The organism is Curtobacterium phyllosphaerae, assembly GCF_049341865.1.
Taxonomy (GTDB): Bacteria; Actinomycetota; Actinomycetes; order Actinomycetales; family Microbacteriaceae; genus Curtobacterium; species Curtobacterium phyllosphaerae.
In genome coordinates, this window is sequence record NZ_JBMPIU010000001.1 from 568,517 (window position 1) to 682,845 (window position 114,329).

Genomic DNA, 114,329 nt, shown 5'->3' on the forward strand with positions numbered 1-114,329 from the left:
CCTTCCGGACGCTCTCGTCGGCGGCGATCGGGACGCCGAGGCCTGCCGTCCGGGCGCGCACCTCGGCGAGTTCGGGGACGGTGCGGCACGGCTGCTCGGCGTACTGCAGTCCGTACGGGGCGAGCGCGATCAGCGCTTCCTCGGCCTCGTCGACGGACCAGAGCATGTTCGCGTCGATCCGGACCAGAGCGTCGTCGCCCATCGTGCGGCGGACCATCGCGACGCGTGCGACGTCGTCCGCGAGCGTCGTCCCGGGTTCGGCGACCTTGACCTTCGCCGTCGTGCACCCGGGGTAGCGCGCGAGCACGGACGGGACCTCGTCGGCGTGGACGGCCGGGACCGTCGCGTTCACCGGGACCGAGTCCGCGGCGGCCGGGTGGTCGACCCACCCGAAGTCGACAGCGGCACGGAGCCATGCGGACGACTCGGTGTCGTCGTACTCGACGAACGGGGAGAACTCGGTCCAGCCGGCGGGGCCGCGGAACACGAGGGCCTCGCGGACGGTGATGCCGCGGAACCGAACGCGCATGGGGAGGGCGACGACGTGGGCGTCGGTCAGGATGTCGTCGAGAGCGGGAAGCGGGGGTCGGGCGGGGAGTGCGGGGCGTGCGGGGACGTCGGGGACCGCGGGCGGGTTCATCACGGTCCGATCCTGCCAGGGGTACCGCCTGGTTCCCTGCCGTCGGGGTCGCGGCGGTCCGGTGGGCTCCGGATCGGCGGTTCGGGCCTCCCAGGGGCAGCGCAGGTCGGTGCTGTGTGCCGTCCAGGTTGCACTGCGCTCGCTCGGAGTTGAGCCCCAGTTCCGAGCGCTAGGGTCCATCGGGTCGGTCCGGTTCGGGCCGGGCGGCGGTCCCTCGCAGGGCCGTCCAAGACCAGTCGGGAAAGGCCGAACGGCATGCGGGAAGGCTCGGTGCGACCAGGCTCGGGACGCCCTGCCGCTGCGCCGTCCCGCCCGAAGTCGACCGCCGCGTCTCCCGTCCGACCCGCCACCGTCACGTCGGCACGCGCCGGTCAGGACGACTTCGCCACGCTGCTCCGAGCCAACACGGTCGACGTCGCCGCACGCGGAGCATCTCGGGCACGTCGGCGGCGGCGCAGTCCGCTCGTCGGCAAGATCTCGTTCGGCCTCGCCGTGGTCTGCATCGCCGTCGACGCCAGTGCGTTCGCCGTGTTCATGGGCGGGGAGATGAACTTCGCCACGGGGATGTGCTTCGTCGTGGTGTTCCTGACGCTCGTCGCCGCGGTGCTCGGCTTCGTCGCGGCCGTCGGCGGGCTCGGGCGCTGGTACGGCGTCCTCGCGGTGCTGCTCGCGTTCATCGGGAACCCGGTGATCCTCGTCATCGTGCTCGCGGTGGTGGCTCCGGAGGCCACGGCCCAGTACGGGTCGGGGTCCTGAGCCGGCCGCGCGGCTAGGCTCTCGGACATGGCAACGCCCGTCTCCGACCTCTTCGACGCGGACGTCTGGACGGTCGCCCCGGCCGCCGCGGCGTTCACGGACATCACGTACCACAAGCACGTCTCCGGCGGCATCGTGCGCATCGCGTTCGACCGGCCGGAGGTCCGCAACGCGTTCCGACCCCGGACCGTCGACGAGCTGTACCGCGCCCTCGACGACGCCCGACAGGACCCTCGTGTCGGGTGCGTGCTCCTCACCGGCAACGGCCCGAGTCCGAAGGACGGCGGCTGGGCGTTCTGCTCCGGCGGTGACCAGCGCATCCGCGGGCGGAGCGGCTACGAGTACGTCGGCGACGAGGGTGCTCCGCCCGACGGCGTCGACCCGGCCGCAGCGCAGGCCTCGATGGGGCGCCTGCACATCCTCGAGGTGCAGCGACTCATCCGGATGATGCCCAAGGTCGTCATCGCCGTCGTCCCGGGGTGGGCGGCCGGCGGCGGGCACTCCCTCCACGCCGTGTGCGACCTCACCATCGCGAGTGCCGAGCACGGCCGGTTCAAGCAGACCGATGCCGACGTCGGCTCGTTCGACGGTGGGTACGGCAGTGCCTACTACGCCCGGCAGATCGGCCAGAAGGTCGCCCGGGAGGTCTTCTTCCTCGCGCAGGAGTACTCCGCCCAGCGTGCGTACGAGATGGGGGCGGTGAACCTCGTCGTCCCGCACGAGGACCTCGAACGAACGGCCGTGGAGTGGGGGCGCATCATCCTCGGCAAGTCGCCGACGGCCATCCGGATGCTGAAGTACGCGTTCAACGCGGTGGACGACGGTCTCGTCGGCCAGCAGGTGTTCGCGGGTGAGGCGACCCGCCTCGCCTACGCGTCCGACGAAGCAGTGGAGGGGCGGGACGCGTTCCTCGAGAAGCGCGCTCCGTCGTGGGGCGACTACCCGTGGCACTTCTGACGAGCGTCGCTGTCGCCGGCTCGTGCGTCGGGGTCGCGGCTGTTGACTCGTGGGTCGCGGTCGCCGGCTCGTGCGTCGGGGTCGAGGCCGCCGGGCCGGCCGTCGTCCGGTGAGCAGGCGGCTCCGGCCTGTCGGTGCGGCCGACCCGACGGCGGTGCTCCGCGGACTGGAGGCTGCACTCACTGGCGGTGACGCCCTCCTGCCCGTCGCCGCGGAGGGTCCCGCCCTGCCTGAACGGGCTCCGACCGACGTCGAGCGTCGGGTCGCGTTGGTCGTCGAGACGAGCGGATCGACCGGGGTGGGCAAGCGTGTCGCGCTCTCGTCCGAGGCCCTGCTCGCCGGCGCAGCGGCAGCGGACGCGGCGCTCGGCGGACCCGGTGGATGGGTCCTCGCGCTGCCGACGCACTACATCGCCGGCCTCAACGTGCTGACCCGGTCGATCGCTGCCGGGACCGTCCCGGTGATGCTCCCGGTGGGGCACTTCGACGCGTCGGAGTTCGCGGCGGCGGCGGAGTCGCTCCGCGCCGACCGCCGGTACACCTCGCTCGTACCGGTGCAGCTCGCCCGCGTCCTCGACGATGCGCGTGCCACCGCCGCGCTGACGTCGTTCGACGCGGTGCTCGTCGGCGGTCAGGCGACCCCGAACGCACTCCGCACCCGCGCCGAGGACGCGGGGATCCGCGTCGTGACGACCTACGGCGCGAGTGAGACCAGCGGCGGGTGCGTGTACGACGGGGTGCCGTTCGGGACGGTGCACATGCGGGTCGTCGAGTCGGCGATCGGCGGCGACGAGCTGCAGCTGTCCGGACCGATGCTCGCCGAAGGGTACCTCGGGGATCCGGACCGGACGGCGGCGGCGTTCGTCGAGGACGCGGGTCGGCGCTGGTACCGCACGGACGACACCGCATCGATCGGAGCCGACGGACGCGTGCGGGTGCTCGGCCGGCTCGACGACGTCATCGTGTCCGGCGGGGAGAAGGTCCCGCTCGGGGCAGTGGAGCGCGTCGTCCGAGAGCTCCCCGGGCAGCAGGCGGCGGTCGTCACCCGGCGGAGCTCGCGGGAGTGGGGTGAGGTCCCCATCGTGGTGACGTCCGTCCCGGTGCCGCTCGACGTCGTCCGGGATGCGGTCGGTGCGGCGCTCGGGAGGGCCGCACGACCAGCCGACATCGTGGTCGTGCCCGATGTCCCGATGCTGCCGTCCGGGAAGCCCGACCGCCGCGCCGTCCGCCACCTCGCGGGGTAGCCCGGTGCCCGCCCGCCCCGCTGCCTCCGCCGCTGCCTCCACCGCTGCCTCCACCCGCGTCGGCAACTCAGGAAGCGGGCATGGTTTGCACCGCGGGACGGCTCCCCGCGGAGCATGTGGCCTGAGTTCTCGGCAAGTGGGGGAGCTGTGCCCGTGGAGTCGTCCCGCGGTCGGCGTCGGCAACGCAGGATGCGGGGTTGGTTTGCGTTGTGGGGCGGCTCTCCGCGCTGCCTGTGTCCTGAGTTCCCGGCAAGCGGGGGAGCTGTGTCCGCGGAGTCGTCCCCCGGCGGCGTGGGCAACTCAGGATGCGGACGTGGTTTGCGTTACGGGGCGGCTCTCCTCGGCGCAGGTGTCCTGAGTTCCCCGCGGGGAGGGGTGTCCAGTCCGCCAGCCCCTCCCCACCCCTGCGTCGGCAAAGCAGGACACGGGGGTGGGAGCGGCGCGTTGACCCCTCTCCGCGTGCAGCGTCCCTGCGGTACCGACGGCGAGACGCCCACCCCCGCGCCCACGCCCGACGCCCACGCCCACGCCGAGGCCCGGGCACCACGCCGCTCGCGCTCCGGGCGTGACGCCGCGCAGCCGTGCGAGGCCTCCGGACCGATACGATTCCTTCTCGTGGCGAACGGTGGCAAGAAGACCAAGAAGCGCTCGGGGCGGCCCGGAGGACGACCGCAGGGGAGACCCCGTCGGGCGACAGCCCGCGACTGGATCGGCGGAGCACGACTCCGCACACTGACCCTCGGCGTCGTCCCGGTGCTCCTCGGGTCCGCCGTGGCGTACGTCGACGGCGGGTGGGACCTCGGGATCGCGGTGCTCGCCCTCGCGGTCGCGGTGTTCCTGCAGGTCGGCGTGAACTTCAGCAACGACTACTCCGACGGCGTCCGGGGGACCGACAGGTACCGGGTCGGACCGGCTCGCGTCACCGGTGCGGGGATCGCGAAGCCGCGGACGGTCCTCACGGTCGCGCTGACGTTCTTCGGCCTCGCGGCGGTCGCCGGCATCGTCATCGTCGTGCTCACCGGGTACTGGTGGCTGCTCGCCGTCGGCGCCGCGGCGATCGTGGCCGCGTGGTTCTACACCGGGGGCAAGCGTCCGTACGGCTACAACGCCCTCGGCGAGGTCTTCGTGTTCGTGTTCTTCGGGCTCGTCGCCGTGCTCGGCACCGAGTTCGTGCAGATCGGCAAGATCACCGTGAACGGCTGGGTCGCCGCCGTGATGGCCGGGTTCTTCTCGTGTGCGGTGCTCATGGTGAACAACATCCGCGACATCGGCGAGGATCGGCTCGCCGGCAAGAAGACCCTGGCCGTCGTGCTCGGACGCGCCGGCGCGAGGACCCTGTACGTGGCGTTCCTGCTGCTCCCGTACGTCGCGCTCGTGTGGTTCGTGGTGTTCTACTTCCGGACCGGGTACACCTACTTCACCCTGCTGCTCGCCGGACCGGCGGCGATCATCGGGGCGACGTCGCAGAAGCCGCGGGAGCTCATCACTGCGCTGCAGCTGTCCTCGTTCTCCGCCCTGGTGTTCGGGATCGTGCTCACCGTCACGCTGGCACTGCAGCCCTGACGCTCGCGGCGGTCCTGAAGCAGCACGCCGCGCGTAAGGGCACGCCGCCAGCAGCACGGCGCGCGCAGGGGCCTGGCGCGGCGGTCAGGCTCGATCGGTGGGCGACGCGGGTTTCGTCGGCTCGACACCGGGCACGGTGTCCGCGGCGTCGACGAAGTCGTCCTCGTAGTCGGAGTCCTCGTCGTGGTCCGGCCCGGCGTTCCCACGCTCGGCGAGACTCGTCGCCACGCGCCAACGGAGCTTCGGCAGCGCGATGTACGAGATGAGCAGCGACAGCAGCGCGGCTCCGATGGTGGCGACCGGCCAGGGCAGCGCGATGACCAGGAGGATCGTCAGCACCACGGCGAAGATCCCGAGACGCGCCAGGGTGTAGGTCAACCACGCTTTCACCCGACAAGTGTACGTACGCCGCGGGTGGGGATCGGCCGGACGTCCGCAGTGCCCAGCCGCCGCCCCGAGTGTGCACAGGTCCGCGACCTACACTCGCCGCATGGTCAGGTTGCTCGTCGTCGGTGTCGTCGCCGCGATCGCGTTCACGGTGTACGCCGTGATCGACTGCGCCACCATGCCGCGTCCCCGTGTCCGGGCGCTCAACAAGCTCGTCTGGGTCGTCGTCATCGTCGTCCTGCCCGTCCTCGGCGGGATCCTGTGGTTCCTGCTCGGACGCGCTCCGGCGAACCGCGTCCGCACGGGCGGCCCCCTCGGACCCGACGACGACCCGGACTTCCTCGGTGCGACCCGCACGGGGATGACACCCAGCGAGAAGGAACAGAGCGACGCAACCCTCCGCAACCTCGAACAGCAGCTCGCCGACCCCGACGAGGACTCCGGAGCCGCCGGCAGGCACGGGCGGGACCGTCCTGCACACTGACCGCACCGGCCGTGGCGCGAGCGGCTCCCCGGCCTCCGACTTCGCACTCGCGCTGCTCGAGGAACTCGTCCGCTCGGGGGTGACCGACGTCGTCGTGAGCCCCGGGTCGCGGTCGCAGGCACTGGCCCTCGCTGCGGCGGCGCTCGACCGTGCCGGTTCGCTCACCGTCCACGTCCGACTCGACGAGCGGACGGCGGCGTTCTTCGCGCTCGGCCTCGCGCTCGAGTCCGGACGGCCGGCGGCCGTCGTCACGACGTCGGGGACCGCGGTCGCGAACCTCCATCCGGCGATCCTCGAGGCGCACCACTCCGGAGTGCCGATGGTCGTCCTGAGCGCCGACCGCCCGGCGGAGCTACGGGGGATCGGGAGCAACCAGACCACGGACCAGGCGGCGCTGTTCGGCCCGGCGTTGCGGATGCTCCGGGACGTCGAAGCGCCGAGCGCCCACGGTGTCGACGACGACGGCCGCACCGTCGTCCGCGCCCTGGCACGCCAGGCGGTCGCGGCGGCGGCCGGGCACGAGGGCGCTCCGGGGCCGGTGCAGCTCAACATCGGGTTCCGCGAACCGCTGTCGGCCGGGGTCGGCGCGGTCGGAGCAGTCCCGGACGACGAGATCGACATCGCGTTCGCCCGCCGCCGTGCGAGCGCCGCCGGAGCCGCGATCGAGCTCGCCGTCGACGACACCCCCGGCACGGTCGTCATCGCCGGCCACGACGCCACCGACGAGGCCGAGCGGCTCGCCTGGGAACTCGGCGCCCCGCTCGTCGCCGAGGTCTCGAGCGGTGCCCACTTCGGCCGCAACCTCGTCGTCGCGTACCGGGACCTCCTCGCCGACCCGGAGCTCGCTGCGGGGATCCGCCGGGTGGTCGTCCTCGGTCACCCGACCCTGAGCCGCGAGGTCCCCGCGCTCCTCGGACGCGACGACGTCGAGGTGATCGTCGTCCGCGGCCGCACCGCAGAGGCCTACGACCCCGGACGCGCCATCGGCCCGGACCGAGCGGCACGCGTCGTGCAGCGCATCGCGGTGACCGGCCGGACGACACCGGAGCACCGCGCCTGGGTCGGCCGGTGGGTGGTCGGCAGCCGGGCGCTCCTCGGCGACGGTGACGCCGCACCGGACCTCGACGCCAAGCGATCGTCCGACCGCTCCGAGCGCGCCCAGTTCCTCCGCGACGAGCTCGCGATCCGGCGCCGCCCGGTGGACCGTGCCCTGCTCGTCGACGCCGTGTGGGGCGCCACCTGGCCGCACGACCGTCTGGTGTTCGGGGCGTCGACGCTCATCCGGGTCGCGGACGGCCGTGTCCCCGGCAAGAAGGTCACCGCGTTCGCGAACCGGGGTCTCGCGGGCATCGACGGCACGATCTCGACGGCACTCGGCATCGCCGCGGCACACCAGGCACCGCGCGCGGACGGCGATGCGACCGGCGGCACCACCCGGGTGCTCGTCGGCGACCTGACGTTCCTGCACGACGTCGGCGGGTTGGTCACGGGCGAGCTCGAGACCCCGTACCGGCTGCAGGTCATCGTCGGGAACGACGCCGGGGGCGCGATCTTCGACGGCCTCGAGGTCGCGGCCTCCACGGCACCCGACGACATGCGCCGCCTGATGAGCACGCCGCAGGTGGTGGACGTGGAGCGGGTCGTCACGGGCCTCGGATGGGCCTACCGCCGTGCCGCGACGTGGGGGGACCTGGAGCAGGTCCTGACGGACCCCGCCGAGCGTGTGGTCATCGAGGTCCCGCTGGCCGTCCGACCGCCGACAGTCTGACCGCTGGCCGTCTGACCGCCGGCCTGTCGCGCAACGGCCTGGAGGCACGACCGACCTCCGCCCCGCGGCACCCGCCCGGCGCGGCACCCGTCCGGTGCGGCGCGCACCCGCTCGGCGCGGCACGTGCTCGTGACACGTCGTCGGCGCACTGCCCAGCCGCCGAGCAGCGACGTCGTCGGCACGGAGCGTCGTCAGGCCAGGGCGTCCCGGATCGGGCGGAACTTGAGCGACGTCTCGGCGACCTCGCGCGCCGGGTCGGACGCCGCGACGATGCCGGCACCCGCCCAGGCCCGGATGGCCCCGTCCGCCGCGATCTCGGCACTCCGGAGCGCGAGCATCCACTCGCCGTCGCCGGACGCGCCCATCCACCCGACCGGGCCGGCGTACCGGCCCCGGTCCACCGCCTCCAGTCCGGCGATCAACCGGACCGCAGCGTCCGTCGGCGTCCCGGCGACGGCAGCCGTCGGGTGCAGTGCGTCCGCGACGTCGAGCGACGTGGTCCCGGCGGGCAGGGTCGCCGACACGTCGCTCGCGAGGTGCCAGAGGTTCGGGAGCTGCAGTCGGAACGGCACCGGGTCCGCGCGGATGTCGGTCGCGATCGGGCGGAGTGCGTCGACGAGGCTGGCGAGCGCGTACTCGTGCTCGCCGACGTCCTTCGGGCTCGACGCGAGCTCGTCGGCCGCCAGCCGGTCCGAGGCGTGGTCGGTGCCCCGGGCCGCACTCCCGGCGAGGACCCGCGCGCCGAGCGTCGTGCCGTCCGTCCGGGCGAGCGTCTCGGGTGTGGCGCCCACGAGCCCGTCGACGGCGAACGTGACGCAGTCCGGGTAGGTCTCGGCGAGGTCGAGGAGGATCGCGCGCCGGTCCGCATGCGCCGGCAACGACGCGACGAGGTCCCGGGCGAGGACGATCTTCCGGGCGTCGCCGGCGTGGATCAGCGCGACGGCACGGGCGACGGACGCGGCGTACGCGTCTTCGTCGATGCGGCCGGGTCGGAACACCGCCGACACGTGCGCCGCGACGGCGGGCGTCGGATCGGACAGCGTCGACGGCCCGAGCATCGCCGGGTCCGCCGTGGTGTCCACCGCGGTCAGCCAGGCGCGTCCGTGCCGACGGCCGATGACGATCCGCGGCACGATGAGCACGCTCTCCGTCGGAGATTCGTCGGCGAACGTGAACGCCCCGAACGCGACGAGTCCGGTCCCGCGGAGCTGCACGGCGTCGTCCACCGCGGCGCGACCGACGAGCTGCCGCCACGCCCGGGCGGCGTCGCGCATCCGATCCGGACCGCGGAACACGTACCGGACCGCCTCGCCGACGCCGACGATGCCGTCGCCGCGTCGGACGAACGCGAGGGGGCGGTCGGCGAGGGTGTGTCGGATGACGTCGCCGGGGTCGTCGAGCATCCGGGTGGACACGGTGAGGCGAGGGGTCTCGACGGCGGTCAGCGGCACGCTCCGATCGTACGCGCGCCCAGCGGACGCACCGGCAACGGTCGGTGTGGACCAAGTAGGATCGACCATCGTGAGCAGAGCGGACATGTCCAAGCAGCCGGACGAGGTGGCGGCCATGTTCGACGACGTCGCGGCGAAGTACGACCTCACCAACGACATCCTCTCCGCCGGCAACGCCCCGCTCTGGCGCGTGGCCACCGTGAAGGCCGTCGACCCGCAGCCGGGCGAGCGGATCCTCGACCTCGCCGCCGGCACCGGCACCAGCTCCGCGGCCTTCGCCAGGAAGGGCGCCGAGGTCACTGCGCTCGACCTCTCCACCGGCATGATCGAGGTCGGCCGCGAACGCCACCCGGAGATCACCTTCGTGCACGGCGACGCCGAGCACCTGCCGTTCGACGACGAGACGTTCGACGCCGTGACGATCTCGTTCGGACTCCGCAACGTCAACGACCCGATGGCGGCCCTCGCCGAGATGATCCGGGTGCTGAAGCCCGGTGGTCGTGTCGTCATCTGCGAGTTCTCGACGCCGCCGATGGCCCTGCTCCGGGCCGGGTACCTCACGTACCTCAAGCGCGTCCTGCCCGGCATCGCGAAGCTCTCGAGCAGCAACCCCGCCGCGTACCGCTACCTGTCGGAGTCGATCGCGGCGTGGCCCGAGCAGCAGGTGCTCAGCCAGTGGCTCCGCGGCGTCGGGTTCACCGTGGTCGCGTACCGCAACCTCACGGCGGGTATCGTGGCACTCCACCGCGGCCGGAAGCCGGTCGGCGGTGACGTCCGAGCCTCCGTCGCTCGTCGCGCGAAGGCGCGCCGCGAGCACCAGACGACGGGGGAGCAGCCCAGCGTCGGCACGGACTCCGCACCCGGGACCGCCGGAACGGGGGCCGGTCCGGCATCCAGTTCGGAGCAGCCGTGAACCCGAGTGCCCCGGTGGTGCGCCGCGCCCCGAGCCTCCGAGCGTCACTCGGGGTCGGCGAGCGCATGTTCGCCACGCCGACCGAACGCCGGTTCGTTGCGCGGATCGACGACGGACTGGAACTCGTCGAGGCGTCGCTCGACGAGTCGATGCACTCCGCCGACGCGCTCGCGGACACGACGAGCCGGTACCTGCTCGCCGCCGGCGGCAAGCGGATCCGACCGACGCTGACACTCCTCATCGCGCAGCTCGGCGACGGCGTGACCCCCGCGGTCGTCCGCGCCGCCGTCAGCATCGAGATGACCCACCTGGCGTCGCTGTACCACGACGACGTGATGGACGAGGCCCCGGTCCGGCGGGGGGTGCCGAGCGCACACGTGACCTACGGCAACAACGTCGCGATCCTCACCGGCGACCTCTTGTTCGCCCGGGCGAGCCTCATCACGAGCGAGCTCGGCCCGGAGGGCATCCGCATGCAGGCGGAGACCTTCGAGCGCCTGTGCCTCGGACAGCTCCACGAGACCATCGGCCCCGGACCGGGCGACGACGTCGTGGAGCACTACCTCCGGGTGCTCGCCGACAAGACCGGTTCGCTGATCGCGACGGCGGCCAGGGCCGGCGTGATGTTCTCCGGCGCGGACCGCGCGTACCTGCCGGCGGTCGCCGAGTTCGGCGAGAAGGTCGGGGTCGCGTTCCAGCTCGTCGACGACGTCATCGACCTCGCCGCGGCGGGGGACCGCACCGGCAAGATCGCCGGGAACGACCTCCGGGCCGGTGTGGTGACGCTCCCGCTGCTGCACCTCCGCCGTGCCGCAGCCGAGGACCCCGGTGCCGCAGCGCTCCTGTCCCGGATCGAGCGTGACGTCGCCGGAGCGCCGGACGACGCCGTCGACGGGACCCCGTACCAGTCGGCCGTCGCGGACCTGCACGACCACGCGGCGACGACGACGACCCGGGCGCTCGCGGCCCAGTGGGCCGACGAGGCCGTCGCGGCGCTCGCGCCGCTGCCGTCCGGACCGGTGCGACGGGCACTGACCCGCTTCGCCGAGTCGGTCGTCGACCGGACCCGCTGACCCACGGCGGCCGGACCCGTCCGACGGCCGCCGAGGCCGGCGTCGAGCACGTCCGACGCAGCCCACCGCGGACACCGCGCCGCATCCCCATCCGAACCCCCGCGCACCGCCGCCGAACCGAACTGGAGCCACCAGGTGACCACCCTCCGACTCGCCATCGTCGGCGCCGGCCCCGCGGGGATCTACGCCGCGGACATCCTCCTCAAGGAGGCGCGCGGATTCGACATCTCGATCGACCTGTTCGAGCAGCTGCCCGCGCCGTACGGCCTCGTCCGCTACGGTGTCGCGCCGGACCACCCTCGCATCAAGGGCATCGTGAACGCGCTGCGGGACGTCCTCGACCGGGGCGACATCCGCGTCTTCGGCAACGTGGAGTTCGGGACGGACATCACCCTCGACGACCTGCAGCAGCACTACAACGCCGTCATCTTCTCGACGGGGGCGGTCAAGGACGCCGACCTCGACGTCCCCGGGATCGAGCTCGACGGCTCGTACGGTGCCGCGGAGTTCGTCAGCTGGTTCGACGGCCACCCGGACGTCCCCCGCACCTGGCCCCTCGACGCGGCGAGCGTCGCGGTGATCGGCAACGGCAACGTCGCGCTCGACGTCTCGCGCATCCTCGCGAAGCACGCCGACGACCTGCTGCCGACCGAGATCCCGGCGAACGTGTACGACGGGCTCAAGTCCTCACCCGTCACCGACGTCCACGTGTTCGGCCGCCGCGGTCCCGCCCAGGTCAAGTTCACGCCGCTCGAGCTCCGTGAGCTCGGCGAGGTCCCGGACGTCGACATGGTCGTGTACGACGAGGACTTCGACCACGACGAGGCCTCGAAGACCGCGATCGCCACCAACAAGCAGGTGATGGTCATCGACCGCGTCCTGCAGCAGTGGCGGACGCGGGAGACCGGGACCGCCTCGCGTCGTCTGCACCTGCACTTCCACGCCAAGCCACTCGAGATCGTCGGGGACGCCGGGCGCGTGGCGGCGATCCGGTACGAGCGCACCCGGCCGAACGCCCAGGGCGGCATCGACGGCACGGGCGAGGTCCGGGAGATCCCGATCCAGGCGGTTTACCGCGCCGTCGGCTACTTCGGGTCCGCGCTGCCCGGCGTGCCCTTCGACGCGGCCCACGGAGTCATCCCGAACCACGAGGGCCAGGTGCTCGACGAGGACAACCGGCAGATCCCGGGCATGTACGCCACCGGGTGGATCAAGCGCGGCCCGGTCGGTCTGATCGGACACACCAAGTCGGACGCGATGGAGACGGTGCAGCACGTGCTCACCGACCAGGCGAGCTGGTGGACACCGGCGGACCCGAGCCCGGCGGCGATCCCGGCGCTCCTCGCCGCGCGGGGCGTGGCGTACACCGACCTCGACGGTTGGCACGCCCTGGATGCGCACGAGATCCGCCTCGGGGAGCCGGAGGGACGTGCTCGGGTCAAGGTCGTCCCGCGGGACGAGATGGTGCGGGTGTCGCGCGGGGAGTCGGTCGAGCAGGGCTGACGCCGCCCCGCGTTCCCCGTAGTCTGTCGCCATGGACACCAGGCGGCAGCCCGAGCCGCACCGTGCCAGCCGTCTCGTCGGCATCGACGTCGCACGGTCCCTGGCGCTCTTCGGCATGATCGCAGCACACATCGGCAACATCCCCGAGGTCATCGACTGGGGGCAACCCGGCACGTGGCTCGGCGTCGTGGACGGTCGCTCCGCGACGCTCTTCGCGGTGCTCGCCGGCGTGTCCGTGGCGCTCGTGACCGGGCGGCAGCACCCCGTGTCGGGGACGGCGTTGGCGCATGCCCGTGTCCGGCTGTCCATCCGTGCGGTCACGCTCGTGGCGATCGGACTGCTGCTGATGGCCTTGAACGCGCCCGTCGCGGTGATCCTCCCGACGTACGGGCTCCTGTTCCTGCTGTCGCTGCCGCTCCTCCGGGTGCGACGTCGGTGGTTGCTCGTCGGTGTCGGCGTCACCGTGCTCGCGTCCATCCCGGTCGCGGCGATCGTGTCCCCGCTGTTCGACCACGCGTCGTCCTACACCGCGCAACTCGGTCTCATCTACCCGCCGGTGACGTTCCTCGGGTTCCTCCTCGTCGGCTTGGCGGTCGGACGCAGCGACCTGACGAGCAGGGTCGTGCAGCGGACGCTGCTGTGGCTCGGCACCCTGCTCGCCGTGGTGGCCTACACGGCGGGCGAGGTCATCGCTCCGATCGACCCGAAGGCCGCCGCCTACCCGGGCGTCCCGTCCACCGAGGGCGCCACCACCACCGGACAGGCGATCGTCTCGGCCTTCCTCACCCCTCGGGACCACTCGGCGTCGATCGTCGACATGGTCGGCAGCATCGGTGTCGCGATCGCCGTGATCGGCCTGGCATCGCTGCTGTTCACCGACCGGACCAGTCCGGTCGCGCGGCTCGTCGGACGGCCGTTCGCGGCGGTGGGCAGCATGCCGCTGTCGATCTACGCGCTCCACATCGTCGTCATCGCGATCCTCGTCGACACGACACCGCCGTGGTTCGACTACGGGGCGCCGATCGTCTGGGACTTCATCGTCGGAGCGGTCGTGTTCGCGCTCCTGTGGACACAGTTCATCGGTCGCGGTCCGTTCGAGACGCTCCTCGCGTGGCTCACCCGCGGCGTCGGACGTCGGCCCGGTGGCGGGCTCCCGGCCGCGCCGCCTGCGTCCGCCCCCGCGGAGCCGGTGGAGCCCGCCGGCCCGTAGCCGGGCCTCCCGTCCGAGCGGAGGCGCCGGGCGCCTACTGCAACGCCGCGGTCAGCCTGGCCACGTTGTCGAGCACCTGCGACCGTGTCGGCCGCTGCAGCCATTCGTCGAGCGTGATCTCGAAGCTGTCGTCGCGGTACGCCTGCTGCACCTTGGCGAGCTGTTCGACGAACTTGTGCCCGCGGATCATCACCGAGATCTCCAGGTTCAGGCTGAAGGACCGCATGTCCATGTTGCTCGACCCGATCACCGAGACGCTGTCGTCGATCGTGAAGAACTTGGAGTGCAGGATCGTCGGTTGGTTGTAGAGGTAGATACGGACGCCGGCGCGGAGCAGGCCCTCGTAGTAGGAGCGCTGAGCGTGCCAGGTCATCGTGTGGTCGCCGATCTCGCCGACGAACAGCTCGACGTCCACGCCCCGCTGTGCACAGGTGGTCACCGCGTAGAGCATGGACTCGTCCGGGACGAAGTACGGGCTGACGATCGACACCCGGTCCTGCGCCGCGTAGAGCAGGGCGTTGAACAGACGCAGGTTGTTCTCGCCGTCGAACCCGGGTCCGGACGGCACGACCTGTGCGTCGAGCATGTCGGGCTGCTGCTCGGCCCGCTGCACGGGTTCGCGTTCCCGGAGCAGCTCGTCGGTCTCGCTGTACCAGTCGGTGATGAAGAGGGCGTTGATGCCGGCGACGATCGGCCCCTCGAACCGCGCCATGAGGTCCTTGTAGCGGAGCCCCCGGGTGATGTGCGACTTGACGTCGTAGGTGTCGTCGATGAGGTTCTGTGACCCGGTGAAGGCAACCCGGCCGTCGATGACGAGGATCTTGCGGTGGTTCCGGAGGTCGGGGCGTTGGAACTTGCCCTCGAGCGGGAGGATCGGGAGCATCAGGTGCCACTCGGCGCCCATCGCGGTCAGGCGCGACCGGGTCTCGCGGTAGCCCGGGTAGCCGCGGCTCGCGATGTGGTCCATCAGGAACTTGACCTTGACCCCGCGCTGGATCGCCTGCTCGAGCGCGTCGAAGAACGGCTCAGTCGTCTCGTCGATCGTCGCGATGTAGAACTCGACGTGCACGAACCGCTCGGCCTCGTGCACCGCCGCGGTCATCGCCCGGACGGACCCGTGCGAGTCCGGGAACAACTCGGCGGTGTTGCCGCCGACGAGCGGCATCGCCCCGAGCGTCCGGTTCAGTTCGACGACACCGTTCAGCCACTTCGGCCAGGTGTCGCCCTGGGTGACGCGGTCGATGCCCTCGGTCTGCTCGAGGATGTAGTCGTTGATCTCGGACTGCTTCTCGCGGCGGGCCTTCGGGAGCTTCGTCGACCCGATGATGAGGAAGATGATGAACCCGAGGTACGGGATGAGGAAGATGGCGAGCAGCCACCCGGTCGCGGTCTGCGGCTTCCGGTTGATCGGGACGTAGATGATCGAGAACGCACGGATCGCCAGGTCCAGCAGGACGAGGAGGACGATCAGCGCGATGCCGAGCCAGTGTTCCATCGGGTGCTAGCGGAAGTTCACGAACTGCAACGGGACGTCGAAGTCGCCGCCCTTGAGCAGCGCCATGGTGGCCTGGAGGTCGTCGCGGCTCTTCGACGAGACGCGGAGCTCATCGCCCTGGATCTGGCTCTTGACGCTCTTCGGGGCGTCGCTCCGGACCAGGGCGTTGATCTTCTTGGCGACGTCCTGGTCGATGCCGTTCTTGAGCTTGGCCTCGATCCGGAACTCCTTGCCGGAGGCGTACGGGTCGCCGGCATCGAGGCTCTTCAAGCTGATGCCGCGTTTGATGAGCTTCGACTCGAAGACGTCGAGGACGGCCTTGGCGCGCTCCTCGGAGTTCGCCTTGATGAGGACGTCGTCACCGCTCCAGGCCACCGACGCGCCGACGCCCTTGAAGTCGTAGCGCTGCTCGATCTCCTTGGCCGCCTGGTTGAGGGCGTTCTCGGCTTCCATCTTGTCCACTTTGCTGACCACGTCGAAGGAGCTGTCTGCCATCGGGCCAGCGTATCGGAGACCGACGGACCCGTCCGCGGCCTGTGGAGAGCACCGCGGTTACGCTCGGACCATGCCTCCGGAGCGCGTCGTCCTCGCACCCTTCACCGACGCGCACGTGCACCTCGGGCTCGTCCCCCTCGCGGAACTCCGCGCCGGCGGCATCGCCCGGGTCGTCGACCTCGGCTGGTCGCCCACCGCGGCGGCCGGGTGGGCGGGCCTGACCGGCGTCGCGGTCGCGGGCGGACTCCTCGGCCCGCCCGGCGGCTACCCGTCCCGGGCGGGCTGGGCCCCCGCCGACGCGGCGGTGCCGGTCGCCGACGCGGACTCCGGCCGGGAGGCGGTGGTCGCGACGGCAGCGCTCGGAGCGCGGGTCGTCAAGGTCACCCTGAACGCCGACGCCGGACCCGTCTGGGGCGACGACGTGCTCCGGGCGGTCGTCGACCACGCCCACGCCGAGGGGCTGCCGGTCGCCGCGCACGTGCAGGGCGTGGGACAGGCCGAGCGGGCCGCGGACGCCGGGGTCGACGTGTTCGCGCACACCCCGTGGAGCGAGCGGCTGGACGACGGGCTCGTCGCACGGCTCGCCGGGACGACGACCTGGATCAGCACGCTCGACATCCACGGCCACGGCCGGCGGACACCGGCGTTCCGGACCGCGCAGGACAACCTCGCACGCTTCGCCGCGGCGGGCGGGGACGTCCGGTACGGCACCGACCTCGGCAACGGACCGCTGCCGCGCGGACTGAACGCGCGGGAGCTCCGGGCACTCGCCGACGCCGGGCTGCGGGGCGAGACCCTCGTCGCCGCGCTGACGACCGGGACGCAGAGCCGGTGGAACCCGTTCGCGGGCATGCCGGACGGGCTGGTGTCCGTGGTCGCGGGACCGATGCCGACCTCGTCCCGGGCCGCGGACACCGTGCGCTGGCTCGGCACCGCGCGCACCGAGACCGCCGCGCGCACCGAGACCGACGCGCGCACCGAGACCGCCACTCGCACCGAGACCGCTGCCCGCACCGAACACACCGACACCCCGGCCGACAGGAGTCCCCGATGAGCACCGTGCCCGACCACCTGACGCCGGCCGAGCTCGACGCCGCCGAGCTCGACGCCGCCGACCCGCTCGCGAGCTGGCCCGGCCGGTTCGTCCACCACGACGACGTCGTCGCGTACCTGGACGGCAACTCCCTCGGCAGGCCCCTCCGTGCCACCGGGGACCGGTTCGCCCGGTTCCTGGACGACGACTGGGGCGGTCGGCTCATCCGGTCGTGGGACGAGCGCTGGATGGCGCTGCCGACCCGCATCGGAGACCGGATCGGTGCGCTCCTCGGTGCCGCACCCGGGCAGACGGTCGTCGCGGACTCCACCACCGTGCTCCTCTACAAGACGATCCGCGCGGCCCTCGACCTCGCACGTGGTCCGGCCGGGGCGGACCGGGACGAGATCGTCATCGACGACGACCAGTTCCCGACCGACCGGTTCGTGGTCGAGGGGATCGCCCGCGAGCACGACGCGACGGTGCGCTGGATGCACGTCGACCCGGCGCGCGGTGTCACGGCGGCCGACCTGCGGGACGTCGTCGGACCGCGCACGGCCGTCGTCCTGCTCAACCACGTGTCGTACCGGTCGGCGTTCATCGCGGACATGTCCGGCCTGACGGCGATCGCCCACGACGCAGGTGCCCTCGTCGTCTGGGACCTCTGCCACTCGGTCGGCGTCGTCCCGACGGAGCTCGATGCCTGGCAGGTCGACCTCGCGGTCGGCTGCACCTACAAGTTCCTGAACGGCGGGCCGGGTGCGCCGGCGTTCCTGTACTGCCGGCAGCCGCTCCAGGCCCGCGCCGTGCCGCCGATCCAGGGGTGGATGGGCGCCGCGGACGTCTTCGCGATGGGACCGTCCTACGACCCGGCACCCGGCATCGGCCGGTTCGTGAGCGGGACGCCGCCGATCACCGGGATGCTCGCGATGCAGGACATGCTCGACGCACTCGAGACGGTCGGCATCGACGCCGTCCGTGCGAAGTCCGTCGCCCTGACGGAGTACGCGATCCGGCTCGCGGACGAGGTCCTCGGGCCGTTCGGGGTCGAGGTCGTGAGCCCGAGGGACGCCGCCGTGCGGGGGAGCCACGTCATGCTCCGGCACCCGGACTTCCGCGAGGTCGTCGCCCGGCTCTGGGAGCGCGGCGTCGTGCCGGACTTCCGGAACCCCGACGGGTTGCGCGTCGGCCTGTCGCCGCTCAGCACCACCTTCGCAGAGGTCGCCGCCGGTCTCGGCGCGATCCGCGACGCGCTCGCCGCGGTCCCGGCGCGATGACGCCGGACGGGAGGCGCGGGACGGGCCCGCACCGCACCTCCCGTCCGTCACAGGTCCCCACCCGTGGTCCGGAGCGCGCGCACGATCCGGTATGCTTTCTCCGCGCCTTCGGTCGGTGACCACACGGGTCGGGTGCGCACCTGGCAAGTTACCCAAGCGGCCAAAGGGATCTGACTGTAAATCAGCCGGCGTAGCCTTCGGGGGTTCGAATCCCTCACTTGCCACACCAGAGAGCCCGTCCGACAGGACGGGCTCTTCGTCTTCCACGATCGGATCATCCATGTCCCACGACGTCACCGCACTCGCCGACCTCGCCGAGACGATCGCGCTCGAGGCCGCCGAACTCGCCGCCCGTCGGCGCCGCGAGGGCGTTCGGGTCGCCGACCGGAAGTCGAGCATCGTCGACGTCGTCACCGCCGCGGACCAGGAGGTCGAGGCGCTCGTCCGGGCCCGGATCGCGCACCACCGGCCGGACGACGGGTTCCTCGGCGAGGAGTCCGGAGCGGAGCGCGGGACGTCCGGGCTGACCTGGGTCGTCGACCCCATCGACGGAACCGTCAACTACCTGTACGGCAACCCGATGTACGGCATCAGCATCGCCGTCGTCGCGGGGGAGCCGGACCCGGCGTCGTGGACACCGGTCGCCGGCGTCGTCGTCGCCCCGTCGATGGGTGACGTCTTCCGCGCCGAGCACGGCCGCGGTGCGACCCGCAACGGTATTCCGCTGCGGGTCGGGGGTCCCGCGTCCCTGGCCGAGTCGCTCGTCGCCACCGGGTTCGCCTACACGGCCGAGCGGCGCGTCGCGCAGGTCGAGGTGCTCGGCGGGCTCATCGCGGACGTCCGTGACATCCGTCGGATGGGTGCGGCGTCACTCGACCTGTGCGCGGTCGCGAGCGGTGTCGTCGACGCCTACTACGAGCGCGGCATCAACCCCTGGGACATGGCCGCCGGTGCGATGGTCGCCGCCGAGGCGGGTGCCGTTGTCACCTCGTGGGAGTCCGGCGACGCGCGGGTCCACGTCGTCGCCGCACCCACGATCGCGGCGGAGTTCACCGCGCGGATCCGATCCCTCGACGCCGGACGCTGACCGGTCCGGCGGCGGACGCTGACCGATCCGGCGCCCTCCACAGCGGCAGGACACCCGGACTGGGGCGACGCGCGCGGGGGTCGACGACTGGCGGGCGACCGGTTGGCCTGTTACCGTTCTCAGGTCCGTTACCAGCTCGTTACCCGCCGAGCACCCCCACTCCGATGAGGATCCTGCCGCCATCGCCATGCCATTCGACGTCACCGACAGCCCTGCAGCTCCGCATCCCGTGCTCGCGGACCCGGCGTCCTCGGCCCCGGGAACCGCACACGGGACCGTCGGGTTCGCCGATGCCGCGCCCATGACCCGGCGGGAGCGGATCGCTGCCGAGCGGCTCGCCGCCGGGCTCGCGCCGCGCCCGGACCGTGCAGTGCAGCCCGCCGTGGTGGCCGGTGTCCCGGTGTCGCCGGACGTCGTCGTGCCCGCAGCGGCGCGTCCGGTGTTCGCGGATGCCGCGCCGGTGTCGCCGGACGTCGTGGCGATCCTCCCGGTCGCTGCGCCGGAGTCGGCGGCTGCGCCGGAGTCGGTCGCTCCGCCGGGATCCCCTGCTGCGCCGGAGTCGGTCGCTGCGCCGGAATCCCCTGCTACGCCGGAGTCGGTCGCTGCGCCGGCCGTCGATCGTCGCGCTGCCGGCACCGCGGTCCGCCGCGCGACCGTCGCGCCCTCGCCGTCGGCGTCTGCGCGCCGCGGATCGGCGTCGCGCCGCGGAGCCGCCTTCCGCCGGACCGCATCGGGCGTCACCGGCGCCGTCGTCCTGGCCGTCGTGGCCGGGATGGTCGTCGGTACCTCGGTCCCGGCCCAGGCGTTCTACACGCCGACGCAGATCCAGGGCCTGCGCGACGTCTCCTCGGCGAAGGCGCAGTCGCTCGAGGTCGGCGCGGGTGGCGTCACCAGCGCCACCGACGCGGGACGCGACACCTACTCCGTGACCGAGGCCGCAGCGAAGCCGCAGAACACCGCGAACACGTTCACGAACAACCCGGACGGCACCATTCAGTGGCCGTTCCCCACCGGCGTCCCGATCTCCAGCGGCTTCGGTGCCCGGAACGTCGAGGGCTGCTCGTTCTGCTCCACCTTCCACCAGGGCGTCGACTTCGCGCCCGGCGCCGGCACACCGATCCACTCCGTCGCGGCGGGTGTCGTCACCAAGGTCAAGGCCGACGACGGCGGCTACGGCAACGACGTCTGGGTCGAGCACGACGTCGACGGCAAGCAGTTCGTCAGCGTCTACGGCCACATGAAGGACAACTCGTTCACGGTCGTCGAGGGTCAGGAGATCGCCGTCGGCGCCGAGCTCGGCGAGGTCGGCAGCACCGGCAACTCGACCGGGCCGCACCTGCACCTCGAGATCCACGTGAACGGCGTTCCCGTGGACCCGATCGCCTGGCTCACCGCGAACGCGAACTAGCCCCCGGACCGGGGGTGCGCGCCGCGCCCGGGAGTCATGGTGAGTTCATGACCACCCCCGTGGCTCTGCTATCCTCGTACGGTGCCGATCGCGGTGCTGCTCCGGCAGACCGCGTCGATCACGCCCCGATAGCTCAGTGGTAGAGCACTTCCATGGTAAGGAAGGGGTCGTCAGTTCAATCCTGACTCGGGGCTCCGACACGCAGCAGTACTGCTCCCGGAGCGGCACCGGTGCCGTGTCCGCGGCGGGGTAGCTCAGTTGGTTAGAGCACACGGCTCATAATCGTGGTGTCGCGGGTTCAAGTCCCGCCCTCGCTACTCGCAAGACCCTCGGATGGCGGTCGTCGAGATGGTGACCGATGGGGTCTCGGCTCATCGGATCGCGTCCGACATGCCGCCATTGCCCGGGTCGCCGGGCGACTTCCTGCGATCGATCCGGCCATCGCCAGCGGGTGTCGCCAGCGGGTGTCGTCCCGGCAGACCTCAGGCGACGATCTGGACGATCGTCCCGAGCGGCAGCGCGTCGACGGCGTCCACGGCGGTGCCGTCCAGCCGGACGCACCCGTGTGAGATCGCTCCCCGGGCGACGGACTGGTAGTGCACGCCGATGAGTCCGCCGTCCTGGCCGCCGTACGGTTCGTCCGCAGCGGCCGAGTGCAGCGTCGTCAGCTGGATGGGATGCGTCGTCTGCTGTTGCGCCGGGTCGAGGTACCGGGCCTGGATGTACCCGATGACGCCCGTGGGGGTCGGGGTACCTGTGGCGCCGACGCCTGCCGGGAACTCCTCGACGGTCGTGCCGTCGGCGTGCACGATCGACAGGGTCTGCTTGGCGGCCGAGATGACGACGTGGTCCTCGAGTGAGGTCTTCTTCCGGAGCAGGTCCCGCCGGACCCAGGCGGCGCTCTGCGCTGCGGCCCCGCCCTTCGTCACGGATGGCAGTGCCTGGCGGGCCGGGGTCATGATGAGCGCCCAGGCGCCGGAGACCTTGACGGGGACGACGACCGTCGGTGTGCCGAGGAAGTTGTCGGCCGAGAGTCGGGCGACCGGCGTGGACCGGTCGTCACCGTACAGCGGGGCGTCCCTGCGGATCGTGTACGCCTCGTCGGCCGTCTTCGGGATGGTCGCCTGGTAGTAGGGCACGAGGCCACCGATCACGGCGTCGTACTGCGCCTCGGGCAGCGCGGCGACGGTGGCCCGGTTCGGCGCCGTGTACGCGTCCGCGGTGGCCGAGGCGCTCGGTCCGGAGGTCGGGGCGGTGCCGTCCGGACCGTGCTGCGCCGTGCACGCGGTGAGCCCGAACCCCAGCGCGAGGAGCATCGCGGTCACGAGCGCGGTGAGTCGATGTGGTCGTTGCGTGGTCATGAGACCGGCCTCCCTGGGGCAGCGGAACGGGGGCGCGACCTGTCGGCCGCGCCCCCGTCGATGGTGCTGTGTCCGGTGATCAGCCGGCGACGACCGGGAGCGTGCCGACGGGCGCGATCGGGCGCGGCGCGGTGCCACCCGGCGTGGTGCCGGTCACGACTGCCGGGAGCGTGATCGTGAAGTCGATCGCGTCCACGACGTCGAGGGTCGTCGGGTCGACCTCGCCGACCGTCAGGTCCTGCTGCAGCGCGGCCGAGTCGGAGAACGTGCCCGTGGTGGTCCACGTGCCGTCCGCCTCGACGAGCGTCGCCGGAGCGACGGGCTCGCCGTCGGCGTTCACCACGGCGATCGCGTCGCCCGGGGTGCCCTTGCCCGAGTAGGTCACGGTGCGCGACGGGACGGTCGAGCCGTCGGTCGGCGTGACCAGCGTCAGTGCGGAGGTCGGCGCCGTGTCGGCCGCAGGCAGGTTGATCGTGATCGTCGTGTCGCCGGCACCGCTGCCGCCGCGCACGTCGGTCACGCGAACCGCCTGCTGCTGCGCAGCGTCGGCCGGGAAGGTGACGCTCAGCGACCAGGTCTGGTCGGCGCCGACGCGTGCGGTGTTGCCGAAGCCGCCGAGACGGTTGCCGTCCGTGTCGAGGAGGTTGATCTGGTCACCCTCCTGGCCGGTGCCGGTGAAGGTGACGGTGCGCGAGCCGACGGTGTCGCCGTTCTTCGGGCTGGTGACCGAGAACTCCGCCTGGGTGGCCTCGGCAGCGGCGGTGAAGCTCGCCTGGTCCTGGACCTGGAAGCCGTTGTTCTCCTCGAGGACGCTGTAGGTCTTCGTGTCGGTGCCGGCGCTCGCCGGGATCTCGTAGGTGAACGTCCAGTTGCCGTCGGCCGGGATCGTGGTGCGGGCGATCGGCGCCGACTGCGGGTCGATCTGCACCGTGTTGCCCGGGGTGCCCGTGCCGGACACCGTGAGGGTGCGGCCGGACACGGTGTGGCTCGTGATCGCGAAGGTCGGAGCGGGCTGCTCGGCGGCGGCGGTGACCGTGGTCGAGCCGTCCTGGTTGAGGCCGTTGAGCTGCTCGATCGTGTAAGTGTTCGAGTTGTAGTCGGTCCCGGGGATCGTGTAGGTGATCGTCCAGGAGCCGTCGGGGCTGATCTCGTGGCGGGTGTTCCGGAAGTCCTCGTCGAGCTGGATGTTCTCGCCGGGGGTTCCTTGGCCGGTGATGGTGAGCACGCGGCCGGAGACCGACTGGCTCGTGACCTTGAGGTCTGCGGGGTCTGCGTTGGCCGGGACGGCGCTGAAGGCGATCCCGCCGACGACGATCGCGGCGCAGGCAGGCAGAGCCAGCGCCTTCTTGAACCAGATGGACTTGTTCATTCTCTGACTGCTCTCTCCGTGCGACATCGCGCGGGGACGGACCGGTACTCGCCCTGAGTGCCGGGAATGTGACGCGCAGCGCGCGGACACGGGGTTCGGATCGGGAAATTCCGAGACATCGTCGGGAACGATGCCGCTGCAGCCTACAACATTCTCAGGTGTGCGGACGGGTCGATCTCGGCCCGCGCGGTCGCGCTGTCCGATGCGCGCCATGTCGGGTGTGCTCTCGATGCACGGTCCGGTCAGGGAACCCCCCAGGATCGCTGCTCGTCCGGACCGCCATGACGACAGCGGGTCCGAGCGACCGCTCCGCCCGGTCGAGGACCGTTGCCGGCGGGCGGCGAAGTCCTGACGGGTGCGGAAGACACCCCAGCCGCTGACGGGACTCCCGTCGCCCATGGACCGGTGCTGCTCCGTCCGGGCGCGGGTGGATCGGTCACTCGTCCATGGCCTCGATCGTGCGCAGGAGCATGGCGTGGTGAGCGGGGTCGGCGTCGCGGCCATCGACGACGATGGCGTCCTCGTCGACGGGCGGTTCGAAGGTCGCGGCCTGTTCGTCGAGCACGTCGTCGGTGACGTCGGACCGACTGGGCCCGCTCCGGTTGGCCCGCACGCGTTCGCGCTGGAGGGTCGTGTCGATCCGTACCCACACGAGTGCGAAGGACGCACCCGCCGCCGCCGCCGTGGAACGCCACTGGTCCCGGATGAACCGCGGCGACCCCGTGTCGTCCACCACGACGTCGTCGCCGCGCTCGAGGAGGAGACGGACGCGTTCGTGTGCGAGGCGGTTCGTCTCGGCCCACTCCTCGACCGGGATGCCCTGACCGCCGTCGAGACCACGCTCCTCGTTGATGCAGTCGAGGCTCGTGAGGTGCGCCGGCAGGTCCGATGCGAGCGCGCCGGCGACCGTGCTCTTGCCCGTGAAGGACAGTCCGCACATGAGCACCAGCACCATGGACGGATCGTACGCGACCGGCTCAGTCGACCGCCGACGCCTCGTACCCGATCAGCCACGTCACCCCGAACCGGTCACGGACCTGACCGTCGGTGTCGCCCCACGGTCGGACCTCCAGGGGATCGATGACGGTCCCACCTTCGGCGAGCGCGTCGAACCAGGCTCGGAGGGTGGGAGGTCCGGCCACGCCGAGCAGCGACATGAGCAGCCCGGTCGCGGTGAAGGGCTCGTCGTCCTCGCCCGCGTCGGCCGCGAACACCGGTACGGGTCCGGTGAGCATCCCGTGCGCGACGGCGTCGACGGGCCCGTCGGTCCGTCCGAGGTCGGCGTACGAGTGCGTGGTGACCACGCCGCCGAACGTGGCACGGTACTGCTCCAGCGCGGCCGCCGCGGTCCCGGGGAACAGGAAGTAGGGGGAGAGGCTCATGGCGCGAACCTAGACCGCGAACCGGAACCCGGACCGCTGACCGCGGACGGCGGACCGCGGGAGACCGAACGGTAGACTCCGCTCATGTCCACGACGAAGTCGACGAACCCCATCACGCTCGCGCCGGACACCCTGGCGGAGATCGCGGGGCGCGGCATCCCGGTCCCGGGCTACGACCGCTCCGGGATCACCACCGGCATCGTGCACTTCGGCGTCGGCGGGTTCCACCGGGCACACCAGGCGATGGTCCTCGACCGACTGCTCGGCGAGGGCAAGGCCCGCGACTTCGGCATCTGCGGTGTCGGGGTCCTCGAACAGGACCGTCGGATGGCCACGACGATGGCCGAGCAGGGCGGGCTGTACACGCTCGTGCTGAAGCACCCGGACGGCACCCGCGAGGCACGGGTGATCGGCAGCATCGTGGAGTATCTGCTCGCCGTCGACGACCCGGAGGCCGTCATCGAGAAGATGGCGGCGGACACCACGCGCATCGTCAGCCTGACGATCACCGAGGGTGGCTACAACTTCGACCACGTCACGGGCGCGTTCCAGCTCGACACCCCCGCGGTCGCCGCGGACCTGTCGGGCGAGCATCTCCCGCACACGGTGTTCGGGCTCGTCGTCGAGGCGCTCCGACGACGGCGGGACCGGGGCACCGCACCGTTCACCGTGATGTCGTGCGACAACATCCAGGGCAACGGGCACGTCGCCCACGACATGTTCACCGCCTACGCCCGGGCACTCGACCCGGGGCTCGGCGACTGGATCGACGAGCACGTGCACTTCCCGAACTCGATGGTCGACCGGATCACCCCGGTGACGACCGATGAGGACCGCGCGATGGTCCGCGACCTCGGGATCGAGGACGCATGGCCGGTCGTCGCGGAGCCGTTCTTCCAGTGGGTGCTCGAGGACGACTTCCCGCTCGGCCGACCGCCGTACGAGGACGCCGAGGTCCAGGTCGTCGACGACGTCGAACCGTACGAGCTGATGAAGCTGCGGCTGCTCAACGCCTCGCACCAGGGCCTGTGCTACTTCGGGTACCTCGCCGGGTACCGGTACGCCCACGAGGCGACGGCCGACCCGGCGATCGCGTCGTTCCTGCTGCGCTACATGGACGACGAGGCCACCCCGACCCTCCAGCCGGTCCCGGGGATCGACCTCGACGACTACAAGCACACGCTCATCGAGCGGTTCCGCAACCCGGCGGTGCGGGACACGCTGGCGCGGCTCTGCGCGGAGTCGAGCGACCGCATCCCGAAGTGGCTGCTGCCGGTCGTCCGGGCGCAGCTCGCCTCGGGTGGCCCGATCGAACGGAGTGCCGCGATCGTCGCGTCCTGGGCGCGGTACGACGAGGCGGTCGACGAGCAGGGCGCGCCGATCGAGATCGTCGACCGGCTCGCAGACGAACTCGTGCCGATCGCCCGGTCGCAGCGCGAGCACCGCACCGCGTTCATCGACAACCGGACGGTGTTCGGGGACCTCGCCGAGGACGAGCGGTTCGTCGCGGCGTACCTCGATGCCCTCGACGGGCTCATCGCGGACGGCGCGCAGGCGACGGTGCAGCGGTTCGCATGACCGCGTAGCACTGCGCAACGGGATTCGGAGGGCGGGAATACCCGGTGGCACCATGTGGTTGCCCGGACGGCCCCACGGCACCACCTGGGGCGAGCGCCAGACCGGAGGAACCCCACCATGCACCGCCTGAGAACAGCATCCGTCGTCGCGGCATCCGCGGCCGCCCTGGCCCTGGCCCTGTCCGGCTGCAGCGGCGGATCGGGCTCGAACGGCAGCGGAGGCGCCACCGGGAAGGGTGGCACGCTGAACATCCTGACGACCGCGTCCCCGGTGCACCTCGACCCGGCGACGAGCCAGAACCTGTCGACGACGACGCTCGGGCTCATCGTCCGGCGGCTCACCACGTGGCAGATCGAGCCGGGCAAGGCCGCGAAGGTCGTCCCGGACCTCGCCACGAACACCGGCACGCCGAGCGACGGCGGGAAGACCTGGACGTACGAGCTGAAGAAGGGCGTCGAGTTCCAGGACGGCAGCGCCATCACGACCCAGGACATCAAGTACGGCATCGAGCGCTCGTTCGCGTCGACGCTGACGGGTGGCCTCAGCTACCACAAGTCGCTCCTCGTCGGCGGGGACGCGTACCGGGGTCCGTTCGACGGCGGGTCGCTCGACAGCATCGCGACCCCGGACGACCGCACCATCGTCTTCCACCTGAACGCGGCGTACGGCGACTGGCCGTGGATCGCATCCATGCCGGCGTTCGCCCCGGTGCCCGAGGGCAAGGGTGACCCGAACACCTACGACAAGGACCCGGTGTCGTCCGGCCCCTACCAGGTGCAGTCGAACCAGCAGGGCTCCGAGCTGACCCTGGTCCGGAACAAGTACTGGAGCGCGAAGACCGACTCGGTCCGGACCGCGGGCCCGGCGAAGATCGTCTTCAAGGAGGGCCAGGACCAGTCCACCGCGACGCAGACCCTCATCGCCGACTCCGGGGACGCCAAGGACTCGTTCTCCGCGACGTACCTCGGCGCCGCGGAGCTCAACCAGGTCCGGCAGAACCCGTCGGCCGCGGACCGCGTCGCGACGAGCAAGGCCGGCCCGCTCACCTACCTCGCGATGAACACCCAGAAGGGCGCGCTCGCCGACCTCAAGGTGCGCCAGGCGATCGAGTACGCCACGGACAAGCGGGCGTTCCGCATCGCCTCGGGTGGTGCGCAGGCCGGCACGTACGCCTCGACGCTCATCACGCCGGGCATCGCGGGCCGCAAGGACTACGACCTGTACGAGGCGCCAGCATCAGGGAACGTGGCGAAGGCCGAGTCGCTCCTCAAGTCGGCCGGGCACGCGAGCGACCTCGACCTGACGCTCCTCACGCAGAACGACCCGTCGTTCCTCGCCCAGGCGCAGGCGCTCCAGCAGGGCCTCAAGCGCGCCGGCATCACGGTGACGCTGAAGCCCGAGGACGCCGACTCGTTCTACACGGACGCCACGAACGACGATTCGTACGACCTCGTGCTGTACAGCTGGCAGCCCGACTTCCCGAGCGCGAACGCCAACATCCAGCCGCTCTTTGCCTCGTCCCAGATCGGCAGCGGCGGCAACAACGTGTCGCACTACGCGAACCCCGACGTCGACGCGCTCATCGCGACGGCAACGGCGACCGTCGACACGGCCGATGCGCAGGCCATCTGGGCCCAGGTGGACCGGAAGATCATGCAGGACGCGCCAGTCGTCCCCCTGACGTACGCGAAGCAGTCGTTCCTGCACGGCTCGAACGTCCGCGACTTCCAGATCGCGGACTTCCCGGCGTACCCGAACTACCTCAAGGTCACCCTGAGCAAGTGAGCCCGACGCAGCAGCACGACCGACCCGTCCTCGCCGTCCGGGATCTCCGGGTCACGTTCGCCGGTGGCCGTCCGGTCGTCGACGGCATCGGGTTCGAGCTCCGCCGCGGCCGGGTCCTCGCGCTCGTCGGCGAGTCCGGTTCCGGCAAGTCGGTGTCCGCGATGAGCGTCCTCGGGCTGCTCCCGCCGTCCGCCACGGTGTCCGGGAGCATCCGGTTCGCCCCGGACGAGGACGGGGCTGCCGTGGAGCTGGTCGGTGCGGACCACGCGACGCTCCGCCGGGTCCGGGGCGCCGGCATCGGGACGGTGTTCCAGGAGCCGATGGGCTCGTTCGACCCGGTGCTGAGCATCGGTTCGCAGATCGCCGAGGCCGTCCGCGCGCACCATGCCCGCATCGATCGCTCGGACGTCGTGGCCCGCGTCCGCGGACTGCTCCGGGCAGCAGGCATCGCCGACCCGGACCGCGTCCGTCGCGCGTTCCCGCACGAGCTGTCCGGCGGTCAGCTGCAGCGCGCGATGATCGCGATGGCGCTCGCCGGCGACCCGGTCGCGCTCATCGCGGACGAGCCGACCACGGCGCTCGACGTCACGGTGCAGGCCGGCATCCTCGACCTGCTCCGCACGCTCTGCCACGAGCGCGGCCTCGCCGTCCTCCTCATCACCCACGACATGGGCGTCGTCGCCGACGTCGCGGACGACGTCCTCGTGATGCGCCGCGGCGCGGCCGTCGAGGCGCGCCGCGCCGTCGACCTGTTCGCGACGCCGCAGGCGTCGTACACCCGTGAGCTCCTGGCGGCGGTCCCGGACCTCGACGACCCGTACCGGGCCTCCCGTCCGGCCGCTCGACCGTCCGACGGTCTGGAGGCCCGCCCCACGTCCGCCTCCGACGCTGGAGCCCCGCAGGTGGTCGCGCGCCTGCGGGACGTCGCGATCTCGTACACCGGACGGCGGGGCACGCCGGCGGTGTCCGGGATCGACCTCGAGATCGAAGCCGGCGAGGTCCTCGGGCTCGTGGGGGAGTCGGGTTCCGGCAAGTCGACGATCGGACGGGCGCTCGCCGGACTCGTCCCCGTCGTCGGAGGGACCGTCGAGGTGTCCGGCACCGACCTCCGTCGGGCGAGTCGTCGGCGACTCCGCGCGGTCCGGAGCGGGATCGGGTACGTGTTCCAGGACCCGGCGTCCTCGCTCAACCCACGGTCGAGCGTCGGCGCGGCGATCGCCGAGCCGCTCGCGCTGCACACGGAGGACACCGAGGCGGAGCGACGCGCACGGGTCGTCGAGATGCTCGAGGCCGTCCGGCTCGACGCGTCGTACGCCGACCGGTTCCCGCACGAGCTCTCCGGCGGACAGCGGCAGCGGGTCGCGGTCGCCCGCGCACTCGTGCTCCGGCCGGCGCTCCTGATCGCCGACGAGCCGACGAGCGCCCTCGACGTCACCGTCCAGCAGACCGTGCTCGAGCTCCTCGCGTCGCTCCGGGAGCGGTTCGGGTTCGCGTGTCTGCTCGTCAGCCATGACCTCGCCGTCGTCCGGCAGCTCGCCGACCGGGTCGTGGTGCTGCGGCAGGGGCGGATCGTCGAGCAGGGTCCGGCGGCGACCGTGCTGCGGGATCCCGCCGACCCGTACACGCGGATGCTGCTCGCCGCGGCGCCGGTCGCCGATCCGGCGCGCCAGGCCGTCCGACGGGCCGCGTGGCGGGAACTCACCGGGGTGGTCGCATGACCGCGGACGTCGTCGAGCTCCCGGTCGTGGCCACCGCTCGGGTCACCGGCTTCCGCGCCGTCGTCCGGAGGGTCCGCGGGGACCGCTGGGCCGTCGCGAGCGCGATCGCGATCCTGGTGTTCGCCGTGGTCGCGGTCGGCGCGCCGCTGCTCACGCTCGTGACCGGACAGGATCCGTACCGCTACCACCTCGGGGCGTTGAACGGGTTCGGCGCGCCGAGGGGCGGTGGCGGCGGCATCAGCCCGACGCACTGGTTCGGGGTCGAGCCGCTCACCGGGCGCGACCTGTTCGCGATCGTGACGTACGGTGCGCGGACGTCGCTCGGCATCGGGATCGCCGCGACCGTGATGTCCATGACCATCGGCGTGCTCGTCGGTGTGACGACCGGGTTCTTCGGCGGGTGGTACGACCGCGTCATGAGCCGGGTCGTCGACGTGATGTTCGGGTTCCCCTCCCTCGTGTTCATGATCGCGCTCACGGCGGTCGTCTCCGGGGGCTTCCCGAGGCCGCTGCTCGTCGTGCTCGTCATCGGGTTCTTCGGGTGGCCCTCGATCGCCCGGGTCGTCCGGGGACAGACGCTGTCGCTCCGGGAGCGCACCTTCGTCGTCGCGTCGCGGGCCATGGGTGCCGGTCCGTGGCACGTCATCGTGCGGCAGCTGCTGCCGAACCTCGCCGCGACCATCAGTGTCTACGCGACGATCTCGATCCCGTCGATGATCGGCGCCGAGGCGGCGCTGTCGTTCCTGAGCGTCGGGGTGACGCCGCCGACGCCGTCATGGGGTCGCACCATCGGCGACGCCGTCGGCTGGGTCCAGACCGACCCCATGTACCTCGTGTTCCCGGGAGTCGCGTTGTTCGTCATCACCCTCGCGTTCAACCTGCTCGGCGACGCGCTCCGCGACGCCCTCGACCCGCGGGGCGTCCGGTGAGCACGCTCCGGTTCGTCGTCCTCCGGCTGCTCGGCGCCGTCGTGGTGCTGTTCGTCGTCGCGGCCGTCACGTACGCGCTGTTCACCCTGCTGCCGACGGACGCCGCCCGTTCGATCTGCGACAAGCCGTGCACACCGGCGCGCCTCCAGCAGGTGCAGGCCTTCATCGGCACGGACCTGCCGTGGTGGCAGCAGTTCGCCGGGTACCTCGGCGGGATCGTCGCCGGGCGGTCCTTCGGATCGGGGTCGACCGCGATCCAGTGCGCCGCGCCGTGCTTCGGCTACTCGTTCCAGCTGCACGAGAGCGTCACGACGCTGATCCTCTCGCGACTCCCCGTCACGGCGTCCATCGCGGTCGGTGCGGCAGTGCTCTGGCTCGTCACCGGGGTCGCCGGCGGCGCCGCCTCGGCACTGCGCCGCGGGTCCCTGCTCGACCGGAGCGTCATGACGATCGCGGTCGCCGGGGTGTCGGCGCCGGCGTACCTGGTGGGGTTGCTCGCGATCCTGCTGTTCGGGTTCGTCCTCCGGGTCCTCCCGACGGGCGGGTACGTCGCGTTCGCCGACGACCCCGTGCAGTGGTTCCTCCACCTGGTGCTCCCGTGGTGCGTGCTCGCGTTCCTGAGCGCCGCGATCTACGCGAGGCTCACCCGCGGGGAGATGCTCGAGGTGATGGGCCAGGACCACATCCGCACCGCCAGGGCGAAGGGACTCACCGAGTCCCGTGTCGTCGTGCGCCACGGGCTCCGGAACGCGCTGCTCCCCGTCGTGACCCTGTTCGGGCTCGACCTCGGGACGCTCCTCGGCGGGACCGTGATCACCGAGAAGGTCTTCTCGATGCAGGGGATCGGCGCGCTGCTCATCGACGCCGTGCATTCGCTCGACCTGCAGGTGGTGGTCGGGTTCACGCTCTTCTCCGCGTTCCTCATCGTCGCCGCGAACCTGCTCGTCGACCTGTTCTACGGGGTCATCGACCCACGGGTGCGCGTCCGCACGTGAGCGCCAGCGGTCGAGGTCCCCGCACTCGGTAGACTTCCCGACGTGTCAGTGAACCCCGAGCTCGTCGGCAGGACGTTCCCGCCGGCCGCCCCCTACCTCGTCGGTCGTGAGAAGGTCCGCGAGTTCGCGCGTGCCGTCTTCGCGACCAACCCCGTCCACCTCGACCCCGACGCCGCTCGCGCCGCGGGGCACGCCGACGTCGTCGCCCCGTCGACCTTCGCCGTCGTGGTGCAGGAGGCAACGCTCGCCCAGCTGCTCGCGGCACCCGACGCCGGCATCGACTTCGCCCGCGTCGTGCATGGCGAGCAGCGGTTCCGCTACGACCGGCCGATCGTCGCCGGCGACGAGCTCACCGCGACCCTGACCGTCACCGGGGTGAAGACCCTCGGCGGCAACGCGATGGTCACCGCCGAGTCCGAGGTCGTCGACGCCACCGGGGCGCACGTCGTCACCGCGGTGTCCACCCTCGTCGTCCGCGCCGACGAGGACGGGGACGCGGCATGAGCCCCGAATCCGCCGCCGCGGTGGACGCCGCCGCCGTCGGGGACGCCGCCGCGGGGGACGCCGCCGCCGTCGGGGACGTGATCGCCGAGCTGGAGGTCCACCTGACCCGCGACGCCCTCGTGCGCTACGCCGGTGCCTCCGGCGACTTCAACCCGATCCACTACCGCGACGACGTCGCGGCAGCCGTCGGGCTCCCCGGGGTCCTCGCCCACGGCATGCTCACGATGGGCCTCGCCGTCCAGCCGGTCGCCGACTGGCTCGGTGACCGCGGGTTCGTGTCCGAGTACGGCGTCCGGTTCACCCGTCCGGTGGTCGTCGACCCGAGCGAGGGCGCGACCGTGTCCGTCGTCGCCAAGGTCGGCACCCTGGCCGCGGACGGCACCCCCGAGCGCATCGACCTCACGGTGAAGGCCGCCGACCAGACGGTGCTCGGCAAGGCCCAGGCAACGGTCCGGTTCCGCACCGCGTGAGCGACACCGCGGTCCCCACCTTCGCAGACCTGACGACCTTCCGTGTCGGCGGTGCGGCCTCCCGTGTCCTCACGCCGTGCACGACGGACGACCTCGTCGGCGTGATGGAGGACGTCTGGGCCGACGGCGGTGACTGGGTCGTCGTCGGTGGCGGCAGCAACCTCCTCGTCGCGGACGCCGGCTTCGACGGGACGGCGGTCCTCGTGCGCACGCGGGGCGTCCAGGTGGTCGCGGAGGCCCCGGACGAGGTCCGCGTGCGCGTCGCCGCCGGCGAACCCTGGGACGCGCTGGTCGCCACCACCGTCACGAACGGCTGGACCGGACTGGAGGCGCTGGCCGGCATCCCGGGCAGCACCGGTGCCAGCCCGGTCCAGAACATCGGTGCCTACGGGGCGGAGGTCGCAGACGTCCTGACCGCGGTCGAGTTCCTCGACGCGGAGAGCGGGGTTCGTGCGTGGCTCCCCGCGGCCGAGCTCGAGCTCGGGTACCGCACGAGCACGCTCAAGCACGGTCGGCGCGGAGTGGTCCTCACGGTCGAGTTCGCACTCGGGCGCACGACGAGGGGTGTCGGTGTGCCGGTCCGGTACGGGCAGCTCGCGTCGTCGCTCGGGGTCGAGCTCGGCGCACTGGTGCCCCCGGCGGACGTCCGACGGGCCGTCCTCACGCTCCGGGCGGCAAAGGGCATGGTCCTCGACCCCGCGGACGCCGACACCCGGAGCGCCGGGTCGTTCTTCACGAACCCGATCGTCAGCCGGGAGTTCGCGGCGACGTTGCCGGTCGATGCGCCGCAGTGGCCGGTCGCGCCCGAAGAGGTGTCCGAGGCGCTGTCCGGGGCGCTGCCCGAGGCCGTGCCCGTCGCAGTCCCGCTCGGTGAGGAACCAGCCAGGCCGCCTGGCTCACCCGTCCGGGACGACCGCGTCAAGCTCAGTGCGGCCTGGCTCATCGAGCACGCCGGTGTCCACCGGGGGTACGCGATCGTCGGCTCGCACGCGGCGATCTCGTCGAAGCACACGCTCGCCCTGACGAACCGCGGGGGAGCGACGGCCACGGAGATCGCCGAGCTGGCGCGCTACGTCCAGGCGATGGTGCTGAGTCGGTTCGGCGTCAGCCTGGTGCCCGAGCCGGTGGTGGTCGGCGACCTGCTCGCCTGAGCTGACGCGTCCCGCCGGTCGGTGCGTGCGGGCGGTGTGGGTGGACGGTTCCGCGGAGCATGTGTTCGCATCGGGCGACATCCTCGTGCGAATGCGACGTCGTCATTACCGCGGAATGTCGTTTCATGCACACGTATTCGGCGCGGCCTCGGGTCGGACGGTTCCGCGCATCATGTGTTCGCATCGGGCGACATCCTCGTGCGAATGCGACGTCGTGATTGCCGGGAGATGTCGCTCCATGCACACGAATTCGGCGCGGCCTCGGTGTGGACGGGTCCGGTGTCGGCGGTATGGGCGGTGTGAGTGTGCATGCCGCCGCGGAGCATGTGTTCGCATCGGGCGACATCCTCGTGCGAATGCGACGTCGTGATTGCCGGGGAATGCCGCTTCCTGCACACGTATTCGGCGCGGCCACGGTGTGGACGGTTCCGGTGTCGGCGGTCGCGGCGGTGTCGGCGGTGTGGGTGTGCATGCCGCCGCGGAGCATGTGTTCGTATCGGGCGACATCCTTGTGCAAATGCGACGTCGTGATTGCCGGGGGATGTCGCATCATGCGCGAGCAGCAAGTGCGGCCTCGGTGTGAACGCGGCCGCGGAACATGCGTTCGCATGGGGCGACATTGTCGGTGAAATGCGACGTCGTGATTGCCGGGGAATGTCGCTTCATGCATGTGCACGCGCCCGCGCAGCATGCATTCGCATCGGGCGACATCTTCGCCGGGATGCGACGTCGTCATCGCCGCGGAATGTCGCTCCATGCGTGCACACCGAGCGCGGTCCCCGCGACATCGCACCCCGCGACATCGCACCCGGCGAGGACGGCCTCCGCGTCGAGCGCGCGGGACTAGCCGAACAGTCGCTGCAGGCGGGCGACGCCCTCGCGGATGTCGTCGTCCCCGAGGGCGTACGAGAACCGCAGGTACCCACTCGGACCGAACGCCTCGCCCGGCACCGCTGCGACCTCGGCCTCCTCCAGGATCAGGTCCGCGAGCTCGAGCGACGTGTCGACCCGCCGCCCGTGCCAGGTGCGCCCGAGGAGCGCGGTGACATCCGGGTAGACGTAGAACGCACCCTCGGGCGTCGGCGTGACGAACCCGGGGATCGCGTTCAGCCCGTCCACGATCAGCTTCCGGCGGCGGTCGAACGCCTCCCGCATCGCGAGCACGGGCTCCTGCGGCCCGGTGAGTGCGGCGATCGCGGCCTGCTGCGACACGTTCGAGACGTTCGACGACAGGTGCGACTGCAGGTTGCTCGCGGCGGCCACGGCGTCCGCTGGCCCGATGAACCACCCGACGCGCCACCCGGTCATCGCGTAGGTCTTCGCGACCCCGTTCACGAGGATCGTCGTGTCGGCGAGTGCGGGCACCGCCGCGAGGATGCCCGTGGCGACGACGCCGTCGTACACGAGGTCCTGGTAGATCTCGTCGCTGATCACCCAGATGCCGTGCTCCAGCGCCCACTCGCCGATCACCCGGATCTGTTCGGCGGAGTACACCGCCCCGGTCGGGTTCGACGGCGAGCAGAACAGCAGCGCCTTCGTGCGCGGGGTGCGGGCGGCCTCGAGCTGCTCGACCGTCACGAGGTAGCCCTGGTCGCTCCCGGCGAAGACCTCGACCGGGGAACCGCCCGCGAGCCGGATGGCCTCCGGGTAGGTGGTCCAGTACGGCGCGGGGAGGAGCACCTCGTCGCCCTCGTCGACGATCGTGGCGAACGCTTCGTAGACCGCCTGCTTGCCCCCGTTCGTGACGATGACCTGGGACGCGTCGACGGTGGCGCCGCTGACCCTGGCGGTCTTGTCGGCGATCGCGGCGCGCAGCTCGGGGAGGCCCGATGCCGGCGTGTAGTGGTGGTTCTTCGGGTCGCGCGCCGCGGCGACGGCGGCCTCGACGACGTGGTCCGGGGTGGCGAAGTCGGGCTCGCCGGCGGCGAACGACACGATCGGCCGGCCGTCGGCCCGGAGCGCCTTGGCCTTCGCGTCCACCTTGAGCGTGGCGGACTCCGCGATGGCGGCGATGCGGCGGGCGATACGGGGTGCGGGGGCTTCGGTGCTCACGTCCGCCAGCCTAGCGGGGCGGTTCCGCACACGGCAGGGCGTCGCGCGTGGGTCGCGCACCGGGTGGGAGCCGCACGCAGACGGGTGCGCGCACCCGCGCGCGGAAGGGCGCGCCGCACCGGTCGGGAGGCGCGGTTCGGCTGGACCGGACGGCTGGCGGCCCGTCAAGTGGACACCATCGCGCGCCCTCCCGTACACTGATCGGCGGTGGTCGAAGTCCGCCATGGAGTCGCGCGCCTGTTCGCCGTGTGATTGCCCCCAGGTGTTCCGGTCCTCGGATCGGAACTGGAACGGGCACCCGGTAGGGTTGCTCATTCCGACGTGGGACGGACTTCCCATCCGGAGGGTGTCCAGCAGGACCCCCTCGAAGGGCGGTGGCTCAATTGGTAGAGCAGCGGTCTCCAAAACCGCAGGTTGCAGGTTCGAGTCCTGTCCGCCCTGCAGCTCGGCCCGCACGATCCCGTGCGGGCCGGACCGCAGGTTGCCGGTGCACTGCATCGGGAGCACGCCGAAAGGGTTGAAGTGGCGAGACGAGACGTGGAGACGACGGCGGACGACGTCGTCGCCAAGGCGAAGCAGGACCGCGAGAAGCGCCGTGGTCCGTTCGCAGCCATCGCTCTGTTCATCCGCCAGGTCATCGGTGAGATCCGGAAGGTCGTCACCCCGACCCGCAAGGAACTCTTCAGCTACACCGGTGTCGTCCTCGTCTTCGTCCTCGTGATGATGCTGCTCGTGTCGGTCCTGGACTTCGTGTTCGGGCTCGGCGTCGGCTACGTCTTCGGCAACGGCCCGACGTCCTGACCCTGATCCGCCACACCGAACGGAAGTAACCGACAAGTGTCTGACAACTCTCGCGACGACATCGACCTCGCGACCGCCGCCGAGCAGTCCTCGGAGGTCGAGGAGAACCAGGAAGGCGACGTCGAGACCGGCGAGGAGCGATCCGCCGAGTCCGCCGAGGAGCGCGCGATGGGCATCGAGGACGAGAACGACCCGTCCCTCGGGATCGACGACTCGCTCGACGAGACCCTCACCGCGCTGCAGGAGTCCGCAGACCCCGAGGCCGACGCGGTCGTCGACGACGCACTCGAGATCGACACCGCCGACGAAGCCGAAGCCGCCGTCGAGGCCGTCGAGGACGAAGAAGAGTCCGAGCTCGAGGCCGAGTCCGACGACGCAGCCCGCATGAACGAGGACCTCGCCGCAGAGGAGTCCGCTGACGCGCTCGGCGCATCCGCCGAGCTGTCCTCCGCCGAGGTGCTCGACGACGACGGCGACGCGATCGACGAGCCCGACGCCGTCGGAGCGGTCCAGACCGACGACGGCGCCGTCGCCTACGACGCCGTCGGCGAGCCGGTCGACGACACCCCCGCCGGGGCGATCGCCGCCGAGGACGAGACGGTCCTCGCCGACGACCAGGTCGTCGTCGAGACGGTCGAGGGCGCCGACGACACCGAGGCCGACCCGTACGCGGCGTTCAAGGCCGAGCTCCGCATGAAGCCGGGCAAGTGGTACGTCATCCACTCCTACGCGGGCTTCGAACGCCGCGTGAAGTCCAACATCGAGAACCGCATGGTGTCGATGACCATGGAGGACTTCATCTACCAGGTCGAGGTCCCGATGGAGGACGTCGTCGAGATCAAGAACGGCCAGCGCAAGCTCGTGACGCGTGTCCGGATCCCGGGCTACGTGCTCGTCCGCATGGACCTCGACGAGGACAGCTGGTCCGTCGTCCGGCACACCCCGGGCGTCACCGGCTTCGTCGGCAACGCGCACAACCCGACGCCGCTGCGCTTCGACGAGGCGTTCGGCATGCTCAAGTCCCTCGTCCAGGTCGCCGAGCCGGCACCGGTCAAGGGCGAGGCGAAGGGCGGCGCGACCGCGCAGCGCTCCACGCCGGCCGAGGTCGACTTCGAGATCGGCGAGACGATCACCATCAAGGAAGGCTCGTTCGCGGGTCTCCCGGGGTCCATCTCGGAGATCAAGCCGGAGAGCGGCAAGCTCACGGTCCTCGTCTCGCTGTTCGAGCGCGAGACGCCGGTCGAGCTGAGCTTCGACCAGGTCACCAAGCTGTAGTAGGCTAGCCAGGTTTGCGTCCATCGCCTCGAGTGATGGATGCGCCCACCGCGGTCCGGTCCTCCGGGCAGGCGGGAGAGTGCACGGAGCCCCGTGCGTTCGTCATCGAAAGAAGGAAGAGTCATGGCAGCGAAGAAGAAGGTCACGGGTCTGATCAAGCTGCAGATCCAGGCCGGCGCCGCGAACCCCGCCCCCCCGATCGGCCCCGCGCTCGGTCAGAAGGGCGTGAACATCATGGAGTTCTGCAAGGCGTACAACGCGGCGACCGAGTCGCAGCGCGGCAACGTCATCCCGGTGGAGATCACCGTCTACGAGGACCGTTCGTTCACGTTCATCCTGAAGACGCCGCCGGCGGCACAGCTCATCAAGAAGGCAGCGGGGGTCCAGAAGGGCTCCGGGACGCCGCACACGGTGAAGGTCGCGAAGATCACGATGGACCAGGTCCGCGAGATCGCCGAGACCAAGCAGGCCGACCTCAACGCCAACGACATCGACGCCGCGGCGAAGATCATCGCCGGGACTGCCCGCTCCATGGGCATCACCGTCGAGGCCTAGGCCCCGTACCCCTTCCATTTCTGTGTGGGAGAGCCTCGCCGGCTCGCCAACCACATTCTCGTTGAGGAGACACCATGGCGAAGAAGTCCAAGGCCTACCAGGCCGCGGCCGCGAAGATCGCGGCCGACACGTACTACACCCCGACCGAGGCCGTGAACCTCGCTCGTGAGACCGGCTCGGCCAAGTTCGACTCCACGATCGAGGTCGCACTGAAGCTCGGCGTCGACCCGCGCAAGGCGGACCAGATGGTCCGCGGCACGGTCATCCTGCCCCACGGGACGGGCAAGACCGCCCGTGTCATCGTGTTCGCGACGGGCCCGGCCGCCGAGGCCGCGATCGCCGCCGGCGCCGACGAGGTCGGTGGCGACGAGCTCATCGAGAAGGTGGCCGCGGGCTACACCTCGTTCGACTCCGCCGTCTCGACCCCGGAACTTATGGGCAAGGTCGGCCGTCTCGGCAAGGTCCTCGGCCCGCGTGGTCTCATGCCGAACCCCAAGACCGGCACCGTGACCCCGAACGTCGGCCAGGCCGTGAACGACATCAAGGGCGGCAAGATCGAGTTCCGGGTCGACAAGCACTCGAACGTGCACTTCGTCGTCGGCAAGGCCTCGTTCACCGAGGAGCAGCTCGACGAGAACATCGCGGCGGCACTCGACGAGATCGTCCGCCTGAAGCCGAGCGCCTCGAAGGGTCGCTACGTCATGAAGGGCGCCGTCTCGACGACCTTCGGCCCGGGCATCCCGCTCGACGTCAACGCCATCGGCTAGTCGACCGCACAGCATGAACGGCCCGTCCCACTCCGGTGGGGCGGGCCGTTCCGCGTCCGGGCCGCGCCGCGTCCGGGTCGCACACCGCCCGGTTGGCGGCCGATATCGTTGGCCCGTGCGAACACTCGTGAACGTCCTCCGCCTCGCCATGGCCATCGCGATCATGGTCGCGATCGCCGCGCAGCTCCGTTCGGTGCTCACGGCGGGCACGTTCGTCGTGTGGAACTTCTTCGGGTACTTCACGATCCAGTCGAACATCATCGCGTTCGTCGCCCTGCTCGTCGCGGTCGTCGTCGGCATCCGACGACGGCGACGGTCCGGGACCGACTGGACCGTCCAGCTCCGCGCTGCCGCGACGGTCTACATGGGCGTGACGGGGCTCGTGTACAACACCCTGCTCGTCGGCGGGTCCACGGACATCGCCTTCGACCTGCAGTGGTCGAACGACGTCCTGCACAAGATCGGTCCGGTCTACATGATCGTCGACTGGCTGCTGTTCTCGGACCGGGGCCGCCTGGCGATGTCGCGCATCTGGGTGTTCCTGGTCTACCCGGTCGTGTGGACGGTCGTCGTCCTCGTCCGCGGGGCGACCGACGGCTGGGTGCCGTACCCGTTCCTCTCCCCGTCCCAGGGGTACGGGGTCGTCGCGCTCTACTGCATCGGGATCGCGGCGTTCTTCGCCCTGCTGAGCGTCGTCGTGATCTGGATCAGTCGGCTCCGGCTCATCCGGGTCTAGCCGCTGGGCGCTGCCGCGAGGCGCTGCCGCGAAGAGCTGCAGCTCCGGGGCGCTGTCGAGGGGACCGCCGGGGGCGCTACCGGGAGTCGGTGCGGAACCCGCGGAGCCGGTCGAGCACCATGTCGGCGAGCACGATGAGCCCACGGATCTGGGCGTCGTCCCGCTCGATCCAGCGGCACTCCGGCTCGTCGGCCACCGGGACAAAACCGTCGTGCCGCTCCCACACGAACAGGGTCCGCTCGGCGCCGAGGACGTACTGCTGCCACCACATCTGCCGCAGGTAGTGCCGTGGGACCTGGCGCCACGTCGACCCGGTCGTCTTGATCTCGGCGAGCACCAGGCGTCCAGCTGCGTCGTGGCCGACCCCGTCCGGCGTCGCGAGGTGCGCACGGTTCGTGGACGCGTGGAACAGTGCGTCGGAGGGTTCGATGCCGTGCGTCGCGGCAACCCAGGCGGCGATCACCGGCTCGCGGTCCCTGCCGTGCTCGGTGTACACGTTCCCGGTGAACCGCGATCCGTAGCGCTTCTCGGCGACGACGGACTCGACCGCTCGCAGGGAGGCGAGCCTCGCGACGTCGGTGGCGGTGATCCCCATCGCGCGGGCACGCAGCCAGGCGACGCGGTCCTCGCTCCGGGCGAGGATGCGCGCGGTGTGCGCGCGCAGCGCGACGAACGCGTCGGCGCCGGCCCGGCGCGCACCAGCGTGACCGCCATCGGTCTGGAGGGCCGTGGCGGTGCCGCCCCGTGCCTCCCGTCCGGTGGTCGCCGGTCGGTGTCCGGAGCCGTCGTCGTCCCACCCGGGGGAGTCGTCTCCCCAGAGCGAGAGGGTCGGCTGGACGATGGTCACCGGACGATTCTCCCCCAGTCGGACGACATCAGGAGACGACGAGCCGACGATCCTCGGACTCCGCGACCATCCCGTCGATCCCGGCGGGGGAGAGTGCGTAGTCGATGGCCAGGACGGAGGCCCCGTGCAGTGCGGCGGCGGACCCGGCGCGGGACTGCGCGATGACGAGGTGCTCGGTCGCGAGGGGCATCGACCGCGAGTACACGACCTCGCGGACCCCGGCCAGGAGGTGCTCGCCGACCTGCGCCATCGAGCCGCCGAGGGCGATCACCGCCGGGTTGACGAGCGAGATGCAGGTCGCGAGGACCTCGCCGATGTCGCGGCCCGCCTGGCGGACGGCGCCGATCGCGTCGATGTCGGAGCGCGCGACGAGGTCGAGGATGTCCTCGCTCGTGTGGACGTCGTGGCCCCGGGCGCGGAGGGACCGGGCGATCGCCGGACCGGAGGCGACGGCCTCGAGGCACCCGGTGTTCCCGCAGTGGCAGGGAACGTCCCCGGCACGGGACACCCGCACGTGGCCGATGTCGCCCGCCGTGCCCTGTGCTCCGCGCTGGAGTCGGCCCTCGGAGACGATCCCGGACCCGATCCCGGTCGCGACCTTGACGAAGAGCAGGTGGTCGACGTGCTGCCAGGCGTGCTCCCGCTCACCGAGCGCCGCGATGTTGACGTCGTTGTCGACGAGGACGTGGGCGTCGATGTGCTGCCGGATCCAGCCGGGGACGTCGAAGCCGTCCCAGCCGCGCATGATCGGCGGGTTCGCGGGCCGTCCGGTGGAGAACTCGACGGGCCCGGGGAGGCCGATGCCGATCGCGACGACGTCCTCGCGCTCGCGACCGATGTCGTCGAGCAGGTCGTCGACGCGCGCGACGAGCCACTCGAGGATCGGCACCGGGCCCGACGCGATCTCGATCTTCGCCTCCGCGGTCGCGAGCCGGGTCCCGGTGAGGTCCGTGATGGCCACACGACCGTGCGACGCGCCGATGTCGGCGGCGACCACGATCCTGGCCGTCGGGCGGAGGGCGACCTGCGCCGGCGGGCGTCCGCCTGTGGACGCGGCGGTCTCGACGGGACCGACGAGTCCGAGTTCGAGGAGCGCATCGAGGCGCACGGTGACGGTGGAGCGGGAGAGGCCCGTCGTCGTCGCGAGTTCGGCACGCGTCCGTGGGATGCCGTCTCGGAGGATCTGGAAGAGCTCGCTCGCCCCGACCGTGGGCGGCGCTGCCGCACGAGTCAAGTCGACCATGCTCGGAGTGAACCACACATCCGTCACTCGAAGCAACGAAGTCCGTCGAAAGGTCTCGATCTTCTGCTTGACGATCGGCAGAAGTGGTCATAGTGTGACCATCGGCCGACGGTGGTCGCCCCGTTCGGGGGGCCGCCGGAACCGGCTGCACGTCCCACTCGATGAGGAGAACCGTGGTATCACCACTCTCGGTCCAGCTGTACACCGTCCGCGACGCCATCGCGACCGACCTGCCCGGGACGCTCCAGCGTCTGGCCGACATCGGCTTCATGCAGGTCGAGCTCTTCGGGTACACCGACCGGGCCGACGACTACGTCACCGCGCTGCAGGACGCCGGACTCATCGCGCCGAGCGCCCACGCACGGCTGCTCGGCGAGGACGTCGAGTCGATCTTCGCCGCGTCGACGAAGCTCGGCGTCGACACGGTGATCGACCCGCACATCGACGAGGCGCGGTGGACCACCCGCGACGACGTCGAGGCGATCGCACACGAACTGAGCCGGGTCGCCGAGCGCGCCGCGGACCACGGTCTCGCGGTGGGCTACCACAACCACGCCTTCGAGCTCTCGAACCGCATCGACGGCGTCCCGGCCCTCCAGGTCTTCGCCGACGCGCTCCACGACGACGTCGTGCTCGAGCTCGACACCTACTGGTCCGAGGTCGGGGGCGTCCCCGCCGCGCCGTTCCTCGAGGTCCTCGGAGACCGCGTCCAGTTCCTGCACGTCAAGGACGGACCGAAGACGATGGACGACACCGAGCAGACCGCTGTCGGTGCCGGCTCGATGCCCATCGCGGCGATCCTCGCGGCGGCGCCGAACGCCCTCCGCGTCGTCGAGCTCGACGACCACGACGGCGACGTGTTCCAGGCCGTGGCCGACTCCTACGCCTTCCTGAACACGGTGCACGCATGACCGGCACCGGTCCCGTCGGCGTCGGCCTCATCGGCGCAGGCGTCATCTCCGACCAGTACCTGTCGAACCTGACGGTGTTCCCGGACCTTCGCGTCCTGTTCATCGCGGACATCGACGAGCCCCGGGCGGCCGCCCAGGCCGAGAAGTGGGGCGTCCCGGGTTCCGGCTCGGTCGCCGACCTGCTCGCCTCCGACGACGTCGAGATCGTGATCAACCTGACGATCCCCGCCGCGCACGTCCCGGTCGCGCTCGACGCGGTCCGGGCCGGCAAGCACGTCTGGGGCGAGAAGCCCTACGCACTCGACCGGGCTTCCGGGCAGGAGCTCCTCGCCGCCGCGCACGACGCCGGTGTGCGCGTCTGCGTCGCCCCCGACACGTTCCTCGGCGCGGGACTCCAGACCGCGTTCCGCACGATCCGGGACGGCGCCATCGGCACCCCGTTGAACGCGCTCGCGATGCTGCAGAGCCCCGGTCCCGAGTCGTGGCACCCGAGCCCGGAGTTCCTGTTCGCGGTCGGCGGCGGCCCGCTGTTCGACATCGGCCCGTACTACCTGACGACCCTCGTCCAGACGTTCGGCGCCGTGTCCCGCGTCAGCGCGACCGCGTCGAAGGCCCACGCCGTGCGGACGATCGGCTCCGGTCCGAAGGCCGGGACCGAGTTCCCGGTCGAGGTCCCGACGCACTACTCGGCACTCATCGAGTTCGAGGACGGCGGCAGCGCCCAGACCGTGTTCTCGTTCGAGTCGCAGCTCCCGCGTGCCGGCTTCGTCGAGATCGCCGGGGAGACGGGCACGCTCGTGCTCCCCGACCCGAACAACTTCGACGGTGCGAGCACCCTGTACTCGGCGACCACGCCCGACGGCGAGTCCGTCGACGCGGTCGGATCGACGTACACTCGCGGCACCGGCGTCGTCGAACTCGCCCGTGCCATCCGCGCGGACGTCCCCGAGCGCGTGCCCGGCGAACTCGCCTTCCACGTGCTCGACGTCATGGTCTCGATCACCGAGGCCGCCGAACGTGGCGAGGCGGTGCCTGTCCAGAGCACCGTCGCGCCCTCCCCGACCCTCCCCGAGGGATGGGACCCCGCGGAGTCGACGCTCTAGCGCCGACACCGCAGCTCCACTCACACAGCAGCACCACCTTCCCCCTCTCAACGACGAGAAAGTAGAACGTCTCATGCGCACCAAGTTCCGCGCTCTGGCCGTCGTGGCCACGGCGGCCCTCGCGGTCACCGGCCTCGCGGCCTGCTCCTCGGGATCGTCGGGCTCGTCCGGCGACACGAAGTCCCTCACCTACTGGGCCAGCAACCAGGGGACCAGCCTCCAGAACGACAAGGAGGTGCTGACCCCGGTCCTCGAGAAGTTCACGAAGCAGACCGGGATCAAGGTCAACCTGCAGGTCATCGGTTGGAACGACCTCCAGACCAAGATCCAGACCGCGGTCACCTCGGGTCAGGGTCCGGACGTCGTCAACATCGGCAACACCTGGGCGACCTCGCTCCAGGCGACCGGCGCCTTCCAGGAGTTCGGTTCCTCGCAGATGAAGGCGATCGGCGGCGCCGACAAGTTCGGCAAGGTCGCGCTCTCCACCGGTGGCGCCCCCGGCAAGACCGTCACGAGCGTCCCGCTCTACGGCCTGGCCTACGGCCTGTACTACAACAAGGCGATGTTCTCCGACGCCGGCCTCACCCCGCCGACGACCTGGGAGCAGCTGACCAGCGACGCCGAGAAGCTCACCACGGGCGGCAAGTACGGCTTCACCATCGCCGGCGGTTCCTACACCGAGAACGCGCACTTCGCGTTCATCAACTCGGCGCAGAACGGCGGCGAGTGGTTCAGCAAGAGCGGCAAGCCGACCTTCACCTCGGACGCGAACGTCGAGGGCGTCAAGCGCTACCTCGACCTCATGCAGACCGACAAGGTCGTCAACCCGTCGAACGCCCAGTACGACAACGGCACGCAGGCGGTCTCGGACTTCGCGAACAAGAAGGCCGCGATGATGCTGACGCAGAACAACGCGAACGCGACCATCACCTCGAACGGCATGTCGACCGACGACTTCGGCGTGGTCCCCTTCCCGGCTCCGCAGGGCGGCAAGGACATCGCGAGCTTCCCGGCCGGCATCAACCTCTCGATCTTCAAGAACACGAAGAACGAGGACGGTGCGCTCAAGTTCGTCAAGTACATGACGAGCGCGAGCACGCAGGCGACGCTCGACAAGCCGTACTCCGCACTGCCGGTGCTCGCCTCGGCTGCTGACTCGGTCACCGACGCGCAGACCAAGACGTTCCTCGACATCTACAACAACAAGGCGAAGCCGCTCCCGCTGGTGCCCGCCGAGGACCAGTTCGAGTCGACGGTCGGCAAGGCGATGAACGACATGTTCGCCAAGATCGCGACCGGTGGCACGGTGTCCGACAGCGACATCAAGGCCGCGCTGCAGACCGCCCAGGACCAGGTGTCCCAGGCGAACGGCTGATCCAGTCCCACCACCGGAGGCCCGGGGCGTCCACGCGACGCCCCGGGCCTCCACCCCCTCGATCCCGAACTCCCTCAGCCGAAAGGCCCTGCCCATGTCCACGACGGTCCTGCCTGAATCCGAGGCGACAGACCTGCTGCACACGAAGGCTCCGACGCCGTCGCATCCTGTGCCCCGGGGGAAGCGTCACGTCCAGTGGCTGCCGTACGCGCTCGTCGGCCCCGCGATCCTCTTCGAGCTGCTGATCCACATCGTGCCGATGCTCACCGGCATCTGGATCTCGTTCATCCAGCTCACCAAGTACTTCATCGCGAACTGGGGCGCGGCGCCGTTCGCGGGCCTCCGCAACTACTCGGTGGCGGTCGACTTCAACCAGGCGATCGGCAAGGGCCTGCTCAACTCGTTCCTCATCACCTGCGCCTTCACGGTCGTCGTCGTCGCTCTCTCCTGGGGCTTCGGGATGATGGCCGCGGTCGCACTGCAGAAGCCGTTCAAGGGCCGTGGGTTGTTCCGCACGCTGTTCCTCGTGCCCTACGCGCTGCCGATGTACGCCGGTGTGATCACGTGGAAGTTCATGTTCCAGCGCGACTCCGGCGCGATCAACCACATCCTCGTGGACCAGCTCCACCTCGCGAGTGGCGCCGGACCGTTCTGGCTCATCGGCAACAACGCCTTCGTGGCCGTCGTCATCGTGGCGATCTGGAAGACCTGGCCCTTCGCCTTCCTCATGCTCATGGCGGGGCTCCAGTCGGTGCCGGCCGACGTGTACGAGGCCGCATCGGTGGACGGTGCCAAGCCGTTCCGCCAGTGGCGCTCGATCACGCTGCCGATGGTGCGTCCGGTCAACGTGACGCTCGTGCTCGTGATGTTCCTCTGGACCTTCAACGACTTCAACACCCCCTACGTGCTGTTCGGCTCGACCGCACAGCCCCCGGCGGCCGACCTGCTCAGCTTCCACATCTACAACGCGTCGTTCATCACCTGGAACTTCGGGTCCGGTGCGGCGATGAGCGTCCTGCTCCTCCTCTTCCTGCTCGTCGTCACCGGCATCTACCTCGCCGTGACCAACCGGAGGTCCGTCCGTGCGTGAAACAGTCGGTGCCAAGTCCTTCAAGATCATCGTGCTGGTGCTCCTGACCGCGTTCACGGTCGTGCCGCTCTACGTGATGGTCACCACGGCGATCAAGCCGCTCGGCGACGTCCAGAACGACTTCACCTGGATCCCCACCCACATCACCTTCCAGCCGTTCATCGACATGTGGTCGACGGTGCCGCTCGGGCAGTACTTCATCAACTCGCTCGTGGTCTGCACGGTCGCGACGGTGTTCTCGCTCATCATCGCCACGTTCGCCGCCTACGCCGTGTCGCGGTGGAACTTCAAGGGCAAGAGCGCGTTCACGACCGCGGTCCTCTCGACGCAGATGTTCCCGGGCGTGCTGTTCCTGCTCCCGCTGTTCCTCATCTTCACGAACCTCGGGAACGCGTTCGGCATCCAGCTCGTCGGCAGTTGGCTCGGCCTGATCATCACCTACCTGACGTTCACGCTGCCGTTCTCGATCTGGATGCTCGCGGGCTACTTCGAGACCATCCCGCGGGAGCTCGACGAAGCCGCGATGGTCGACGGCTCCGGCCCGATGGGCGCCCTGTTCCGGATCATCCTGCCGTCGGCCCGTCCGGGTCTCGTGGCGGTCGGCATCTACTCGTTCATGACCGCCTGGGGCGAGGTCCTGTTCGCGTCGGTCATGACGAACGGCAACGGGCAGACGCTCGCCGTCGGTCTGCAGCAGTACTCCACGCAGACGAACGTGTACTGGAACCAGATCATGGCGGCGTCCCTCGTCGTGTCGATCCCGGTCGTGATCGCGTTCCTCATCGTGCAGCGGCAGTTCGTCGCGGGCCTCACGGCGGGTGCCGTCAAGTAGGTCCGGTCGGCTGCCGGACGGGAGGCGCGGTGCGGGTCGGACCCGCACCGCGCCTCCTCCGTCGTGAGCGCCCGGCGGATGCCCCGGACCGCACCACCGATGGTGCACCGCATCACGGATGGTGCACCGCACCACAGCCCACCGCCGGTGTGGTGCGCCGCCAGCCCTGCGATGCACGAGGATGAGCACATGACGGACCAGCGCGGCAGACAGCTCCGCCCCGGCCAGACGAGCCGGGTGCACGTGTACGACCTCGAGGCACGGGCGTCCCGGGTCGTGTTCGAGAGCGCGTCCGTCCTCGTCGAGGCGCCGAACGTCCTCCCCGACGGGCGACTCGTCCTCAACGGGAACGGCGACCTCTTCCTGCTGGCGGTCCCCGACGCCGGGACGGTGTGCTCGGAGGCCGACCTCGTGCCGGTGCCCCTCGACGGTGTCCCGGAGATCAACAACGACCACGTGCTCGACCCGGCGGGTGACACCGTCGTGGTGTCGGCACGGGACGGCGACCTGTACCGCGTCGCGATGCCCGGCGGGACCGACACCACGCCGGCCGTCCGGGTGACCGACGCCGCCGCTGCCCCGGTCGCGCGCAAGTACTACCTCCACGGGATCGCCCCGGACTCGTCGTCGTTGGCCGCGATCGTCGGGGAGCGCTCCGAGGAGGGCGTCTGGACGACGGACGTCGCGCTCGTCGATCCCGGGTCGGGCGAGCCGACGTTCCTGACGCGCGACGAACACGCGGACGACGGGTGCGCGTTCAGCCCCGACGGTGCCGTGCTGCTGTTCAACTCGGAACGGTTCACCCCGGGGACCGCGCAGCTCGTGGCGCTCCGGCTGGACCTGCCCGACGAGCCGGTGCGGTTGACGATCGACGACCGGGTCAACTGGTTCCCGCACCTCGCGCCGGACGGGTCGTCGCTGCTGTACCTGTCGTACGCACCCGGCGAGCAGGGACACCCGGCCGACCGTCCGGTGGAGCTCCGGCTGCTCCCGGGTGCCCTCGCCCGCGGCGCCCGCATGATGCCGGTCCCGGAGACGCTCGTGACCATCGCGGTCGGTGGCCAGGGGACGGTCAACGTGCCGCCGTGGAGTCCTGACTCGCGGTGGTTCGCCTACTGCGACTACCCACTGGGGTAGCCAGCTCGCGCATCCGGCCTTGCTCGATGTACAGCCGGCGTTCGGCGCGCCCCGCGACCCAGGAGTCGTGCGTGACGATGACCACCGTCAGGCCGCGTTCCCGCCACTGCCGCTCGATGATCGTCATGATCTCATCGCGGGTCGTCTCGTCGAGCGCCCCGGTCGGCTCGTCGGCGAGGAGGACGCTCGGGTTGCCGACGAGCGCCCGTGCGATCGCGACGCGCTGCTGCTGCCCGCCGGAGAGCTCGGCGGGCAGGTGGTCGAGGCGTTCGCCGAGGCCGATCTCACGGAGCGCGGCGACCGACCGATCCCGGATCTCCCGCCGCGCCCGGTTCGCGAGCGACCCCGCGAACGCCGTCTCGACGTTCTCCAGCGCGGTGAGCGTCGGGATGAGGTTGAAGCTCTGGAACACGAACCCGATCTCGGTCGCCCGGATGTCGGTGAGCGCGCGGTCGCCGAGGGTCGAGACGTCGTGGTCCGCGAGGACGACCGAACCCGAGGTCGGCCGGTCGAGTGCGCCGAGCATCTGCAGCAGGGTCGACTTCCCGCCACCGGTCGGCCCCTGGACGGCGACGAACTGCCCCGTCGGGATCACCAGGTCGATGTCGTCGAGGGCGGTGACCCGGGTGCGCTTCTGGGAGTAGGTTTTCGTGACGCCCGACAGTCGGTACATCGCGGTGTCCGTCGCACCCGGGGTGGGTGTCGCGGGAACGGTGTCGATCGTGCTCATGGCTGCTCCGGTCGTGGTCGTGGTCGTGGTCGTGGTCGTGGTCGGTGTCATGGTCGTGTCGGTCGTGTCGGTCGTGCCGGGGTCGGCGGGGCCGGTCGTCGTGCCGGGGGAGCCCGGGGCGCGCATCACGCCACGCTCCGGAGCGCCGCTGCCGGACGGAGTCGCGACGCTCGCCAACCGCCGAACGCACCGGCCAGGAGACCGCCGAGGAGGGCGAGCCCGATCGCGGCGAGGATGATCTCGACCGTCACGGGCGCGTGCAGGACGACGTCCGTGGTCGCGGCCATCGCGCGACCGGCCCCGAAGCCGCCGGCGGGCATGCCCGCACCGCTGCCCGTCCCGCTCCCCGCCGCCGCGGTCGCAGCGGCACCCGGCGCCCGGCCGGCCCCGCCGCCGTTCGTGGTCGATGCGCTCGCTGAGATGGTCGGGGCGATCACGTTGATGACGAGGATGCCGATGAGGCCCGCGGCCGCCCCGACGATGCCGCCGATGACGCCCTGGACGAGCGACTCCCCGGCGACCTGTCGGGTGATCCGGCCGTTGGACCAGCCGATGGCCTTGAGCGTCCCGAACTCGCGGGTGCGGCGGGAGACCCCGGAGATGGTGAACAGGATCGCGATGAGGAACGCAGCCGCGAGCACGAGGATCGACAGCCACGTGCCGAGGTTCGACACGAGCGAGGACGCCGTCGACAGGGACCCGGAGACGCTCGAGGCGAGGTCGGCCTCGGTGGACACGGTCGCTCCGGACAGCTTCTTCGTCAGCGCGGTCTTGATCGTGTCGACGTCGGACGAGGAACTCGCCGAGACGGAGATGGAGGTCACCTTGCCGGTCTCCCCGGAGAGCGTCTGGGCGGTGTCGAGGGGGATGTAGGAGTTCGACGCGGTGGTGGAGTCGGACGAGGTCGATGCGACGATGCCGATCACCGTGAAGTCCTTCCCGCCGATCGAGATGGTGTCGCCGACGGTCTTCGACTCGGTCTTGGCGTAGGACTTGTCGAGCACGACGACGTCCTTGCCGGCGTCCGAGGCCCGGAAGGACCGGCCCTTCGTGAGCTCGGCGCTCGTCAGCGGGCCGACGGCGTCGCCGGTGACCGGGATGCCGGTGACCGGGATGCCGGTGACCGAGAACTCGTCGACGCTGAAGTCCCCGCCGCCGAAGCCGCCACCCGGTCCCTGCTGCGTGCCGCTCGAGCTGCCGGACCCGGAGCTGCCGGACCCGGAGCTGCCGGACCCGGAGCTGCCGGAGCTGCTGGTGCCGGTGCCGCTCGAGCCCTGCTGGACCGTTCCGGAGAACGTGCTGTTCGACAGGGTGAGCACCCCGGTCGCCGCGGACACGCCCGAGGTCGCGCGGACCGTCGCGACTGCGGACGACGACAGCGTGGACGCGCCCCGGGCGACGGCGAGCCGGGACTGCGACAGGGTCGTCGAGCCAGAGCCAGAGCCAGAGCCGTCGGCGCCACCGCCGAAGTCGAAACGCGGCGCGCCCCCGCTCGTCGGCGACGCGGTCTTCGTCACGGTGATGTCCGTGCCGACGCCGTAGACGGACTGCAGCACGCTCGTCTGCGCGGCCTTCACCCCGCCGGAGATCGACGACACGATGACGACGAGCGCGATGGCGAGCCCCATGCCGACGGCGATGATGACGGACTGCTTCTTCCGGTTCGTGAGCTCGCGCCTGAGGTAGGTCAGGAACATGGTTCTCCTCGTGCTGGGTCGGCACGGTGCACCGACGCGCTGACTGCACGACGGGGCCGACGAGGAGACGCTACGAACGCTCGTTGTGGCGGGTGTTGCCGCGGGCTATGAGGCCTCTATGGCTGCGTCGCCGTACACGGCCCGCAGGTGCTCGGCGTACCCGCCGGGGGTCCGACCCGCGAACCGGCCCGAGGTGACCACGGGGAACTCCTCGGTCGCCTCGACCCGGAACCCGGCCGCGCGGGCGGCCGCCACGAGGCGGACGTCCTCGTGTTCGGCGATCGGCTCGAACCCGCCGAGGCGTTCGTGGACGTCCGCCCGGATCCCGAGGTTCGCACCGTGCACGTGCCCGAGCGTCGCGCCGGGCGGGTGGGTCAGCAGCCAGCGTGCGAGCACCTCGGGCGCCAGGTCCTCCGGGTCGGGCACGACCGCGCCGACGAGGACCGCCGCGTCCCGCTCGAGTGCGTCGAGCTGCTGGAGCAGCCACCGCGGGTCGACACGCGAGTCCGCGTCCGTGTTCGCGATCCACCGGTTCCGGACGGGAGGCCCGGCCACGTCGAGCGCCGCCCGCACGCCGAGCAGGCGGGCCGGTCCGACGGCGCCGAGCCGCGCCTCCAGGACGGTCAGTGCCGGGTCGCGCGCCGCTGCCGCGGCGGCGAGGGCACCGGTCCGGTCTGCGCAGTCGTCGAGCACGAGCGTGACGCCGACGGCGACGTCCGGTCGGCGGTCCCGGAGGTGCGCGACGGCCACCCCGAGGGCGACCAGGCATGCCGAGACGTGGTCCTCCTCGTCGCGGGCCGGGACGACGACGTCGATCCGGGCGGACGCACGACGGGTCACCGGACGAGACCGGTCTCGCGGGCGACGGACTCCGCGGCCCGGCCGGGGAACACCTCGAGCACGAAGTCGTCCTCGAGGTGCAGCACGACCGGCGGCCGGGGCCATCGCGAGCGGAGTCGCTCGTGGACCGCGTCACCGCTCGACACGGCCTCGGTGTCGGGGTGTCGCCAGTGGCACGCGAGCAGCACGCCGTCGTCGTCGAGGCTCTGCGCGATGCGGTCGATGGTGCCGTCGAGGTCCGCGGACGACAGGTAGTACCCGATCTCGGACAGGACCACGAGGTCGAACGACCCGTCCGGCCACTCGTCCGGCACCGTCATCCTGACGAACCGACCGTCGGGGGCGTTCCGTCGCGCGGCCTCGAGCGGCGCCTCGGTGATGTCGATCCCGAGCGTCCGGTCGGCACGCTCCGTGATCGCCCGGGTGAGGACGCCCGTGGCACAGCCGATCTCGAGTGCGGACCGGAACCGGGCGCGGGGGAGGGCGGCGACGGTGAGTGCGCGTTTCCGCTGCTCGTACCAGCTCCCCTCGAAGTCCCACCCGCCGGGCTTCCGCGCGTAGTGCGCGTCGAAGGAGGCCTGCGAGCGGGACGGCCCGGTGCTGGCCGGCTCGGTGCTGGCCGGCTCGGTGCTGGGCGGTTCCGGCGCCTGGGACGGCTCGAAGAACAGCTCGCGGGTGCGTTCCGCGTGCGCCCGGTGTCCGTCGTCGACGACCGCCTCGTCGCCCGGTGCGTCGGACAGCGGTTCGGTCTGCGACACGTAGGCGCGGATCGCGGCCGACTTGCGCTCGCGGATCCCGGGCGGCACGGCGACCGAGCGGACGTGGTCCCACGGCGCGGTCGTCGTCGCCGGGTCGTCCCAGTGCCACATCCAGATCGGGTACTCCACGAGCGTGGTCGCCGCCGAGCGGGCCGCGACCGACTCCGCGACCTCCCCGGCGATCCGGTGGTCGCGGTGACCGTCCCCACGCCAGGGCGCGACGAGGAGGGTCGGCGACGCGGTCTCGCTCAGCAGTTCGGTCAGCGACGCTGCCAGGTCCTCGGCGTGCTCCCGGAGCCCGCCGTCCGGGAGGTCGAGCCACACCATCGTGATGCCGGGGTGCAGAGCGTGCAGGGCCGCGACGACCTCGGTCTCCCGGATCGCCGCGAGCCGGTCGGGCGACGTCGTCGGCGAGTCGGGATGAGAGCGCTCGCCGCGGGTCGCGAGGAGCACGACGACCGGGGTCCCGGCGTCGGCGGCGAGTGCGATGAGGCCGCCCGCACCGAGCGTCTCGTCGTCCGGGTGCGGCGCGAGCACGACGACGCTCCCGAACGCCGCCGGGTCGAGCGCGGTGGCGTGCACCCCGTCGAGGAACGGGGTCCAGCTCGCGGCCGGGGTCCCGGGTTCGCGGTGGTCGAAGCTCACCACGCGACACCGCCGCGCTCGAGGACGATCCGGCCGATGCGTGCGACGTCGCGGTCGCCGTGGTCCTGCAGCAGGTAGAGCTCGAGGTCGGCGACCCGGGCGGCGACGTCCGGGTCGGCGGTCAGGGGAGCGGGGCCGATCGTGGCGGTCACCCGCGCTCGGATGCGCGCGGCTGCGGCGCGCACCCGGGATCGGACCGTCTGCGCGACGAGTGGCCAGTCCGGGCGGGGAGCATCGCCCGGCCCGGGGTCCGCGTCGCCCAGCCCCGGGTCTGCATCGATGCGGGCCGCGGCGCCGGCGAGCGCGTCCTCGGCGTCCTCGAGGTCGAGCACGGTCGCGCCGAGGGCGAGCCGGACGAGGTCGGAGTCCGATCGTGCCGCGGCGAACGTGCGGAGGGTCCGTGCGAGCCCGACCGCGCCGCCGAACCAGCACGCGGCGACCCCGATCCCGCCCCACGCGAAGCCCGGTCGTGTCAGGTACCACCCCGGGTCCCCGACGGGGGTGGCCGGGACGGCGTCGAAGTCCACCGGCCCGCTCGGCACCCCCGGCATCCCGCGGGCCACCCACCGGTCGTCGTGGGTCGTGACGCCCGGGTGCCGGAGATCGACGGCGAACAGACCTCGGCCATCGCCGACCGTCGCCGTCACGAGCGCATGCGACAGCGACGACGCCAGTGAACACCACGGTTTCGTGCCGGACAGCACCGGTCCTCCCTCGTGCTCCTGGACGGTCAGCGCGAGCCCCGGCGCCTCGGCCGCGAACACGCCCCAGGCGCTCCCCGCGGGGGCAGCGACCCCCGCCGCGTCGAGGATCGACAGCGCGTCGAGGTGCGGTTCGACCGTCCGGGCGAGCGCGACGTCCGCCGCGCCGATCGCGGCGAGGGTGACGAAGAAGGCCCCGGCGGTGCCCGCCGCCAGCGGCGCGGTGCGTCCGGCGACCGTCGTCGCGAACGCGAGCCGGTCCGCGTGTGCCGGCCCGACCCTCCCGGCTGCGTCCTCGAGCCCTGCGGTGTCCGCCGACCGGGCGGACGACGGCCACGCCGGTGAGGTCATCATGCGCTCAACCTACGGACGGCGTCATGTGGACGGTCCAGGGTGTCCGCCGACCGCTGCGTCGGATTCCACAGGGAGCACCACGGTTCGTCTCAGACGGCTCATAGGAACTCCTCGATACTCGAAGACGTGACCATCTCCCAGCCCTCTGCCGCACCCCGTCTCACCCGTGCCGACGGGACGCCGTTGCGCATCCTCGTCGTCGACGACGAGGCGAGCCTCACCGACCTGCTGTCCATGGCCCTCCGCTACGAGGGCTGGGACGTCCGGAGCGCCAACGGCGGACAGGACGCCCTCGCGAAGGCGCGCGAGTTCAAGCCCGACGCCATGGTGCTCGACGTGATGATGCCCGACCTCGACGGCCTCCAGGTGCTCAGCCGCCTCCGGCAGAACAACGACGACACCCCGGTGCTGTTCCTCACCGCGAAGGACAGCGTCGAGGACCGCGTCACCGGCCTCACCGCGGGTGGCGACGACTACGTCACGAAGCCGTTCTCGCTCGAGGAGGTCGTGGCGCGGCTCCGCGGACTCATCCGGCGTTCGCAGATCTCGGTCGCCGAGTCCGGCGACTCCCGGATCACCGTCGGGGACCTCGTGCTCGACGAGGAGTCCTACGAGGTGCACCGGGCCGGACGTCCGATCGAGCTCACCGCGACGGAGTTCGAGCTCCTCCGGTTCCTGATGCGCAACCCGCGTCGCGTCCTCTCGAAGGCGCAGATCCTCGACCGGGTGTGGAGCTACGACTTCGGCGGCAAGTCGAGCGTCGTCGAGATCTACATCTCGTACCTGCGGAAGAAGATCGACGCCGGCGAGACCCCGATGATCCACACCGTGCGCGGTGTCGGGTACGTCATCAAGCCGACCTCCTGACCGCGGATCAGCGCGCCATGACCCTCCGCCGCCGACTCGTCCTGAGCATCGTCGCGCTCGTCGTCGCCGTCAGCGCCGTGATCGGCGCGGGCAGCGTCATCGCGCTCGCGACCATCCAGACGAACACCATCGACCGGCAGATCGAGAACGCGACCACACGTGCGAAGGTGTTCCTCGACCACGACGGCGGCGGGTACGGCCAACCGGGCGACGACTTCTCGCGACTCCCCGGGCAGGGCGCCGGGACGCTGACGGCGCTGTTCGTGAACGGCAACGGCCTCGTCAGCAACGTCCTGCAGAACGACGGCTCGATCCTCCGGCTGACGAACGCGCAGGCGCAGAAGCTCGGGCAGGCGACCGTCGGGACCGGCGCGCAGACGTTGCACCTCGGCGGCGACGCCGGCGACTACCGCGTCGCGGCCGTGTCCACCTCGAACGGCGTGCTCGTGATCGGACTCCCGATGGCGTCCGTCTACGCGAGCGTGTGGAAGCTCGTCTGGGTCGTCGTGGTCGTGATGGCCGCGGCGCTCGTCGCCGCATCGGCGTTCGCGGCGTTCACCGTCCGGCGGTCCCTCCGTCCGCTCGAGCGCGTCGCCGAGACCGCCACGACGGTCGCCCGGATGCCGCTCGAGCGCGGCGACGCCCTGGCGGACGTCCGCGTGCCCGCCACCGACACGGACCCGCGTACCGAGGTCGGACGCGTCGGCGCGGCGTTCAACCGGATGCTCGGCCACATCGGGGAGGCGATGCACGCGCGTGCCCAGAGCGAGGAGAAGGTCCGTCAGTTCGTCGCCGACGCCTCGCACGAACTGCGGACGCCGCTCGCGTCGATCCGCGGGTACGCCGAGCTCACCCGCCGGATGAACGTCGACCTGCCCGACGACGTCGTGTACGCGATGAGCCGGGTCGAGGCGGAGAGCGTCCGGATGACCGGGATGGTCGAGGACCTGCTGCTCCTCGCCCGGCTCGACGAGGGCCGGGAGATCCAGTTCGACGACGTCGACCTGACGGGGCTCGTGCTCGACGCGGTGAACGACGCGCACGCCGCGAGCCCCGCGCACCCGATCGAGGTCGACGTCCCGGACGAACCGGTGGTGGTCCAGGGCGACGCTGCCCGACTCCACCAGGTCATCGTGAACCTCGTCACGAACGCGCGCACGCACACCCCGGACGGCACACGCATCCGGGTCGGCATCGGATCCGCGGCGGACGGCGGCGGTGTCGACCTGGTCGTCGCGGACACCGGGCAGGGGATCCCGCCGGAGTTCCTGCCGAAGCTCTTCGAACGGTTCGCCCGTGGGGACAGTTCCCGGTCACGGACGGCGGGGTCGACGGGGCTCGGACTCGCCATCGTCGAGGCGGTCGTGCTGGCGCACGGCGGGTCGGTGAGCGTCGCGAGCGAGCCGGGGAGCACGGTGTTCACCGTGCACCTGCCGACGTCCGTCCCGGAGGAGGAGCCCGTCCAGGTCCCGGTGCGGGTTCCGCTGGACGGTCCGGAACCGGCCGGCCTGGAGGCTCGGGGCGGCGACCCGCAGGTCGACGTGCGTTCCTGAGACGGACGTGCCCCGCGCCTCCAGGCCGGATGCTCGGGTTTGCCGGACCGCTGGTGCGGCTGCTATGGTTCTCGGAGCCAAAGACCGCCGGTTGACTGCGCGCGTGCGTGCAGTCCGAAGGTCCTCACTCGTGGGGCAACCAGCGCAGGTGTTCAGAACGTTCCCGACCGTCATGGTCGTGGGTCAGCTCCGAGCCTCTGCGCCGGAGCTTTTTCCATGTGTGGGGACCGGGGGCACCCGGCACACGACCCACAAGGAGAACCATGGCGAACAAGGAAGCTGCGGTCGCCGAGCTGTCGGAGAACTTCCGCAACTCGAACGCCGTCCTGCTCACCGAGTACCGCGGTCTCACGGTGGCTCAGCTCAAGCAGCTGCGCACAGACATCCGTGAGCACGCCACGTACGCCGTGGTGAAGAACACGCTGACCAAGATCGCTGCCAACGAGGCAGGCATCTCGTCGTTCGACGACGAGCTCGCCGGCCCGTCCGCGATCGCCTTCGTGCACGGAGACACCGTCGCCGTCGCGAAGTCGCTGCGTGCATTCGCCAAGGCGAACCCTCAGCTCGTGGTGAAGGGCGGCTACTTCGACGGCAACCCGCTCACCGCGACCGAGGTGGACAAGCTCGCCGACCTCGAGTCGCGGGAGGTGCTGCTCGGCAAGCTGGCCGGCGCCTTCAAGGCCTCGCTGTTCGGCGCCGCGTACCTGTTCAACGCACCTCTCTCGCAGGCCGTCCGCACCGTGGACGCCCTCCGCGAGAAGCAGTCCTCCGCAGCCTGAACCGGCCCGCGGTACCAACCCCAACACTCAGCAACAAGGAGAACATCATGGCAAAGCTGTCGCAGGACGAGCTCATCGACGCGTTCAAGGAGCTCACGCTCATCGAGCTCTCGGACTTCGTGAAGAAGTTCGAGGAGGTCTTCGAGGTCACCGCTGCCGCCCCCGTCGCCGTCGCCGGTGCCGCTGGCCCCGCCGCCCCCGCCGAGGAGGCCGAGGAGCAGACCGAGTTCGACGTCGTGCTCGAGTCCGCCGGTGACAAGAAGATCCAGGTCATCAAGGAGGTGCGTGGTCTCACCTCGCTCGGCCTCGGCGAGGCCAAGGCACTCGTGGACGGCGCCCCGGCGAACGTTCTCGAGGGCGTCAACAAGGAGACCGCTGACAAGGCCGCCGACGCGCTCAAGGGCGCCGGTGCCACCGTCACCGTCAAGTAGGCAGTCCGCTGCTGGCCGGAGGCCGTCGTCCCTGTGGGGGCGGCGGCCTTCGTCGTGCGCGGGGTGGGGGCGTGCGTGGTGCGGGGGCGGCGGGGGTGCGGTGCGGTTGCGGGTGTGGTGCGGGTGCGGGGGCGGGTGCGCTTCATGATCACGCATCGGGCGACATTCCACGCGCTTCGCGACGACGCTTTCCGGGAAGAATGTCGCACCATGCTCCCGCATCATCTGCGTGCGCATCGGGCGACATCTCTCCCGCTTCGCGACGACGCTTTCTGGGAGGGATGTCGCACCATGCTCCCGCAACATCTGTGTGCGCATCGGGCGACATCTCTCGCGCTTTGCGACGACGTTTTCCGGGAGGAATGTCGCACCATGCTCCCGCATCATCTGCGTGCGCATCGGGCGACAGGTGCGGACGGGTAGGGCTCGGGAGCGGGGGCGGGTGCGGGTGCGGTGGGGGTGCGGGGGCGCTTCATGATCACGCATCGGGCGACATTCCCCGCGCTTCGCGACGACGCTTTCCGGGCGGGATGTCGCACCATGCTCCCGCATCATCTGCGCGCGCACGGGGTTGACGTTCCCAGGCGGAAGGGTCGCGTTCGACGCGCCGAGAGCGGCTCGATGACGCTGCATGAAGCGACCCCGGAGTCCCGGATCCCTGCACAGCTCGCCGCGGGGGTGCGGCTCTCCACCGATCGTGATCGAGGGTGCGTCCGCTCGCGCTCCGATCGAGACCATGGAGCATGATCACCGACGACAAGCACATCCAGCTCCTCCGGACGAGCTCCTCGACCCGCAGTACTGCCCGGCGCCTCCAACGTCTGGCGCGGACCGGGGCCCTGACCCGCATCCGACCCGGCGTGTTCGCGGCGCCCGACCGGCTCGTGGACCTCGACGCCGTGGAGTGGCACGTGCTCCGGCTCCGGGCCGTACTCCCCAGACTGCCGCCCGGCGCGATGCCCTCGCACCTGACCGCGGCTGCGCTGTACGGCTGGCCGCACATCGGGTCATGGCCTGAGCGGGTCCACGTGACCGACCAGACGGCTCTGACCGACCGCCAGCGGGACGGACTGACCGTCCATCGCGCGCTGGACGGAGCCATCGGGCAGGTCACCCATGTCTTCGACGGCCTGTCCGTGCTGCCCATGGCGGCGACGGCGGTCGAGCTCGCGCGGGCCCTGCCGATGCCGGAGAGTCTCGTGATCCTGGACCATCTGCTGCGGACCGGCTCGGTGACCCGCGATGCCGTCGAGCATCGGGTGGAGCGGACGCGCGAGAAGGGGCGGGGAGCCGTCGCGCGGGTCGTCGGGCTCGCGAGCGGGCGACGCGAGTCGGTGGGCGAGTCGTACTGCGCGGCGCGGATGGTCGAGATCGGAGCGCCGTCGTTCGAGGAGCAGCATGAGTTCCGTCACGCGGACGGCACCATGGACCGGGTCGACTTCTGGCTGCCGGACCTCGGGATCGTGGTCGAGTTCGACGGGCGGCAGAAGTACGAGGACCCCACGATGCGCGGTGGCCGGGACGCTCCAGACGTCCTCTGGGACGAGAAGCGCCGCGAGGACCGGATCCGCCGCCGCCCGGAGGTCCACACGTTCATCCGGGTGCGGTGGTGGCACCTGGTCGATCCGGATCGCCTGCGCGCGCTGTTCCGTGAGCACGGTGTGCGGCTCGCCGTGCGTCCGGCAGGTCTAGCCTGACGAGGTGAGCAGGATGGACGCGGTCGCGAGTGGCGGCGGGATGCGCGGCGGAGGCGGCGGAGGCGGAGGCCGTGGTGGCCGGATCTCGAGTGCGGACACCGACGCGCAGCGGGCTGCGAACGCCGCGGCCCCGAAGATCCCGCACCTGCTGCAGCGCATCGCCGGCCTGTTCTCCCCGCACCGCAACGCGATCATCGGCACGATGGTGCTCGTCCTCGTCGGGGCGGCGATCAGCGTGGTCCCGCCGCTGTTGACACAGAAGGCATTCGACCTCGGGTTGTTCCCGAATTCCGGACACCCCGACCTGCCGGTGCTGTTCGTGCTCGTCGGGAGCATGGTCGCACTGTGGATCGCGTCGGCCGGCGTCGGTGTCTGGCAGACCTACCTCACCGCCACGGTCGGCAACAAGGTCATGGGCGCGATGCGGATGCGGTTGTTCGGGCACCTCCAGCGAATGGAGCTCGCGTTCTTCACCAGGACGAAGACGGGCGTGATCCAGTCGCGGCTGCAGAACGACGTCGGCGGCGTCGCGAGCGTCCTCAACAACACGATCTCGTCCGTGCTCGGCAACACCGTGACGGTCATCGCCGCGGTCGTGGCGATGCTCCTCCTCAGCTGGCAGATGACGATCGTCGCGGTGGTGCTGCTGCCGCTCCTCGTCATCGCGCAACGCCGGGTCGGCCGGGTCCGGGCCAAGATCGCCGGGCAGACCCAGGAGTCGCTCTCCGACATGACGGCGATCACCCAGGAGACCCTGAGCGTGTCCGGCATCCTGCTCGCGAAGAGCTTCAACCAGCAGCGCGCGGAGGTCGAGCGCTACGGCCGGGAGAACCGGAACCAGATCGGCCTGCAGGTCCGGCAGCAGATGTCCGGGCAGTGGTTCTTCGCGATCGTGCAGATCTTCCTGTCCATCATCCCGGCGATCATCTACCTCGTCGCGGCGTCCCTCATCAACGGCGGCGTCGACATCACCGCGGGCACGATCGTCGCGTTCACGACGGTCCAGTCGCGGCTGCTGTTCCCGACGGTCGGCCTGCTCCGCGTCGTGCTCGACCTCCAGACGTCCGGCGCGCTCTTCGCCCGCATCTTCGAGTACCTCGACCTCGATCCGGCGATCAAGGACTCCCCGGACGCGAAGCCGGTCGACGAGCGCCGCGTCGGACAGGTCTCCTTCGACGACGTCACGTTCGTGTACCCCGACGGCGAGCCGGACAAGCCGACGCTCCGCGGGATGTCGTTCGAGCTCGCCCCCGGTCAGTTCGGGGCGTTCGTCGGTCCCTCCGGCGCCGGCAAGACCACGGTGTCGTACCTCGTCCCACGGATGTACGAGGCGACGAGCGGCGCGGTCCGCTTCGCCGGTGCGGACGTCCGCGACCTCGAGCAGGAGGACCTCGTCCGGCACATCGGCATCGTGAGCCAGGAGACCTACCTGTTCCACGCGACGATCGGCGAGAACCTCCGGTACGCCAAGCCCGACGCGACCGACGCCGAACTCGAGGCCGCCGCCCGCGGGGCCAACATCCACGACACGATCGCCTCGTTCCCGGAGGGCTACGACACGGTCGTGGGGGAGCGCGGGTACCGACTGTCCGGGGGCGAGAAACAACGGATCGCGATCGCCCGGGTGCTGCTCAAGGACCCACCGGTGCTCATCCTCGACGAGGCCACGAGCGCGCTCGACTCGATCTCGGAGCGCGTCGTGCAGGACGCCCTCGACGCAGCGTCGCGCGGACGGACGACGATCTCGATCGCGCACCGGTTGTCGACCGTGCGCGACGCCGACCTCATCTTCGTCGTCGACCACGGACGGATCGCCGAGCGGGGCTCGCACGACGAGCTCCTGGCCCTCGACGGGGTCTACGCCGCGCTCCACCGGCAGCAGAACCAGCCGGCCGCGGGCGCTCACGCCGGAACAGCCTGACCGGCGGACCACCGGACGGGAGGCGCGGTGCGGGCCCGCCCCGCGCCTCCCGTCCGGTGCCGCGTCGGTCGTGCCACGTAGACTCGGGGATCGTGCGCTACGCGAACTCCGTCATCGACCTGGTCGGCAACACCCCGCTCGTCCGGCTCAACAACGTCACCGCGGGGATCGAGGCCACCGTCCTCGTCAAGGTCGAGTACCTGAACCCCGGTGGCTCCTCGAAGGACCGCATCGCCACCCGGATCATCGACGACGCCGAAGCCAAGGGCCAGCTCGGCCCGGGCGGGACGATCGTCGAGCCGACCAGCGGGAACACCGGCGTCGGCCTCGCGCTCGTCGCCCAGCAGCGCGGCTACCGGTGCGTGTTCGTCCTGCCCGACAAGGTCGGCGAGGACAAGCGGAACGTGCTGACCGCGTACGGCGCCGAGATCGTCGTCACCCCGACGGCGGTCCCGCCGGAACACCCGGAGTCGTACTACTCGGTGTCCGACCGACTCGTCACCGAGATCCCGGGCGCGTTCAAGCCGAACCAGTACGAGAACCCGAACGGCCCCCGCAGCCACTACGAGACCACCGGGCCGGAGATCTGGCGCGACACCGACGGCGGGCTCACCTCGTTCGTCGCGGGCGTCGGGACCGGCGGCACGATCTCCGGTGTCGGCAGGTTCCTGAAGGAGGCCTCCGCGGGCGCCGTCCGGATCGTCGGGGCCGACCCGGAGGGCAGCGTCTACTCCGGCGGCAGCGGACGTCCGTACCTCATCGAGGGCGTCGGCGAGGACTTCTGGCCCGGCGCCTACGACGGCAGCGTCGTCGACGAGATCATCGCCGTGACCGATGCCGAGGCCTTCGCGATGACCCGGCGTCTCGCGCGGGAGGAGGGCCTCCTGGTCGGCGGCTCGAGCGGCATGGCGGTCGTCGCGGCACTCGAGCACGCGAAGCAGCTCGGCCCGGACGACACCGTCGTGGTGCTCCTGCCGGACGGTGGTCGCGGCTACCTCGGCAAGATCTTCAACGAACGGTGGATGCGCTCCTACGGGTTCCTCGAGAACGACGACGAGGCCGTCCGCACCGTCGGGTCGCTCATCGCCGGCAAGGACGGCACCCTCCCGGACCTCGTCCACGCGCACCCCTCGGACACCGTCCGCGACGTCATCGAGATCATGAAGACGTACGGCGTCTCGCAGATGCCGGTGCTCTCCGCCGAGCCGCCGGTCGTGATCGGCGAGGTCGTCGGCGCGATCGAGGAGAAGGAACTGCTCGAGGCGGTCTTCACCGGCGCGGCGAAGATGACCGACTCGCTCGCACCGTTCGTCGGCGATCCGCTGCCCCTCGTCGGGACGGGCGAGTCCGTCGGCGCTGCGCGTCGCGCGCTCGAGACCGCGAACGCGTTGCTCGTCGTGGAGGACGGCAAGCCCGTCACCGTCGTCGCGCGGCACGACCTGCTCGCCTCCCTGTCCGAGTAGCAGCCCTGTCGGACGAGCCGCGCCCGTCGGAACGGTCCGGCCGGACCAGTACCCACCCACCACCAGGAGACACCCCATGGCCGAGTTCCCCACCCGCGCGATCCACTCCGGGCAGGAGCCCGACGCCACGACCGGCGCCGTCGTCGGCCCGGTCTACCTGACCTCCACGTACCTCCAGGACGGCATCGGCGGGCTGCGGAACGGGTACGAGTACTCCCGCTCCGGGAACCCCACCCGTGACTCCCTCCAGGAGCTCCTCGCCGACCTCGACGGTGGCCGTGCCGCGTTCTCGTTCGCGTCCGGACTCGCCGCCGAGGACGTCCTCCTCCGCTCGTACCTCGCCCCGGGCGCCGCGATCGTGATGGGGAACGACGTCTACGGCGGGACGTACCGCCTCGCGAGCAAGGTGCACGTCCCGTGGGGTGTCCGCCTCAGCACGGTGGAGATGAGCGACCTCGACGCGGTACGGGCAGCACTCGCGGCCGCGTCGACCGCCCCCGGGACGACCGCCGCCGGCAAGACCGTGCTCTGGATAGAGACCCCGACGAACCCGCTCATGAAGATCGTCGACATCGCCGCGCTCGCCGAGATCGGCCACGCCGCCGGTGCCCTCGTCGTCGTGGACAACACCTTCGCGTCCCCGTACCTCCAGCAGCCGCTGTCGCTCGGCGCCGACGTCGTGGTGTACTCCACCACCAAGTACCTCGGTGGCCACTCCGACGTCGTCGGCGGTGCGCTCGTGGTGCAGGACGAGCAGGTCGCGGCGGACGTCGCGTTCCTGCAGAACGCCGCGGGCGCGATCTCCGGCCCGCTCGACGCGTGGTTGACCGTCCGCGGCATCAAGACGCTCGCCGTCCGGATGGACCGGCACTCCGCGAACGCGCAGACCGTCGCCGAGGCGCTCGTCGGGCACCCGGCGATCGAACGCGTCTGGTACCCGGGACTCGCCGACCACCCGGGGCACGACGTCGCCGCACGCCAGATGCGGTCCTTCGGCGGCATGCTGTCCGTCCAGCTCGCCGGCGGCCCGGACGCCGCGGTCCGGTTCGCCGAGTCGACCGAGGTCTTCGCGCTCGCGGAGTCGCTCGGCGGCGTCGAGTCGCTCATCGGGTACCCGACCGCGATGACCCACGCGTCGGTCCGGGGGACCGAGCTGGCCGTGCCCGAGGACCTCGTGCGGCTGTCGGTCGGCATCGAGGACGCGACCGACCTGGTGGCCGACGTGCTGCAGGCGCTCGACCGCGCCGGGCAGTGACGGGCGGCGCCGCGACGACCTCGGACGACCGGGCACGACGCGGCGTCCTCGGTCCGGGGTTCCTGCTCCCGACGATCGGCATGGTGCTGATCGTCGCGGTCGCCGCGTTCCAGAACCTCGCGATGGCGTCGATCATGCCGGAGATCAGCCGCGACCTCGACGGCGAGACGCTGTACTCCCTCGCGTTCGCGGCACCGCTCGCCGCCGGGGTGCCGGGCATGGTCCTCGCCGGGAACTGGGCCGACCGCGCCGGCGCGCGCGTGGTGACCTGGGCGTCCGCGACCTGCTTCGCGCTCGGCACCGTCGTCGTCGCCGTGTCCGGGTCGATGCCGATGTTCCTGGCCGGCCGACTCGTCGAGGGCTTCGGCGCGGGTGCCGTCACCGTCGTCCTGTACGTCATCGTGTCCCGGATCTACCCCGAGCACCTGCACGGGTCGATCTTCGCCGGGTTCGCCGCCGCGTGGGTGGTCCCGGGACTCGTCGGGCCCGCGATCGCCGGGATCGTCACCGACACGTGGAGCTGGCACTGGGTGTTCGTCGGCGCGTTCGTCATCGCGATCGGGTCGTTCCTCGTGCTGGTGCCGTCGCTCTCGCGGCTGGCTGCGCCCGCCGTCGGGGTCCGGCCGGCATGGGACCGCGGCCGCATCGCGTGGTCGGCGCTCGCCGCGGTCGCCGTCCTGGTGCTGAACGTCGCGCCGGACCTGCCCGTCGTGGCCGGCGTCGGCCTGCTCGTCGTCGGACTCGTCGCCGCGGGGGTCGCGCTCCGCCCCCTGATGCCGCGGGGGACGTTCCGGGCTGCCCCTGGCCTCCCGGCCGTCATCGTGATCCGTGCCGTCTCGGGCGCGGCGTTCCTCGGCAGCGAGGTGTACCTGCCCTACCTCCTGCAGGAGCACCACGGCTTCAGCCCGTCGTTCGCCGGGGTGACGCTGACGATCGCGGCACTGTCGTGGGCGTTCGCGAGCTGGGTGCACGGACGGCTCCCCGAGCGCCTGCTGACGGCGCGGCGGACGTTCCTGACCGGGTTCGCGCTCGTCGTCGTCGGGTTGCTCTCGGCACTGCTGGTGGCGTCGACGGGGGTGTCGCCGGTGGTGATGATCGTCGGGTGGTTCATCGCCGGCGGCGGCATGGGGATCGTGTACCCGAGGACCTCGATGCTGACGCTCCGTCTCAGCGACGACGCGGACCACGGCTTCGCGAGTTCGGCCCTCACCATCGCGGACTCGACCGGGACCGTCATCGGCCTCGCGATCACCGGGATCGTGTTCGCGGCGTTCGGCGGGCGGGACGCGACGGTGTCGTTCGCCGTGGTGTTCGCCGCGATGACGGTCGTCGCCGTCGGGGGCCTCGTCCTCGTCCGTCGGCTCGGCCCGGTCCCGGCACCGCGCAGCTGAACGAGCGCGGCGGGCGCGGCGGGCGGTGAGCGGCGGGAGCGCGAGCGGTCCGCGGCGACCGTGTACCGTGACAGGTCGACCATCCGGGAGGGACTCGTGCTCCGCAACCGTCTGGCCACCGCGACGGTGGCAGCCGTCCTCGGCGCCGCGGTGCTCGGCGTCACGGGCTGCGCCGGCGGCACGACCTCGCCCGCGCCGAGCCCGGTCCGGAGCACGGACCTGACGAGTGCGGACGGCGGGTTCGACGAGCACGCGGTCGTCGGGGTGGTGCTGGCGCCGCTCGACGCGGCCGGCAGCGGAGCCACGAAGACCGGCACGCCGATCGCCCCCGGCCACGTCGAGACGCCGGCGGAGCCGCTCGACGTCCGGTTCGACGCCGCGATCGCGGACGCCGGGTACGTGCCCGAGGTCCGGGTCGCGGACGCGGCCGACCCGGTGTCGAGTCAGCAGCGCGCGATCGACGAGGTCGTGCAGGCCGGCGCCAAGGTCGTCCTCGTGCAGGCGGTCGACCGCACGCGTCTCGGCGACCAGGTCCGGTCCGCCCACGACGCCGGTGCGCTCGTCGTCGCCATCGGGCCGCGGATCCCGGGGTCCAGGGCCAGTGGCACGGGGTCCGACTACCGGATCGCGAGCGCTGCCGACGCGGTCCTCGTGGCCCGGGCCGTGGCCGTGGTCGACGACCTGCAGCGCGGGAAGCGACCTCCCGCCGCGTGACACGGCCGCGCCGGTTGACGGCGAACTCCCGGCGAGGCGGCATCCGGGAGGGACGTCAGCGCCGGAACGACGGCGATCGCAGCATGAGTGGAAGCACAGCCCACCACCCCCGAACGGGGGACGGCGCACGTGGGGTGTTTCGCTGACTGTCCCGGGCATGCACGCGCTCATTACTGTCGCCTCACCATCTCCATGGAACACCCTGAGTGAGGACTCCCGTGAAACCACGACCCCGAACGTTCCTGCTCCACCGACGAGCCACCGTCGCCACGATCGCCGCAGTCGCCTGCGTGGTCGGGACGAGCTTCCTCGCGGCCGGTCCCGCGACCGCCGCGACCTCGGACCTGGCCGGACGTGCCGCGCTCCCCGGATCGGTGCCCGCCTGGGCCACCGCTGCGAACGACACCGGCACGGCCGCCGCCGACACCGACGTCGAGGGCGAGGTCTACCTGCCGCTCCGCGACCAGGCCGGTGCCACCGCCCTCGCGACCGCGGTCTCGACGCCCGGCTCCCCGCAGTACCGCAAGCCCCTCAGCCCGTCGGCGTGGATCGCGAAGTACGCCCCGACCAAGGCGGACGCGGACCAGGTCACCGGCTACCTGCGCGCTCAGGGCCTGACGATCACCGGCGTCCCCGCCAGCCACGAGTTCGTCGTGTTCCGCGGACCGGCCTCGGTCGTCGGCGGCGTGCTCGGCGCCCCGCTGCACGCGTACCGCCACGACGGCCGCACCCTCGTCGCCCCCGCCGCCACACCGTCCCTGCCGACCGCCATCGCCGCGAAGGTGGCGGGCGTGAGCGTCGACCAGAGCCGGCTGCAGACGCGTCCGGACCTCGTCGCGCAGGGACAGACCCCGACCGTCCAGACGCCGTCGCACCCGCTCCAGAAGTCGACCGCGGCGCCGTCGGCGAAGGTGAACGCGGTCTGCTCGCACTACACCGGCGAGCGCTCCGCGACCGTTCCCCAGGCGTACGGCACGACGACCGTCGGCACGTTCAACTGCGGGTACATCCCGTCGCAGCTCCGGTCGGCGTACGGCGTCGACACCCTCGCCGCGAAGGGCGTGCAGGGGCAGGGGCAGACCGTCGCGATCATCGACGCGTACGCCTCGCCGACGATCATCCACGACACCGACACGTACTCGGCGAGCCACGGCGAACCGCAGCTGACGAGTGCGACCTTCTCGCAGAAGATCCCGTCGCCGTCGCAGTTCACCGACGAGACGCTCTGCCAGGGTCCGAGCGGATGGCAGGGTGAGGAGACCCTCGACGTGCAGTCCGTGCACGCGGTCGCCCCGGCGGCGTCGATCCTCTACGTCGGCGGCACCAACTGCGGTGGCGGACTCGACATCGCGATGTCCCGGGTGCTCGACGGCGGTCTCGCGACCATCGTCAGCAACAGCTACGGCAACGTCGGCGAGGACGTGCCGCTCGCCACGATCCAGGGTGAGCAGAACCTGCACATCCAGGCCGCGGGCACCGGCATCGGCCTGTACTTCTCGAGCGGCGACTCCGGCGACGAGTCGGTCAACCTCGGCAGCGCGCAGCCGGACTTCCCGGCCTCGTCGCCGTGGGTGACCGCGGTCGGCGGCACGAGCGTCGGCATCGGCAAGGACGGCAAGAAGGCGTTCGAGACCGGCTGGGGCGACACCCTCGACCAGATCGTCACCTCCTCGACGGGCCGCAACGTCTACGTCGCACCGCTCCCCGGCAACACGTACGGCGGCGGCGCGGGCGGCGGCGTGAGCACGTACTTCTCGATGCCCGCGTACCAGAAGGGCGTCGTCCCGGCGAACCTCGCGGCGGCCGGCAAGCGCGTCTCGCCCGACCTCGGGGCCCTCGCGGACCCGTACACCGGGTTCTCGATCGGCATCCGCCCGATCAAGGACGACTCGACGCTCGCGGCCGGTGCCTACCAGACGGAGACGTACGGCGGCACCTCGCTCGCGTCGCCGATCACGGCGGCCCTGATGGCGATCGTCCAGCAGTCCACCGGCGTCCGACTCGGGTTCGCGAACCCGACGCTCTACGCCGCGGACAAGGCCGCGCCGTCGGTGTTCAGCGACGTCGTCCCGCCGGTCTCGCCGATCGCCCTCGCCTACACCGGTGCGGTGTCGGGGAACTCGTACCTCGTCACGTTGAACACCGACACGTCGCTCTCGACGGCGGTCGGGTACGACGACGTGACCGGGCTCGGGTCGGTCAGCTTCAGCGGCCTCGCGGCGGCGACGCAGCGGTGACCGACTGACCGACTGACCGACTGGAGGCCCGTGGCGATCCCGCCACGGGCCTCCAGTGCGTCCCGTGGCCCGCCAGTGCGTCCCGTAGCCCGCCAGTGCGTCCCGTGGCCCGCCAGCCGGCGGCCCCGTCCCGCACCCCGCCAGGACGTCCCGTACCATGGACACGACCACCCGAATCGATTCGACCTCCGCATGGAAGGCCTCACCGCGTGTCCGCCCCCACGACCGGCTCCTTGACGGTCATCGTCCACCCGGGCGACTCGTTGTCCCGCGCGCAGCGCCTCGTCTACGTGCTCGTGCTCGGAGCGCTGACCGCGCTCGGTCCGTTCACGATCGACCTCTACCTCCCCGCGTTCCCGTCCCTCGAACGTGATCTCGGCGCACAGGCCAGCACCGTCCAGCTGACCCTCACCGCGACGACGATCGGGTTCGCCCTCGGGCAGTTGATCGTCGGTCCGTGGAGTGACAAGGTCGGGCGACGGCTCCCGCTCATCCTCGCGACGTCGCTCCACATCGCGGCGTCGGTGGCCGCGGCCGCCGCGCCGGACATCGAGTTGCTCGGGCTCTTCCGGCTGCTGCAGGGGATGGGCGCGGCGGCCGGTGTGGTGGTCGCCATGGCCATGGTCCGGGACCTGTTCGGCGGCATCCCGCTCGTCAAGATGCTCTCGCGGCTCGCGATGGTGAACGGACTCGCGCCGATCCTCGCGCCCCTGATCGGCTCGCAGATGCTGCAGTTCGTGAGCTGGCGCGGGATCTTCGTGTTCCTCGCGTGCTACGGCGCCGCGGTGATCGCCGCGACGAGCACGCTCATCGTGGAGACCCTGCCGCCGTCCCGTCGACACGAAGCGGGTCACTCGACGATGCGCGCACGGTACCGCGCGCTGTTCTCGGACCGGGTGTTCGTCGGTGTCGCGCTGATCGGGGCGATGGTCTTCAGCGGGCTGTTCTCGTACCTGGCGTCGTCGCCGTTCCTGTTCCAGCAGGTGTACGGCCTGTCGACGCAGGCGTACGGGGTGCTCTTCGCCGTCAACTCGATCGGCGTGGTCGTCGGCGTGCAGATCTCCTCCCGGCTCGCCCGACGCGGCATCGGACCGCAGTGGATCCTCGCGGTGGCGACCGCGACCCTCCTCCTGGCGGCCCTGACGATCGTCGTCCTCGACACGCTCCGGATCGGCGGTCTCGTGGGGGTCCTCGTCCCGCTCTGGTTCTTCATCGCGGCGTGCGGGTTCTGCTTCCCGCAGGTGCAGGTCCTCGGGCTCGCCGCACACGGGAAGGAGGCCGGGACGGCGGCGTCGCTGCTCGGCGCGCTCAACTTCGGCGTCGCGGGCGTCATCTCGCCGGTCGTCGGCATCATCGGCGTCTCGACGGCGGCCCCGATGGCAGCGGTGATGGCGTGCACGTCGGTCGTCGCGATCCTGCTGCTCTGGCTGGTGGTCCGGCCGCGGTCGGTGCCCGCGCTCACGCACTGAGGCGGGCGCCGCTGGCACCGTCGGTCCATGCGGCCGCATCGGCCCGTGACGAGCGCGGGTGCGCTCCCTAGGCTGAGGCCATGTCGGATCCAGTCGAGGAAGCCCGCGCCGCCGCCGTCGCGGCCCGCGCCGCCGCGGACGAGGCGAGGCGTCTCGCGGACGAAGCCGCCGCCCGTGCCGAGGCACTCGCCCGCGCGCTCGAAGCACAGGCTGCGGTCGCACCGCCGACCGGCCTGGAGGCGCCACCCACGCCGCTCGTGGAGCCCACGACCGCCGACGACGCGGCTCCAGCAGCCGTGCCTCCCGTCCGGACGGACGCACCGCCGACCGGTCTGCTCAGCCCGGCCGCCGTCGATGCGATCCGCAGCGGCTACACGGTCGAGGGGTCCGCGATCGAGGTCGGCGCCCTGGTCGACGGGTCGGCCCGTCCCGACGTGCAGGTCCGGATCCCGCTCGGCATGCTGAACCGGCACGGGCTCGTCGCGGGGGCCACCGGGACCGGCAAGACGAAGACCCTGCAGGTGCTCGCCGAACAGATCGCTGCAGCCGGGGTCCCGGTGTTCGCGGCCGACGTCAAGGGGGACCTGTCCGGCCTGGCGGTCCCCGGTTCGGCGTCCCCGAAGCTCCTCGAGCGGACGCAGGGCATCGGCCAGGACTGGACCCCGGCCGCGAGCACGGCGGAGTTCTACGCACTCGGCGGGGTCGGGACCGGGGTGCCGGTCCGGGCGACCGTGTCCGGTTTCGGGCCCCTGCTCCTGTCGAAGGTCCTCGGACTGAACGGTACCCAGGAGTCCTCGCTCGGGTTGGTGTTCCACTACGCCGAGGCCGCCGGCCTGCCGCTCGTCGACCTCGCCGACCTGCGGAGCGTCCTCAGCTGGCTGACCTCGGACGCCGGCAAGGGCGAGCTGGCCGACCTCGGCGGGCTCAGCAAGCAGACCGTCGGCGTGATCCTCCGTGAGCTCATCACGTTCGCGGACCAGGGCGCGGACACGTTCTTCGGGGAGCCGGAGATCGACACCGCGCAGTTCCTCCGGACCGCACCGGACGGCACCGGCATCGTCAGCCTGCTCGAGGTCCCGGGCGTGCAGGACCGACCCGCGGTGTTCTCGACGTTCCTGATGTGGATGCTCGCCGACCTGTTCAACGAGCTCCCCGAGGTCGGCGACCAGGACAAGCCGAAGCTCGTGTTCTTCCTCGACGAGGCGCACCTGCTGTTCAACGGTGCCTCGAAGGACTTCCTCGACCAGATCACCCGGACCGTCCGGCTCATCCGGTCCAAGGGCGTCGGGGTGTTCTTCGTGACGCAGACCCCGAAGGACGTGCCGAACGACGTCCTGGCGCAGCTCGGGTCGCGCATCCAACACCAGCTCCGCGCGCACACCCCGGACGACGCGAAGGCCCTCCGCGCGACGGTGTCGACGTACCCGACGAGCGAGTACGACCTCGGCGAGGTGCTGACCTCGCTCGCGACCGGTGAGGCCATCGTCACGGTCATGAACGAGAAGGGTGCACCGACGCCGGTCGCGTGGACGCGCCTCCGGGCACCGCGCGGGTCGATGGACCCGATGCCGGCCGCGTCGATGCTCGCGGCCGTGCAGGCGTCACCGCTGTTCGCGACCTACGGCACGGCGATCGACCCGGACTCGGCGCACGAGATCCTGGCGCGGAAGCTCGAGGCGGCCGCGGCCGCGGCGAACGCCGCCGCAGCCGCCGAGGACGCTGCCCGGCAGGCCGCGGAGGCCGAGGTCGTCGCGGCGGGGCAGGCGAGGGAGGCGGCGGCCGCGACGGCGGCCGCCGCGAAGCGGGCCGCGGCGGAGCAGCGAGAACGGGCCGCGGCGCAGCGGGAGTACGACAAGGCGCAGCGCGAGTTCGAGCGGGCCGAGCGTGCCGCCGAGCAGCGGCGGCGCGGCACCCGGACGACCACCGGCTCGCGGACCCGGAGGCCGTCGGCCTCGGACCCGCTGTCGGACGTGCTCGGCAGCGCACTCGGGAGCTCCATCGCGAAGGAGGTCGTGAAGGGCATCTTCGCGACGCTGCGGCGGCGCTGAGTGGCGCGATGCTCCTACGGTCTGCGGCGGGGTGTTGCGGCAGTGATGCGCCGCGCAGCGCTCAGCGGGCGAGCACGCCCGCGGTCTCGGCGACGAGGCCGCACACGACGAACACCGCGACGACGAGCCCGACGACGACGAGCCCGCGCCGGCCCTCGTACCAGGAGCGGCTCCTCGGGAACCGTCGGTGGAACTCGCGGACGGACATCGGCTTCGGCACGTCGGTCACCTGGACGTCGAGCGCGAGCACCACCCGGGCGATGTCCGACTCGTTCCACAGGTCGCCGCGCAGCCGGAACAGCGTCGTGCCGTCCGCCGCGAGGGCGAGGAGCTCCCGCCGGGCGCGATCGGCCGCCGCGCCGGTGGTGGTCGCGAGCACGAGGCGGTCGACGGCGTGCCGGTCGACGGTCACGCGACGGCTCAGGACGCTCCGGATCTCGACGACGTCGGTCCCGACGCCGACGAACGCGGTGCGGATGCGGAGGAACAGGGCGCCGGTGACGACCGCGACGAGGATGATGACCGCCGTGACGACGGGCCAGAGTCGCGCCGGCATCGACATCCAGATCAAGGCGACGCTCAGGGGCACGGCGGAGAAGAAGACGCTCAGCGCGGTCGTCCGGAGGAGCGCGGCACGCGGCCGCACCACGAGTTCGAGCCCGGTGCGGACCGGGGTCGCCGATGCCGTCGTTTCCCCCACGGCGTGTCTCCTGCCTTCGGTGACGTCCGCCGTCGGTGGCGGACGTCTGGGTGGCGTGGTCGACGACCTCGGTCGCGTCGACACGACGCCCCTGCCGTGCCCCACACCTGCGGCGGCCCATGGGAGGCCATCGCTGCGGTCAGCATAGGACACGAGGAGCCGTCCTCGACACTGCAGGACGCCGCTCGGACATCGTCGGTCGGAACGGGGTGCACGCCGGTCGGACAGATGGGGGACCGGTGCGGGGTCCGGTGCAGGTCGCCGCTCCGGGACAGCGGTCCGGGAGCGGGACGCTGGCATGGAAAAGCCCCTGGATGGCGAGATCCAGGGGCTTCCGCGGAGGATGGGGGATTCGAACCCCCGAGGGCTTTCACCCAACACGCTTTCCAAGCGTGCGCCATAGGCCACTAGGCGAATCCTCCGGGCCACCGTCCGGGGACGGCGACACTCAATGGTACAGGTCCCGGGACCTGGTCACGACCGCCCAGCTTCCGACGGCGACGCCGGGCTACGCTCGCAGGCGTGTCGACCCGCATCTTCATCACGTCAGCAGAAGGACACACCGGCAAGAGCACCGTCGCCCTCGGGGTCCTCGAGACCCTCACGCGGTCCGTCGGACGGGTGGGGGTGTTCCGTCCGATCGCGCGGTCGACCTCGGAACGCGACTACGTCCTCGACCTCCTCCTCCAGCAGGGCGTCGCGGACATCCCGTACGAGGACTGCATCGGCGTCTCGTACGACGAGCTGCACGCCGACCCGGACGCCGCCCTCGCGAGCATCGTCAACCGCTTCGCGCACGTCGAGCGCCAGTGCGACGCCGTCGTCATCGTCGGTTCGGACTACACTGACGTCGGGAGCCCGACCGAGTTGTCCTTCAACGCGAGGATCGCGGCGAACCTCGGCGCCCCGGTGCTCCTCGTGCTCGGCGGCAGGAACAGTGCCGATCGGGCCGCCCGCACCCCGGACGACATGGGCCAGGTCGCGGAGCTCACCACGAGCGAGCTCCGGGCCGCGCACGCCGCGCTCCTCGGCGTCGTCGTGAACCGTGCGGACCCGGGGGCGATGCCCGAGATCATCGAACGGGTGGAGCACGCCGTCCACGACAGCCACCCGGAGACGCCGGTGTGGGCGATACCGGAGGACGCGGTCCTCGTCGCACCGACCGTCCGCGCGCTGCTCCAGGCGACGAACGCCACCCTCGTCCGCGGTGACGACGCCCTGCTCGACCGCGAGGCGCTCGGCACCGTCGTCGCCGGCATGAGCATGGAGAACGTCCTGCCGCGGCTCATCGAGGGCGGTGTCGTCGTCGTGCCCGGCGACCGGAACGACGTCCTCATCGCGACGCTGCTCGCGAACGACTCGGAGACGTTCCCGTCGCTCGCCGGTGTGATCCTCAACGGTGGGTTCGAGCCGCTGCCGCAGATCACCCAGCTGCTCGAGGGCCTGTCGAGCACACTCCCGATCGCACGGAACGACCTCGGTACCTACGACACGGCACTCCGCATCACGCAGACCCGCGGACGGCTCGCCGCGGACTCGCCCCGCAAGTACGACCTCGCGCTCTCGCTGTTCGAGAAGCACGTCGACGGCGCGGCCCTGCTGGAACGCCTGCAGGTCAGCCCGTCCGGCGTCGTCACCCCGCTCATGTTCGAGCACCTGCTGCTCGACCGGGCCCGCGAGTCGCGGAAGCGCATCGTCCTGCCGGAGGGCGACGACGACCGCATCCTCCGAGCAGCATCGACGCTCCTCCAGCGCGACGTCTGCGCACTGACGATCCTCGGCGACCCGGCGGCGGTCCGCGCCCGCGGCGTCGAGCTCGGGCTCGACCTCGACGCGGCGGACGTCGTCAGCCCGTTCGACGAGACCCTCCGCGAACGGTTCGCCGTCGAGTACGCGACGGTCCGCGCCCACAAGGGCATGACCGTCGAACTCGCGCGGGACACGGTCACCGACGTCTCGTACTTCGGGACGATGATGGTGCACCTCGGCATCGCGGACGGCATGGTCTCCGGCGCGAAGCACACCACCGCGCACACCATCCGCCCGTCGTTCGAGATCATCAAGACCCGTCCGGACACCTCCGTCGTGTCGAGCGTGTTCCTCATGGCGCTCGCGGACCGGGTGCTCGTCTACGGCGACTGCGCGGTGATCCCGGACCCGACCGCCGAGCAGCTCGCCGACATCGCGATCTCGTCCGCCGAGACGGCGACGCAGTTCGGCATCGACCCGCGGATCGCGATGCTCAGCTACTCGACGGGGGACAGCGGCTCCGGGGCGGACGTCGACAAGGTCCGCGCCGGGACCGCGTTCGTCCGGGAGCGTCGTCCGGACCTGCTCGTGGAGGGCCCGATCCAGTACGACGCCGCCGCCGACCCCACCGTCGCGAGCGCCAAGATGCCGGACTCCGCGGTCGCCGGCCACGCGACGGTGTTCGTCTTCCCGGACCTCAACACCGGCAACAACACCTACAAGGCCGTCCAGCGCTCCGCCGGTGCGGTCGCGATCGGCCCGGTGCTCCAGGGCCTCCGGAAGCCGATCAACGACCTCTCGCGCGGCGCGCTCGTCAGCGACATCGTCAACACCGTCGCGATCACCGCGATCCAGGCCGGCACCGCCACCGGCCTCGACCCGGTCCCCTGACCCGGCGGGGAGGCACGGCTCGGCCCCGCCCCGCCCGTCGCGCCCCCGGCGCCCACCCGACCACCGCCCATCGCGACCTGCCTCGTCGAGGCGGGTCGTGCCTCCAGACCGAAAGCAGGGAACCGTGCCCGCCGCACTCGTCGTCAACTCCGGATCGAGCTCGTTCAAGTACCAGCTCATCGAGCTCGAGGGCGAGCGCGAACTCGCGTCCGGGCTCGTCGAGCGCATCGGCGAGGACGCCGGGTCGTGGAAGCACACCAACGCGGTCACGGGGGAGTCGTCGTCGAACGACCGAGCGGACGTCCCCGACCACGCGGCCGGGTTCCAGGCGATGCTCGACGCGTTCGGCGCGGTCGGGCCCTCGTTCGACGAGCACCCGCCGGCCGTCGTCGGGCACCGGGTCGTGCACGGCGGGACCCGGTTCGACCGGGCCACGGTGATCACGCCCGAGGTCGAGCAGCAGATCGACGACCTGTCGAGCCTCGCGCCGCTCCACAACCCGGCGAACCTCGCCGGCATCCGGGCGGCCCGGAAGGTGTTCTCCGACGTGCCGCAGGTCGCGGTGTTCGACACCGCGTTCCACCAGACCATGCCCCCGGAGGCGTACACGTACGCGATCCCGGCCGATCTGGCCGACCGGTACGCGATCCGGCGGTACGGGGCGCACGGGACCTCGCACAAGTACGTGTCCGAACAGACCGCGGTGTTCCTCGACCGGCCGCTCGAGTCGCTCAAGACCATCGTGCTGCACCTCGGCAACGGCGCGTCCGCGGCGGCGATCGACGGCGGGGAGAGCATCGAGACGTCGATGGGGCTGACCCCGCTCGAGGGGCTCGTGATGGGGACGCGTTCCGGCGACCTCGACCCGGCGGTCCTCGTCCACCTGCACCGCGAGGCCGGGATGTCGTTCGAGGACCTCGACACCATGCTCAACAAGGAGTCGGGGCTCCTCGGGCTCACCGGGAGCGGCGACATGCGGGACGTGCAGCAGCAGGCGTCCGACGGGGACGACGTGGCCGCGGCGGCGCTCGCCGTGTACCGGCACCGGATCCGTCGCTACGTCGGGGCGTACGCCGCACAGCTCGGCGGCCTCGATGCCGTCGTGTTCACCGCCGGCGTCGGCGAGAACAACGCGCCGTTGCGGCAGCGGACCCTCGAGGGGCTCGGACACCTCGGCATCGAGGTCGACCCGGATCGCAACGAGGTGTCGTCGCGGGCGGCCCGACGGATCTCGACGGACTCGTCCCGGGTCGCCGTGCTCGTCATCCCGACGAACGAGGAGCTGGAGATCGCCCGGCAGTCCGCGGCCGTCGCGCTGTAGCCACCGCGCCGGGGCAGGCGCTCCGCGGAGAGCGATGTCCCGCGGGCGGGCCTCGGTCAGGTGAGGGAGGCGAGGGCGGCCGGGATCGGGGTGTCGCCGCTCGTCACCTCGAACTGACGACCGACTGCGGAGTCGTTGACGAGCGCGTCGAGCACGACGGCCGCGACGTCCGCGCGGGGGATCGACCCGCGGGGGACGGTCCGCCCGACGACGACGGTCCCCTGCGGCGGGGTGTCGAGGAGCGACCCGGGGCGGACGATCGTCCACCGGAGGCTTCGGGCGCGGATGTCGGCGTCGGCCTCGGACTTGGCGCGCAGGTAGATCTGGAACACCGCGTCGTCGTTCTTCGCGGGCAGCACGGCGAGTTCCGGGTCGTACGAGTCGGCGGCCATCGCGGAGATCATCACGTAGCGGTCGATCCCGATGCGCTCGGCGGCGTCCGCGAGGAGGATCGCACCATCGCGGTCGACGCTCACCTTGCGGTCCGCGCCGCTGTTCGGACCGCCGCCGGCCGCGAACACGACTGCGTCGACACCGCGGAGCAGCAACGCGAGGTCGTCGTCGTCCAGCTGCTCGAGGTCCGCGACGAGCGCCGAGCCGCCCGCGGTCTCGACGTCGCCGGCGTGCGCCGGGTTCCGGATGATGCCGACCGCGTCGTGACCGGCGTCGGTGATGAGGCGGGTGAGCAGGAGGGCGATCTGGCCGTGTCCACCGGCGATGGCGATCTTCATGACGCCAGTGAACACGCACGCCGCTCGACACGCGCACCGCGGCGGGGAAGCGTCGGCGCGGACCCCTGCCGGACCGGACCCGTGCCGGACCGGACCCCTGCCGGACCGGTTCCGAGGACGAAGAAGACTCCTCACGCACCCGCCAGAGCCCGGTTGCCCTTGCTGCGTCTCCGCCCTGGGGGAGTTGGCCTGGATGGCGTCACGTGAGGAGCCGGGGAAGAGTCTAGCGGACGTGGGGGAGCCGGACCGACAGGGTCACGGTGTCGTCCCTCGGCGTCGCTCGGTGGGGCCCGCGGGCGACATCTCGGCGTCGCTCAGGCCGGCCGGTGGACGACTCCTCGGCGGCGCTCTGGGCGGCCGGTGCACCATCTTCCGGCTCCGTGCCGAGGGGTCGGTCGAGCCATCCCCGTGGACGTGGTCGGGGCCAGCCGGGAGACCGTCCCCGACCCTGTGGACGGTTGTCCGCGGTGTCGGTCGTGACGGCTACCCTGGACCCGTGGTCACCGCCCTGTATCGCCGTTACCGGCCCGAGAACTTCGCCGAACTGATCGGGCAGTCCCAGGTGACCGACCCCCTCCGCACGGCGCTCCGCACGAACCGCGTCAACCACGCCTACCTCTTCAGCGGCCCGCGCGGTTGCGGCAAGACGACCTCTGCCCGCATCCTCGCGCGGTGCCTGAACTGCGCCGAGGGACCGACCGACACCCCGTGCGGCGTCTGCCCCAGCTGCGTCGAGCTCGCCCGCGACGGCAGCGGGTCGCTCGACGTCATCGAGATCGACGCCGCGAGCCACAACGGCGTCGACGACGCCCGTGACCTCCGCGACCGCGCGATCTTCGCCCCGGCTCGTGACCGCTACAAGATCTTCATCCTGGACGAGGCCCACATGGTCACGCCGCAGGGCTTCAACGCGCTGCTCAAGCTGGTCGAGGAGCCGCCCGACCACGTCAAGTTCATCTTCGCCACGACCGAGCCGGAGAAGGTCATCGGCACCATCCGGTCGCGCACCCACCACTACCCGTTCCGACTCGTCCCTCCGGCGGCCATGCTGGAGTACGTCGAGCAGCTCTGCACCGCGGAGCACGTCACCGTCGCACCGGGCGTCCTCCCGCTCGTCGTCCGGGCCGGCGGGGGTTCGGTTCGGGACACCCTCTCCCTCCTCGACCAGCTCATGGCCGGCTCCGAGGACCGGGCGATCGCGTACGACCGCGCGGTCGCGCTCCTCGGGTACACGGACGCCGCGCTCCTCGACGACGTCGTCGATGCGCTCGCCGTGGCCGACCCCCCGTCCGTGTTCGCCGCGGTCGACCGCGTCGTCCAGACCGGGCAGGATCCCCGGCGGTTCGTCGAGGACCTCCTCGAGCGCGTCCGCGACCTCATCGTGGTCGCCGCCACGAACGAGGGCGCGTCGGCCGTCCTCCGCGGCGTGTCGCCCGAGGAGCTCGACACCATGACCCGCCAGGCGGCGATGTTCGGTCCCGCGGCCCTGTCCCGTTCCGCCGACATCGCGAACGCGGCGCTCACCGAGATGACGGGCGCCACCTCGCCGCGGCTCCACCTCGAGCTGATGGTGGCGCGCATGCTCGTCCCCGAGGTCGACGACACCGAGCGCGGTGCCCTCGCCCGGGTGGAGCGCCTCGAACGACGTGTCGGCGTCGGTGACGCGGGTGGGCACCAGCCGGTCGAGCGACCTGCCGCCGGTCCGTCGGGTGGTCGGGGATCCAGACAGGAGGCCCGTCCGTCCGCCGCCTCGCCGGCGCCGGACCGTCCTCCGGTCGCGTCTGCACCTGTCCCCGCGACCGCACCTGTCGCCGCGACCGCACCTGCTGCCGCGTCCGGATCTGCTGCCGCGTCCGGACTGCCGTCCGCACCCACCGGCGGGTCCGCACCCGCGTCGCCGGGTGCACGTGCCGGGACCGCGCCGTCGACGGCGTCCGGACCGAGCGGTGCCGATGCGGCACGTGCGGCCGGCGACCCGGTCCCGGAGTCCGTGCCCGATGTCGCATCCGCCGCCGCTGCCGCATGGGGGACGCCAGCCGCGCCGACCCCGACGACCCGTCCGACGTCCGGAGGCTCCGCGTCGAGCGCGGTCGCGGACGAGGCGCCGGCTGCGTCGGCATCCGCTGCTCCGACGTCCGCGTCGGTCGCCTCGGCGTCGTCGACGGGCATCGGTGAGGTCCTCGGTGCCGCGCCCGCGATCGAGGTCGTCGAACCCACCCCGCCGATCGGCACCGTCGGGGTGCAGCAGATGCGCGACAGCTGGCCGCAGGTCCTCGAGCACGTGCAGCGCGCCCGGCGTTCGGCGTGGACCGTCGTGATGACCGCTCAGGTGACGGGCTTCGCGGACGACGTCCTGACGCTGACGTTCCCGAGCGCCGGCGACGTCGCGTCGTTCAAGCAGCCGGCGGAGCCCGGCGGCGACACCGGTTCGATCAGCGAGTACGTCCGAGCTGCCATCGTCGACCTCCTCGGCGTCCGGGTGAAGTTCGTCGCGCGAGGCCCGCGTCCGCCCCACGCTCAGGCCGCTGCAGCCGCCCCCGCCCCCTCCACCACCCGCCCCCTCACCCCTGAGCGAACCCCCGCCGAGCGTGCAGTTCCGCCGCGTGCATCCGCCCCGGACGCGGCCGAAATGCACGGTCGCGAGCAGGTCGGGCAGGCCGGGCAGGCCGAGCAGGCCGGGCAGGCCGGGCAGGCCGAGCAGGTCGGGCAGGCCGAGCAGGCCGGGCAGGTGGGCGAGGGGCCGCGGGACGCGACGAGCTCGGGTGTGAGCGCGGCCCAGGGCACGTCCCCGGCTCCGACATCGGGCTCGGCGCCGACACCTGCCCGGGCGCCGGAAGCGACCGGGCCCGTGACCGACTGGGCCGTCGCCACCATCCCGACCTTGGACCCCGGCCCGCCCGTGTCCGAGGACGGCTCCGCTTGGGCCCCGCAGTTCGGTTCGTCGTCGGACGGGCCGGCCTCCGGGTCGACCCCGCCGACCAGACTGACCCCGGACGAGCTCCGCGCTGCGATGGGCGCGATCGCTTCCGCGCCGGTCGCTGAGCGTTCCGAGGAATCCTCCCCGACGACGCCCCCCGAGTCACCGAGCACCGAGTCGGCGTCGCCCGAGTCGCCGTCCGAGGGGCAGCCCTCCACCGAGCGTGCAGTTCCGCCCCGTCCACCGGCGGCGGACACGGAAGAACTGCACGGTCGCGAGCGTGACGGCGACGAGCAGGCCGTCAATGCACCCCGGACGACGACGTCCGCGGCGCAGGGGGCACCCGACGCGGCGAGCACGGCCGGCAGCGACGTCCCCATCGACGACGTCCCGATCGACGACGTCCCGATCGACGACTACCCGCTCGACGACGCTCCGTACGACGACGGCGCACCGTTCCCCGACCCGGGCTTCGGCGGCGGCGGTCTGAACGGTCAGCCGGACCAGCAGCGTCCCGCGCCGACCGCGCCGACCACCACGACCGAGACGCCCCGCGCCGCCCCCGGCCGTTCGATGCCGCAGCAGTCCGCACCGGCCCTGCAGCCGTCTGCACCGGCGCACCAGCAGTCCGGACCCGCACACCAGCCGTCCGCACCGGCCCGGCAGCCGTCTGCACCGGCGCGCCAGCAGTCCGGACCCGCACAGCAGCCGTCCACACCCGCCGCCGTCCGCCGCACCCCGGTGCCGGGTCGCTACGGCGAGGCCGTCGTCCGCGAGATCCTCGGCGCCCAGTTCATCGAGGAGACCGCCCTCGACGACAGCGGTCGCGGAGGGCTGTAGACCATGTACGACGGCATCGTCCAGGACATCATCGACGAGTTCGGCCGCCTCCCGGGCATCGGCCCGAAGTCGGCACAGCGGATCGCGTTCCACATCCTCCAGACCGAGTCGTTCGACCCGACGCGGCTCGCCGAACTCCTCATGACGGTCAAGGAGAAGGTGCGGTTCTGCGAGGTCTGCGGCAACGTCACCGAGTCGGAGCGCTGCAGCATCTGCCGCGACCCCCGACGCTCCCCGGCCACGATCTGCGTCGTGGAGGAGGCCAAGGACGTCGCCGCGATCGAGCGCACCCGGGAGTTCCGCGGCCTGTACCACGTGCTCGGCGGCGCGATCAGCCCGATCGACGGCGTCGGCCCGGACGACCTGCGGATCCAGAGCCTCTTGACGCGGCTCGCGGACGGCACCGTGGACGAGGTCATCATCGCCACGGACCCGAACCTCGAGGGCGAGGCCACCGCCACGTACCTCAGCCGGCTCCTCGTGCCGATGGGCATCCGGACCACGCGTCTGGCATCGGGCCTCCCCGTCGGCGGGGACCTCGAGTACGCCGACGAGGTCACCCTCGGCCGCGCGTTCGAGGGCCGGAGGCTCGTCGGCGGGTGACCGCCGGACGGCCGCCGCGGGGACGAGTCGAGCCGCGCCTCCAGACCGCCGGCCGCGGACGGACGCGACGCAACACGGTGCCGCCGTTCAGTAGGATTCTCGGACCGCCTCCGACCGGAGCGGTGTCCCGTCCCAGGAGTTGACCACGTGGCCCTGATCGTGCAGAAGTTCGGTGGGTCGTCCGTCGCGGACGCCGAGAGCATCAAGCGCGTGGCCAAACGGATCGTGGAGACGAGGAAGGCCGGGAACGACGTCGTCGTCGCGGTGTCGGCGATGGGCGACACGACCGACGAGCTCCTCGACCTCGCGGGCCAGGTCAGTCCGCTGCCGGCCGGGCGTGAGCTCGACATGCTGCTGACGGCGGGGGAGCGCATCTCGATGGCGCTCCTCGCGATGGCGATCAAGAGCCTCGGGGTGGAGGCCAGCTCGTACACGGGCAGCCAGGCGGGCATGCTCACCGACGCGCAGCACGGCAAGGCCCGCATCGTCGACGTCACCCCGAAGCGCGTCCGCGAGGCACTCGACCAGGGGCACGTCGCGATCGTCGCGGGGTTCCAGGGGTTCAACCGCACCACGGGCGAGATCACCACCCTCGGGCGTGGCGGGTCCGACACCACCGCGGTCGCCCTCGCCGCTGCGCTCGACGCCGACGTCTGCGAGATCTACACCGACGTCGACGGCATCTTCAGCGCGGACCCCCGCGTCGTGCCGAAGGCGCACAAGATCGACCGCATCACGAGCGAGGAGATGCTCGAACTCGCAGCTGCGGGTGCGAAGGTCCTCTACATCCGCGCCGTCGAGTACGCCCGGCGGCACGGCGTCACCCTGCACGTCCGGTCCTCGTTCAACAACACCGAGGGCACCATCGTCTACAACCCTGCCGAGGGGGAAACCGTGGAAGAACCGATCATCACCGGCATCGCCGGCGACCTCTCCGAGGGCAAGATCACCGTCGTCGGCGTGCCCGACCAGCCGGGCAAGGCGGCCGAGATCTTCACGATCGTGGCCCGTGCCGGCGCGAACATCGACATGATCGTGCAGAACGTCTCCGCGGCGACGACCGGCCGGACGGACATCTCGTTCACCCTGCCGAAGTCGCAGGGCCCCGGCGTGCTGACCGCGCTCGAGGCGTCGAAGCCCGAGATCGGGTACGAGACCGTGCAGTACGACGACCAGATCGGCAAGCTCGCCCTGGTCGGCGCGGGCATGCGGACGAACGCCGGCGTCTCGGCGCAGCTGTTCCGGGCCCTGCACGAGTCGTCGATCAACATCGAGATGATCTCCACGTCCGAGATCCGGATCTCGGTCGTGACCCGCGCGGACACCCTCAACGAGGCGCTCCGTGTCGTCCACACCGCATTCGGCCTCGATGCCGACAACGACGCCGTCGTCTACGCCGGCACTGGACGATAGGGACCCTCATGACACAGCTCACCGTCGCCGTCGTCGGCGCGACCGGGCAGGTCGGCAAGGTCATGCGCCGACTCCTCGAGGAGCGGGACTTCCCCGCGACCCGGGTCCGGTTCTTCGCGACCGCCCGCTCCGCCGGCACCACCCTCCCGTTCCGCGGCGAGGACATCGTCGTCGAGGACTCCGCGACCGCCGACCCGACCGGGATCGACATCGCGCTGTTCTCGGCCGGCGCGACCGGGTCGCGGGCGCTCGCGCCGAGGTTCGCCGCGGCCGGTGCGATCGTCATCGACAACTCGAGTGCCTGGCGGCTCGACCCCGACGTCCCGCTCGTCGTGAGCGAGGTGAACCCGCACGCCATCGACGGCGCGACGAAGGGCATCATCGCGAACCCGAACTGCACGACGATGGCGATCATGCCGGTGCTCAAGGTCCTCGACGCCGAAGCCGGGCTCCGACGCCTCATCGCGACGACGTACCAGGCAGTGTCCGGGAGCGGTCTCGCGGGCGTCGAGGAGCTCCTCGGGCAGGCCAGGGCGGCACTCGAGCAGGACGCCGCGGCGCTCACGCACGACGGCGGCGCGGTGTCGTTCCCGGAACCGCAGAAGTACGTCGCGCCGATCGCGTTCGACGTCATCCCGTTCGCCGGCAACCTCGTCGACGACGGCTCGAACGAGACCGACGAGGAGCAGAAGCTCCGCAACGAGAGCCGGAAGATCCTCGAGCTCCCGGACCTCCTCGTCGCGGGGACCTGCGTCCGCGTCCCGGTGTTCACGGGCCACTCGATCGCGGTGAACGCCGAGTTCGACCGCCCGATCACGCCGGACCGTGCTCGCGAGGTCCTCGCCGCCGCCCCCGGGGTCGAGCTCGCCGAGGTCCCGACCCCGCTCCAGGCCGCCGGCGCCGACCCCGCGTTCGTCGGCCGGATCCGCGAGGACCGGTCTGCGCCTGCAGGACGCGGCCTCGCGCTCTTCGTGAGCAACGACAACCTCCGGAAGGGCGCAGCCCTCAACGCCGTCCAGATCGCCGAGGTCGTCGTCGCCCGGCGTGCGGCGGCCATCACGGCCTGAGGCGAGCGCGGTCCGGACGGGAGGCGCGGTGCGGGCCCGCCCCGCGCCTTCCGTCCGATGCCGGGTCGCGCTGGCGCGAGTCGCACCACCGTCTGCACCCTGCCGTCAGCGGGCGCTTGTAGGATCGGACGGTGCCGTCAGAGAAGTCAGTGAAGCCCGTTGACGTCGTCCTGATCGGCGGTGGGGTGATGAGCGCGACGCTCGGAGCCATCCTCCACCGCCTCGAACCGGACTGGTCGATCCGCATCTTCGAGCAGCTCGGCGGCGTCGCCGAGGAGTCCTCGAACCCGTGGAACAACGCCGGCACCGGGCACTCCGCGCTCTGCGAGCTGAACTACACGCCCGAGCGCCCGGACGGCACCGTGGACATCAGCAAGGCCGTCGTCGTCAACGAGCAGTTCCAGGTGTCGCGGCAGTTCTGGTCGTACCTCGTCGAGACCGGCGGGCTCGCCGAACCGGAGTCGTTCATCAACCCGACGCCCCACATCAGCTTCGTCTGGGGCGAGAAGAACGTCGCCTACATGCGTGCCCGGTACGAGGCGATGAAGGACCACCCGCTGTTCGCCGGCATCGAGTACAGCGAGGACGCCGCGCAGATCCGCAAGTGGGCGCCGGCACTCATCCCGGGCCGCAGGAAGGACCAGCCGATCGCGGCGACCTACTCCGCCGCGGGGAGCGACGTCGACTTCGGTTCGGTGACCCGCCAGCTCGTCGACGGCCTCGAGCTCGACGGCGTCGAGTTCGCGCCGAACCGCACGATCACGAGCGTCAAGCGGTGGCAGGACGGCCTCTGGCGCGTCAACATCAAGAACCAGGTCGGGCAGTCCCACCAGTCGATCGCCGCCCGGTTCGTGTTCGTCGGCGCCGGCGGCGGGGCACTCCGGCTGCTCCAGAAGTCCGGCATCCCCGAGATCCGCGGGTTCGGAGGGTTCCCGGTGTCCGGCGAGTTCCTCCGCTCCGACGACCCCGACGTCGTCGGCAAGCACGCGGCCAAGGTGTACGGCAAAGCATCGGTCGGCGCCCCGCCGATGTCGGTGCCGCACCTCGACACCCGCATCGTCGACGGGCAGGCGTCGCTCATGTTCGGCCCGTACGCCGGGTTCAGCCCGAAGTTCCTCAAGCAGGGGTCGGTGCTCGACCTGGTCAAGTCCATCCGCCTGCACAACATCCGACCGATGCTCGCCGTCGCGTTCTCGAACTTCGGCCTGCTGAAGTACCTCATCAGTCAGCTCGCGGCGAGCAAGCGCACGAAGTTCGCGGCGCTCCGGGAGTTCATGCCGACCGCCGAGCCGGGGGACTGGCACAAGATCATCGCCGGGCAGCGCGTCCAGGTCATCAAGCCGGACAAGGACAAGGGCGGCGTGCTGCAGTTCGGGACCGAGGTCGTGACGAGCGCGGACGGCACCATCGCCGGGCTGCTCGGTGCCTCTCCGGGGGCGTCGACGGCGGTGCCGATCATGCTCGGACTGCTCGACAAGTGCTTCCCCGAGCACCGCGCGAAGTGGGCCGAGGCGATCCGGGTCATGGTGCCGACGTACGGGACCGACCTCGCCGACGACCCGGCGCTCGCGGACGAGACGCTCACCCGCACGGCCGAGGTCCTGCACCTGCACCACTGACGATCCGTCAGCGCTTGACCGTCGTTCGAACATGTGTTCGAATGGCGGCATGCGGTGGGACAAGCAGGCGATCGACGCCGACCAGGACGGCATGCTGCCCGGGCTCTCGTCGAACGCGGGTTTCGTGCGGAGCGTCACGACGCCGGAGTTCGCGGGGGTGACCTTCCACGAGGTCCTCGCCAAGTCCGCGCTCAACCGGGTCGGCGCAGCCGGCGACCTCTACGGTGTCACGGTCAATCCGTACCGGGGGTGCTCGCACGCCTGCGTGTACTGTTTCGCCCGCCCGACGCACGCGTACCTGGAGTTCGACGCCGGTGCGGACTTCGACCAGCAGATCGTGGTCAAGACGAACGTGGCGGACGTCCTGCGACGTGAGCTGACGAAGCCGGGCTGGGACCGGCACCCGGTCGCGCTCGGCACGAACACCGACCCGTACCAGCGCGCGGAGGGCCGGTACCGGCTGATGCCCGGGATCATCGCCGCGCTGGCGGACTCCGGCACGCCGTTCAGCATCCTGACGAAGGGCACGCTCCTCCGCCGTGACATCCCGGTGCTCGTCGCCGCCGCGGAACGCGTGCCGATCGACCTGGCGATGTCGATCGCGGTGTACGACGACGAGCTACAGCAGTCGGTGGAGCCGGGGACCCCGACGACGGCCGCACGGCTGGCCACGGTCCGCGCCGTCCGGGACGCCGGGCTCGACTGCTCGGTGTTCCTGATGCCGATCATCCCGTTCGTGACGGACACCCGGGCACACCTCGGCCGCGCCGTGGCGCAGGCCGCCGCGGCCGGTGCGACGAGCGTGATGTACTCGGCGCTGCACCTCAAGCCCGGCGTCAAGCCGTGGTTCATGGCGTGGCTCGGACGGACCCATCCCGACCTCGTGCCCCGCTACCGGCAGATGTACCTCGACAACGCGTACGCGCCGCGGGACTACCGTCATTGGCTCGGCGCACGGATGCGGCCGATCCTCCAGGAGCACCGCCTGGAGGTCGGCAAGGTCGACCCGGCGACGGGCTCGATGGGGTTCCGGGACGCCGTGGACCCGCAGCCGGGCCGGGAGGCGTCGATCGGCGGAGCATCGCCGCTGCAGCGCGCCGACCCAACGAGGTCCGCCGCGACGCGGGGCGTGCCGGCCGCGACGCGGGGCGTGCCGGCCGCGACGCCGGGTGATGGCCAGATCGCCTTGTTCTGAGCAGTACTCGAACCCTACGTTCGGGGGACAGCGCGTTCCCGATCTTCCCGCGAGGATGGTGTTCACCGCCGCACCGACCGTCCCCCACGCCGGCGTTCGGGGGACACGATCAGCCGTTCGGTGGTTGAATCGAGGTCGGCGCATCCATGCTCGCGGAAGGACGGTCCAGGTGCTCGGTATCCCCACGCATCTCGCGCCGCGGGTGAACGCGTGGTCGATGGTCCGGTCGTTCCACGCCGGTGCGATCGCCGCCCTGGCTGCCACGGCCGCACTGCTCGTCGTCTACCGGATCGTCGACCCCCACGTCCACGTGATGCCGGCGGTCCTCGCACTCGTGCCGACCACCCTGATGATGGCGGTGCACACCCGGATCGGGACCTGGCGCTCCGCGGCCGCGTTCCTGCTCGTGGGGGGTGTCTGCGCCGCCTGGTTCGCGGCCGTGGTCGAATCCCAGCTCGGCGGGACCGAGTACATCGTCTCCTTCCTCATCTCCCTCGCGATCGTCCCGCTCGTGCTCGTCGGGGGCGCCGGGACCGTCCCGGCCCGCGTCATCGCCTGGTCGGTGCTCGGGTTCGCCGTCGGACGCGTCGCCACCATGGTCGGTGCGGCGACGACCGGTCGGGCCTACGAGCCGGTGGTGCTCGCCTGGGTGACCCTGGTCCTCGTCGTCGGCATCGTCGGGATCGGGACCCGGGTCACCGGTCGACTGCACCGCGTCCAACCGGAGTTCCTCCGATCGGCGCGCGAGGAACACGTCGCCGCCACACGACGGACGATCGAGCTCGAGGCGGCCGCCATCCTGCACGACACGGTGCTGAACCACCTGGCCGCGATCGCCAACGCCCCGGACGGGCCCGCGGACGCGTACCTGACCCGCGCGCTCGACGACGACTTCACGATGCTCTCCGGGCGGCAGTGGCTCGTCCCGCAGACGCCGACGGCCGCCGAGCCGGAGACCGCCGGTGCGCTCGCGGACGCCGTGGAGCACGCAGGACGGGACGGCCTCGAGGTCGAGCTGACCGGCGATGCCACCATCGCGGTGCGACTCGACCCCGAGATCGCGACCGCCCTCGGACGCGCCGTCGGACAGTGCCTCGCCAACGTCCGGAAACACGCCGAGACCGACCGAGCCGAGGTCAGCGTCTTCGACGACGGCGCAACCTGCACCGTGATGGTCGTCGACGACGGTCGGGGCTTCGACGAGTCCGCGACCGGTGCCGATCGGCTCGGCCTGAAGAACTCGGTCCGCCAGCGCATCGAACGCGTCGGCGGCAGCGTGCAGGTGTGGTCGTCACCTGGCACCGGGACGAGCGTGATGATGTCGGTGCCGTTCCACGCTTCGGCGCACGGCGGCTCCACGGTCGTCATGGGATCCGCCTCGTGAGCCACGGGGACCGCTCCGTGCGCCACGGGGACCGCTCCGAGCGCCACGGGATGCGTCCTGCGGGCTCGGCCCGACGGTCCGCGCCCCCACCGACGGGCACGGCGCAGCAGTACGACCCGCTCGGCGCCCTCGGTGCCCGCCCGCTCGTGTTGGTCGCGGTGTTCGGATCGCTGCTCTGGGCCGTCGTGGTGTCGGTGTTCTCGCGGGACGTCCCGGGCAGCCCGACCATGAGCGCCGTGACCGTCCTGCTCGTCGGCGCGGCTGCCGGTGCGGTCGTGGTCGGGACGAGCCCCTTGCGCGCACCGTTCTCGCGGACGACGTCGGTGTCGTTCGCGGTGCTGCTCGCGGTCGCGACGGTGACGAGCGTGGCGGCCCAGTGGGGTCCGGACACGAACGCGGTGAACGACTTCATGGCGCTCGTGTCGGCCGTCGGCGTGCTGGTGCTCGGTCCCTACCGGCCCTGGCGCGAGGTCCTGGCGATCGGCATCGCCCTGGTCCTGGTGAACGGGGTGACGTGGGGGGTCGCCGCCGCGGCGTTCCCCACCCAGGTACCGGTGAGTGTGGTCGTCCTGCTCGCCACGGCGCCGACGATCGTCCTGACCGCCGCGGCGGCGACGTACGCGGCGACGTTCGTGGCGTTCGCCGAGCGTGTGCAGATCCGTGCCGGGTCCTACTCCGTCGAGCGTGCCGACCGGGACGGGATCGCGCGGAGCGTGCAACAGGACCGTGTGACGATCCTGGCGCGCGACGTCACGCCGTTCTTCGACGAGCTCCGCACCCGTCGGACGATCACCGAGGCGGACCGGGAGCGGGCGCGCTCGATCGCGGACGGCATCCGGCGGGTGATGGTGGCCGACGCGGACCGCACCTGGCTGGAGCAGGCGGTGCTCGCCGACGGCGGCAGCCCGACCGAGATCCACGACCCCGACGCACTCATCCGCGGCATGGACATCGACCAGCGGACCGTCGTCCGGACGTTCCTCCGCGCCGCGCTCACGGACCCGACGGTCGACCCCGCCGCGATCACGATCGTCGTCGAGCGGATGCCTGCCGACCCCGCTCGCACCTGCCTCGACGTGACGATGGCGGTCGCCGACTCCGACGTCGGCATCCACCGTCGGTTCGACGTCTACCTCACGGTCCTGCGCGTCACGTTCCCCGACCTCGACGTCGCCGTCCGTCCGTCCGCCCTCGCACTAAGGTTCTCTTATGACCAGCACTGACCCGAACAGGCTGACGAACGGGGGAGCTCGCGGCTTCTCCGGCGCCGACCGTCGGATCGCGCCGGACTCCGGCGCGCCCGCGTACGGCGGCGCCGAGCGCGGCACGGCGCCGGCTCCGTCCGGCCTCGGGACCGCCGGGACGCAGGGCCGTTCCGGGTTCCAGGACATGCGTCGTACCGACGGGTCCGGCCAGACGCGCCGCGTACGTCTCGCGATCCTCGACGACCACGAGGTCCTCCTCGACAGCCTCTCGAGCTGGATCGCCGTGAACGCCTACGACTTCGACTTGGCACTCACCGCCCACACCTGGGTCGAGATGGTGCACAGCGACAGCTTCCCCACCGACCTGGTGTTCCTCGACTTCCAGCTCAAGGAACCGGTGTCCATCGAGGCTCGCGTGCGCACCTGCCGCGCTGCCGGGGCGAAGGTCGTGGTCCTCTCGAGCATGGACACCCGCGAGTCCCGCGACCGCGCGCTGCAAGCCGGCGCCGCGGCGTTCCTCTCGAAGTCACTGCCGATGCGCGAGGTCATGGACGTCGCACGCGAGGTCATGGGCGTCGCCCGCGAGACCGCTCCCCAGCGCGACTGGCGTCCGCTCCCGACCGGGGCTGCGGGGCACCAGCGTCCGAAGCTCTCCCACGGCGAGGAGGAGGCGCTCCGCCTCTACGTCTCGGGCTTCTCGACGAACGAGGTCGCCGCGCAGATGAACGTGCAGTACGAGACCGCCAAGACCTACCTCCGGCGTGTCCGCGAGAAGTACGGCAAGGTCGGCCGTCCCGCCTCGAAGAAGAGCGACCTGATCCGGCGTGCGGCCGAGGACGGGTACCTGCAGTAGTGGCCAAGCTGTACTTCCGGTACGGGGCGATGAACAGCGGCAAGAGCACGGCGCTCCTGCAGGCCGCCCACAACTACGAGGAACGCGGTCAGCGGGTGCTCCTCGCCAAACCCGCCGTCGACACCAAGGGCGACCGATCGATCGTGTCGCGGCTCGGCGTCTCGCGCGACGTCGACCTGGTGTTCACCCCGTCGGACGACGTCCGTGCGGCGGTGTCCGCCGCCGCCCCGGCCGACCCCGAACGGGCCGAACTCGACGGCATGGCCCGGACCGTCAGCTGCGTGCTCGTCGACGAGGCCCAGTTCCTCGCCCCGCGGCAGGTCGACGACCTCCTCCGCATCGCCGTGCTCGACGACGTTCCCGTGCTCGCGTACGGCATCCGCACGGACTTCCGGACCGAGGCGTTCCCCGGCAGCCGGAGGCTCCTCGAGGTCGCGCACTCGCTCGAGGAGCTCAAGACCATCTGTCGCTGTGGCCGCAAGGCGGTGTTCAACGCCCGCAAGGTCGACGGTGCGTTCGTGTTCGACGGGTCGCAGGTCGCGATCGACGGCGCCGACGTCGCGTACGAGTCGCTCTGCGCGACCTGCTACCTCACGGAGTCGGGCGGCACCCTCGACGGTTCCTGACGGAGCCGACCACGTTCCGGACGGGAGGCGCGGCACCCGCCCGCCCCGCGCCTCCCGTCCGGCGCGTGGCCCCGCGGGGCGCGCGAGTGAGCAGCAATCGTCGGGTCGGACACGGGCACTCGACGATTCCTGCTCACTGGTCCGGTGCCGTCGGCGGGAATCCGCATGGCGTGTGCCGCGTTGGCCTCCTCATGAGCGACAACGCACCGCACCTGTCCGTCCTCGACCTCGCGACGCGCGAGTACGGCGCCTCGAACGGCGACGCACTGCGGGGGAGCATCGACGTCGCCGTGCACGCCGAGGCGCTCGGCTACGAACGGTTCTGGGTCGCCGAGCACCACGGGATGCCGGGGATCACGTCCTCGGCGCCGGCGGTGTTGCTGGCGGCCGTCGGAGCTGCGACCTCCACGATCCGGATCGGCAGCGGGGGTGTGATGCTCCCGAACCACGCGCCACTCGTCGTCGCGGAGCAGTTCGGGACGTTGCGGGCACTCTACGGCGACCGTGTCGACCTCGGGCTCGGGCGTGCGCCGGGGACCGACGGTGCGACCGCGATGGCCCTGCGTCGCACGGATCGGCTCGACGTCGACGACTTCCCGGAGCGGCTGTCCGACCTGATCGGGTTCTTCACCGGGATGGACGCCGACAACCCGCTCGCCCGGATCCAGGCGGTCCCCGGCCACGGCGACGTTCCGGAATTCTGGCTGCTCGGCTCATCGGGCTACAGCGCGCAGGTCGCCGGCGTGCTCGGGGTGTCGTTCGCGTTCGCCCACCACTTCGCGTCCGACAACACCGAGGCCGCCCTCGAGCTGTACCGGTCGTCGTTCCGGCCGTCCCGGTTCCTGGACGCGCCGCGTGCGTACATCGGGGTGCAGGTCGTCACGGACGAGGACCCCGCCGTCGTCGCCGAGCAGGCCGCTCCGGGGATGATCTCGTTCATCCGGATGCGCACCGGTTCGAAGCCCGCGCCGGTGTCGATGGAGGAGGCGCGCGCCTACGAGTTCAACGACCTGGAGCGCCGCTTCATCGAGGCGCGGACGGCTCGGCAGGCGCACGGGAACGCGGATGACGTCGCGGCGCGGCTCAACTCCCTGCTCGAGACCACGAAGGCGGACGGGCTGATCATCGCTCCCGGGGCGGCGCAGGCGCAGTACCGGCACCAGGCGCTCGACGTCGTGATGGAACTGCATCGGGCGGGTCGCTTGGTGCGGCCCGTGCCCGTTTCCGCGTCCACGTCCGCGTAGAGCAGGTCGGCGCGGGCCGGCGTCCGGCGTCGGGCCGGGTCGGGCGCGGGGTCGGGGTCGGCTCGCGAGTGAGTCGAAATCGTCGGGTCGAGAGGTCCAACCCGACGATTGCTGCTCATTCGAGGTTTCCGGCGGTGCGGCAGGCGGTGGGTTCATCCGGCGAGTGAGTCGAAATCGTCGCGTCGGGCGGTGTGACCCGACGATTGCTGCTCACTCGCGGTTTCCGGCGGAGTGGTCGGCGGTGGGTTCATCCGGTGAATGAGTCGAAATCGTCGCGTCAGGAGGTCCTACCCGACGATTGCTGCTCACTCGAGGTTCCGGTGGGGCGGCAGGCGGCGGGCTCATCCGGCGAGTGAGTCGGGATCGTCGCGTCAGGAGGTCGAACCCGACGATTGCTGCTCACTCGAGATATTCGGCGGTGCGGTCGGCGGCGGGTTTGTCGGGCGAGTGAGACGGAATCGTCGCGTCAGGAGGTCGAACCCGACGATTGCTGCTCACTCGCGGTTTCCGGCGGTGCGGTCGGCGGCAGGTTCATCCGGCGAGTGAGTCGAAATCGTCGCGTTGGGCGGTGTGATTCGACGATTGCTGCTCACTCAAGGATCCAGGCGGTGCGGTCGGCGGCGGGTTTGTCGGGCGAGTGAGTCGAAGTCGTCGAGTCTGGAGGTCCGACTCGACGATTGCTGCTCACTCGCGGTTTCCGGCGGTGCGGTCGGCGGCGGGCTCATCCGGCGAGTGAGTCGGGATCGTCGCGTCGAGAGGTCCGACCCGACGATTGCTGCTCACTCGCGCGACCGCGGGACTCGGCGCCGGTCGGGAACGACGAAGGGCCCGACTCGTTGAGCCGGACCCTCCGTCGTACTGTCGGGGTGACAGGATTTGAACCTGCGACCTCGTCGTCCCGAACGACGCGCGCTACCAAGCTGCGCCACACCCCGCGGTGCCATCGCCTCGAACGAGGCAACCATGGAAGTCTACCGGATGTTCGAGGGTGCTCCGCACCATCTCGTCGACCCCCGGGCGCGTCGCTCGGGACACTCCCCAGGTCAGGCGGTGCGGGCGGTCAGCGTCACGACGACGGCTTCCGGGCGGCATGCGAAGCGCACGGGCGCGTAGATCGACGTGCCGATCCCCGCCGACACGTTGAGCCACGACCAGTGCGTCCGGTTCTCCCACCGGTGCAGTCCACTCGCGTACTGCCGGGGGAGGTCGCAGTTCGTCAGGAGGGCTCCGTAGCCGGGGACCGCGACCTGGCCGCCGTGCGTGTGTCCGGCGAAGACGATGTCCGCCCCTTGCGATACGAACGCGTTGAGGACGCGTTGGTACGGCGCGTGTGTGACCCCGATGGAGACCGGCGCGGGACCGGGCTCGTCGTTCCACGGGACCTCCTCGCGCATCTCGTCGACGAGGTTCGGCAGCAGATCGAGGCGGTCCCAGTTCCGGTGCGCGTCAGCGGTCCCGAACAGTTCGAGTCGCGATCCCTTGACCTCGATCGCACGAGCACGGTTGTCCAGGTCGACCCAGCCCAGCGACTCGAAGAACGCGGTCTGCCGCTCGATGTCGAGGTCGACGGGTTTGACGCCGTGCATCGAGCTGGGTCCGCCGAAGTACTTGAGCGGGTTCCGGGGTGCGGGACCGAAGTAGTCGTTCGACCCGTACACGAAGGCTCCGGGCACGCCGCGGAACGGCTCGAGTGCGTACTCCACCGCGGCGTTGGCCGTCGGGTGGCCGAGGTTGTCACCGGTGTTCACGATGAAGTCCGGTTCGACGAGGCTGAGGTCCCGGAGCCACTGCTGCTTGTCCGCCTGCCACGGCGCCATGTGGATGTCCGACAGATGCAGGACGGTCAGATCCCGCGACCCCGGTGGCAGGACCGGCACGGTCTCCCACCGGATCGAGAACCGTCGACGTTCGACGAGCGTGCCCCAGGCCGCCGTCCCCACACCGAGCAGCGCACCCGCAGCGACGACCCCGAGGGCACCGCCCCCGAGCACGCTGCCCCCGCCACCACCGCGGGCGTCGCGGTTCACGAACAGTTCCCGGGGTCCTTGCCGTCCGGCGTGCCGTAGAGGTTCAGGATGATCTGCTGCGTCTTCGGCGCGGCGGTGTTCGCGGCCGGCGTCGTCGAGACCACCTTGCACGCCTGCCCGTTCGCGCCCTTCTGGAACTGTCCCGCGACGGCCACGCTCTCGTACCCGGCGCCGTTCAGTGTCGCCGCCGCGTCCTTGGCGACCTTGCCGGTGACGTCCGGGACGTTCGCCTGCGAGCCGTCGCTGGTGTACACCGTGACGCTCGCGCCCTTCGAGAGCAGCGCCCCAGCGGCGGGCGAGGTCGACGACACCGTCCCCGCGGCGGCCGACCCGGCCTGCGTCCCACCATCGACGAAGGTGAACCCAGCCCCGGCGAGGGTGGTCTGCGCGTCGGCGGTGGTCTTGCCGGACACGTCGGGCACCGCGATGGTGTTGCCGTTGATCGCGGATCCGGAGGGGTTGGTGAACGCCCCGGCCGGGTACTGCGCGTTCATCGGCGTCTGCAGCTGCTTGAACACGCTCGCGCGCGCTCCGGCGTAGGTGTCGCGGACGCCGTTGGAGTAGTGGCGGAGGTTCATCAGCTTGCCGTCGGTGTTGCCCTGCCAGTACGCCGTCGTGACACGGGACGTGCCTCCGACGAGCCAGATCTGGTCCGCGTCGTCCGTCGTGCCGGTCTTGCCGAACATCTGCATGCCGTCGGCGGTCTGGGCTCCGACCGCCGTGCCGCCGGAGATCGTGCGCTTGAGTGCGTACACGGCGGTCTGCGCGACCGACGGGTCGATGACCTGGTTGCACTCCTTCTGCTGCCCGCCGAGCGACTTGCCGTCCGCGCTCGTGATGTTGTCGATCGCGATCGGCTTGCAGTAGATGCCGTTGTTCGCGATGGTGGCGTACGCCGCGGCCATGGTCATCGGCGCGATGTTGTTCGTGCCGAGCACGGAGGACGGGTAGGAGTTGAGCTCGGCGTTCCCGTCGGCGGGGTGGACTCCGAGCTTCTTCGCGTTGTCACGGATGTCGCAGAGGTCGAGCTTGGCGGCCATCGACGCGAAGGCCGCGTTCACCGAGGCTGCCGTCGCGGCGATGACGGAGAAGTTCCCCCGCTCGCCGATCGAGTCGTTCTTCGGTGCCCAGTTCCCGCGGTAGGTCTCGCCGCACCGCTCCCAGACGGTCTGGTTGTGCGGCGTGCCGTTGACGACCTCGTTCAGGCCGTGCCCGTTCTCGAGCCAGTCGAGGAGGGTGAACAGCTTGTACGTCGATCCGGTCTGGAACCCGATGCCACCGCCGTACTCGTGGTCGACGGAGTAGTTGATGCTCGTCGACGTCGGCGGCGAGGTCTGCGACTGGTCGTAGTCCTTGTTCTGCGCCATGGTCAGGATGCGCCCGGTCGACGACTCGAGGGAATCCGACACCGCACCGAGCGCGAGGCGCGTCTCGGTGTTGCGGTCGTACTTGTCGAGGATCGCCTTCTGGTCGGCGTTCAGGTCGAGGTCGAGCGTCGTCTGGATCTTGTACCCACCCGTGCGCCACGCTGCAGCGCGCTCCTTGTCGGTGGCGCCGAGCTGGTCCATCTGCTTGACGACCTTGACGGCGTAGTCGCAGAAGAACTGGGAACCCGCACCTGCCGAGGCCTGGCAGCCCTGCGTCGCCGGCGTGAGGTGCACGTAGTCGGCGGGCTTGGTCGCGAGCGCGGCCGTGAGCGTCGCCTTGTCGATGTGCTTCGCGGCGTACATCGCGTTGAGGATGACGTCGCGACGACCCTGGTTCGCCTCGTAGTTCTTGGGGTCGGAGAGGTTCCGCGTGTTCGGCGACTGCACGATGGCGAGGATGGACGCGGCTTCTTCCGCGTTGAGGTTCGTGGCGTCCTTGCCGTAGTAGTGCTGTGCGGCGGCCTGCACGCCGTAGGTGTTGTCACCGAAGAACGCGATGTTGAGGTACGCCGTGAGGATCTGCTTCTTGGTGTACTTCTTCGCGAGGCCGATCGCGAGCTTCATCTCCTCGAGCTTCCGGGGGATGGTCTGCTCGACGGCGTCGTTGTACGCCTTGACCTGTTCTTCCTTCGTCGGCTTCTCGAGGGCCTGCTGCATCTTGATGTTGCGGACGAGCTGCATGGTCAGCGTCGACGCGCCACCCGAGTCGCCGAGTCCGCCGCCCGCGACGCTCCCGAGTCCGGCGCGCACGAGCGAGGGGACGTCCACACCGCCGTGCTCCCAGAACCGTCGGTCCTCGCCGTCGATGGCCGCGAACTTCAGGTTGCCCGCGATCTGGTCGTACGTCAGCTCCTGGCGGTTCTGGTCGTAGACGGTCGCGAACTGCACGGGCTGCCCGTTCTGGTACGCGTAGAGCTCGTTGCGCTGCGGCAGGTCGCCGATCTCGATGTACTCGGGGAGCGACTCGAACACGCCGATCGTGGAGGTGGTGGTGACTCCGGCGACGGCGATCGCAGGGGTGACCCCGATCGTCACGAGCAGACCGGCGAGCGCGCTGAAGCCGACGAAGCCGATGAAGGCTCCGACGGCGGACACGGGCTTCGTCTTCTGGGCAGACATAGGATGCAGGCTAACCGATCCGCCCGACAGTCCAGCTGACAAGGAGCCGCATGCCTCGCTGGGAGTACCGCACCACTCCGCTCATCATCCACAACACCACCGCGATCCTCGACAACTTCGGTGACGACGGCTGGGAGCTCGTCCAGGTGGTGCAGGGGCCCGAGGGTGGACTGGTCGCCTACCTGAAGCGGCCGAAGGCCGACGCGTGAGCGTCGAGGAGCGCCTCGCCGAGCTCGGCCTGACGATCCCCGCGGTCGCGACGCCGGTGGCGAGCTACGTCCCCGCGGTGGTCTCCGGCGGTCACGTCCACACCTCCGGCCAGCTGCCGTTCGTGGACGGCGCGCTCCCGGTCACCGGGAAGGTCGGCGGGACCGTCGACCCGGACGTCGCGAAGGCACAGGCGCGGCAGTGCGCCCTCAACGCGATCGCCGCGGTGCAGTCCGTCGTCGGGTCGCTCGACCGGGTGTCGCGGGTGGTCAAGGTGACCGGGTTCGTCGCGTCCGATCCGTCGTTCACCGGCCAGCCCGGTGTCGTCAACGGCGCGTCCGAGCTGCTCGGCCAGGTGTTCGGCGATGCCGGGGTGCACGCGCGGAGCGCCGTCGGCGTCGCGGCGTTGCCGCTCGACGCCCCCGTCGAGGTCGAGATCGTGGTCGAGATCACCGACTGACGCGTGCAGTCCGACGCAACCGACGAACGGGAGGGACGGTGCCAGCTGGCACCGTCCCTCCCGTCCGTTGCACGGCTCGTCTCGGAGCCGAGCCGAGCTACATGAGCTCCGTGATCTGGGCCATGATGCCGCCGTCGGCGAGCGTCGTGGTGTCGCCGACGACGCGGCCCTCGGCCGCGTCGCGGAGCAGGCGACGCATGATCTTGCCGGACCGGGTCTTCGGGAGCTCCGGGACGATGACGACCTGCCGGGGCCGTGCGATCGCCCCGATGCGCCTGCCGACGAACTGCCGGAGCTCCTCGCTCGTCGCCGCACGGTCGACGCCGTCCGCCGCCGCCGCCGTGAGGATCACGAACGCCACGATGGCCTGACCGGTCGTGGGGTCGTCGGCCCCGACCACGGCGGCCTCGGCGACTCCGTCGTGCTCGACGAGCGCCGACTCGATCTCCGCGGTGGACAGGCGGTGGCCGGAGACGTTCATGACGTCGTCGACGCGTCCGAGGAGCCAGATGTCGCCCTCACCGTCGAGTCGGGCTCCGTCACCGGCGAAGTACCGACCGGGGAACCGCGACCAGTAGGTCTCCACGAACCGATCGGGATCGTGCCAGATCCCGCGCGCCATCGACGGCCACGGCTCCGCGATCGTCAGGTAGCCGCTACCGCCGGGGCCGACGCGGTTGCCGTCGTCGTCGACCACCTCCGCGAGGATCCCGGGCACCGGGCACTGGGCCGCACCGGGCTTGAGCTTGGTGATGCCGGGCAGCGCGGAGACCATGATGCCCCCGGTCTCGGTCTGCCACCAGGTGTCCACCACGGGGGTGCGGTCGTGGCCGATCACCTGCCGGTACCAGTGCCACGCCTCGGGGTTGATCGGCTCGCCCACGGAACCGAGCAGACGGAGCGTCGAGAGGTCCCGCGCGTCCGGGATCTGCCGGCCGGCCTTCATCGCCGAGCGGACGGCGGTCGGCGCCGTGTAGAGGACGGTGACGCCGTACCGGTCCACGAGGTCCCACCAGCGCCCGGGTCCCGGTTCGTCCGGCGTGCCCTCGTAGAGCACCTGCGTGACACCGTTCGCCAGGGGACCGTAGACGACGTAGGAGTGCCCGGTGATCCAGCCGATGTCGGCGGTGCACCAGTAGACGTCGGACTCCGGGTGCATGTCGAAGACGTTCCGGTGCGTGAACGCCGCCTGGGTGAGGTACCCGCCCGAGGTGTGCACGATGCCCTTGGGCTTCCCGGTCGTCCCGGACGTGTAGAGGATGAAGAGCGGCTGCTCGGCGGGGAACGCTTGCGCCTCGTGGTGCTCGTCGGCCTCCGCGAACGCGTCGTGCCACCACAGGTCGCGGTCGTTCCACGCGATGTCGTTCCCGCCGCGCCGGACGACGAGCACGTGTTCGACGCTGTCCGTGCCCTCGCCCTCGAGCGCCTCGTCCACCGCAGGCTTCAGCGGTGCGACGGACCCCTTGCGCCAGCCGCCGTCCGCGGTGACCACCACCTTGGCGCCGGCGTCCTCGATCCGTGCGCGGAGGCTCTCGGCACTGAACCCACCGAACACGACCGAGTGGATCGCGCCGATGCGGGCGACCGCGAGCATCGTGACGACGGCCTCGGGGATGAGCGGCAGGTAGACGACGACCCGGTCGCCGACACCCACGCCGAGGTCCTGCAGCATGTTCGCGGCCCGTTCGACGTCGGCGGTCAGCTCCGCGTACGTGATCGTCCGGGTGTCGCCGGGTTCGCCCTCGAAGTGGATCGCGACCCGGTCGCCGTGGCCGTCGCGGACGTGCCGGTCGAGGCAGTTCTCGGCGACGTTCAGGGTGCCGTCGTCGAACCACTTGGCGAACGGCGCGTCGTCGAAGTCCAGGGTCCGGGTGAACGGGGTCCGCCAGTCGAGGAGTCCCCGCGCCTGGTCGGCCCAGAACTGCAGCCGGTCGGCCGCGGCGGCCTCCGCGAGGTCGTCGTGCGCGACGGCCGCGGCGGCGAAGTCGGCCGGCGGCGGGAAGCTCAGGGTGTCCCGCGCGTCGACGTCGTCCGTGGCGGTGGGGGTCCCGGTGGTGGGCTGTGCCCCGGTGGGTGCGGTCATCAGCGTCCTCTCGCGTCGTTGCGGACCGGCGGTGCCGGAGACGGGCGCTGCTCGCCCTGCCCGACTCGTCGTTGCTCTCGTCGGACATTACCGCTCGTCGGGAACGGACCGCCCCGTTGCATGCGTCCGCACCGGTCGGCCGGACGGCGTCCGTCGGCGCAGGGGGGAGCGCAGTCGATGCGTCGTGGGGTACACTTGCAGGTGCCGGACTCGTTTCTGGTGGCAGCGGACCGGATTCCCCCCAATCCTCCGATGCCGTGGCGGCACCCGTTCCCCCCAACAGGTGCCGCCCTTCTTCGTTCCGGGGCTTGGTCGCTCGGATCCCGCCGAGCCGGGCCGTGTCGCAGGTCCCGCGCGTCGTGACGATCGCCGGTCGATCCGCATCACCACGGTGATCCGTGGACAGACCTGTCCATCTCCGGGACGCGACGGTCCACGTCGTCCGGCCGTGCTGCGACGACGGTGAGCATCCATTTCGCCGGGGATCCGGGCCGTCCGCGACAGCCGACGCCGTCATCGCCCGGGCTCCTGACGGTCCCGACGACGGGACCTCGACGGTCGGCGTCGCCGGGGACGGGGGACCGGAACGGGGTACAGATCGTCGCGCCGGTCCAGATCGTCGCGTCGGTCCAGGGAGGCGCCGGTCCAGGGAGGCGTCGTCGTCCCTGCACAGGCCGACGTCCGCCCGGAACCGTCAACAGGGGGTCCGCGGCCGCTGCGGCATCCGCCGTGGCCGCCCTACCGTCCTGACGCATGACACCACCCTCGAGCGATGCTGCCGTCCGACCGGCCCGCCGTCCGCCCGTCGTCCCGGCGCGCGCCGCCCCGGCACCCTTCGTCCCGGTCCCGGGGCGACCCGATCCGGTCGTCGCGACGCTCCGCGGTGGTGGACATCTCGTCGAGTTCGAGGAACTCGTCCCGTTCGTCCGCGACCCGACCGTCACCGACGTCCTCGTGCTCGGCGACCGTGGCGTCTGGATCGACGCAGGCCACGGGCTGGAACGGGTGGGCCTCCTGCTCGACGAACGGCGTGCGCGCGACATCGGGACCCGGCTCGTTGCCCGCGCCGGTCGACACGTCGACGAGGCCACACCCGCTGTCGACGTCCACCATGCCGACGGGATCCGGGTGCACGTCGTCCTCGCGCCGATCTCGCAGTCGGGGACCGCGCTGTCGATCCGGCTCCCGAGCACCGAGTGGTACAGCCTCGACGACCTCGACAGGCGCGGGTTCTTCACCAGGGTGCCGCGCCGTGTGGTGGAACGAGCCGTCCTCGAGCGGCGGAACGTGCTCGTCACCGGCGCGACCGGGAGCGGCAAGACGACGCTCCTCGGGGCGATGCTCGCCCTCACGCCGCCGGACGAACGCATCGTCACGGTCGAGGACGTCGCGGAGCTCCGCATCGACCACCCGCACGTCGTGCGGCTCCAGGCACGCCAGGCGAACGCCGAGGGGACGGGCGCGATCGACCTCGGTCGGCTGGTCCGCGAAGCCCTCCGGATGCGCCCGGACCGGCTCGTCGTCGGGGAGTGCCGGGGTGCCGAGGTCCGCGACCTCATGGCCGCGCTCAACACCGGTCACGACGGCGGCGCCGGCACGCTGCACGCGAACGGCACCGCGGAGCTCCCGGCGCGGCTCGAGGCCCTCGGGGCGCTCGCCGGGCTCGACGCGGTTCCGCTCGCCCGGCAGGCGGTGAGTGCGTTCGACCTCGTCCTCCACGTGGACCGATCGGCCGGGAGGCGCGGGTTGGCCTCGGTGGGCCGGCTCGCGGTGGGTGCCCACGGACGTCTGGTGGTGACCGATGACGCCGGGCGCGGCTGATGCCGTCCTGGTCGCGCGGACGGTGGAGCGCGTCGCGGCGCTGACCCGGGGCGGCATCGATGCGCGGCGGGCGTGGCTGGTGGTGGCGGAGCGGACGCCGGGCCTCAAGGGCGTGGCCAGCGCGGTGGCCGGTGGGGCGGGGGTCGCCGATGCGCTCGGGGCGAGGCCTGCGGATGCGCTCGGGGCGGGGCCCGCCGACGTGCCGGGGGATGGGGTCGTCCATGCACTCGGGACGGGCGGCACCGACGCCGCCTGGTGCGACGTCGCCCGTGCATGGCGGGTCGCGGAACGCACCGGAGCGCCGTCGGCTGTGACGCTGGACGCGGTCGCCGCGGCGTTGCGGGACCGGGCCGCGGCGCATCGTGCCGTGGAGTCCGCACTCGCCGGCCCGCGGGCGAGCGGACGCGTGGTGCTCGCCCTCCCGGCCGTCGGCGTTCTGTTCGGACTGCTGTGGGGCGGGGAGTCCCTCCGGTTCCTGCTCGGGAGCATCGGCGGCTGGGGCTGTCTGCTCGTCGCCGCCGCGCTCGTGGTCGCCGCTCGGACGTGGACCACGCGTCTCGTCGCCCGCGCGACACCGACCGGCGGCGTGCCAGGGCTCGCACTCGAGCTGTGGGCGGTCGCCCTGTCCGGCGGGTCCCCGCGGTCGACGGCGGAGCACGTCGTCGAGGACGCGCTGGCCGGACGCCCGGTACCGCCTGCGGAACGCGCGCTCCTCGGGGAGACCCTCGACCTCGCCGACGCCGTCGGCATCCCGGCCGCGTCCCTCCTCCGGTCCGCCGCGGACGACCTGCGGCGGGACGAGGCCGCCGAGCATGTCGCGGAGGCCGAGCGGCTCGGGGTGCGGCTGGTGCTCCCGCTCGGGGTCTGCCTGCTGCCGGCGTTCGTGCTCGTGGGGATCGTGCCGGTCGTCGCCGGCATCTTCTCCTCCACCGTCGGGGCGGTCCTCGGATGAGTCCACAGGCGGCCGGGACGGGCGTCGCCGAGGCGCCCGGATCCGCCACCATCGAGACCTCGACGCGCACGGGGCGCCGTCGACGGGAACGGAAGGAACGGGCAGATGGGAGCAGGACGACGATGCACCGAGCACGGAGCGGGTCGGCGGGCCGGATCAGGTCTGTGGTCCGGAGTGGGTCGGCGGGCCGGAGCGGGGTCGGTCGACCGACGACGGTCGCTGCCGCAGTCATGGTCGGGGCTGCGATCCCGGTGGCGGACAGAGCGGGGTTCGGCGACGGCCGAGTACGCGGTGGTCATCCTGGCGGCGGTCGCGTTCGCCGGGATCCTCGTGGCCGTGATGCGCTCGAGCGAGGTCCAGGCGCTCCTCGTCGGCATCGTGCGCGGGGCGCTGACCCCGTGAACCGCGACTCCGAGCGCGGTTCCGTGACGGTCGAGTTCGCCGTCGCACTGCCGGCCGTGCTCGTCGTCGTGTCCCTCGCGCTCGGGGTCGCCGCGGCGGCCGGGCTCCAGATCCGGCTGCAGGCCGCCGCCGCCGGCATCGCCCGGGCGGCCGGCCGCGACGACCCGGACGACCGTGGTCTCGCGGCCGCGATCGCTCCGGGGGCGAGCGTGACCGTCGCCGGACGCGGCTCCGTGGTGTGTGCGACCGTCGAGCGACGCGCGCCGGTGCTCGGCGTCGTCGGCGTCCGCGTGCGGGCGATCGGGTGCGCCCCGACCGGCGGCCGCTGATGGCTGGCGGTCCGTGTGACCGGGGGAGCGCCTCCGTGGTGGTGCTCGGCGTCGCGCTCGCGATGATCGTCGGGACCGGTGCCCTGGTCACGGCGGGTCGGAGCCGAGCGGACCTCGCACGAGCAGCATCGGCCGCCGACGCGGCAGCGCTCGCCGCGGCCGCCGCCACCGTCGGACTCCGACCCGGGAGGCCGTGCGTCTCGGCGTCCGAGGTCGCCCTCGCCAACGGGGCGCAACTCGCTCGGTGCGTCGTCGACGACGCGTCGGTCGTGGTGTCGGTGACCGTCCGGTCCGGCGTGTTCGGCGTGGACGCGGCGTCCCGGGCGGGTCCGGCGCGCGACTCCACTGACCGTTGGGGCGAGCGGCTGTCCGTGCACGGCCTCGGACGGAGTGCGTCGGGACACCATGTGTATGGTGTGCCTGTCGGCCAGCGACTCATCGACAGTTCTCCGACACCGGATCGGTCGGCGCGTCTGCGTCGATCGGTCGTCTGCATCATCGATCAAGGAGTCACGTGCCAGGCACGAAGAAGCTCGTGATCGTCGAGAGCCCCGCAAAGGCGAAGACGATCGCGCAATACCTCGGCGACGGGTACGAGGTCCAGGCCTCCGTCGGCCACATCCGAGACCTCGTCGAGCCGAAGAACCTCCCCGCCGAGCTGAAGAAGGGCTCGCTCGGCAAGTTCTCGGTGGACGTCGAGAACGGCTTCGAGCCCTACTACGTCGTGTCGGACGCCAAGAAGAAGACCGTCGCGGAGCTCAAGCGCGCGCTGAAGGACGCCGACGAGCTCTACCTCGCGACAGATGAGGACCGTGAGGGGGAGGCCATCGCGTGGCACCTCCTGCAGGTGCTGAAGCCCAAGGTGCCGGTCAAGCGCATGGTGTTCCACGAGATCACGAAAGAGGCGATCCAGCGAGCGCAGGAGGCCACGCGCGAGCTCGACACCGCCCTCGTCGACGCCCAGGAGACGCGCCGGATCCTCGACCGTCTCTACGGCTACGAGGTCTCTCCCGTGCTCTGGCGCAAGGTGGGCCCCGGGCTCTCCGCCGGGCGCGTGCAGTCCGCGGCGACCCGGCTCGTCGTCGACCGCGAGCGCGAGCGTCTGGCGTTCGTGTCGGTGAACTACTGGGACCTGACCGCCCGGTTCGCCAAGGCCGACGAGGGAGCGTCGTTCTCGGCCCGCCTCGCACGGCTCGCCGGCACGCGGGTCGCCTCCGGGCGCGACTTCGACGACCGAGGCACCGCCAAGGGCGACGCGGTCCTCCTCGACGAGTCGTCGGCACAGGCACTGTCCACGGTGCTCGAACGCTCCGGGTCCGCTGTCGTGCGGAGCGTCGAGTCGAAGCCGTACACGCGCCGGCCGGCCGCCCCGTTCACGACCTCGACCCTGCAGCAGGAGGCCGCACGCAAGCTGCGGTTCTCGGCACGGCAGACGATGAGCGTCGCGCAGTCGCTGTACGAGAACGGCCACATCACCTACATGCGGACCGACTCAGCGTCACTGTCGCAGCAGGCGATCGCGGCGGCACGCAAGCAGGCGTCGGAGCTGTACGGACCGGAGACCATCCCGGACAAGCCCCGGTCGTACGCGGGCAAGAGCAAGAACGCCCAGGAGGCCCACGAGGCCATCCGTCCTGCGGGGGACACGTTCAAGACGCCTTCGCAGATGCAGGGTGTGCTGCGCGGCAACGACTGGCGGCTCTACGACCTCATCTGGAAGCGCACCGTCGCGTCCCAGATGGCAGATGCGAAGGGCTCGACGGCCTCGGTCGTCATCGGCGTCACCTCGACCGAGTCGGTCGAGGGGCTCGCGCTCACGGCCTCCGGGACCGACGCCGAGTTCACCGCGTCCGGCACCGTCATCACCTTCCGCGGGTTCCTGAACGCGTACGAGGAAGGCAAGGACGAGGACCGTCACGAGACCGCTGAGCAGGCGGACACGACCCTGCCGCAGATGGCGGAGCGCGACCCACTCGGCCTCGAGGCGATCGAGGCGAAGGGCCACGACACCTCCGCGCCCCCGCGGTACACCGAGGCGAGCCTCGTGAAGACGCTCGAGGAGCTCGGGATCGGCCGTCCGTCGACCTACGCCGCCATCATCTCGACGATCGTCGATCGCGGGTACGTCACCCCCCGCGGGACGGCGCTCGTCCCGAACTGGATCGCGTTCAGCGTCGTGCGGCTGCTCGAGGAGTACTTCCACGACCTCGTCGAGTACGACTTCACGGCGGGCATGGAGGACGACCTCGACCGGATCGCGGGCGGCGAGGCCGACCGTGTCGACTGGCTCACCGGCTTCTACTTCGGGAACGCCGCCCAGCGCGGTCTCCGGAAGGTGATCGACAACCTGGGCGAGATCGATGCCCGTGAGATCAACTCGGTCGAGCTCGCGCCCGGGCTCACCTTGCGGATCGGCAAGTACGGACCGTACATCGAGACCCCGAGTGACGACCCGGAGACCCCGAGACGCGTCAACGTCCCCGAGGACCTCGCGCCGGACGAGCTCACCGCCGAGAAGGCGAAGGAGCTCGTGGACGCCCCCGTCGTCGGCGACCGCGTGGTCGGCGTGAACCCGGCCACCGGCAAGGAGGTGCTCGCGAAGGACGGTCGGTTCGGGCCCTACGTGACCGAGCGCTCCCCGGAGCCGGAGCCGGACGTCGATCCGGCGACCGGCGAGGTCCTCGAGCCGGAGGCCGCTCCCACCAAGACGGCGTCCGCGTCGGCGACTTCGACGCCGGCGAAGAAGGCCCCGGCGAAGAAGGCCCCGGCGAAGAAGAAGCCCGCAGCACCTAAGGAACGGACCGCGTCGCTGTTCAAGTCGATGGACCCGGCGACGGTCGACCTCGAGACGGCGCTCAAGCTCCTCGACCTGCCCCGCGTCGTGGGCACGGACCCGGAGACCGGCACCGAGATCCTCGCCCAGAACGGTCGGTACGGGCCGTACCTCAAGAAGGGCACCGACACCCGGACCCTGCCGAGTGAGGACGCGATCTTCGACATCGACCTCGCGGGTGCGATCGAGCTCTACGCCCAGCCGAAGTACGGCGGACGGGCGGCGTCGAGCGCGCTCAAGGAGTTCGAGCCGGACCCGGTCAGCGGGAAGCCGATCAAGATCAAGGACGGCCGGTTCGGCGCGTACGTCACGGACGGCGAGACGAACGCGACCATCCCACGCGGCGAAGAGGTCGAAACGGTCGACTTCGATCGCGCCGTGCAGCTCCTCGCGGACAAGCGTGCGAAGGGTCCGGCGAAGCCCAAGGCCAAGCGGACCACGACCCGCAAGGCACCGGCGAAGAAGCCTTGACGCACGCGACATCGGCGCCCCTCGGACGGTTCATCACGTTCGAGGGCGGCGACGGCGCCGGGAAGACGACGCAGGCCGCCCTCCTCGAGGATTGGTTGCGGTCGCTCGGCCGGACAGTGGTGCGGACGCGCGAGCCAGGGGGCACCGACCTGGGGCTGCGCATCCGCGAGATGGTGCTGCACGAACGCGGGCACATCACCCCACGCGCGGAGGCCCTGCTGTACGCCGCCGATCGTGCACACCACGTCGAGACGCTCGTCCGGCCGGCGATCGAGCGCGGCGACGTCGTCGTGCAGGACCGGTACATCGACTCCTCGGTCGCCTACCAGGGGGTGGCCCGGGCACTCGGGGCCGACCACGTCCGCGACGTCTCGAACTGGGCCGCCGGCGGTCTCCGCCCCGACCTGACGGTCCTGCTCGACCTCGACGTCGCCGTGGGGCGCGCCCGCGTCGCGGCAGCCCGCGGAGTGCTCGACCGACTCGAGTCGGAGGCATCCGCGTTCCACGAGGCGGTCCGGGACGCCTTCCTGACCATGGCGGCGGCGGAGCCCGATCGGTTCGTCGTCCTGGACGCAACGGCCGACCCGGCCGACGTCGCCGCGACGATCCGGACGGCCGTCGAGTCCCGGCTCGGGGTGTCAGCATGAGCATCGGGACGAGAGCGTGAGCATCTGGGACGGGCTCACCGGGCAGGACGACGCCGTCGCGGGCCTCCGTTCCGCGGCCGAGGGGCCGGACGCCACCGGAGGGATGACCCACTCCTGGCTGATCACCGGTCCGCCGGGCTCCGGTCGGTCGAACGTCGCGCTCGCCTTCGCGGCCGCGCTCGTCGGGGACGGCCCGGACGACGACCGCGCCCTCGCCCAGGTCACCGCACGCACGCACCCGGACGTCGCCGTGCTCACCACACAGCGCGTCATCATCACGATCGACGAGATCCGCACGCTGGTCACGAGCTCCTACTACTCGCCGTCGGTCGGCCGGTACCGCGTGATGATCGTCGAGGACGCCGACCGGATGACCGAGCGGACGTCGAACCTGTTGCTCAAGGCGCTCGAGGAGCCGCCGGAGCGCACGGTCTGGATCCTCTGCGCCCCGAGTGAGGCCGATCTCATCCCCACGATCCGGTCGCGCGTCCGGTCGGTGCGCCTCCGCGTCCCCGGGGTCGAGTCGGTCGCAGACCTCATCGTCGCGCGGACGGGCGTCGATCGTGCACTCGCACTCGACGCGGCCCGCCAGGCGCAGAGTCACATCGGCATGGCGCAGCGTCTCGCCACGAGCGAGGACGCCCGCGATCGCCGCCGGCGCACCCTCGACACCGTGCTCCGCATCCGGACCGTCGGCGACGCCGTGCTCGCAGCCGCCGAACTGATGGCGGTCGCGGACGAGGACGCCAAGTCGATCACCCAGGAGCGCGACGCGGAGGAGCGCGACGCCGCGCTCCGATCGCTCGGGGTCGAGCCGGGCGGGACCGTGCCGCCGGCCCTCCGGTCGCAGCTCCGCGCACTCGAGGAGGACCAGAAGCGCCGTGCGACGAGGAGTCTCCGCGACGGCCTCGACCGGATCCTCGTGGACATCTCGTCGCTCTACCGCGACCTGTTGCTCCTCGGTCTCCGGGCTCCCGCGGAACCCGTGAACCTCGCGATGCACGCCGACCTCGAGCGTGCGCTCCCGACGGTCCCGCCGGCGTCGGCCCTCGCAGTGCTCGACGCGATCGGTGTGGCACGGGACCGGATCGCGGCGAACGTCGCCGCGCTGCTCGCCCTGGAGGCGCTCCTGGTCACGGTCGCTCGCGCGGTCCGATGACTGCAACTTTGCACGGTATGCAATGATCGATCCATGAGCGTCCCCGAACCCGAGATCGGTCTCCGCGAGCGCAAGCGACGGGCGACCCGGCGAGCCATCCAGCAGGCGGCACTCCGCATCGCGATCGAACAGGGGCTCGCGGCCGTGACGGTGGACGAGATCTCCCGGCGCGCCGACGTGTCGCCGCGGACGTTCTTCAACTACTTCCCGAGCAAGGACGAAGCGATCCTCGGGGATGACCCCACCTTGCCCGACGACGGCGCCGTGGATGCGTTCGTGGCGGGTGCGCCGTCCGGGGACCTCATCGCGGACGTCGGCGCCCTCCTGGCACAGTCGACGGAGTCGGTGGTGGCGGACCGCGACCTGCTGCCCGAACGTCAGCAGGTCCTCAAGGAGAACCCGCAGCTGTTCAGCCAACGGATGGCGTCGATGAAGGAGTTCCAGGCGCAGCTCGCGGGCGTGATCGCGCGACGTCTCGTCCGGGAGCGGTCCGAGGACGCGGTCACGGTCACGGCGTCGGACTCGTCGCCGGCGATCGACCCGGAGCTCGAGCGGAAGGCGCGGCTGATGTCCCTGGTGGCGATGGCCGCCGTCCGGCACGCGTGGTGGGAGTGGTCGCTCCTGGACGACGACGACGTCCGGCTCGTCGACGTGCTCCGCTCCTCGTTCGACGACCTCGGTGCGCTCGTTTCGCGCACGCTCGTCTGATCCGCTACAGTAGATGATCGTGCCGCTCCGGTGATCGGAGCGTCCGCCGCCTTAGCTCAGTCGGTAGAGCGATTCACTCGTAATGAATAGGTCGTCGGTTCGATTCCGACAGGCGGCTCCATCCTTGATCCCCACGGACCGGGGCCCGAACACCCCGGCCCCGAGATCTCGATCCAGCCGTGCGCTCCGTGTCACCGCAGCTCGTGGACGCGAGCTTCCCACGGCGCGAGCAGGTCGGACCGACCGCCAGACGCGTCGGACCGACCGCCAGACGCGTCGGACCGACCGCCAGGTGCGCTGGCGACCTCGTCCACCCCATTCGACACGTTCCCCAGCACGAGTGCACCAAGCCGGTCGACGACGGCACGCGGCAACGTCAGCGGCACCGTACCGCAGTTCGCCACCACGATCACCCCGTCGCCGTCGCCGTCGCCGTCGCCGTCGCCGTCGAGCGTCCGGGTGAACGCCCACAGCGCCTCGTCGTCGGGTTCGAGCAGCGCGAACCGCCCGAGCCGCACGACCTCGGACGCATGCCGCAGGTCGATCAGCCGTCGGAGATGGCGGAACACCGAGCGGTCGCCCGCTGCTCGGTCCGCTGCGACGGTCACCGTCTCGTGTCCGGCGCCGAACCCGATCCACGGGGCGGTGGGTTCCTCGTCGCGGGTCGAGCGCCCGCCGGTCGAGCGCCCGCCGGTCGAGCGCCCGCCGGTCGAGCGCCCGCCGGTCGAGCGCCCGCCGGTCGAGAACCCGGCACCCGGGGTGTCGTCCCACGGGATCGGGGTCCGCGCGTTGTCCCGGCTCCGGGACGCGAGCGACCGGAGCACCGCCGCTGGGTCGGCCCCGGCGTCGACCTCGGACCGGTAGTGGTTCAGCGACTCGACGTCGCGGTACTGGCCGATCGATCCGAACCCGGCGTTCGTCATGCCGATCTCGTCGCCCTGGTAGACGTAGGGCGTCCCACGATGGAGGTGCAGGACGGTCGCGAGTGCCGTCGCCGCCTCGTACCGGAGCTCGTCCGATCCGGGTGCCACTCCACCGAACCGCGAGACGGACCGCGGCTGGTCGTGGTTGGCGAGGTAGAGCGAGTTCCACCCGACGTCGGCGAGGCCGTCCTGCCACCGGGCGAGCGAGCGCTTCAGGGCGGGCAGCGAGAGTGGCACGTCGTCGAACTTCGACGCCGGGCCGTGGTCGAGATCGACGTGCTCGAACTGGAACACCATGTCGAGCTCGTGGCGCGCGGGGTCGGTGAAGAGCCGCGCGTCCGCGACCGTCACGCCGGGCATCTCCCCGACGGTCAACAGGGCATCCGGCCGGTCTGCGAAGACCGCCCGGTGCATCTCCTGCAGATGCTCGTGGATCCGCGGTCCCATCACGTACTCGGCACTGTCCCCGACGAGGTCGTGGGGGTCCTTCGCGATGTGGTTGATGACGTCCATCCGGAACCCGTCGACGCCGCGGTCGAGCCACCGGTTCATCATCGCGTACACCGCCGCGCGGAGGTCCGGCTCGTCCCAGTTGAGGTCCGGTTGCTGCGGCGCGAACATGTGCAGGTAGTACTGACCGGTCTCCGCGTCGAGCGTCCACGCGGGGCCGCCGAACGCACTCTGCCAGCCGTTCGGCTCATGGCCGTCCACGGGGTCGCGCCAGATGTACCAGTCGCGCTTCGGGCACGTCGTCGACGCTCGGGACGCCCGGAACCACCGGTGCTCGTCCGAGCTGTGGTTCACGACGAGGTCCATGACGAGCTTCATGCCGCGCTGGTGCACCTCGCCGAGGAGCGCGTCGAACTCGTCGAGCGTGCCGAAGACGGGGTCGATGTCCTCGTAGTCGCTGATGTCGTACCCGTTGTCCGCCTGTGGCGACCGGTAGACGGGGGACAGCCAGACGACGTCGACGCCGAGGTCCACGAGGTGGTCGAGGTGCTGCCGGATCCCGCCCAGGTCGCCGATGCCGTCGCCGTTCGCGTCGGCGAAGCTCCGCGGGTAGATCTGGTAGACCACGGCACCGGTCCACCAAGCGGGTCCGGACGGGACTCCTGCGGGCATGGACACGCTCCCTTGCGTCGGGTGGCCGGCCGCCTGTCGACGGGCCGGACCGGGGCGGCCTGGAGGTGCGATGCCAGCGGGCACCGCACCTCCAGACCGTCACCTCCTCACGCTGCCACCGTACGAGCGCCTACGGGAGGAAGTACGTCGGGTTCGGCAGTTTCACGGACTCGTCGGCCGAGCCTCCGATGAGGTCGCTGAACTGGTCGCCGAAGTTCGCGACGATGTCGTACCGGCCGCCGTCCCGCGACTCGATGTGTGCCCGGGTCTGCGACTTGTACTCGATGGTCGAGCACTTCGCGCTCGCGCAGGTGATGTACGACGGCTGCTGCGAGGCTCCGACGCCGGTCCACTTCGTGTAGTACGTCTGCGTGCCGCGCTTGGTCGCCGTGAACTGCGGGAAGCCGACCTTGCCGAGGTTCGCGATGGTCGCCGCCTCCTGGTCGTGGTTCCGACCGGTCAGCCCGATCACCGTGCAGCCCGACCGCGCCGCGACCTGCACGAGCGACGTCATCGACGGCGTCGCCGGGAACCGCTGGTCCTGCACCCAGACGTCCTGTTCGGCGGGGTTGAACGTGAAGTGCATGTCCGCGACCTCCATGTCGTAGGTCCACAGGGTGGTGTCGTCCGCGTCGAGCACGACCGCCGGGTTCCGGTGCGTCCTCTTCGCGACGAAGCAGCGCGCGGCGACCTCGGGGATCTGTCTCGCGACGATGGCGCGCAGCTCGCGGATGTAGGGGCTGTCGGTCTTGTTCGCGATGCCGGTGCCGGGGTCGCCGTAGTAGGTCGCGATCGTCTTCTTGACGGAGTCGATGTTGGGGATGCCCTCGCCGCCCTGGGTCGCGCCGGAGGACCCGTCGGCCGCCATGGTGAAGTGCGTGCGGGGAGCGAGCTGCGGCTCGGAGACACCAGGGAGGTCGGCCGAGGGGAGGAAGTAGGTCGGGTTCGGCAGCTTGAGGACGTTCTCCGCGGAGCCACCCTGCAGGTCCGACCACTGGTCGCCGACGTTGAGCGTGATCGTGTAGCCGAGGTCCTGCTCGATGTGCTTGCGGGTGTCCGCCTTGAACTCGACGGTGGTGCAGGTGGCGACGCAGGTGACGTACGAGGGCTGCGTGCTCGAGCCCGTGCCCGTCCACTTCGTGAAGAAGTCGTCCGCGGTGAACCCCTGGTACCCGACCTTCGTGAGGTTGGCGAGCGTCGCGGCCTTCTGGTCGTCGTTCCGGCCGGTCACCCCGAAGACCGTGAAGCCCATGGCCGCCGCGGTGTTCACGAACGACACCATGCTCGGCGTCGCCGGGAACCGCTGGTCCTGCACCCAGACGTCCTGTTCGGCGGGGGAGAACGTGAAGTGCATGTCCCCGACCTCCATGTCGTAGGTGGACAGCGTCGTGTCGTCAGTGTCGAGGACGATCGCGGGCTTCTCGCCCTTCGCGACGGCCGTGTCGTACTGCGCCCGGAGCCCGGCGGTCTGCCTCGCGACGATGGCGCGCATCTCGCGGATGTAGGGACTGTCGGTCTTGTTCGCGATGCCGGTGCCGGGGTCGCCGTAGTAGGTCGCGATCGTCTTCTTGACGGAGTCGATGTTCGGGATGCCCTCGCCGCCCTGGGTCGCGCCGGAGGACCCGTCGGCCGCCATCGTGAACTCCGTCCGCGGGGCGAGACCCGACCCTGAGCCCGGACGCCCGCCGTGACCGGGCCAGCCGTGCGCGGAGACGCCGGTGGCGCCGACGAACGTCGAGCCGACGACGAGGGCGAACGAGGTGACGCCGATCGCGAGCCAGCGGAGGGGCCGCCGACGGGCGGAGGACGGGGAGGAGCGAGTGGTCACGAGAGCACCGTTTCGTCGGGAGGACGGCCCCCGTGCGGGGGTCACGCAGCACCCTAGCTCGCAGTTCCCCTCGCAGTCGACTGCACCCTGTCGGTGACGGCGCGCGAGCGTCGCGGCGGGTAGACAGGACGGATGACGACGATTCGCTGGGGTGTCCTCGGAACGGGCGGCATCGCCTCCTCCTTCGTCCGCGACTGTCGCGCCGCCGGGGTGACCTTCTCGGCGGTGGGCTCACGGCGTGCCGACACGGCCCGCGCGTTCGCGGACGAGCACGGCATCCCCGCCGCGCACGGCTCGTACGACGAGCTCGTCGCCGACGACACCGTCGACGTCGTGTACGTCGCGACCCCGCACCCGATGCACGCCGAGGACGCGATGCGGGCGATCGACGCCGGCAAGCACGTCCTCGTCGAGAAGGCGTTCACGCTGAACGCGGCCGAGGCGCGTCGGGTCGTGGACGCCGCGGGGGCGCGCGGCGTCGTCGTCGTCGAGGCGATGTGGACACGGTTCCTGCCGCAGAGCGCCCGCATCCGCGCGCTCGTGGCGGAGGGCCGGATCGGCCGGCCACGCGTCGTCGAGGCGACGCACCACCAGGCGCTCCCGACCGACCCGCGGCACCGCCTGAACGACCCGGCACTCGGCGGCGGGGCGATCCTCGACCTCGGGATCTACCCGATCTCGTTCGCGGTCGACTTCCTCGGAGTCCCGACGACCGTCGTCGCGAGCGGCACCCTCAGCGACCAGGGCGTGGACACGCAGATGGGACTCGTCCTCACCCACGACGGGGGCGCGCAGTCCGTCCTCCACTTCGCGCTCGACGTCGCGTCGCCGAACGGGGCGTCGATCATCGGCGAGGACGGCCGGATCGACATCGACCCGACGTTCTTCACGCCGACGACGTTCCGCCTGCGGGACCGGGACGGGGACGTCGTCGAGGAGTTCGACGGACGAGAGGAGCTCGTCGGGTACGCGCACGAGGCCCGCGCCGTCGAGCGGATGATCGAGTCCGGTGACCACCGCGGCGGCCCGATGGACCCGGAGCAGTCGGTCGCGATCATGGCCGTGATGGACGAGGCGCGACGGCAGGTCGGCGTCGTCTACCCGTCCGAGCGCTAGCTGTACCTGGCCGTGACGTTGGTGACACTTCGGGGGTTGTGACGCGGCGAGGCCTCCTGGCTTGATGGAGCTGTCTAG

At 71.4% G+C, this 114,329-nt stretch carries 95 protein-coding genes, 7 tRNA genes and 1 other RNA gene (1 of these 103 cut by a window edge); 76 read left to right on the plus strand and 27 right to left on the minus strand.

Annotation, left to right across the window (positions count from 1 at the left end):
- Positions 1-640, minus strand: partial view of an o-succinylbenzoate synthase gene (locus ACO0E0_RS02615; RefSeq protein ID WP_422869945.1) — the 5' portion only. Its footprint begins 401 nt before the window's first position; 640 of the gene's 1,041 nt are visible here — the first part of the coding sequence; its start codon is at positions 638-640; its stop codon lies beyond the left edge, outside the window.
- Between the two features lie 270 nt (positions 641-910).
- Between ACO0E0_RS02615 and ACO0E0_RS02620 the strand changes: the two genes are divergently transcribed.
- The 4 genes from ACO0E0_RS02620 (at position 911) to ACO0E0_RS02635 (ending at position 5,159) form a co-directional block, all read left to right on the plus strand.
- Positions 911-1,396, plus strand: a complete 486-nt coding sequence (locus ACO0E0_RS02620; protein WP_422869836.1) for a hypothetical protein — start codon at positions 911-913, stop codon at positions 1,394-1,396.
- A gap of 27 nt (positions 1,397-1,423) precedes the next feature.
- Positions 1,424-2,353, plus strand: coding sequence for a 1,4-dihydroxy-2-naphthoyl-CoA synthase (locus tag ACO0E0_RS02625; protein WP_422869837.1), 930 nt, complete (start codon positions 1,424-1,426; stop codon positions 2,351-2,353).
- 109 nt (positions 2,354-2,462) lie between these two features.
- A complete protein-coding gene (locus ACO0E0_RS02630; protein ID WP_422869838.1) occupies positions 2,463-3,596 on the plus strand; it encodes an AMP-binding protein in 1,134 nt (377 codons plus the stop codon).
- 615 nt (positions 3,597-4,211) lie between these two features.
- Positions 4,212-5,159 carry a 1,4-dihydroxy-2-naphthoate polyprenyltransferase gene (locus tag ACO0E0_RS02635; protein WP_422869839.1) on the plus strand — a complete coding sequence of 316 codons (948 nt, stop codon included), beginning with the start codon at positions 4,212-4,214 and terminating at the stop codon, positions 5,157-5,159.
- A gap of 84 nt (positions 5,160-5,243) precedes the next feature.
- On the opposite strand, the gene ACO0E0_RS02640 is transcribed toward ACO0E0_RS02635, so the two are convergent.
- The gene (locus ACO0E0_RS02640) at positions 5,244-5,549 is read right to left on the minus strand and encodes a DUF4229 domain-containing protein (protein WP_422869840.1); all 306 of its coding nucleotides are present in this window, start codon (positions 5,547-5,549) and stop codon (positions 5,244-5,246) included.
- Between the two features lie 100 nt (positions 5,550-5,649).
- Between ACO0E0_RS02640 and ACO0E0_RS02645 the strand changes: the two genes are divergently transcribed.
- Together ACO0E0_RS02645 and menD are read left to right on the plus strand one after the other, a co-directional pair.
- On the plus strand, positions 5,650-6,030 hold the full coding sequence (locus ACO0E0_RS02645; protein WP_422869841.1) for a PLDc N-terminal domain-containing protein: 381 nt from the start codon (positions 5,650-5,652) through the stop codon (positions 6,028-6,030).
- Positions 6,031-6,082: 52 nt separating this feature from the next.
- Positions 6,083-7,798: a 2-succinyl-5-enolpyruvyl-6-hydroxy-3-cyclohexene-1-carboxylic-acid synthase gene (gene menD, locus ACO0E0_RS02650; protein ID WP_422869946.1), complete on the plus strand. Its 1,716-nt coding sequence runs from the start codon at positions 6,083-6,085 to the stop codon at positions 7,796-7,798.
- A 191-nt stretch (positions 7,799-7,989) separates the two neighbouring features.
- Here menD and ACO0E0_RS02655 read toward each other — a convergent pair whose 3' ends face one another.
- Entirely contained in the window at positions 7,990-9,243 is a 1,254-nt protein-coding gene (locus ACO0E0_RS02655; protein ID WP_422869947.1) for an isochorismate synthase, read from the minus strand.
- 76 nt (positions 9,244-9,319) lie between these two features.
- On the opposite strand from ACO0E0_RS02655, the gene ACO0E0_RS02660 reads away from it, so the two are divergent.
- From ACO0E0_RS02660 to ACO0E0_RS02675, 4 genes are all read left to right on the plus strand, one after another.
- Positions 9,320-10,162, plus strand: a complete 843-nt coding sequence (locus ACO0E0_RS02660; RefSeq protein ID WP_422869842.1) for a demethylmenaquinone methyltransferase — start codon at positions 9,320-9,322, stop codon at positions 10,160-10,162.
- The gene (locus ACO0E0_RS02665; RefSeq protein ID WP_422869843.1) at positions 10,159-11,235 is read left to right on the plus strand and encodes a polyprenyl synthetase family protein; all 1,077 of its coding nucleotides are present in this window, start codon (positions 10,159-10,161) and stop codon (positions 11,233-11,235) included. Before ACO0E0_RS02660 ends, ACO0E0_RS02665 begins: the two co-directional genes overlap by 4 nt.
- Positions 11,236-11,370: 135 nt before the next feature.
- A complete protein-coding gene (locus tag ACO0E0_RS02670) occupies positions 11,371-12,738 on the plus strand; it encodes an FAD-dependent oxidoreductase (RefSeq protein WP_422869844.1) in 1,368 nt (455 codons plus the stop codon).
- 31 nt (positions 12,739-12,769) lie between these two features.
- A complete protein-coding gene (locus tag ACO0E0_RS02675) occupies positions 12,770-13,948 on the plus strand; it encodes a DUF418 domain-containing protein (protein WP_422869845.1) in 1,179 nt (392 codons plus the stop codon).
- Positions 13,949-13,982: 34 nt separating this feature from the next.
- Here the strand turns inward: ACO0E0_RS02675 and cls are convergent, their stop codons facing one another.
- Together cls and ACO0E0_RS02685 are read right to left on the minus strand one after the other, a co-directional pair.
- Entirely contained in the window at positions 13,983-15,443 is a 1,461-nt protein-coding gene (gene cls / locus ACO0E0_RS02680; protein ID WP_422869846.1) for a cardiolipin synthase, read from the minus strand.
- A 6-nt stretch (positions 15,444-15,449) separates the two neighbouring features.
- Complete coding sequence (locus tag ACO0E0_RS02685) at positions 15,450-15,938, minus strand: YajQ family cyclic di-GMP-binding protein (protein WP_422869847.1); 489 nt, start codon at positions 15,936-15,938, stop codon at positions 15,450-15,452.
- A gap of 70 nt (positions 15,939-16,008) precedes the next feature.
- Between ACO0E0_RS02685 and ACO0E0_RS02690 the strand changes: the two genes are divergently transcribed.
- The 7 genes from ACO0E0_RS02690 (at position 16,009) to ACO0E0_RS02720 (ending at position 21,060) form a co-directional block, all read left to right on the plus strand.
- Positions 16,009-16,992, plus strand: coding sequence for an amidohydrolase family protein (locus ACO0E0_RS02690; RefSeq protein WP_422869848.1), 984 nt, complete (start codon positions 16,009-16,011; stop codon positions 16,990-16,992).
- Complete coding sequence (locus ACO0E0_RS02695) at positions 16,989-18,248, plus strand: kynureninase (protein ID WP_422869849.1); 1,260 nt, start codon at positions 16,989-16,991, stop codon at positions 18,246-18,248. The genes ACO0E0_RS02690 and ACO0E0_RS02695 overlap by 4 nt, the downstream gene beginning before the upstream one ends.
- A 142-nt stretch (positions 18,249-18,390) precedes the next feature.
- A tRNA-Tyr gene (locus ACO0E0_RS02700) sits at positions 18,391-18,472 on the plus strand.
- A 56-nt stretch (positions 18,473-18,528) separates the two neighbouring features.
- A complete protein-coding gene (locus tag ACO0E0_RS02705) occupies positions 18,529-19,335 on the plus strand; it encodes an inositol monophosphatase family protein (RefSeq protein WP_422869850.1) in 807 nt (268 codons plus the stop codon).
- A 187-nt stretch (positions 19,336-19,522) separates the two neighbouring features.
- Entirely contained in the window at positions 19,523-20,743 is a 1,221-nt protein-coding gene (locus ACO0E0_RS02710; RefSeq protein WP_422869851.1) for a M23 family metallopeptidase, read from the plus strand.
- 122 nt (positions 20,744-20,865) lie between these two features.
- Positions 20,866-20,937: transfer RNA gene (locus ACO0E0_RS02715), tRNA-Thr, on the plus strand.
- Between the two features lie 49 nt (positions 20,938-20,986).
- Positions 20,987-21,060 (plus strand) — tRNA-Met (locus ACO0E0_RS02720).
- 165 nt (positions 21,061-21,225) lie between these two features.
- On the opposite strand, the gene ACO0E0_RS02725 is transcribed toward ACO0E0_RS02720, so the two are convergent.
- The 4 genes from ACO0E0_RS02725 to ACO0E0_RS02740 all read right to left on the minus strand — a co-directional run bounded on the left by ACO0E0_RS02725 (position 21,226) and on the right by ACO0E0_RS02740 (position 24,855).
- Positions 21,226-22,104 carry a L,D-transpeptidase gene (locus tag ACO0E0_RS02725; RefSeq protein WP_422869852.1) on the minus strand — a complete coding sequence of 293 codons (879 nt, stop codon included), beginning with the start codon at positions 22,102-22,104 and terminating at the stop codon, positions 21,226-21,228.
- Positions 22,105-22,183: 79 nt separating this feature from the next.
- Entirely contained in the window at positions 22,184-23,473 is a 1,290-nt protein-coding gene (locus ACO0E0_RS02730; protein WP_422869853.1) for a hypothetical protein, read from the minus strand.
- Between the two features lie 436 nt (positions 23,474-23,909).
- Positions 23,910-24,428: a P-loop nucleotide/nucleoside kinase family protein gene (locus ACO0E0_RS02735; protein ID WP_422869854.1), complete on the minus strand. Its 519-nt coding sequence runs from the start codon at positions 24,426-24,428 to the stop codon at positions 23,910-23,912.
- 22 nt (positions 24,429-24,450) lie between these two features.
- The gene (locus ACO0E0_RS02740; RefSeq protein ID WP_422869855.1) at positions 24,451-24,855 is read right to left on the minus strand and encodes a VOC family protein; all 405 of its coding nucleotides are present in this window, start codon (positions 24,853-24,855) and stop codon (positions 24,451-24,453) included.
- Positions 24,856-24,939: 84 nt separating this feature from the next.
- Here ACO0E0_RS02740 and ACO0E0_RS02745 point away from each other — a divergent pair, with 84 nt between their 5' ends.
- From ACO0E0_RS02745 to ACO0E0_RS02780, 8 genes are all read left to right on the plus strand, one after another.
- A complete protein-coding gene (locus tag ACO0E0_RS02745) occupies positions 24,940-26,433 on the plus strand; it encodes a mannitol dehydrogenase family protein (protein WP_422869856.1) in 1,494 nt (497 codons plus the stop codon).
- Between the two features lie 117 nt (positions 26,434-26,550).
- A complete protein-coding gene (locus ACO0E0_RS02750) occupies positions 26,551-28,218 on the plus strand; it encodes an ABC transporter substrate-binding protein (RefSeq protein ID WP_422869857.1) in 1,668 nt (555 codons plus the stop codon).
- The gene (locus tag ACO0E0_RS02755) at positions 28,215-29,936 is read left to right on the plus strand and encodes a dipeptide ABC transporter ATP-binding protein (RefSeq protein ID WP_422869858.1); all 1,722 of its coding nucleotides are present in this window, start codon (positions 28,215-28,217) and stop codon (positions 29,934-29,936) included. Before ACO0E0_RS02750 ends, ACO0E0_RS02755 begins: the two co-directional genes overlap by 4 nt.
- A complete protein-coding gene (locus ACO0E0_RS02760; RefSeq protein WP_422869859.1) occupies positions 29,933-30,865 on the plus strand; it encodes an ABC transporter permease in 933 nt (310 codons plus the stop codon). Before ACO0E0_RS02755 ends, ACO0E0_RS02760 begins: the two co-directional genes overlap by 4 nt.
- Positions 30,862-31,860 (plus strand): ABC transporter permease, encoded by a 999-nt coding sequence (locus ACO0E0_RS02765; RefSeq protein WP_422869860.1) that lies wholly within the window; start codon positions 30,862-30,864, stop codon positions 31,858-31,860. The genes ACO0E0_RS02760 and ACO0E0_RS02765 overlap by 4 nt, the downstream gene beginning before the upstream one ends.
- Before the next feature lie 42 nt (positions 31,861-31,902).
- Complete coding sequence (locus ACO0E0_RS02770; RefSeq protein WP_422869861.1) at positions 31,903-32,364, plus strand: FAS1-like dehydratase domain-containing protein; 462 nt, start codon at positions 31,903-31,905, stop codon at positions 32,362-32,364.
- Positions 32,361-32,834: a MaoC/PaaZ C-terminal domain-containing protein gene (locus tag ACO0E0_RS02775; RefSeq protein ID WP_422869862.1), complete on the plus strand. Its 474-nt coding sequence runs from the start codon at positions 32,361-32,363 to the stop codon at positions 32,832-32,834. The genes ACO0E0_RS02770 and ACO0E0_RS02775 overlap by 4 nt, the downstream gene beginning before the upstream one ends.
- Positions 32,831-33,985 (plus strand): UDP-N-acetylmuramate dehydrogenase, encoded by a 1,155-nt coding sequence (locus tag ACO0E0_RS02780; protein WP_422869863.1) that lies wholly within the window; start codon positions 32,831-32,833, stop codon positions 33,983-33,985. Before ACO0E0_RS02775 ends, ACO0E0_RS02780 begins: the two co-directional genes overlap by 4 nt.
- Positions 33,986-34,828: 843 nt before the next feature.
- Here the strand turns inward: ACO0E0_RS02780 and ACO0E0_RS02785 are convergent.
- Positions 34,829-36,037 carry a pyridoxal phosphate-dependent aminotransferase gene (locus ACO0E0_RS02785; RefSeq protein WP_422869864.1) on the minus strand — a complete coding sequence of 403 codons (1,209 nt, stop codon included), beginning with the start codon at positions 36,035-36,037 and terminating at the stop codon, positions 34,829-34,831.
- A gap of 368 nt (positions 36,038-36,405) precedes the next feature.
- Here ACO0E0_RS02785 and ACO0E0_RS02790 point away from each other — a divergent pair.
- The 6 genes from ACO0E0_RS02790 (at position 36,406) to ACO0E0_RS02815 (ending at position 40,171) form a co-directional block, all read left to right on the plus strand.
- Positions 36,406-36,478: transfer RNA gene (locus tag ACO0E0_RS02790), tRNA-Trp, on the plus strand.
- A 96-nt stretch (positions 36,479-36,574) separates the two neighbouring features.
- Positions 36,575-36,838, plus strand: coding sequence for a preprotein translocase subunit SecE (gene secE, locus ACO0E0_RS02795; RefSeq protein WP_422869948.1), 264 nt, complete (start codon positions 36,575-36,577; stop codon positions 36,836-36,838).
- Between the two features lie 36 nt (positions 36,839-36,874).
- Positions 36,875-38,113 (plus strand): transcription termination/antitermination protein NusG, encoded by a 1,239-nt coding sequence (nusG, locus tag ACO0E0_RS02800; RefSeq protein WP_422869865.1) that lies wholly within the window; start codon positions 36,875-36,877, stop codon positions 38,111-38,113.
- A gap of 123 nt (positions 38,114-38,236) precedes the next feature.
- Positions 38,237-38,668, plus strand: a complete 432-nt coding sequence (gene rplK, locus ACO0E0_RS02805; protein WP_422869866.1) for a 50S ribosomal protein L11 — start codon at positions 38,237-38,239, stop codon at positions 38,666-38,668.
- 74 nt (positions 38,669-38,742) lie between these two features.
- Complete coding sequence (gene rplA, locus ACO0E0_RS02810; RefSeq protein ID WP_422869867.1) at positions 38,743-39,435, plus strand: 50S ribosomal protein L1; 693 nt, start codon at positions 38,743-38,745, stop codon at positions 39,433-39,435.
- 115 nt (positions 39,436-39,550) lie between these two features.
- A complete protein-coding gene (locus ACO0E0_RS02815; protein ID WP_422869868.1) occupies positions 39,551-40,171 on the plus strand; it encodes a Pr6Pr family membrane protein in 621 nt (206 codons plus the stop codon).
- Positions 40,172-40,247: 76 nt separating this feature from the next.
- On the opposite strand, the gene ACO0E0_RS02820 is transcribed toward ACO0E0_RS02815, so the two are convergent.
- Positions 40,248-40,835, minus strand: a complete 588-nt coding sequence (locus ACO0E0_RS02820) for a YqaJ viral recombinase family protein (RefSeq protein WP_422869949.1) — start codon at positions 40,833-40,835, stop codon at positions 40,248-40,250.
- A gap of 211 nt (positions 40,836-41,046) precedes the next feature.
- Complete coding sequence (locus tag ACO0E0_RS02825) at positions 41,047-42,261, minus strand: ROK family transcriptional regulator (protein WP_422869869.1); 1,215 nt, start codon at positions 42,259-42,261, stop codon at positions 41,047-41,049.
- Positions 42,262-42,434: 173 nt separating this feature from the next.
- On the opposite strand from ACO0E0_RS02825, the gene ACO0E0_RS02830 reads away from it, so the two are divergent.
- The 6 genes from ACO0E0_RS02830 (at position 42,435) to ACO0E0_RS02855 (ending at position 48,709) form a co-directional block, all read left to right on the plus strand.
- A complete protein-coding gene (locus tag ACO0E0_RS02830) occupies positions 42,435-43,172 on the plus strand; it encodes a sugar phosphate isomerase/epimerase family protein (RefSeq protein ID WP_422869870.1) in 738 nt (245 codons plus the stop codon).
- Positions 43,169-44,275, plus strand: a complete 1,107-nt coding sequence (locus tag ACO0E0_RS02835; RefSeq protein WP_422869871.1) for a Gfo/Idh/MocA family protein — start codon at positions 43,169-43,171, stop codon at positions 44,273-44,275. Before ACO0E0_RS02830 ends, ACO0E0_RS02835 begins: the two co-directional genes overlap by 4 nt.
- Positions 44,276-44,348: 73 nt before the next feature.
- Positions 44,349-45,650 carry an ABC transporter substrate-binding protein gene (locus tag ACO0E0_RS02840; protein ID WP_422869872.1) on the plus strand — a complete coding sequence of 434 codons (1,302 nt, stop codon included), beginning with the start codon at positions 44,349-44,351 and terminating at the stop codon, positions 45,648-45,650.
- Positions 45,651-45,744: 94 nt separating this feature from the next.
- Positions 45,745-46,740, plus strand: a complete 996-nt coding sequence (locus ACO0E0_RS02845) for a carbohydrate ABC transporter permease (RefSeq protein ID WP_422869873.1) — start codon at positions 45,745-45,747, stop codon at positions 46,738-46,740.
- Positions 46,733-47,572: a carbohydrate ABC transporter permease gene (locus tag ACO0E0_RS02850; protein ID WP_422869874.1), complete on the plus strand. Its 840-nt coding sequence runs from the start codon at positions 46,733-46,735 to the stop codon at positions 47,570-47,572. Before ACO0E0_RS02845 ends, ACO0E0_RS02850 begins: the two co-directional genes overlap by 8 nt.
- Before the next feature lie 189 nt (positions 47,573-47,761).
- Complete coding sequence (locus ACO0E0_RS02855) at positions 47,762-48,709, plus strand: TolB family protein (RefSeq protein WP_422869875.1); 948 nt, start codon at positions 47,762-47,764, stop codon at positions 48,707-48,709.
- Here the strand turns inward: ACO0E0_RS02855 and ACO0E0_RS02860 are convergent.
- The 5 genes from ACO0E0_RS02860 to ACO0E0_RS02880 all read right to left on the minus strand — a co-directional run bounded on the left by ACO0E0_RS02860 (position 48,645) and on the right by ACO0E0_RS02880 (position 54,434).
- Complete coding sequence (locus ACO0E0_RS02860) at positions 48,645-49,565, minus strand: ABC transporter ATP-binding protein (RefSeq protein WP_422869950.1); 921 nt, start codon at positions 49,563-49,565, stop codon at positions 48,645-48,647. The genes ACO0E0_RS02855 and ACO0E0_RS02860 overlap by 65 nt on opposite strands.
- Entirely contained in the window at positions 49,565-51,136 is a 1,572-nt protein-coding gene (locus ACO0E0_RS02865) for an ABC transporter permease (protein ID WP_422869876.1), read from the minus strand. The genes ACO0E0_RS02860 and ACO0E0_RS02865 overlap by 1 nt, the downstream gene beginning before the upstream one ends.
- Positions 51,137-51,241: 105 nt before the next feature.
- Positions 51,242-51,976 (minus strand): glycosyltransferase, encoded by a 735-nt coding sequence (locus tag ACO0E0_RS02870; protein ID WP_422869877.1) that lies wholly within the window; start codon positions 51,974-51,976, stop codon positions 51,242-51,244.
- Positions 51,973-53,379: a PIG-L family deacetylase gene (locus tag ACO0E0_RS02875; protein WP_422869878.1), complete on the minus strand. Its 1,407-nt coding sequence runs from the start codon at positions 53,377-53,379 to the stop codon at positions 51,973-51,975. Before ACO0E0_RS02875 ends, ACO0E0_RS02870 begins: the two co-directional genes overlap by 4 nt.
- Entirely contained in the window at positions 53,376-54,434 is a 1,059-nt protein-coding gene (locus ACO0E0_RS02880; RefSeq protein WP_422869879.1) for an acyl-CoA dehydrogenase, read from the minus strand. The genes ACO0E0_RS02875 and ACO0E0_RS02880 overlap by 4 nt, the downstream gene beginning before the upstream one ends.
- Positions 54,435-54,566: 132 nt before the next feature.
- Between ACO0E0_RS02880 and ACO0E0_RS02885 the strand changes: the two genes are divergently transcribed.
- The 13 genes from ACO0E0_RS02885 to ACO0E0_RS02945 all read left to right on the plus strand — a co-directional run bounded on the left by ACO0E0_RS02885 (position 54,567) and on the right by ACO0E0_RS02945 (position 72,259).
- On the plus strand, positions 54,567-55,301 hold the full coding sequence (locus ACO0E0_RS02885; protein WP_479723446.1) for a response regulator transcription factor: 735 nt from the start codon (positions 54,567-54,569) through the stop codon (positions 55,299-55,301).
- A gap of 17 nt (positions 55,302-55,318) precedes the next feature.
- Positions 55,319-56,854 (plus strand): sensor histidine kinase, encoded by a 1,536-nt coding sequence (locus tag ACO0E0_RS02890; RefSeq protein ID WP_422869881.1) that lies wholly within the window; start codon positions 55,319-55,321, stop codon positions 56,852-56,854.
- Positions 56,855-57,117: 263 nt separating this feature from the next.
- On the plus strand, positions 57,118-57,633 hold the full coding sequence (gene rplJ, locus ACO0E0_RS02895; RefSeq protein WP_422869882.1) for a 50S ribosomal protein L10: 516 nt from the start codon (positions 57,118-57,120) through the stop codon (positions 57,631-57,633).
- 47 nt (positions 57,634-57,680) lie between these two features.
- Positions 57,681-58,064, plus strand: coding sequence for a 50S ribosomal protein L7/L12 (gene rplL / locus ACO0E0_RS02900; RefSeq protein ID WP_422869883.1), 384 nt, complete (start codon positions 57,681-57,683; stop codon positions 58,062-58,064).
- 743 nt (positions 58,065-58,807) lie between these two features.
- On the plus strand, positions 58,808-59,761 hold the full coding sequence (locus ACO0E0_RS02905) for a hypothetical protein (protein WP_422869884.1): 954 nt from the start codon (positions 58,808-58,810) through the stop codon (positions 59,759-59,761).
- A gap of 13 nt (positions 59,762-59,774) precedes the next feature.
- A complete protein-coding gene (locus tag ACO0E0_RS02910; RefSeq protein WP_422869951.1) occupies positions 59,775-61,682 on the plus strand; it encodes an ABC transporter ATP-binding protein in 1,908 nt (635 codons plus the stop codon).
- Positions 61,683-61,774: 92 nt separating this feature from the next.
- Positions 61,775-63,145, plus strand: a complete 1,371-nt coding sequence (locus tag ACO0E0_RS02915) for a cystathionine beta-synthase (protein WP_422869885.1) — start codon at positions 61,775-61,777, stop codon at positions 63,143-63,145.
- Positions 63,146-63,221: 76 nt separating this feature from the next.
- Positions 63,222-64,400 (plus strand): cystathionine gamma-synthase, encoded by a 1,179-nt coding sequence (locus ACO0E0_RS02920; RefSeq protein ID WP_422869886.1) that lies wholly within the window; start codon positions 63,222-63,224, stop codon positions 64,398-64,400.
- Positions 64,397-65,791, plus strand: a complete 1,395-nt coding sequence (locus tag ACO0E0_RS02925) for an MFS transporter (protein WP_422869887.1) — start codon at positions 64,397-64,399, stop codon at positions 65,789-65,791. Before ACO0E0_RS02920 ends, ACO0E0_RS02925 begins: the two co-directional genes overlap by 4 nt.
- A gap of 96 nt (positions 65,792-65,887) precedes the next feature.
- Positions 65,888-66,505 carry a hypothetical protein gene (locus tag ACO0E0_RS02930; protein ID WP_422869888.1) on the plus strand — a complete coding sequence of 206 codons (618 nt, stop codon included), beginning with the start codon at positions 65,888-65,890 and terminating at the stop codon, positions 66,503-66,505.
- 218 nt (positions 66,506-66,723) lie between these two features.
- Positions 66,724-68,742: a S53 family peptidase gene (locus ACO0E0_RS02935; protein WP_422869889.1), complete on the plus strand. Its 2,019-nt coding sequence runs from the start codon at positions 66,724-66,726 to the stop codon at positions 68,740-68,742.
- A 209-nt stretch (positions 68,743-68,951) separates the two neighbouring features.
- Positions 68,952-70,211, plus strand: coding sequence for a multidrug effflux MFS transporter (locus ACO0E0_RS02940; RefSeq protein WP_422869890.1), 1,260 nt, complete (start codon positions 68,952-68,954; stop codon positions 70,209-70,211).
- Between the two features lie 80 nt (positions 70,212-70,291).
- Positions 70,292-72,259 (plus strand): helicase HerA-like domain-containing protein, encoded by a 1,968-nt coding sequence (locus ACO0E0_RS02945; RefSeq protein ID WP_422869891.1) that lies wholly within the window; start codon positions 70,292-70,294, stop codon positions 72,257-72,259.
- A 61-nt stretch (positions 72,260-72,320) separates the two neighbouring features.
- On the opposite strand, the gene ACO0E0_RS02950 is transcribed toward ACO0E0_RS02945, so the two are convergent.
- Both ACO0E0_RS02950 and ACO0E0_RS02955 read right to left on the minus strand, forming a co-directional pair.
- A complete protein-coding gene (locus ACO0E0_RS02950; protein WP_422869892.1) occupies positions 72,321-72,959 on the minus strand; it encodes a hypothetical protein in 639 nt (212 codons plus the stop codon).
- A 337-nt stretch (positions 72,960-73,296) separates the two neighbouring features.
- Positions 73,297-73,381 (minus strand) — tRNA-Ser (locus ACO0E0_RS02955).
- 100 nt (positions 73,382-73,481) lie between these two features.
- On the opposite strand from ACO0E0_RS02955, the gene pta reads away from it, so the two are divergent.
- Positions 73,482-75,599, plus strand: coding sequence for a phosphate acetyltransferase (pta, locus tag ACO0E0_RS02960; protein ID WP_422869893.1), 2,118 nt, complete (start codon positions 73,482-73,484; stop codon positions 75,597-75,599).
- A gap of 124 nt (positions 75,600-75,723) precedes the next feature.
- On the plus strand, positions 75,724-76,920 hold the full coding sequence (locus ACO0E0_RS02965) for an acetate/propionate family kinase (protein ID WP_422869894.1): 1,197 nt from the start codon (positions 75,724-75,726) through the stop codon (positions 76,918-76,920).
- Positions 76,921-76,976: 56 nt separating this feature from the next.
- Here the strand turns inward: ACO0E0_RS02965 and ACO0E0_RS02970 are convergent, their stop codons facing one another.
- Both ACO0E0_RS02970 and ffs read right to left on the minus strand, forming a co-directional pair.
- Entirely contained in the window at positions 76,977-77,651 is a 675-nt protein-coding gene (locus tag ACO0E0_RS02970) for an SDR family oxidoreductase (protein ID WP_422869895.1), read from the minus strand.
- A gap of 119 nt (positions 77,652-77,770) precedes the next feature.
- An RNA gene (gene ffs, locus ACO0E0_RS02975) (signal recognition particle sRNA small type) lies at positions 77,771-77,867 on the minus strand.
- Between the two features lie 280 nt (positions 77,868-78,147).
- Between ffs and ACO0E0_RS02980 the strand changes: the two genes are divergently transcribed.
- The 11 genes from ACO0E0_RS02980 (at position 78,148) to ACO0E0_RS03030 (ending at position 92,617) form a co-directional block, all read left to right on the plus strand.
- Positions 78,148-81,408 carry a DNA polymerase III subunit gamma and tau gene (locus tag ACO0E0_RS02980; RefSeq protein ID WP_422869896.1) on the plus strand — a complete coding sequence of 1,087 codons (3,261 nt, stop codon included), beginning with the start codon at positions 78,148-78,150 and terminating at the stop codon, positions 81,406-81,408.
- Between the two features lie 3 nt (positions 81,409-81,411).
- On the plus strand, positions 81,412-82,011 hold the full coding sequence (recR, locus tag ACO0E0_RS02985) for a recombination mediator RecR (RefSeq protein ID WP_422869897.1): 600 nt from the start codon (positions 81,412-81,414) through the stop codon (positions 82,009-82,011).
- Positions 82,012-82,158: 147 nt separating this feature from the next.
- Positions 82,159-83,424: an aspartate kinase gene (locus ACO0E0_RS02990; protein WP_422869898.1), complete on the plus strand. Its 1,266-nt coding sequence runs from the start codon at positions 82,159-82,161 to the stop codon at positions 83,422-83,424.
- An 8-nt stretch (positions 83,425-83,432) separates the two neighbouring features.
- Complete coding sequence (locus tag ACO0E0_RS02995) at positions 83,433-84,491, plus strand: aspartate-semialdehyde dehydrogenase (protein ID WP_422869899.1); 1,059 nt, start codon at positions 83,433-83,435, stop codon at positions 84,489-84,491.
- A gap of 131 nt (positions 84,492-84,622) precedes the next feature.
- Entirely contained in the window at positions 84,623-86,110 is a 1,488-nt protein-coding gene (locus ACO0E0_RS03000) for a malate:quinone oxidoreductase (protein ID WP_422869900.1), read from the plus strand.
- 49 nt (positions 86,111-86,159) lie between these two features.
- Complete coding sequence (locus ACO0E0_RS03005) at positions 86,160-87,305, plus strand: Rv2578c family radical SAM protein (protein ID WP_422869901.1); 1,146 nt, start codon at positions 86,160-86,162, stop codon at positions 87,303-87,305.
- A 169-nt stretch (positions 87,306-87,474) separates the two neighbouring features.
- Positions 87,475-88,689, plus strand: a complete 1,215-nt coding sequence (locus ACO0E0_RS03010; RefSeq protein WP_422869902.1) for a sensor histidine kinase — start codon at positions 87,475-87,477, stop codon at positions 88,687-88,689.
- A complete protein-coding gene (locus tag ACO0E0_RS03015) occupies positions 88,686-89,912 on the plus strand; it encodes a hypothetical protein (protein ID WP_422869903.1) in 1,227 nt (408 codons plus the stop codon). The genes ACO0E0_RS03010 and ACO0E0_RS03015 overlap by 4 nt, the downstream gene beginning before the upstream one ends.
- On the plus strand, positions 89,899-90,747 hold the full coding sequence (locus ACO0E0_RS03020) for a DNA-binding response regulator (RefSeq protein ID WP_422869904.1): 849 nt from the start codon (positions 89,899-89,901) through the stop codon (positions 90,745-90,747). The genes ACO0E0_RS03015 and ACO0E0_RS03020 overlap by 14 nt, the downstream gene beginning before the upstream one ends.
- Entirely contained in the window at positions 90,747-91,373 is a 627-nt protein-coding gene (locus tag ACO0E0_RS03025; RefSeq protein ID WP_422869905.1) for a thymidine kinase, read from the plus strand. The genes ACO0E0_RS03020 and ACO0E0_RS03025 overlap by 1 nt, the downstream gene beginning before the upstream one ends.
- 191 nt (positions 91,374-91,564) lie before the next feature.
- Positions 91,565-92,617, plus strand: coding sequence for an LLM class flavin-dependent oxidoreductase (locus ACO0E0_RS03030; RefSeq protein WP_422869906.1), 1,053 nt, complete (start codon positions 91,565-91,567; stop codon positions 92,615-92,617).
- Between the two features lie 861 nt (positions 92,618-93,478).
- On the opposite strand, the gene ACO0E0_RS03035 is transcribed toward ACO0E0_RS03030, so the two are convergent.
- The 3 genes from ACO0E0_RS03035 to ACO0E0_RS03045 all read right to left on the minus strand — a co-directional run bounded on the left by ACO0E0_RS03035 (position 93,479) and on the right by ACO0E0_RS03045 (position 97,190).
- Positions 93,479-93,552: transfer RNA gene (locus ACO0E0_RS03035), tRNA-Pro, on the minus strand.
- A 108-nt stretch (positions 93,553-93,660) separates the two neighbouring features.
- Positions 93,661-94,644, minus strand: a complete 984-nt coding sequence (locus ACO0E0_RS03040; RefSeq protein ID WP_422869907.1) for a metallophosphoesterase — start codon at positions 94,642-94,644, stop codon at positions 93,661-93,663.
- The gene (locus ACO0E0_RS03045; RefSeq protein WP_422869908.1) at positions 94,641-97,190 is read right to left on the minus strand and encodes a transglycosylase domain-containing protein; all 2,550 of its coding nucleotides are present in this window, start codon (positions 97,188-97,190) and stop codon (positions 94,641-94,643) included. The genes ACO0E0_RS03040 and ACO0E0_RS03045 overlap by 4 nt, the downstream gene beginning before the upstream one ends.
- Before the next feature lie 50 nt (positions 97,191-97,240).
- On the opposite strand from ACO0E0_RS03045, the gene sp36 reads away from it, so the two are divergent.
- Together sp36 and ACO0E0_RS03055 are read left to right on the plus strand one after the other, a co-directional pair.
- Positions 97,241-97,399 (plus strand): Sp36 family protein, encoded by a 159-nt coding sequence (gene sp36 / locus ACO0E0_RS03050; protein WP_422869909.1) that lies wholly within the window; start codon positions 97,241-97,243, stop codon positions 97,397-97,399.
- Complete coding sequence (locus ACO0E0_RS03055; RefSeq protein WP_422869910.1) at positions 97,396-97,857, plus strand: RidA family protein; 462 nt, start codon at positions 97,396-97,398, stop codon at positions 97,855-97,857. Before sp36 ends, ACO0E0_RS03055 begins: the two co-directional genes overlap by 4 nt.
- A gap of 97 nt (positions 97,858-97,954) precedes the next feature.
- On the opposite strand, the gene acs is transcribed toward ACO0E0_RS03055, so the two are convergent.
- On the minus strand, positions 97,955-99,940 hold the full coding sequence (gene acs / locus ACO0E0_RS03060; protein ID WP_422869911.1) for an acetate--CoA ligase: 1,986 nt from the start codon (positions 99,938-99,940) through the stop codon (positions 97,955-97,957).
- 753 nt (positions 99,941-100,693) lie between these two features.
- Here acs and ACO0E0_RS03065 point away from each other — a divergent pair.
- From ACO0E0_RS03065 to ACO0E0_RS03110, 10 genes are all read left to right on the plus strand, one after another.
- A complete protein-coding gene (locus ACO0E0_RS03065) occupies positions 100,694-101,761 on the plus strand; it encodes a TadA family conjugal transfer-associated ATPase (RefSeq protein ID WP_422869912.1) in 1,068 nt (355 codons plus the stop codon).
- Positions 101,742-102,713: a hypothetical protein gene (locus tag ACO0E0_RS03070; protein ID WP_422869913.1), complete on the plus strand. Its 972-nt coding sequence runs from the start codon at positions 101,742-101,744 to the stop codon at positions 102,711-102,713. The genes ACO0E0_RS03065 and ACO0E0_RS03070 overlap by 20 nt, the downstream gene beginning before the upstream one ends.
- A gap of 105 nt (positions 102,714-102,818) precedes the next feature.
- The gene (locus tag ACO0E0_RS03075; RefSeq protein ID WP_422869914.1) at positions 102,819-103,115 is read left to right on the plus strand and encodes a DUF4244 domain-containing protein; all 297 of its coding nucleotides are present in this window, start codon (positions 102,819-102,821) and stop codon (positions 103,113-103,115) included.
- Positions 103,112-103,444, plus strand: a complete 333-nt coding sequence (locus tag ACO0E0_RS03080; RefSeq protein WP_422869915.1) for a TadE family type IV pilus minor pilin — start codon at positions 103,112-103,114, stop codon at positions 103,442-103,444. Before ACO0E0_RS03075 ends, ACO0E0_RS03080 begins: the two co-directional genes overlap by 4 nt.
- Positions 103,444-103,983 (plus strand): Rv3654c family TadE-like protein, encoded by a 540-nt coding sequence (locus ACO0E0_RS03085; protein WP_422869916.1) that lies wholly within the window; start codon positions 103,444-103,446, stop codon positions 103,981-103,983. The genes ACO0E0_RS03080 and ACO0E0_RS03085 overlap by 1 nt, the downstream gene beginning before the upstream one ends.
- On the plus strand, positions 103,959-106,748 hold the full coding sequence (topA, locus tag ACO0E0_RS03090) for a type I DNA topoisomerase (RefSeq protein WP_422869917.1): 2,790 nt from the start codon (positions 103,959-103,961) through the stop codon (positions 106,746-106,748). The genes ACO0E0_RS03085 and topA overlap by 25 nt, the downstream gene beginning before the upstream one ends.
- Entirely contained in the window at positions 106,745-107,395 is a 651-nt protein-coding gene (gene tmk, locus ACO0E0_RS03095; protein ID WP_422869918.1) for a dTMP kinase, read from the plus strand. Before topA ends, tmk begins: the two co-directional genes overlap by 4 nt.
- Positions 107,396-107,411: 16 nt before the next feature.
- Entirely contained in the window at positions 107,412-108,554 is a 1,143-nt protein-coding gene (locus tag ACO0E0_RS03100; RefSeq protein ID WP_422869919.1) for a DNA polymerase III subunit delta', read from the plus strand.
- A 33-nt stretch (positions 108,555-108,587) separates the two neighbouring features.
- On the plus strand, positions 108,588-109,262 hold the full coding sequence (locus ACO0E0_RS03105; protein WP_422869920.1) for a TetR/AcrR family transcriptional regulator: 675 nt from the start codon (positions 108,588-108,590) through the stop codon (positions 109,260-109,262).
- A gap of 45 nt (positions 109,263-109,307) precedes the next feature.
- A tRNA-Thr gene (locus tag ACO0E0_RS03110) sits at positions 109,308-109,383 on the plus strand.
- A gap of 70 nt (positions 109,384-109,453) precedes the next feature.
- Here the strand turns inward: ACO0E0_RS03110 and ACO0E0_RS03115 are convergent.
- Together ACO0E0_RS03115 and ACO0E0_RS03120 are read right to left on the minus strand one after the other, a co-directional pair.
- The gene (locus ACO0E0_RS03115; protein WP_422869921.1) at positions 109,454-111,307 is read right to left on the minus strand and encodes an alpha-glucosidase; all 1,854 of its coding nucleotides are present in this window, start codon (positions 111,305-111,307) and stop codon (positions 109,454-109,456) included.
- A 130-nt stretch (positions 111,308-111,437) separates the two neighbouring features.
- Positions 111,438-113,135 (minus strand): HAD family acid phosphatase, encoded by a 1,698-nt coding sequence (locus ACO0E0_RS03120; RefSeq protein ID WP_422869922.1) that lies wholly within the window; start codon positions 113,133-113,135, stop codon positions 111,438-111,440.
- A 132-nt stretch (positions 113,136-113,267) separates the two neighbouring features.
- Between ACO0E0_RS03120 and ACO0E0_RS03125 the strand changes: the two genes are divergently transcribed.
- Positions 113,268-114,251 carry a Gfo/Idh/MocA family protein gene (locus tag ACO0E0_RS03125; protein WP_422869923.1) on the plus strand — a complete coding sequence of 328 codons (984 nt, stop codon included), beginning with the start codon at positions 113,268-113,270 and terminating at the stop codon, positions 114,249-114,251.
- Positions 114,252-114,329 lie beyond the last annotated feature (78 nt).

Coding starts and splice junctions, on each gene's coding strand:
- ACO0E0_RS02625 (WP_422869837.1), top strand. CDS start 1,424: ATGGCAACGCCCGTCTCCGACCTCTTCGACGCGGACGTCTGGACGGTC.
- ACO0E0_RS02645 (WP_422869841.1), top strand. CDS start 5,650: ATGGTCAGGTTGCTCGTCGTCGGTGTCGTCGCCGCGATCGCGTTCACG.
- ACO0E0_RS02675 (WP_422869845.1), top strand. CDS start 12,770: ATGGACACCAGGCGGCAGCCCGAGCCGCACCGTGCCAGCCGTCTCGTC.
- cls (WP_422869846.1), bottom strand. CDS start 15,443: ATGGAACACTGGCTCGGCATCGCGCTGATCGTCCTCCTCGTCCTGCTG.
- ACO0E0_RS02685 (WP_422869847.1), bottom strand. CDS start 15,938: ATGGCAGACAGCTCCTTCGACGTGGTCAGCAAAGTGGACAAGATGGAA.
- ACO0E0_RS02690 (WP_422869848.1), top strand. CDS start 16,009: ATGCCTCCGGAGCGCGTCGTCCTCGCACCCTTCACCGACGCGCACGTG.
- ACO0E0_RS02695 (WP_422869849.1), top strand. CDS start 16,989: ATGAGCACCGTGCCCGACCACCTGACGCCGGCCGAGCTCGACGCCGCC.
- ACO0E0_RS02705 (WP_422869850.1), top strand. CDS start 18,529: ATGTCCCACGACGTCACCGCACTCGCCGACCTCGCCGAGACGATCGCG.
- ACO0E0_RS02710 (WP_422869851.1), top strand. CDS start 19,523: ATGCCATTCGACGTCACCGACAGCCCTGCAGCTCCGCATCCCGTGCTC.
- ACO0E0_RS02725 (WP_422869852.1), bottom strand. CDS start 22,104: ATGACCACGCAACGACCACATCGACTCACCGCGCTCGTGACCGCGATG.
- ACO0E0_RS02730 (WP_422869853.1), bottom strand. CDS start 23,473: ATGAACAAGTCCATCTGGTTCAAGAAGGCGCTGGCTCTGCCTGCCTGC.
- ACO0E0_RS02735 (WP_422869854.1), bottom strand. CDS start 24,428: ATGGTGCTGGTGCTCATGTGCGGACTGTCCTTCACGGGCAAGAGCACG.
- ACO0E0_RS02740 (WP_422869855.1), bottom strand. CDS start 24,855: ATGAGCCTCTCCCCCTACTTCCTGTTCCCCGGGACCGCGGCGGCCGCG.
- ACO0E0_RS02745 (WP_422869856.1), top strand. CDS start 24,940: ATGTCCACGACGAAGTCGACGAACCCCATCACGCTCGCGCCGGACACC.
- ACO0E0_RS02750 (WP_422869857.1), top strand. CDS start 26,551: ATGCACCGCCTGAGAACAGCATCCGTCGTCGCGGCATCCGCGGCCGCC.
- ACO0E0_RS02760 (WP_422869859.1), top strand. CDS start 29,933: ATGACCGCGGACGTCGTCGAGCTCCCGGTCGTGGCCACCGCTCGGGTC.
- ACO0E0_RS02775 (WP_422869862.1), top strand. CDS start 32,361: ATGAGCCCCGAATCCGCCGCCGCGGTGGACGCCGCCGCCGTCGGGGAC.
- rplK (WP_422869866.1), top strand. CDS start 38,237: ATGGCAGCGAAGAAGAAGGTCACGGGTCTGATCAAGCTGCAGATCCAG.
- rplA (WP_422869867.1), top strand. CDS start 38,743: ATGGCGAAGAAGTCCAAGGCCTACCAGGCCGCGGCCGCGAAGATCGCG.
- ACO0E0_RS02825 (WP_422869869.1), bottom strand. CDS start 42,261: ATGGTCGACTTGACTCGTGCGGCAGCGCCGCCCACGGTCGGGGCGAGC.
- ACO0E0_RS02835 (WP_422869871.1), top strand. CDS start 43,169: ATGACCGGCACCGGTCCCGTCGGCGTCGGCCTCATCGGCGCAGGCGTC.
- ACO0E0_RS02840 (WP_422869872.1), top strand. CDS start 44,349: ATGCGCACCAAGTTCCGCGCTCTGGCCGTCGTGGCCACGGCGGCCCTC.
- ACO0E0_RS02845 (WP_422869873.1), top strand. CDS start 45,745: ATGTCCACGACGGTCCTGCCTGAATCCGAGGCGACAGACCTGCTGCAC.
- ACO0E0_RS02855 (WP_422869875.1), top strand. CDS start 47,762: ATGACGGACCAGCGCGGCAGACAGCTCCGCCCCGGCCAGACGAGCCGG.
- ACO0E0_RS02860 (WP_422869950.1), bottom strand. CDS start 49,565: ATGCGCGCCCCGGGCTCCCCCGGCACGACGACCGGCCCCGCCGACCCC.
- ACO0E0_RS02865 (WP_422869876.1), bottom strand. CDS start 51,136: ATGTTCCTGACCTACCTCAGGCGCGAGCTCACGAACCGGAAGAAGCAG.
- ACO0E0_RS02880 (WP_422869879.1), bottom strand. CDS start 54,434: ATGATGACCTCACCGGCGTGGCCGTCGTCCGCCCGGTCGGCGGACACC.
- ACO0E0_RS02890 (WP_422869881.1), top strand. CDS start 55,319: ATGACCCTCCGCCGCCGACTCGTCCTGAGCATCGTCGCGCTCGTCGTC.
- rplJ (WP_422869882.1), top strand. CDS start 57,118: ATGGCGAACAAGGAAGCTGCGGTCGCCGAGCTGTCGGAGAACTTCCGC.
- rplL (WP_422869883.1), top strand. CDS start 57,681: ATGGCAAAGCTGTCGCAGGACGAGCTCATCGACGCGTTCAAGGAGCTC.
- ACO0E0_RS02905 (WP_422869884.1), top strand. CDS start 58,808: ATGATCACCGACGACAAGCACATCCAGCTCCTCCGGACGAGCTCCTCG.
- ACO0E0_RS02910 (WP_422869951.1), top strand. CDS start 59,775: ATGGACGCGGTCGCGAGTGGCGGCGGGATGCGCGGCGGAGGCGGCGGA.
- ACO0E0_RS02920 (WP_422869886.1), top strand. CDS start 63,222: ATGGCCGAGTTCCCCACCCGCGCGATCCACTCCGGGCAGGAGCCCGAC.
- ACO0E0_RS02945 (WP_422869891.1), top strand. CDS start 70,292: ATGTCGGATCCAGTCGAGGAAGCCCGCGCCGCCGCCGTCGCGGCCCGC.
- ACO0E0_RS02970 (WP_422869895.1), bottom strand. CDS start 77,651: ATGAAGATCGCCATCGCCGGTGGACACGGCCAGATCGCCCTCCTGCTC.
- recR (WP_422869897.1), top strand. CDS start 81,412: ATGTACGACGGCATCGTCCAGGACATCATCGACGAGTTCGGCCGCCTC.
- ACO0E0_RS02995 (WP_422869899.1), top strand. CDS start 83,433: ATGACACAGCTCACCGTCGCCGTCGTCGGCGCGACCGGGCAGGTCGGC.
- ACO0E0_RS03005 (WP_422869901.1), top strand. CDS start 86,160: ATGCGGTGGGACAAGCAGGCGATCGACGCCGACCAGGACGGCATGCTG.
- ACO0E0_RS03020 (WP_422869904.1), top strand. CDS start 89,899: ATGACCAGCACTGACCCGAACAGGCTGACGAACGGGGGAGCTCGCGGC.
- ACO0E0_RS03030 (WP_422869906.1), top strand. CDS start 91,565: ATGAGCGACAACGCACCGCACCTGTCCGTCCTCGACCTCGCGACGCGC.
- ACO0E0_RS03045 (WP_422869908.1), bottom strand. CDS start 97,190: ATGTCTGCCCAGAAGACGAAGCCCGTGTCCGCCGTCGGAGCCTTCATC.
- sp36 (WP_422869909.1), top strand. CDS start 97,241: ATGCCTCGCTGGGAGTACCGCACCACTCCGCTCATCATCCACAACACC.
- acs (WP_422869911.1), bottom strand. CDS start 99,940: ATGACCGCACCCACCGGGGCACAGCCCACCACCGGGACCCCCACCGCC.
- ACO0E0_RS03065 (WP_422869912.1), top strand. CDS start 100,694: ATGACACCACCCTCGAGCGATGCTGCCGTCCGACCGGCCCGCCGTCCG.
- ACO0E0_RS03070 (WP_422869913.1), top strand. CDS start 101,742: ATGACGCCGGGCGCGGCTGATGCCGTCCTGGTCGCGCGGACGGTGGAG.
- ACO0E0_RS03075 (WP_422869914.1), top strand. CDS start 102,819: ATGGGAGCAGGACGACGATGCACCGAGCACGGAGCGGGTCGGCGGGCC.
- ACO0E0_RS03085 (WP_422869916.1), top strand. CDS start 103,444: ATGGCTGGCGGTCCGTGTGACCGGGGGAGCGCCTCCGTGGTGGTGCTC.
- ACO0E0_RS03105 (WP_422869920.1), top strand. CDS start 108,588: ATGAGCGTCCCCGAACCCGAGATCGGTCTCCGCGAGCGCAAGCGACGG.
- ACO0E0_RS03115 (WP_422869921.1), bottom strand. CDS start 111,307: ATGCCCGCAGGAGTCCCGTCCGGACCCGCTTGGTGGACCGGTGCCGTG.
- ACO0E0_RS03125 (WP_422869923.1), top strand. CDS start 113,268: ATGACGACGATTCGCTGGGGTGTCCTCGGAACGGGCGGCATCGCCTCC.